General features: G+C 70.9%; 100 protein-coding genes and 1 pseudogene (2 of these 101 running past the window's edge). 47 read left to right on the top strand and 54 right to left on the bottom strand.

Annotated elements, in window-relative coordinates:
- The 3 genes from ACIPK3_RS21385 to ACIPK3_RS21375 form a co-directional block, all read right to left on the bottom strand.
- Positions 1-610, bottom strand: the 5' end (the start) of a protein-coding gene (locus tag ACIPK3_RS21385; protein ID WP_402571831.1) for a PhoH family protein. The gene continues 716 nt to the left of window position 1, outside the view; only the first 610 of its 1,326 coding nucleotides appear in the window; it begins with the start codon at positions 608-610; its stop codon lies off the left edge, out of view.
- A gap of 358 nt (positions 611-968) precedes the next feature.
- Entirely contained in the window at positions 969-1,742 is a 774-nt protein-coding gene (locus ACIPK3_RS21380) for an isoprenyl transferase (RefSeq protein ID WP_402571830.1), read from the bottom strand.
- A gap of 501 nt (positions 1,743-2,243) precedes the next feature.
- Positions 2,244-2,732: a GNAT family N-acetyltransferase gene (locus tag ACIPK3_RS21375; protein ID WP_402571828.1), complete on the bottom strand. Its 489-nt coding sequence runs from the start codon at positions 2,730-2,732 to the stop codon at positions 2,244-2,246.
- Between the two features lie 156 nt (positions 2,733-2,888).
- Between ACIPK3_RS21375 and ACIPK3_RS21370 the strand changes: the two genes are divergently transcribed.
- Complete coding sequence (locus tag ACIPK3_RS21370; RefSeq protein ID WP_402571826.1) at positions 2,889-3,254, top strand: DUF192 domain-containing protein; 366 nt, start codon at positions 2,889-2,891, stop codon at positions 3,252-3,254.
- Here ACIPK3_RS21370 and ACIPK3_RS21365 read toward each other — a convergent pair.
- Positions 3,238-4,146: a GlxA family transcriptional regulator gene (locus ACIPK3_RS21365; RefSeq protein WP_402571886.1), complete on the bottom strand. Its 909-nt coding sequence runs from the start codon at positions 4,144-4,146 to the stop codon at positions 3,238-3,240. The genes ACIPK3_RS21370 and ACIPK3_RS21365 overlap by 17 nt on opposite strands.
- Positions 4,147-4,276: 130 nt before the next feature.
- Between ACIPK3_RS21365 and ACIPK3_RS21360 the strand changes: the two genes are divergently transcribed.
- Positions 4,277-4,870, top strand: coding sequence for an MBL fold metallo-hydrolase (locus ACIPK3_RS21360; RefSeq protein WP_402571824.1), 594 nt, complete (start codon positions 4,277-4,279; stop codon positions 4,868-4,870).
- A 45-nt stretch (positions 4,871-4,915) separates the two neighbouring features.
- Here the strand turns inward: ACIPK3_RS21360 and ACIPK3_RS21355 are convergent, their stop codons facing one another.
- The 14 genes from ACIPK3_RS21355 to ACIPK3_RS21290 all read right to left on the bottom strand — a co-directional run bounded on the left by ACIPK3_RS21355 (position 4,916) and on the right by ACIPK3_RS21290 (position 16,256).
- A complete protein-coding gene (locus ACIPK3_RS21355) occupies positions 4,916-5,548 on the bottom strand; it encodes an OmpA family protein (protein WP_402571822.1) in 633 nt (210 codons plus the stop codon).
- On the bottom strand, positions 5,545-6,126 hold the full coding sequence (locus tag ACIPK3_RS21350; protein WP_402571820.1) for a hypothetical protein: 582 nt from the start codon (positions 6,124-6,126) through the stop codon (positions 5,545-5,547). Before ACIPK3_RS21350 ends, ACIPK3_RS21355 begins: the two co-directional genes overlap by 4 nt.
- A 34-nt stretch (positions 6,127-6,160) precedes the next feature.
- Positions 6,161-6,757, bottom strand: coding sequence for a pilus assembly protein TadG-related protein (locus tag ACIPK3_RS21345; protein ID WP_402571884.1), 597 nt, complete (start codon positions 6,755-6,757; stop codon positions 6,161-6,163).
- Entirely contained in the window at positions 6,754-6,984 is a 231-nt protein-coding gene (locus ACIPK3_RS21340; RefSeq protein ID WP_402571882.1) for a hypothetical protein, read from the bottom strand. Before ACIPK3_RS21340 ends, ACIPK3_RS21345 begins: the two co-directional genes overlap by 4 nt.
- A 113-nt stretch (positions 6,985-7,097) precedes the next feature.
- Positions 7,098-7,865, bottom strand: a complete 768-nt coding sequence (locus tag ACIPK3_RS21335; RefSeq protein WP_402571818.1) for a response regulator — start codon at positions 7,863-7,865, stop codon at positions 7,098-7,100.
- 15 nt (positions 7,866-7,880) lie between these two features.
- Positions 7,881-9,314 (bottom strand): sensor histidine kinase, encoded by a 1,434-nt coding sequence (locus tag ACIPK3_RS21330; protein ID WP_402571816.1) that lies wholly within the window; start codon positions 9,312-9,314, stop codon positions 7,881-7,883.
- An 18-nt stretch (positions 9,315-9,332) separates the two neighbouring features.
- On the bottom strand, positions 9,333-10,244 hold the full coding sequence (locus ACIPK3_RS21325; protein WP_402571814.1) for a DUF5936 domain-containing protein: 912 nt from the start codon (positions 10,242-10,244) through the stop codon (positions 9,333-9,335).
- Between the two features lie 82 nt (positions 10,245-10,326).
- Complete coding sequence (locus ACIPK3_RS21320; protein ID WP_402571813.1) at positions 10,327-11,271, bottom strand: type II secretion system F family protein; 945 nt, start codon at positions 11,269-11,271, stop codon at positions 10,327-10,329.
- An 8-nt stretch (positions 11,272-11,279) separates the two neighbouring features.
- A complete protein-coding gene (locus tag ACIPK3_RS21315; RefSeq protein ID WP_402571812.1) occupies positions 11,280-12,617 on the bottom strand; it encodes a CpaF family protein in 1,338 nt (445 codons plus the stop codon).
- A gap of 30 nt (positions 12,618-12,647) precedes the next feature.
- A complete protein-coding gene (locus ACIPK3_RS21310; protein WP_402571810.1) occupies positions 12,648-12,992 on the bottom strand; it encodes a TadE/TadG family type IV pilus assembly protein in 345 nt (114 codons plus the stop codon).
- A gap of 1 nt (position 12,993) precedes the next feature.
- Entirely contained in the window at positions 12,994-13,371 is a 378-nt protein-coding gene (locus ACIPK3_RS21305) for a pilus assembly protein (protein ID WP_402571808.1), read from the bottom strand.
- A complete protein-coding gene (locus tag ACIPK3_RS21300; protein ID WP_402571806.1) occupies positions 13,368-14,618 on the bottom strand; it encodes a CpaE family protein in 1,251 nt (416 codons plus the stop codon). Before ACIPK3_RS21300 ends, ACIPK3_RS21305 begins: the two co-directional genes overlap by 4 nt.
- Positions 14,619-14,630: 12 nt before the next feature.
- Entirely contained in the window at positions 14,631-15,332 is a 702-nt protein-coding gene (cpaB, locus tag ACIPK3_RS21295) for a Flp pilus assembly protein CpaB (protein ID WP_402571805.1), read from the bottom strand.
- Positions 15,333-15,395: 63 nt separating this feature from the next.
- Positions 15,396-16,256: a hypothetical protein gene (locus tag ACIPK3_RS21290; protein WP_402571803.1), complete on the bottom strand. Its 861-nt coding sequence runs from the start codon at positions 16,254-16,256 to the stop codon at positions 15,396-15,398.
- Positions 16,257-16,739: 483 nt separating this feature from the next.
- Here ACIPK3_RS21290 and ACIPK3_RS21285 point away from each other — a divergent pair, with 483 nt between their 5' ends.
- Positions 16,740-18,095, top strand: a complete 1,356-nt coding sequence (locus ACIPK3_RS21285) for a M14 family metallopeptidase (RefSeq protein ID WP_402571801.1) — start codon at positions 16,740-16,742, stop codon at positions 18,093-18,095.
- A gap of 10 nt (positions 18,096-18,105) precedes the next feature.
- Here the strand turns inward: ACIPK3_RS21285 and ACIPK3_RS21280 are convergent, their stop codons facing one another.
- Positions 18,106-18,651, bottom strand: coding sequence for a hypothetical protein (locus tag ACIPK3_RS21280; protein WP_402571799.1), 546 nt, complete (start codon positions 18,649-18,651; stop codon positions 18,106-18,108).
- Positions 18,652-18,774: 123 nt separating this feature from the next.
- Between ACIPK3_RS21280 and ACIPK3_RS21275 the strand changes: the two genes are divergently transcribed.
- Positions 18,775-20,040: an amino acid deaminase gene (locus tag ACIPK3_RS21275; protein ID WP_402571797.1), complete on the top strand. Its 1,266-nt coding sequence runs from the start codon at positions 18,775-18,777 to the stop codon at positions 20,038-20,040.
- Between the two features lie 116 nt (positions 20,041-20,156).
- Here the strand turns inward: ACIPK3_RS21275 and ACIPK3_RS21270 are convergent, their stop codons facing one another.
- Positions 20,157-20,990 carry a serine protease gene (locus tag ACIPK3_RS21270; protein ID WP_402571795.1) on the bottom strand — a complete coding sequence of 278 codons (834 nt, stop codon included), beginning with the start codon at positions 20,988-20,990 and terminating at the stop codon, positions 20,157-20,159.
- Positions 20,991-21,236: 246 nt separating this feature from the next.
- Here ACIPK3_RS21270 and ACIPK3_RS21265 point away from each other — a divergent pair, with 246 nt between their 5' ends.
- The 4 genes from ACIPK3_RS21265 (at position 21,237) to ACIPK3_RS21250 (ending at position 25,122) form a co-directional block, all read left to right on the top strand.
- The gene (locus ACIPK3_RS21265; protein ID WP_402571793.1) at positions 21,237-22,448 is read left to right on the top strand and encodes a pyridoxal phosphate-dependent aminotransferase; all 1,212 of its coding nucleotides are present in this window, start codon (positions 21,237-21,239) and stop codon (positions 22,446-22,448) included.
- 103 nt (positions 22,449-22,551) lie between these two features.
- Entirely contained in the window at positions 22,552-22,971 is a 420-nt protein-coding gene (locus tag ACIPK3_RS21260) for a hypothetical protein (RefSeq protein ID WP_402571792.1), read from the top strand.
- 292 nt (positions 22,972-23,263) lie between these two features.
- Complete coding sequence (locus ACIPK3_RS21255) at positions 23,264-23,851, top strand: tetratricopeptide repeat protein (RefSeq protein WP_402571790.1); 588 nt, start codon at positions 23,264-23,266, stop codon at positions 23,849-23,851.
- Complete coding sequence (locus tag ACIPK3_RS21250; RefSeq protein ID WP_402571788.1) at positions 23,848-25,122, top strand: glycosyltransferase; 1,275 nt, start codon at positions 23,848-23,850, stop codon at positions 25,120-25,122. Before ACIPK3_RS21255 ends, ACIPK3_RS21250 begins: the two co-directional genes overlap by 4 nt.
- Positions 25,123-25,183: 61 nt before the next feature.
- Here the strand turns inward: ACIPK3_RS21250 and rfbD are convergent, their stop codons facing one another.
- From rfbD to ACIPK3_RS21225, 5 genes are all read right to left on the bottom strand, one after another.
- Entirely contained in the window at positions 25,184-26,095 is a 912-nt protein-coding gene (gene rfbD / locus ACIPK3_RS21245) for a dTDP-4-dehydrorhamnose reductase (protein WP_402571787.1), read from the bottom strand.
- On the bottom strand, positions 26,092-27,066 hold the full coding sequence (gene rfbB, locus ACIPK3_RS21240; protein ID WP_402571785.1) for a dTDP-glucose 4,6-dehydratase: 975 nt from the start codon (positions 27,064-27,066) through the stop codon (positions 26,092-26,094). The genes rfbD and rfbB overlap by 4 nt, the downstream gene beginning before the upstream one ends.
- 1,657 nt (positions 27,067-28,723) lie before the next feature.
- Complete coding sequence (gene rfbC / locus ACIPK3_RS21235) at positions 28,724-29,341, bottom strand: dTDP-4-dehydrorhamnose 3,5-epimerase (protein WP_402571783.1); 618 nt, start codon at positions 29,339-29,341, stop codon at positions 28,724-28,726.
- A 32-nt stretch (positions 29,342-29,373) separates the two neighbouring features.
- On the bottom strand, positions 29,374-30,294 hold the full coding sequence (gene rfbA, locus ACIPK3_RS21230; protein WP_402571782.1) for a glucose-1-phosphate thymidylyltransferase RfbA: 921 nt from the start codon (positions 30,292-30,294) through the stop codon (positions 29,374-29,376).
- 130 nt (positions 30,295-30,424) lie between these two features.
- Positions 30,425-32,248, bottom strand: coding sequence for a phosphoenolpyruvate carboxykinase (GTP) (locus tag ACIPK3_RS21225; RefSeq protein WP_402571781.1), 1,824 nt, complete (start codon positions 32,246-32,248; stop codon positions 30,425-30,427).
- Between the two features lie 364 nt (positions 32,249-32,612).
- On the opposite strand from ACIPK3_RS21225, the gene ACIPK3_RS21220 reads away from it, so the two are divergent.
- The 4 genes from ACIPK3_RS21220 to ACIPK3_RS21205 all read left to right on the top strand — a co-directional run bounded on the left by ACIPK3_RS21220 (position 32,613) and on the right by ACIPK3_RS21205 (position 35,282).
- A complete protein-coding gene (locus ACIPK3_RS21220; RefSeq protein ID WP_402571780.1) occupies positions 32,613-33,326 on the top strand; it encodes a hemolysin III family protein in 714 nt (237 codons plus the stop codon).
- Positions 33,327-33,495: 169 nt separating this feature from the next.
- The gene (locus tag ACIPK3_RS21215) at positions 33,496-34,131 is read left to right on the top strand and encodes a TetR/AcrR family transcriptional regulator (protein WP_402571778.1); all 636 of its coding nucleotides are present in this window, start codon (positions 33,496-33,498) and stop codon (positions 34,129-34,131) included.
- 33 nt (positions 34,132-34,164) lie between these two features.
- On the top strand, positions 34,165-34,902 hold the full coding sequence (locus ACIPK3_RS21210; RefSeq protein ID WP_402571776.1) for a Mut7-C RNAse domain-containing protein: 738 nt from the start codon (positions 34,165-34,167) through the stop codon (positions 34,900-34,902).
- Between the two features lie 47 nt (positions 34,903-34,949).
- Positions 34,950-35,282, top strand: coding sequence for a hypothetical protein (locus tag ACIPK3_RS21205; protein WP_402571774.1), 333 nt, complete (start codon positions 34,950-34,952; stop codon positions 35,280-35,282).
- A 14-nt stretch (positions 35,283-35,296) separates the two neighbouring features.
- Here ACIPK3_RS21205 and ACIPK3_RS21200 read toward each other — a convergent pair whose 3' ends face one another.
- The 4 genes from ACIPK3_RS21200 to ACIPK3_RS21185 all read right to left on the bottom strand — a co-directional run bounded on the left by ACIPK3_RS21200 (position 35,297) and on the right by ACIPK3_RS21185 (position 45,772).
- Positions 35,297-37,339, bottom strand: coding sequence for a thioredoxin domain-containing protein (locus tag ACIPK3_RS21200; protein WP_402571772.1), 2,043 nt, complete (start codon positions 37,337-37,339; stop codon positions 35,297-35,299).
- A gap of 94 nt (positions 37,340-37,433) precedes the next feature.
- Positions 37,434-37,859, bottom strand: a complete 426-nt coding sequence (locus ACIPK3_RS21195) for a hypothetical protein (protein WP_402571770.1) — start codon at positions 37,857-37,859, stop codon at positions 37,434-37,436.
- Between the two features lie 197 nt (positions 37,860-38,056).
- On the bottom strand, positions 38,057-45,016 hold the full coding sequence (locus ACIPK3_RS21190; protein ID WP_402571768.1) for a ricin-type beta-trefoil lectin domain protein: 6,960 nt from the start codon (positions 45,014-45,016) through the stop codon (positions 38,057-38,059).
- Between the two features lie 414 nt (positions 45,017-45,430).
- Positions 45,431-45,772: a hypothetical protein gene (locus tag ACIPK3_RS21185; RefSeq protein ID WP_402571767.1), complete on the bottom strand. Its 342-nt coding sequence runs from the start codon at positions 45,770-45,772 to the stop codon at positions 45,431-45,433.
- A 19-nt stretch (positions 45,773-45,791) separates the two neighbouring features.
- Between ACIPK3_RS21185 and ACIPK3_RS21180 the strand changes: the two genes are divergently transcribed.
- Entirely contained in the window at positions 45,792-50,369 is a 4,578-nt protein-coding gene (locus ACIPK3_RS21180) for a hypothetical protein (RefSeq protein WP_402571765.1), read from the top strand.
- Between the two features lie 153 nt (positions 50,370-50,522).
- On the top strand, positions 50,523-51,476 hold the full coding sequence (locus ACIPK3_RS21175; RefSeq protein ID WP_402571763.1) for a hypothetical protein: 954 nt from the start codon (positions 50,523-50,525) through the stop codon (positions 51,474-51,476).
- 97 nt (positions 51,477-51,573) lie between these two features.
- On the opposite strand, the gene ACIPK3_RS21170 is transcribed toward ACIPK3_RS21175, so the two are convergent.
- Positions 51,574-52,332 carry a BTAD domain-containing putative transcriptional regulator gene (locus ACIPK3_RS21170; RefSeq protein WP_402571761.1) on the bottom strand — a complete coding sequence of 253 codons (759 nt, stop codon included), beginning with the start codon at positions 52,330-52,332 and terminating at the stop codon, positions 51,574-51,576.
- Between the two features lie 250 nt (positions 52,333-52,582).
- Between ACIPK3_RS21170 and ACIPK3_RS21165 the strand changes: the two genes are divergently transcribed.
- On the top strand, positions 52,583-55,858 hold the full coding sequence (locus ACIPK3_RS21165; RefSeq protein ID WP_402571759.1) for an AfsR/SARP family transcriptional regulator: 3,276 nt from the start codon (positions 52,583-52,585) through the stop codon (positions 55,856-55,858).
- Positions 55,859-55,934: 76 nt separating this feature from the next.
- Entirely contained in the window at positions 55,935-56,105 is a 171-nt protein-coding gene (locus tag ACIPK3_RS21160; protein ID WP_402571757.1) for a hypothetical protein, read from the top strand.
- 36 nt (positions 56,106-56,141) lie between these two features.
- On the opposite strand, the gene ACIPK3_RS21155 is transcribed toward ACIPK3_RS21160, so the two are convergent.
- The 3 genes from ACIPK3_RS21155 to mca form a co-directional block, all read right to left on the bottom strand.
- A complete protein-coding gene (locus ACIPK3_RS21155; RefSeq protein ID WP_402571755.1) occupies positions 56,142-56,897 on the bottom strand; it encodes a type 1 glutamine amidotransferase domain-containing protein in 756 nt (251 codons plus the stop codon).
- Between the two features lie 289 nt (positions 56,898-57,186).
- On the bottom strand, positions 57,187-57,411 hold the full coding sequence (locus ACIPK3_RS21150; RefSeq protein ID WP_402571753.1) for a hypothetical protein: 225 nt from the start codon (positions 57,409-57,411) through the stop codon (positions 57,187-57,189).
- Positions 57,404-58,264, bottom strand: coding sequence for a mycothiol conjugate amidase Mca (mca, locus tag ACIPK3_RS21145; protein WP_402571880.1), 861 nt, complete (start codon positions 58,262-58,264; stop codon positions 57,404-57,406). The genes ACIPK3_RS21150 and mca overlap by 8 nt, the downstream gene beginning before the upstream one ends.
- A gap of 125 nt (positions 58,265-58,389) precedes the next feature.
- Here mca and ACIPK3_RS21140 point away from each other — a divergent pair, with 125 nt between their 5' ends.
- Together ACIPK3_RS21140 and greA are read left to right on the top strand one after the other, a co-directional pair.
- Positions 58,390-58,788, top strand: a complete 399-nt coding sequence (locus tag ACIPK3_RS21140) for a DUF4307 domain-containing protein (RefSeq protein WP_402571751.1) — start codon at positions 58,390-58,392, stop codon at positions 58,786-58,788.
- 167 nt (positions 58,789-58,955) lie between these two features.
- A complete protein-coding gene (greA, locus tag ACIPK3_RS21135; RefSeq protein WP_402571750.1) occupies positions 58,956-59,456 on the top strand; it encodes a transcription elongation factor GreA in 501 nt (166 codons plus the stop codon).
- A 103-nt stretch (positions 59,457-59,559) separates the two neighbouring features.
- Here the strand turns inward: greA and ilvA are convergent, their stop codons facing one another.
- Positions 59,560-60,789, bottom strand: coding sequence for a threonine ammonia-lyase (gene ilvA, locus ACIPK3_RS21130; protein WP_402571748.1), 1,230 nt, complete (start codon positions 60,787-60,789; stop codon positions 59,560-59,562).
- Positions 60,790-60,959: 170 nt separating this feature from the next.
- On the opposite strand from ilvA, the gene ACIPK3_RS21125 reads away from it, so the two are divergent.
- From ACIPK3_RS21125 to ACIPK3_RS21115, 3 genes are read left to right on the top strand one after another with little or no spacing between them, the layout of a single operon-like run.
- Positions 60,960-61,466, top strand: coding sequence for a MarR family winged helix-turn-helix transcriptional regulator (locus ACIPK3_RS21125; RefSeq protein WP_402571878.1), 507 nt, complete (start codon positions 60,960-60,962; stop codon positions 61,464-61,466).
- A 24-nt stretch (positions 61,467-61,490) separates the two neighbouring features.
- Positions 61,491-61,955, top strand: a complete 465-nt coding sequence (locus ACIPK3_RS21120; protein WP_402571746.1) for a sigma factor-like helix-turn-helix DNA-binding protein — start codon at positions 61,491-61,493, stop codon at positions 61,953-61,955.
- The gene (locus tag ACIPK3_RS21115) at positions 61,952-62,200 is read left to right on the top strand and encodes a hypothetical protein (RefSeq protein WP_402571744.1); all 249 of its coding nucleotides are present in this window, start codon (positions 61,952-61,954) and stop codon (positions 62,198-62,200) included. The genes ACIPK3_RS21120 and ACIPK3_RS21115 overlap by 4 nt, the downstream gene beginning before the upstream one ends.
- 16 nt (positions 62,201-62,216) lie before the next feature.
- Here ACIPK3_RS21115 and ACIPK3_RS21110 read toward each other — a convergent pair whose 3' ends face one another.
- Complete coding sequence (locus ACIPK3_RS21110; RefSeq protein WP_402571743.1) at positions 62,217-63,371, bottom strand: cystathionine gamma-synthase; 1,155 nt, start codon at positions 63,369-63,371, stop codon at positions 62,217-62,219.
- Between the two features lie 108 nt (positions 63,372-63,479).
- Here ACIPK3_RS21110 and ACIPK3_RS21105 point away from each other — a divergent pair, with 108 nt between their 5' ends.
- Positions 63,480-64,598, top strand: a complete 1,119-nt coding sequence (locus ACIPK3_RS21105) for a hypothetical protein (RefSeq protein ID WP_402571741.1) — start codon at positions 63,480-63,482, stop codon at positions 64,596-64,598.
- 74 nt (positions 64,599-64,672) lie between these two features.
- Here ACIPK3_RS21105 and ACIPK3_RS21100 read toward each other — a convergent pair whose 3' ends face one another.
- Positions 64,673-65,713 (bottom strand): NAD(P)-dependent alcohol dehydrogenase, encoded by a 1,041-nt coding sequence (locus ACIPK3_RS21100; protein WP_402571739.1) that lies wholly within the window; start codon positions 65,711-65,713, stop codon positions 64,673-64,675.
- 166 nt (positions 65,714-65,879) lie between these two features.
- Here ACIPK3_RS21100 and ACIPK3_RS21095 point away from each other — a divergent pair, with 166 nt between their 5' ends.
- A complete protein-coding gene (locus tag ACIPK3_RS21095) occupies positions 65,880-66,773 on the top strand; it encodes a helix-turn-helix domain-containing protein (protein WP_402571737.1) in 894 nt (297 codons plus the stop codon).
- A 64-nt stretch (positions 66,774-66,837) separates the two neighbouring features.
- Here ACIPK3_RS21095 and ACIPK3_RS21090 read toward each other — a convergent pair whose 3' ends face one another.
- The 5 genes from ACIPK3_RS21090 to ACIPK3_RS21070 all read right to left on the bottom strand — a co-directional run bounded on the left by ACIPK3_RS21090 (position 66,838) and on the right by ACIPK3_RS21070 (position 74,505).
- Positions 66,838-70,164 carry a S8 family peptidase gene (locus ACIPK3_RS21090; protein ID WP_402571736.1) on the bottom strand — a complete coding sequence of 1,109 codons (3,327 nt, stop codon included), beginning with the start codon at positions 70,162-70,164 and terminating at the stop codon, positions 66,838-66,840.
- Positions 70,165-70,315: 151 nt separating this feature from the next.
- Positions 70,316-70,999, bottom strand: a complete 684-nt coding sequence (locus tag ACIPK3_RS21085) for an ABC transporter ATP-binding protein (RefSeq protein WP_402571734.1) — start codon at positions 70,997-70,999, stop codon at positions 70,316-70,318.
- 54 nt (positions 71,000-71,053) lie between these two features.
- A complete protein-coding gene (locus tag ACIPK3_RS21080) occupies positions 71,054-72,502 on the bottom strand; it encodes an ABC transporter permease (RefSeq protein ID WP_402571733.1) in 1,449 nt (482 codons plus the stop codon).
- Positions 72,503-72,681: 179 nt separating this feature from the next.
- Entirely contained in the window at positions 72,682-73,947 is a 1,266-nt protein-coding gene (locus tag ACIPK3_RS21075) for an Ig-like domain-containing protein (protein WP_402571731.1), read from the bottom strand.
- Positions 73,948-74,145: 198 nt separating this feature from the next.
- Complete coding sequence (locus ACIPK3_RS21070) at positions 74,146-74,505, bottom strand: hypothetical protein (RefSeq protein ID WP_402571729.1); 360 nt, start codon at positions 74,503-74,505, stop codon at positions 74,146-74,148.
- 109 nt (positions 74,506-74,614) lie between these two features.
- On the opposite strand from ACIPK3_RS21070, the gene ACIPK3_RS21065 reads away from it, so the two are divergent.
- A complete protein-coding gene (locus ACIPK3_RS21065; protein ID WP_402571727.1) occupies positions 74,615-74,941 on the top strand; it encodes a hypothetical protein in 327 nt (108 codons plus the stop codon).
- 108 nt (positions 74,942-75,049) lie between these two features.
- Here ACIPK3_RS21065 and hutH read toward each other — a convergent pair whose 3' ends face one another.
- The 3 genes from hutH to ACIPK3_RS21050 all read right to left on the bottom strand — a co-directional run bounded on the left by hutH (position 75,050) and on the right by ACIPK3_RS21050 (position 78,679).
- Entirely contained in the window at positions 75,050-76,588 is a 1,539-nt protein-coding gene (hutH, locus tag ACIPK3_RS21060; protein WP_402571877.1) for a histidine ammonia-lyase, read from the bottom strand.
- Positions 76,589-76,652: 64 nt separating this feature from the next.
- Positions 76,653-77,813, bottom strand: coding sequence for a diguanylate cyclase domain-containing protein (locus ACIPK3_RS21055; RefSeq protein WP_402571725.1), 1,161 nt, complete (start codon positions 77,811-77,813; stop codon positions 76,653-76,655).
- Between the two features lie 71 nt (positions 77,814-77,884).
- Positions 77,885-78,679, bottom strand: a complete 795-nt coding sequence (locus tag ACIPK3_RS21050) for an enoyl-CoA hydratase/isomerase family protein (RefSeq protein WP_402571723.1) — start codon at positions 78,677-78,679, stop codon at positions 77,885-77,887.
- A gap of 197 nt (positions 78,680-78,876) precedes the next feature.
- Between ACIPK3_RS21050 and ACIPK3_RS21045 the strand changes: the two genes are divergently transcribed.
- Complete coding sequence (locus ACIPK3_RS21045) at positions 78,877-79,506, top strand: hypothetical protein (RefSeq protein ID WP_402571721.1); 630 nt, start codon at positions 78,877-78,879, stop codon at positions 79,504-79,506.
- On the opposite strand, the gene ACIPK3_RS21040 is transcribed toward ACIPK3_RS21045, so the two are convergent.
- Positions 79,501-80,616, bottom strand: coding sequence for an adenylate/guanylate cyclase domain-containing protein (locus ACIPK3_RS21040; RefSeq protein WP_402571719.1), 1,116 nt, complete (start codon positions 80,614-80,616; stop codon positions 79,501-79,503). The genes ACIPK3_RS21045 and ACIPK3_RS21040 overlap by 6 nt on opposite strands.
- 175 nt (positions 80,617-80,791) lie before the next feature.
- Positions 80,792-81,658: a biotin--[acetyl-CoA-carboxylase] ligase gene (locus tag ACIPK3_RS21035; protein ID WP_402571717.1), complete on the bottom strand. Its 867-nt coding sequence runs from the start codon at positions 81,656-81,658 to the stop codon at positions 80,792-80,794.
- Positions 81,659-81,768: 110 nt separating this feature from the next.
- Here ACIPK3_RS21035 and ACIPK3_RS21030 point away from each other — a divergent pair, with 110 nt between their 5' ends.
- The 4 genes from ACIPK3_RS21030 to ACIPK3_RS21015 all read left to right on the top strand — a co-directional run bounded on the left by ACIPK3_RS21030 (position 81,769) and on the right by ACIPK3_RS21015 (position 84,508).
- Positions 81,769-83,379 (top strand): acyl-CoA carboxylase subunit beta, encoded by a 1,611-nt coding sequence (locus tag ACIPK3_RS21030; protein WP_402571716.1) that lies wholly within the window; start codon positions 81,769-81,771, stop codon positions 83,377-83,379.
- A 16-nt stretch (positions 83,380-83,395) separates the two neighbouring features.
- Positions 83,396-83,605 carry an acyl-CoA carboxylase epsilon subunit gene (locus tag ACIPK3_RS21025; RefSeq protein ID WP_402571714.1) on the top strand — a complete coding sequence of 70 codons (210 nt, stop codon included), beginning with the start codon at positions 83,396-83,398 and terminating at the stop codon, positions 83,603-83,605.
- Between the two features lie 124 nt (positions 83,606-83,729).
- The gene (gene mmpB, locus ACIPK3_RS21020; RefSeq protein WP_402571712.1) at positions 83,730-83,858 is read left to right on the top strand and encodes a morphogenic membrane protein MmpB; all 129 of its coding nucleotides are present in this window, start codon (positions 83,730-83,732) and stop codon (positions 83,856-83,858) included.
- Between the two features lie 32 nt (positions 83,859-83,890).
- Positions 83,891-84,508: a Maf family protein gene (locus tag ACIPK3_RS21015; protein ID WP_402571710.1), complete on the top strand. Its 618-nt coding sequence runs from the start codon at positions 83,891-83,893 to the stop codon at positions 84,506-84,508.
- Positions 84,509-84,933: 425 nt separating this feature from the next.
- Here ACIPK3_RS21015 and ACIPK3_RS21010 read toward each other — a convergent pair whose 3' ends face one another.
- Complete coding sequence (locus ACIPK3_RS21010) at positions 84,934-85,539, bottom strand: hypothetical protein (RefSeq protein WP_402571708.1); 606 nt, start codon at positions 85,537-85,539, stop codon at positions 84,934-84,936.
- Positions 85,540-85,913: 374 nt separating this feature from the next.
- On the opposite strand from ACIPK3_RS21010, the gene ACIPK3_RS21005 reads away from it, so the two are divergent.
- On the top strand, positions 85,914-87,686 hold the full coding sequence (locus tag ACIPK3_RS21005) for an acetyl/propionyl/methylcrotonyl-CoA carboxylase subunit alpha (RefSeq protein WP_402571706.1): 1,773 nt from the start codon (positions 85,914-85,916) through the stop codon (positions 87,684-87,686).
- 138 nt (positions 87,687-87,824) lie between these two features.
- Positions 87,825-88,409: a TetR/AcrR family transcriptional regulator gene (locus ACIPK3_RS21000; protein ID WP_402571705.1), complete on the top strand. Its 585-nt coding sequence runs from the start codon at positions 87,825-87,827 to the stop codon at positions 88,407-88,409.
- A 94-nt stretch (positions 88,410-88,503) separates the two neighbouring features.
- Here the strand turns inward: ACIPK3_RS21000 and ACIPK3_RS20995 are convergent, their stop codons facing one another.
- Positions 88,504-89,472, bottom strand: coding sequence for a DeoR/GlpR family DNA-binding transcription regulator (locus ACIPK3_RS20995; RefSeq protein ID WP_402571703.1), 969 nt, complete (start codon positions 89,470-89,472; stop codon positions 88,504-88,506).
- A gap of 166 nt (positions 89,473-89,638) precedes the next feature.
- Positions 89,639-91,087: an NAD(P)H-quinone dehydrogenase gene (locus tag ACIPK3_RS20990; protein ID WP_402571701.1), complete on the bottom strand. Its 1,449-nt coding sequence runs from the start codon at positions 91,085-91,087 to the stop codon at positions 89,639-89,641.
- A 118-nt stretch (positions 91,088-91,205) separates the two neighbouring features.
- On the opposite strand from ACIPK3_RS20990, the gene ACIPK3_RS20985 reads away from it, so the two are divergent.
- From ACIPK3_RS20985 to ACIPK3_RS20970, 4 genes are all read left to right on the top strand, one after another.
- On the top strand, positions 91,206-91,643 hold the full coding sequence (locus tag ACIPK3_RS20985; protein ID WP_402571700.1) for a gamma-glutamylcyclotransferase: 438 nt from the start codon (positions 91,206-91,208) through the stop codon (positions 91,641-91,643).
- A gap of 174 nt (positions 91,644-91,817) precedes the next feature.
- Entirely contained in the window at positions 91,818-92,642 is an 825-nt protein-coding gene (locus tag ACIPK3_RS20980) for a purine-nucleoside phosphorylase (RefSeq protein ID WP_402571698.1), read from the top strand.
- 70 nt (positions 92,643-92,712) lie between these two features.
- Positions 92,713-94,344, top strand: coding sequence for a phospho-sugar mutase (locus tag ACIPK3_RS20975; RefSeq protein ID WP_402571696.1), 1,632 nt, complete (start codon positions 92,713-92,715; stop codon positions 94,342-94,344).
- Positions 94,345-94,509: 165 nt separating this feature from the next.
- Positions 94,510-95,706, top strand: coding sequence for a hypothetical protein (locus ACIPK3_RS20970; RefSeq protein WP_402571694.1), 1,197 nt, complete (start codon positions 94,510-94,512; stop codon positions 95,704-95,706).
- Between the two features lie 105 nt (positions 95,707-95,811).
- Here the strand turns inward: ACIPK3_RS20970 and ACIPK3_RS20965 are convergent, their stop codons facing one another.
- Positions 95,812-96,453, bottom strand: a complete 642-nt coding sequence (locus ACIPK3_RS20965; RefSeq protein ID WP_402571692.1) for a PH domain-containing protein — start codon at positions 96,451-96,453, stop codon at positions 95,812-95,814.
- A gap of 125 nt (positions 96,454-96,578) precedes the next feature.
- Between ACIPK3_RS20965 and deoC the strand changes: the two genes are divergently transcribed.
- From deoC to ACIPK3_RS20950, 3 genes are read left to right on the top strand one after another with little or no spacing between them, the layout of a single operon-like run.
- Positions 96,579-97,559 carry a deoxyribose-phosphate aldolase gene (gene deoC, locus ACIPK3_RS20960; protein ID WP_402571690.1) on the top strand — a complete coding sequence of 327 codons (981 nt, stop codon included), beginning with the start codon at positions 96,579-96,581 and terminating at the stop codon, positions 97,557-97,559.
- Positions 97,560-97,564: 5 nt separating this feature from the next.
- The gene (locus ACIPK3_RS20955; RefSeq protein ID WP_402571688.1) at positions 97,565-99,001 is read left to right on the top strand and encodes an aldehyde dehydrogenase family protein; all 1,437 of its coding nucleotides are present in this window, start codon (positions 97,565-97,567) and stop codon (positions 98,999-99,001) included.
- A complete protein-coding gene (locus ACIPK3_RS20950) occupies positions 98,994-99,908 on the top strand; it encodes an aldehyde dehydrogenase family protein (protein ID WP_402571686.1) in 915 nt (304 codons plus the stop codon). The genes ACIPK3_RS20955 and ACIPK3_RS20950 overlap by 8 nt, the downstream gene beginning before the upstream one ends.
- A 90-nt stretch (positions 99,909-99,998) precedes the next feature.
- Here ACIPK3_RS20950 and ACIPK3_RS20945 read toward each other — a convergent pair whose 3' ends face one another.
- A complete protein-coding gene (locus ACIPK3_RS20945; RefSeq protein WP_402571685.1) occupies positions 99,999-100,406 on the bottom strand; it encodes a hypothetical protein in 408 nt (135 codons plus the stop codon).
- Between the two features lie 160 nt (positions 100,407-100,566).
- Between ACIPK3_RS20945 and ACIPK3_RS20940 the strand changes: the two genes are divergently transcribed.
- On the top strand, positions 100,567-101,169 hold the full coding sequence (locus tag ACIPK3_RS20940) for a uridine kinase (RefSeq protein WP_402571876.1): 603 nt from the start codon (positions 100,567-100,569) through the stop codon (positions 101,167-101,169).
- A 158-nt stretch (positions 101,170-101,327) separates the two neighbouring features.
- Here ACIPK3_RS20940 and ACIPK3_RS20935 read toward each other — a convergent pair whose 3' ends face one another.
- A complete protein-coding gene (locus tag ACIPK3_RS20935; protein ID WP_402571683.1) occupies positions 101,328-102,086 on the bottom strand; it encodes a SigE family RNA polymerase sigma factor in 759 nt (252 codons plus the stop codon).
- A gap of 261 nt (positions 102,087-102,347) precedes the next feature.
- Between ACIPK3_RS20935 and afsQ1 the strand changes: the two genes are divergently transcribed.
- From afsQ1 to ACIPK3_RS20910, 5 genes are all read left to right on the top strand, one after another.
- On the top strand, positions 102,348-103,025 hold the full coding sequence (afsQ1, locus tag ACIPK3_RS20930; protein ID WP_402571681.1) for a two-component system response regulator AfsQ1: 678 nt from the start codon (positions 102,348-102,350) through the stop codon (positions 103,023-103,025).
- A complete protein-coding gene (locus ACIPK3_RS20925; protein WP_402571679.1) occupies positions 103,022-104,614 on the top strand; it encodes an ATP-binding protein in 1,593 nt (530 codons plus the stop codon). The genes afsQ1 and ACIPK3_RS20925 overlap by 4 nt, the downstream gene beginning before the upstream one ends.
- Before the next feature lie 50 nt (positions 104,615-104,664).
- Complete coding sequence (locus tag ACIPK3_RS20920; RefSeq protein ID WP_402571874.1) at positions 104,665-105,267, top strand: hypothetical protein; 603 nt, start codon at positions 104,665-104,667, stop codon at positions 105,265-105,267.
- 78 nt (positions 105,268-105,345) lie between these two features.
- Complete coding sequence (locus ACIPK3_RS20915) at positions 105,346-105,897, top strand: VanZ family protein (RefSeq protein WP_402571677.1); 552 nt, start codon at positions 105,346-105,348, stop codon at positions 105,895-105,897.
- Positions 105,898-106,003: 106 nt separating this feature from the next.
- Entirely contained in the window at positions 106,004-106,228 is a 225-nt protein-coding gene (locus ACIPK3_RS20910; RefSeq protein WP_402571675.1) for a PspC domain-containing protein, read from the top strand.
- 77 nt (positions 106,229-106,305) lie between these two features.
- Here ACIPK3_RS20910 and ACIPK3_RS20905 read toward each other — a convergent pair whose 3' ends face one another.
- Complete coding sequence (locus tag ACIPK3_RS20905; protein ID WP_402571673.1) at positions 106,306-106,659, bottom strand: ATP-binding protein; 354 nt, start codon at positions 106,657-106,659, stop codon at positions 106,306-106,308.
- A 139-nt stretch (positions 106,660-106,798) separates the two neighbouring features.
- Positions 106,799-107,962, bottom strand: a complete 1,164-nt coding sequence (locus ACIPK3_RS20900) for an adenosine deaminase (protein ID WP_402571671.1) — start codon at positions 107,960-107,962, stop codon at positions 106,799-106,801.
- A gap of 120 nt (positions 107,963-108,082) precedes the next feature.
- Here ACIPK3_RS20900 and ACIPK3_RS20895 point away from each other — a divergent pair, with 120 nt between their 5' ends.
- The 3 genes and pseudogenes from ACIPK3_RS20895 to ACIPK3_RS20885 all read left to right on the top strand — a co-directional run.
- Complete coding sequence (locus ACIPK3_RS20895; protein ID WP_402571670.1) at positions 108,083-108,847, top strand: alpha/beta hydrolase; 765 nt, start codon at positions 108,083-108,085, stop codon at positions 108,845-108,847.
- Between the two features lie 94 nt (positions 108,848-108,941).
- Positions 108,942-109,097 (top strand): annotated as a pseudogene (locus ACIPK3_RS20890) (transcriptional regulator NrdR); the annotation flags it as partial.
- A 429-nt stretch (positions 109,098-109,526) separates the two neighbouring features.
- On the top strand, positions 109,527-112,918 hold the 5' portion of the coding sequence (locus ACIPK3_RS20885) for an RICIN domain-containing protein (protein ID WP_402571668.1). It continues 1,264 nt past the right edge of the window; only the first 3,392 of its 4,656 coding nucleotides appear in the window; its start codon is at positions 109,527-109,529; the stop codon falls past the right edge of the window.

The raw sequence follows: 112,918 nt of genomic DNA, 5'->3' as shown, positions 1-112,918 counted from the left end.
ACTGGATGGTCAGGCCGGTGTGCACGGGGAGGCCGGAGATCTCCGGGACGTACACATGCCCTTCCTCGAAGAGGATGTCCACCTGTTCGCCGGGCAGGGTCACTTCGGACATGCCGGTCCAGCCGGAGGAGTCCGTGATGGCGAGTTCGGCGCGGTACTCCTCGGCGAGGAGCCCCACGGAGGACGCCTTGATCCTGAGCGGCAGGTCCTTCGAGACGACGGTGACGTCGTACCCCTCGGCCTGGAGGTTGCGGGCCACCGCGAGGATGCGGGAGTCGTTGTCCCCCAGGCGGTACCCGCTGGGCAGCACGCTGGGGTCCGAGTGGTTGAGCTCGACACGGACGGTTCCGCCGAGGTCCCCGATCGGGATGGGGGCGTCCAGCCGGCCATGCCGCACCCGGTAGTCGTCGAGCAGGCGCAGGGCCTGCCGGGCGAAGTAGCCGAGCTCGGGATGGTGCCTCTTGGCCTCCAGTTCCGTGACCACGACGATGGGGAGCACTACCTCGTGCTCGTCGAAGCGGGTCAGGGCATTGGGATCGGCCAGCAGGACGCTGGTGTCGAGAACATAGGTGCGCCGGTCGGACTTGTGGCGCTTTACGCTGGTCACCACGGAAGGACGTACCCCCTCGGATGAGGTCGGGGAGCGACGGGCTGGAGCTGGACCGGTCGACGGCCCCCGCGAACGGCGGGCCGAGAACCGGCCCTCCGCGGCTTCTTCCGTGCAGTGACCGCACGGGCGGGCTGGTGCAAAGGGCCTCCCGGGCGGACGGCCCCGAGCCGCCCGCTGAGATCCGACGCCCGTGGTTCGGGCGTCGACCTGCATGGCTTATGCCCTCGAACGCGCACTGCCATGCACATGCATGGGACAGCGCGCGTGTGAACTCCTCGTTACTCCTGTCCCAACAGGGACTTACGGGGCGACTCGCGGGTCGGTTTCCACACCGCGGGCCTCACCCGGACGGCCTACGTCAGCCGCCGAAGCGGCGGTGGCGCGCCGCGTAGTCGCGCATGGCGCGCAGGAAGTCGACCTTGCGGAAGGCCGGCCAGAAGACCTCACAGAAGTAGTACTCGGAATGGGCCGTCTGCCACAGCATGAAACCGGACAGCCTCTGCTCGCCGCTGGTGCGGATCACCAGATCGGGGTCGGGCTGGTCGCCGGTGTAGAGGTGGCGGCCGATCATGTCGATGTCGACGGCCTCGGCGAGCGACTCCATGGAGGTGCCCCTGTCCGCGGCGTCCAGGATCATGGAGCGCACGGCGTCGGCGATCTCCTGGCGGCCGCCGTAGCCGATGGCGACGTTGACCAGTATCCCGTCGCGATGGGCGGTGGCCTCCTCCGCCTCCTTCAACGTCCGCTGCATCCGCGCGGGCAGCAGGTCGAGGTTGCCGACGTGGTGGACGCGCCAGCGGCCGTCGGCGGCGAGGGTGCGTACGACGTCCTCGATGATGCCGAGCAGCGGGGCGAGTTCCTCCGGCGCACGGTCGAGGTTGTCGGTGGACAGCAGCCACAGGGTGACGACCTCGACGTCCGTCTCGGCGCACCAGCCGAGGAACTCCTCGATCTTCTCGGCGCCGGCCCGGTGACCGTGGGCCGTGGTGGAGCCGGCGGCCTTCGCCCAGCGGCGGTTGCCGTCGACGATGACACCGATGTGCTTGGGCACCTGGGCGTGGTCCAGGTGGCCTTCCACCCGGCGCGCGTAGAGCCTGACCAGAAGGCCGCGCAGTCGGTCGCGCAGGTTCACGTGTTCGTCAGCCCCTCCGTGCAGTGCGGTCCCCCTGTCGGCGAAGCCTACCCCTGCGGGGCATTGGCGGGGTTCGCGGGTTCGCGGTTCACCGCCGGAGGAAAGGGGCCCGGTGAAAGGAGGAGGGGTGAGGCGGAGGGGGTGCGGCGGAGGGGTGAAAAAAACGGGCCGGTCCGTGGGGGGGAGACGGACCGGCCCGAGGGGGGGTTTCCACCATAACCCTTTGTAAGTGATGTTGCGTGCATCGGCACGTAAAAACTACTCTCCGCAGTCACCCGGCGACACCAGGATGGGGACGAAAGCAGTGGCCCGGGAGATTCCCGCGGGCGCGAACGGCGCCTGGCGTGTCCGACGGTGCGTCATGGCACCGCGCAGCCCCCTCCACTGCGCGGTGCCCACCGCGCAGCTTTGCTCACGCGAATTACCTTGGTCTGAACTTACGTGAGGCGGCGGGGCGAATGCGAGTCGCTCGCGATAACGATGTGGAAACCTTGTGTGGATCTAGGCTCGCAGAATGAGCAGGGCGTGCGTGTCGTCCCCGTGCTGGACCGTGCCGGCGTGCTCGAAACCGTGTCTCTGCAGCAGGCGGACGGAGGCCGTGTTTTCGGAGAACGGGTCGGCGTACAGCGGCCGGGTGCGCTCCTCCTGGAGGAAGGCGGCGAGCGCTCTGGTCCCGATGCCGCGTGCCCAGTACGGACGGCCCAGCCAGTAGCCGATGTAACGGCGGTCGCCCTCCCACCAGGAGACGACGCTCCCGGCGATCTCCCCGTCCACGGTGACCGTGCGCACCAGACAGCCCGGGTCCACGAGGACCCGCTCCCTCCAGTGCTTCAGGAACGCCTCCCGCGGCCGGGGCGTGAACCGCGACCGCCGGACGGCCTCCGGGTCGTGCTCATGGGCCAGGAACACCTCCAGGTCGGTGTCGGCGACCGGGCGCAGGCGTACGTCGGGTTCGTGCCGCGCGTCGCGCGGCTGCGGGGTCTCCCTCATGCCGACCGAGTGTGGCAGGAGCCACTGACAACGGCCCCGCTCCGCCGGTGCGGCGGGACGGGATTCGCGGGGGCTTCCCAACCCGGCTTCATGGATGGGACAACTTGTCCCACTGGACAGGTGCGTTGGCCCTACGGATCGGGAGGTGCTCCGGGAATGGGGCGGTGGCGGGACGGACGGGGCAGGCTGGTCGTGCACGGGGGTGACGGCCCGGTGGACGTACCGCTGGAGATCGCCGCGTCCTATCGGGCCCGTACCAGGGGACTGCTCGGCCGGGACGCCGTCGACGGGGCGCTCCTGCTCTCACCGGCCGGGAGCGTGCACACCTTCGGTATGCGGATCCCCATCGACGTGGCCTACCTCGACCGTTCCCTCCGCGTCATCGCCGTACGCACGATGCCCCCCGGGCGCCTCGGCCTGCCCCGGCTCCGTTCCCGGCACGTGCTGGAGGCGGAGGCGGGGGCCATGGCCGGGTGGGGGGTCCGGGCGGGTGTTGCCCTGTTCGTCACGGCGTGTTCGTGAAGGAACGGCGGTAGGAGCGGGGCGGCACTCCCCGCCGGCGCACGAACTGTTCGCGCAGGACGGCCGCGCTTCCGTATCCGACGCGGTGGGCGATCTCCTCGACCGGCAGGTCCGTGGTCTCCAGGAGTTCCTCGGCACTGCTCAGACGCAGGCTCCGCAGCCAGGCGTGGGGGGTGGTGCCGGTCGCGGCGGTGAAGCGGCGGGCGAAGGAGCGTTTGCTCATCAGGGCACGCCGGGCCAGTTCCGCGACGGGAAGCGGCCCGTGGAGGTTCTCCCGGGCCCACGCGAGAACCTCGGCGAGCCGCTCGTCGCGGCAGTCCTCGGGCACGGGGGCGGCCAGGTACTGTGCCTGCCCGCCGTCGCGGTGGGAGGGCAGCACCATGTCCCGGGCGACGGCGTTGGCCATCGCGGCTCCGTACTCCCGTCTCAGCAGGTGCAGACAGAGATCGAAGCCCGCGGCGGCTCCCGCGCCCGTGATGATGCGCCCTTCGTCGATGTAGAGGCCGTCGGGTTCGACGGTGACGTCGGGATGGCGGCGGGCGAGCAGTTCGGCGAACCGCCAGTGGGTGGTGGCCCGCCGTCCGTCGAGCAGTCCGGCGGCGGCGAGCGCGAAAGCGCCCACGCAGTGGGCGGCGATCAGTGAGCCGCGCTCGTGTGCGGCCGACAGTGCGTCGAGCACGGCGGGAGCGGGTGGTGTGCGGAAGTCGGCCCAGGGCAGCGCGATCACCAGATCGGCCGAGGCGAGCCGGTCAAGGCCGTGCGTGATGGTGAGCGGCACGCCGAGGTCGGTGGGGACCGGCCCGGGCCGGTCGGTGCACAGGGCGAAGTCGAAACCGGGCAGGGTCTCACCGTGCGGGCCGAAGACCTCGGTGACGATGCCGACGGCGAGCATGCCGACACCGGGCGGCGTGTACGCGGCGATGGTCGCGAAGGGAGGCACACGGGCAGTGTGGCACCAATCCTGCGATCAGCGGCAGTTGTGCCACTCGTGAACGGCCCGCCTGCCCGGAAGCATTGAGGCCATGACAGACGCACCGCTCGGCCGCAGCGCCGTGTACACGATCCTGACCACCGGATACGTCGGCTCCACCGGCCCCGGAGTCGCCGCCACCGTCTCCTACGTGTCCGACGGCGACCGGCACGTGGTCTTCGACCCGGGCATGGTGGCCGGCCGCGACCGCATCCTCGCCCCGCTCGCCGGGTTGGGGCTCGGCCCCGAGGACATCACCGACGTGGTGCTCAGCCACCACCACCCGGACAACACCATGAACGTGGGCCTGTTCGAAGGGGCCCGGGTGCACGACCACAAGGTGGAGTACCTCGGCGACCAGTGGAGGAACCGGGACGCGGAGGGCTACGAACTCACCCCGTCGCTACGGCTGATCCGCACCCCGGGCCACAGCGCCGAGGACATCACCCTGCTGGCGGGCACGGACTCGGGCGTGGTCGCCTTCGCCGGTGACCTGTGGTGGCACGCGGACGGCCCGGCGGACGACCCGGTGGCCCCCGACCGCGAGGTGCTGCGCGCCTCCCGGCTCCGGGTGATCGCCGCCGCGAACCTGATCGTGCCCGGTCACGGTGCCCCGTTCAGACCAGACGACACCACGCCGCGCTAGCCGCTCGCTGCGTGTCGTCCCGTCCCGTCCGGTCGAGGTTCGCCGTCAGCTCTCCGAGCGCGGGAAGGACACCTCCACCCGCCGGTTCTTCTTCCGGCCGGCCTCGGTCGAGTTGTCCGCGATGGGGTACTGCTCGCCGTAGCCCCTCACCTCGAAGGTGACGCCCGCGTCGTTGAGGTCCGCGGTCAACACCGCCTGTACGGCGTTGGCTCGTTGCTTCGACAGGACGTCACCGTGGGCGGACGAGCCCAGGTTGTCCGTGAAGCCGAAGACACGTACCTGTTTCGCGTTCTGCTTCCTGATCTCCTCGGCGATCGCGTCGATACGCGCCTTGGACTCCCCGCTCAGCCTCGCGCTGTCCTTGCTGAACAGCACCTCCGCCTGAAGCGCGAACTTCACGTCCGCGTTGGTGTCCTCGCGACGCTCGTCCCCGCTCTGGTCCTCGACCACCGACTTGATGTCCAGCACTTTCACCGCAGCCAGCGTGGCCCCCTCCGGGAGCTTCAGATCGGGGTCGGTGGGGTCGACCCTCACGGGCGCGGCGGGGGTGGCTTCGGTCCCCGGGGGGACACTGGGGCCGGTGTCCGCCTCGGCAACGGGGAGGGCAGTGCAGAGGTTCGCCGCGACGAGGAGGGCGAGGAGAGCGGGGGTACGTTTTGTGGTCACGGGTGACCTCATCCGGAGATTTGGATGGGGGCGGTGGGGAAACCCGGCAACTGGAAGCCGACCTCTGTGGTGTCCGCGGGCGGCGACGGGAACTGCATGAACACCGGAAGCGACTGACCGGCTTCCAGAGCCGGCAGGCCAGTCGTGGTGAGCGGACGGCCGTCCGTGTCACGCAAGACGTAATAGCGCTTCTTCCCCTTGGAATCCACGAGAGTCGCGCCACCGAGCGAACTTCCGTTTCTGATGATCTCGGTCTCGTTACCGCTGAGATTGGAGGGGATCACGGCGGTACTTCCGCTGTCGTTCTTCATGGTGCCATTCACCGTGACAAATCCGCCCGAGTCGCGCGTGACAGACGTGATTTGCAGCAAGAGGCCATTGGGCCCTTTCAGCTCAGCCAATGGCTGGTCTGATTGGCCTTGTTGAGCACTCGGCTTGGACCCTCCGGGCTTGGCGGTGGAGGCAGCCGCCCCCGGCTTCTTGTCGTCGCTGCCACCGCCACTGCAACCAGCCACACCGACAGCCAGTCCTGCCGCAATGGTCAGCACGATCATCCCCCGCCGGGCCTTGGCAGTGAACCGAGTGCTCATCACTCTGCTTCCTTCCCTACTCGTCGTTCGCTTCTCAGTCGGCCAGGTGGACGTCGAAAAGATCCTCAGGCCCCGGAATGTCGGTGAGGTCGTGTGGGTCAAGATTCCAGTTCCGGTCCTTGCAGGTGAGGCGTGGCAGTGCGGTCTGCCCGGCTTCCGTTCCAGGAATCTCGAAGGTGCAGAGCGGCTCGATCACCGCTGTGGCGGAAGCGTCCGCGTACGTGTGCTCCGTGCCGGGAACGACCGAGTCCCCGACCGGCTTGTCGGTCTGCACAGAGACCTCGTAGTCCAGCAGCCCCTTGGATCCACAACTCTCGACGTGTGCGTTGTTCTGCCCGGCAAGCTGATGGGCGCGCCAACACGAAGGACTGACAGGCGCCTTCCCGTCGAAAATCTCCTGCCACTTGGTCGGATCGAGAACGGCCGACTCCCATTGATCGGCGAGCTGATCACGGGTGTTCTGTGCCGCCGCGAGGGCAGCCGCGTCCGCGGCTGTCTGGGCACCGCTCCGATTCGCCGCGGCCTGGCCGACCGCGAGGTAGGCGAACGCAAGAAAGAGCAGACCCGCCACCACCGTGATGTAGATGGGGAAGGCCTGCCCTAAGTCGCCGCGCTTGCGCGATACCGTCAGGTTATCTGCGCGATCTTCGCCTTGATCTTGTCGAGAATGGTCTGGCCGATGTCGGTCCCCGTGATCGCCAACACGATCGCCACCACCACAGCGATGATTCCGAGATACTCGACCGCGGTCTGGCCCCCGTCGCCGCCGCGTCGCCGCGCTGCGCTGATCGTGGTGTTCCTCCAACCACTCACACGCACCTTCGCCGCAACAGCCGCCCTCAGCATCAGATCGCTCATCATGCTCCCCTCCGGCTTCGCTTCCGACGCCGGGACCGTATGCCCGACCGCCCCGCCCCCCGAAGGGCCCCAGGGCCCATTCCCGGGCCCAACTTCTTGCTCGCGGGTTCACTTCACGCCACCCCCAGCCACTTCGCCGCCGCCTGTGAGCGGCTGGTGCTGTGGAGCTTGGTGAAGATGTGGTTGATGTGGTTCTTGACGGTCTTCTCGGTGATGAAGCAGGTGGCGGCGATCTGCTGGTTGTTCATGCCGGACGCGATGAGGTCCATGATCTCCGCCTCCCTGCCGCTCAGCTGGAACCGTGACCTCGGTGACGGTAATGACTGTCCCACAGGAGATTGCAATCGCGAAAGAGGCTTGGGGAGGATTGGGCTTGAATTATCGGTAAGTTCATCGCACTCGTGTGCAGTTGCACGCACCCCGGGCCGGGACAGCAGCACCCCCGCCGCCGTAGTCGTGAAGTGCACCCTGCCCTCCCCGATGTCCCGTACCGCCCTGACCAGTTGGTCCGCGTCGAACTCGCCGTGGACCAGATAGCCACCGGCCCCGAGGCGTACCGCCTCCCGGATGGTCTCCGGCTCGTGGCTGTACGTCAGCATCATGACCGGAGCCAGCCCCACGAGATACGGAAGTGCCGAGATGCCGTCCACGTCGGGCATGCGGACGTCCAGGAGGACGACGTCGGGCGCGTGCCGGAGAGCCGCCTCGCAGGCCTCCCGGCCGTTCGTGGCCTGCGCGACCACGGTGATGTCCGCCCGGCCGGAGAGCAGGGCCGTGAGCCCCGCGCGGACCACGGGGTTGTCGTCGGCGACCACGAGCCGGAGCGGTGCGGCGGGGGTGGCCGGCGGAAGGTTCTCCACGGAGTTCGGGTTGCCTGGCATGCGGGACGACTCCTGTCATACGCCTTGGGTGGGGGGTGTCAGCGCAGCCAGCGGGAGTTCCAGCAGGACCTCCGTGCCCGCGCCCCGGGAACCGGCGCCCAGGTGGAAACGGGCACCCACGGATGCCGCCCGCTCCGCCATGCCGACCAGGCCGAAGTGACCCGAGTGACGCAGTTGTTCGAGGGTGGTGCCGGGCGGCAGACCGCGGCCGTCGTCGTGGACGCGGACGCGCAGCACGTCGCCGTGGACTCCCGCCTCCACGTCCACCCGGTCGGGCGAAGCGTGGCGTTGGGCGTTCTCCAGGGCCTCCGAGACGACGGAGAGGAGCTGACGGGCCACCGCCGGCGGAACGGGCGGCAGCACACGGTCGCCGGTGCGGCGGTGGACGGCCCACAGGCCCGTCCTGGCCGCGAAGTCGGCCGTACGGGCCGCGATTTCGGCCGACAGGTCCATGCCGTGGGTCGGGTCGTGTTCGCGGCGCAGGTCGGTGAGGAGTTCCCGGGTCTCGGCCGCCGCCCTGCGGGCCGAGCGGGCGACCAGCTCCGCCTGTTGCCTGAGCAGGGCGGGGTCGACACGGGCGCCCGCGGCGGCCGAGTCCGCCAGGCCGTCGGCGGCGAGGGCGACGCCGTACAGGGTCTTCGCGACCGAGTCGTGCATCTCCCGGGCCAGGCGGGCTCGTTCCGCGCTGACCGCCTCCGTCACCGCCAGCCGGGCCTGGACCGTGGTCAGGGCCCGGCTGGCGGCGCCGAAGCGGAGCATCAGGTTGCGCAGGGTCGAGCCCACCGCGCCGGCGATGACACAGAGGCCGGGCAGGAGCAGAGACTCGGCGAGCTCCGTCCGGTGGGCCTCCTTCAGGGTCGCGTGGACCAGGAGCAGGATCAGCGCCTGGAGCGACGCGAAGCAGGCCGCGCCCCGCCAGCTGTAGACCAGGCCCGCGAGCAGCGGTGTGCAGACACTGACGTAGGCGAGTGTGGTGTCCGGGCCGGCCGAGACGAGGAGCAGGGAGCCGAAGAGGGTGTCCGCCGCGAGGAGGGTGGGGTGGCGCAGCAGGAGGGGGCCGAAGCGCTCCCAGTCGCGGAACAGGACGTAGGAGGCCATGAAGGTGACGACCACGGCCGCGCCCACCAGGCGGACGCCCAGGCCGGGGGCGGCGTTGACGAGGGCTGCGGGGGCGGCCAGGGCGATCATGGCCAGCCGGAAGCCGAAGACCTGACGGCACATCGCCTGGAGGGCACGGATCTGGATCTTCTCAGTCCCGGGCAGTTGGTCGTCCGCGCCGCCGGGCAAGGCCTCGAACACCCCGCCCCCACCGGGCGCGGCCCCCAACGCCCCGCCCGCATCACGCGCAACCCCGGACGCCCCGCCCTCGCCGCGCACGTCCCCCGGCCGCCCCCGTGCGCCGAGCCACTCCCGGCCCGTGTGCCCCGTGTGGCCGTTCGCCACCGTCATGCCCGTCACCCGTCCCGCCTACTTCCCCGTGACCGAGCCGAAGTCGACGCCGGAGCCCAGGAGCAGGCCCGCGCCGAGCAGCAGCATGGTTGCCGGAACCATGAACGTGGTGATCATCAGCGTGGCTCTGGGTACCGCGCGGGCGGCCTTGCGGCGGGCGTTCTGGGCGTCCGTGCGGCGCATGTCCTTGGCCAGGGAGACGAGGGTGTCGACGATGGGGGCGCCGAGTTCCTCGCCCTGCTGCAAGGCGGTGACGAACATGGCCACCTGCTCGGAGTCGTTGCGGCGGCGCAGTTCGGCGAAGGCCTGGCGGCGGCTCATGCCGAGGTCCATCTGGCGCAGGGTGATGCGGAGTTCGTCGGCCCAGGGACCCTCGTACCGGTTCGCCACGCGGTCCAGGGCCTGGCGGAAGCCGAGGCCCGCGCTGACCACCACCGCGAGGACGTCCAGGAAGTCGGGCAGGGTCCGCTCGATCACGTCCTTGCGGATGCGCATCGCCGACCAGATGCCGACCTCCGTCCAGAACGCGCCGAAGGCGAGCAGGATCAGCGCGACGAGGTAGTTGCCGCGCATCAGCATCACCAGGAAGCCGACGCCGCCGAGGGCGCCGTACACCGCGCGGCGGGCCGCGTAACGGTCGATGGTCAGACCGCCGGGGTTGCCCGCGAGGTCGATGCGGCGGCGGTATCCGGCCACCCGTGCCGGGCCCATCAGACGCAGGACCAGGGGTGCGTAGCGCATGCCCATACGGTCGACCAGGGAGTACACCGCGCCGGTGCGGGTGGCGCCCACCTCCAGGGCGATCGCCAGGTCGCCGGGCAGTTTGACGTCCGCCCGGTACATGCGGATCCCGGCGAAGATTCCCCAGACGGCCAGGGCCATGGCCGCGGCCAGCAGGAGTCCGATGCCCGCTCCCGTTGACGCTCCCATCGACAGTCCCATTGCCGGTTCCGTTGCCAGTTCCGTCGTGAGTTCCGTCGTCAGTTCTGTTGCCCGTCCCATTGCCGCCCCCTCAGACGTCGATCCGGCTCATCCGGCGGATGAGGACGAAGCCGATCGCGTACAGCCCGAACGCGATGATCACGCAGGCCTGACCGATCGGTGAGCCGGTCATGCGGGCCAGGGCGCCGTCCTTGACGCCGTCCATGAGGAACAACGCGCCGATGCCGAGCACGGGTACGGCGTACGAGGTCATGGTCACCTGGGCGAGCTGGGTGCGGATCTCGCGACGGGTCTCCTTGCGCTCCTCCAGCGTCTCGGTGAGGTTGCGCAGGGCGGAGACCACCTGGCCGCCGGCCTTGTTGGACAGGACGAGGGTGGTGACCAGGACGACGAGTTCGCGGGAGGGGAGCCGGTCGGCGAGTTCGCCGAGCGCGTCGTCCAGTGAGTGCCCGACCGACAACTGGTCGGCCACCTTGGCGAGTTCCTCGCCGGCCGGGGCCTCCAGTTCCTCCGCCGCCATGCCGATCGCGGTCCGCAGGGCGAGGCCGGCCTGGGTGGCGTTGGCCAGGATGCGGGCCAGTTCGGGGAGTTGGCCGATGAAGCGTTCGATCCGGCGCTGGCGCTGCCAGTCGAGGAACCTCAGTGCCGCCCAGATGCCGCAGAGTCCGGCGATGGGGCCGAAGAAGGGGGCCAGGGCGGCCGCGCCGACGAGCCAGAGGGCGGCGGCGGCCGCGAGCATGCCGACGAGGAATTCGCCCGGGGTGACGTCCAGACCGGTCGCCGCCAGCCGCAGTTCCAGCTTCCGGCCGGGCGTGGTGCGGCGCAGCCGCCGGTCGAGCGTGCGGAAGCGGCGTCGGCGGCCGGAGTCAGGGAGTTCACCGGTGTAGGACAGGCGGTCGATGAGCGCGGCGCGCTGTGCCCCGCCGGCGGCGTAGATGTGGATGCCGACGACGGCCAGGACGCAGGTCAGCAGGGTGACGCCGGTGGTGAGCGCGACGAGGGTGTGCAGTTCCATGGGGCGGCCTACCTGGCTTCTCGGGTGGCGAGCTGGTGCGTGCCCTGGGCGACACCGAAGGCCTGCGGGATGGGCTGGCTCGCCATGTAGAGGCGGTCGGCGGTGCGGCGCGGGAGCGGGAAGTGGTGGAAGGCGCCGTGCACACGGCCGTCGTGGGTCATCGGCTGGGCGTCGAAGCGGGCCACCGTCGCCAGCCGGTACGGCTCGCTGCCGTGGCTGTCGAGGAGGGCGATCTCGGTGATGCGGCGGGCGCCGTCGGCGAACCGGGTGAGCTGGACGAGGACGTCGACGGCGCTGTTGATCTGGTCGTGCAGGGCGACGAAGGGGACCTCGACGTCGGACATCGAGGCGAGGGTCTGGAGCCGGGTGAGGGCGTCCTCGGCGCTGTTGGCGTGGACGGTGGCGAGTGAGCCGTCGTGGCCGGTGGACATCGCCTGGAGCATGTCGAGCGATTCGCCGCCGCGGACCTCGCCGACCACGATCCGGTCGGGCCGCATGCGCAGCGAGTTGCGGACCAGGTCGCGGATGGTGACCTGGCCCTGGCCCTCCACGTTCGGCGGCCGGGACTCCAGGCGGACGACGTGTGTCTGCTGGAGCTGGAGTTCGGCGGAGTCCTCGATGGTGATGATGCGCTCGTGCGCCGGGATGAGCCCGGACAGCGCGTTGAGGAGGGTCGTCTTCCCGGTGCCGGTGGCTCCGGAGACGATGAGGTTGAACTTCGCCTGGACCAGGCCCGCGAGCAGAAACAGCATGTGCTGGTCGAGGGAGCCGAACTCGATGAGTTCCGGGAGGGTGTAGGAGCGCGGGAAGCGCCGGATGGTGAGCGTGGGCCCGGTGAGCGACAGCGGCGGGATGATGACGTTGACGCGTTCGCCGGAGGGCAGGCGGGCGTCGACCATCGGATTGGACTCGTCCACGCGGCGGTTGACGGTCGAGACGATGCGTTCGATGGTCTGCATCAGCTGTTCCTGGGAGACGAAGCGCAGCGGCAGCTGCTCGACCCGGCCGGCTCGCTCCACGAAGATCGCGTCGGGGCCGTTGACCATGATCTCCGTGATGGAGGCGTCCTCCAGGAGCGGTTCGAGGATGCCGAGGCCGAGGGCCTCGTCGACCACCCGGCGGATCAGCTGGGCGCGTTCGGCCGTGGACAGGACCGGGCCCTCGCGGCTGATGATGTGCCCGAGCACCCGTTCCAGCCTGGCCCGGCGTTCGGCCGCGGCGAGCGAGCTCATCTCCGCGAGGTCGATCTCCTCCAGGAGCTTGGCCCGGTAGGCGGCGACCAGTTGGCCGTCCTCGCCCCGGCTGCCGTGCTCCTCGGGGGAGTTGATACGTGCCCGCAGGCTCATGGGTGGGGGCTCCTCGTTCCTGGTCCTCGGTCAGTGGTCGAGCGGCATGGTGGCGGTCCGGTGGGCGTCGCCGAGGCCCCAGAGGATCTTGGGGATGCGGACGGTGGCGGTGACGGTGACGGTGTCGCCCCCTGGTGAGTCGTCGCACTGCACTGCGATGCCTCCGCTGACCGCGTCCGCGCACGCCTGCTGCGCGCTCTCTCCCAGCGAGGCGGCTCGCGCGCCCGCGCGGGCGGCGGTTCCGGCCTGCTCGGCGGCGTAGGCGACGGCCCCGATCTGGATGCCGGCCAGGCCGACGAGCAGCAGGACCGGGATGAAGCCCAGGTATTCGATGGCGACCTGACCGGAGTCGCGTCGCCCGCTGCGGCGGGACATGTCAGCGCTTCACCTCCTCCACGGCTCCGGCGTGGCCGTGCACCGTGACCGGGAAGCCGATCGCGCCGGGGAAGAGGACGGGGACCTTGAGGCGGACGTCGGCGGTCACCCGGCCGGTCCCGCCGCAGGTCACCGAGGCGTCCCCGCTCCACGCCGAGGGCAGGTCCTTCAGCCCCGCGGCCCGGCAGGCGCCGTCGCGTTCTCCGCGCGGCACGGCCGTCCCGGCCCGTACGGCCTCGTCGGCGGCGTTCCCGGCGAGCGTGAAGGTGTAGCCCACGAGCACGGCCTGCCACATCAGCACCAGCGTCAACACGATCACCGGGGTCATTCCGAGCAACTCGATGCTGACCTGTCCCTTGTCCCCTCCCGGTCGTCTCATCCCCGCTCCCCTCCCTCCTTCCGCCGCCGGAATCCCACCGCCCCGTGGCCCCGTTCGCCGCGGTGCGTGGCCTCGGCCGGGCGGGCCAGGCCGAGTTCACCCGCGAGCGCCCACAGGGCCTGCCGCACGGTGCTCCTGCCGTCGAGTTCGTGGAGGCGTCCGGCGTCCACGGCGCCCTGGAGTTCCTTGAAGGCCGCCGGGATGGCGGTGCCGGCCAGCGCGGTACCGGTGACGCGCTGGATGAGCGGCGGCTGGATCTCCGTACCGCGGGTGTGGCGGTTGACGACGACGGTCGTCTCCTCGGCCTTGCGGATCTGGAGGCGGTCCCACATCCGGACGGTGCGTTTGGCGGCCCGTACGGCGACCACGTCGGGGGTGGTCAGCAGCAGGGCCGTGTCGGCCATCTCCACGGCGGCGGCGCTCGCGCCGGTGAGCTGGGCGCCGCAGTCCACGACGACGACCTCGTAGCGGGCGCGGACGGCGCCGACGATCTGGCGGGCGGCGTGGTCGGTGACCTCCTCGCCGCGTTCGCCCTCGCCGGGGGCGAGCAGCAGGGCGAGCCCGGTGTCGTGGCGGAAGACGGCGTCGGCGAGGACGCGCGGGGAGATGTCGGTGATGGCGGCGAGGTCGGCGACCGAGCGGCGGAACTGGACGTCGAGGTAGGAGGCCACGTCGCCGGTCTGGAGGTCCAGGTCGACCAGGGCGGTGGGACGGCCGGACGCCTGTGCGGCCAGGGCGAGTTGTACGGCCGTGAGAGTGGTGCCGACGCCTCCCTTGGCGCCGCTGACCGTGACGACCGTGCCGCCGGTGCCGGGCAGTACGTCGGCGCCGTGGCCGAGGTGTCGGCGTACGCCGGTGGACCACTGCGCCACGGCCTGGACGCGGTTGCCCAGTTCCTCGTAGCCGAGGGGGTAGCCGACCAGGCCGCGGGCGCCGGAGTCCATGGCGGCGGCGAACAGGCCGGGGCCGACGTCGGTGGTGACGAGGATGACGCCGACGGCCGGGAAGCGCAGGGCGATCTCGCGGATCAGTTCCAGCGCGGGGACCGGGCCGATGCGCTCGTGCACGACGACGACCTCGGGCAGTTCGTCGACGGACTCGGCGGCGAGGCGGGCGAGGGTGTCGACCAGTTGGGTGGAGTCGGTGACCGGGGGGACCGGTTCGGCGTCCGGGAGCTGGCTGAGCAGGGTGGTGAGGGAGCGGACCGCGTCAGCGTCGGCGCCGGCCGGGAGGATCCTGATGGGCATGCGGGCCGCCTCTCACTTGTCCGTCGCGAGTTCGTAGGTGCGGTCCTTGTCGGGGACGGTGGTCGCGCCGCCGGGGGCGACCAGTGCCAGCCGGACCCGCTGGGCGAAGGACTCGGCGTAGGTGATGCGCTGGGCGTCGATGGTGGACAGGGCGAAGGTGATGGGGACGGCGTCGGTGGGCTGCTGGTTCTTGTCGTCCGGTTCCAGGGAGGTGAGCTTGCCGACGGCGAGGACCCGGGCGTTGGTGACGATGATCTTCGACTGGTCGGGTTCGCCCACCTTCTTTCCCTCGAAGGTGGCGTAGACGTTGACCAGGGAGCCGGGGGTGATCTTGCCGGCCACGCCGGTGGCCGCGTCGATCATGATGGCGACCTCCTGCTGGCCCGCCTGGAGCGCGGGCTGGTCGACGATCATGTCGGTCTGGAGCAGGGAGCCCTTGCGCAGGGTGGTGACGGCGATCTTGCCCTCGATCCCGCGGAGGTTCGTGACGGCCGTGGACGACAGCCAGCGCCTGGGCATCGTGATCTTCTCGAACTGCCGCGTGTTCAGCGTCGTGTAGGGAGCCACGTCGGAGCTGAGCCGGTAGGCGGTGACCTCGGGGCCGACCTTGGACTTCACGTCGTCGATGACGGAGAGCACGCCGGCGAACGCGCCGAGCGCGCACAGGACCGACAGGGTCAGGAGTATCACGCCGCGGCGCTGACGGGAGTTCATGAACCGTGCAACCTCATTGGTGGTAAGTCGGTCGAGCGGGATCGAGGGGGTGGGCGGGGCCGGTCAGGCGGGTGCGCGTTGCTCCAGGGCGCGTGGTGCGGGCGGTTCACGGCCGGGCGGGGTGGCGGAGCAGAACACGCACCGGTCGCCGATGAGGTCGATGCCGCACCAGTGGCAGCTGCTCTGCCGTACGGAGGCGACGAGTTGGTAGAGGACGGAGGGATCGGCGAGGTAGCCGCAGAACTCGATGACCTTCCCGGTCCCCCACCAGCGGGCCGACTCGGCGGGCAGCGGGACCTCGCGCAGTCCGTGCGTGCCCCAGGTGGAGGCGAGCCCGGCGGGCCAGTCGGACTGCAGCTGGCCCTTGGCGAGCAGCATCCAGGTGCCGAACTCGGGCCCGGCCAGGGTGGTGTCGGGGCCGACCCGGACGAGCCGCGGCTCGGGGTGGGCGACGACGGCGAACTGACTGCCCGGCACCCAGGACTTGGCGTGCGCCTTGAGTCCGACGGGTACGCGGTCCAGCCGGGCCACGGAGCCGAGGACCGCACCGGCGTGGATGTAGTGGGTGAGCAGCCGTCCGGCGGAGGCGAGGACGCCGGGGCCGAGGTCGCAGGACGCGAGCTGGCGGAGCTGGCGGGCGAGGACCGCGATGCCGAGTGGCGGCAACTCGGGTCGGAACAGGGCGATCCGGTCGCTCTCCATGAGCGAGCGGAGGGTGTGCAGCCGCTGGGTGACCCCCGCGGGCGCGGCGGCGGAGCTGACGACGATCACATGCCCGTGCTGCTCGACGAGCGCCTGGAGCTGGGCCAGCGCGTCGCCCAGCGGCCGTTTGTCGAGGTCCCGCAGCACGGTGGCGGGCACGGTCCGCTCGTCCTGCGCCGGCAGCTCCATGTCGGCGCTGGTCACGGCAATGGCAGTTGGCACGCGCAGCTCCCCGCTCTTCCCACCCGCCGGTCCACCGGTGTTGTTCCAGCGCCCCGGGACGACGTCACTGCGTGACTACCCGAGCACTGTACTCACGCCCCTGTGACCGGAGAACAGCTTTGCGTAGCCGACCGGGATCCGCGTGCTCGCAAGTCCCTGCAAACCGGGACAGGTTGAACAAGAGTCAGGTGGCCGGCCCGTCCCGGACGGCACAGAAGGGCGACGGGAGCCCTTCGCCTCCCGCGCCCGGCACGGCCGATTCGCGCGGGGCGACCTTTGTCCGCTCTTGACCCGCTCATGCCAAAGCTGCACCATGAGCGCCACCCGCACAGCCCACATACGGCCTACAAAAGGCCCACGTACGGACCACACCCGGCTAGCGCACAGCATCCGCACCCCGCACCGTCGCACTGAAGTACCCCCAGCTCCGCTCCACTCCCCACTCCGGCAACCCCGGACCTCCTGGAGACCCAAGGAGAACTCATGCGACTTCGCACGCGCGGCTCAGGCATCCGCGGCAGCAGACGGACAGCCGCGCTCGGCACCCTGCTGGCCCTCGCACTCGCGGCACCCCTGTCGGCCACGGCCACGCACGCCAGCGCCGACAGCGCCCGTGGCGCGGCCCCCTCCGCCGACGACATCCAGCAGTACGAGATCCACCAGGGCACGACCCGGGTGACCCGTACGGCCATCCAGCAGACCGGCGTCACCGTGGACGAGGCCGACGAGGAGAGCGTGGTCGTCTCCGGACGCGCGGACCAGGTCAAGCAGCTCAAGAGGCTCGGCTACGACGTCACCCCGCTGGGCGCCGCACCCGACCGGTCCTCCGCCGCCGACGGCACACGGCTGTTCGACTTCCCGTCGGCCGACTCGAAGTACCACAACTACGCGGAAATGAACGCGGAGATCGACCAGCGGCTCGCCGCCTACCCGGGCATCATGAGCAAGCGGGTGATCGGCAAGTCGTACCAGGGCCGGGACATCGTCGCGATCAAGGTCAGCGACAACGTCGCCTCCGACGAGAACGAACCCGAGGTGCTCCTCACCTTCCACCAGCACGCGCGCGAGCACCTGACCGTGGAGATGGCGCTGTACCTGCTGCGGGAGCTGGGCGCCGGCTACACCACCGACTCCCGGGTGACGAACATCGTGAACAGCCGGGAGATCTGGATCGTGCCGGACCTGAACCCGGACGGCGGCGAGTACGACATCGCCACCGGGTCGTACCGCTCGTGGCGCAAGAACCGGCAGCCCAACAGCGGTTCCTCGGCCGTCGGTACGGACCTCAACCGGAACTGGAACTACAAGTGGGGCTGCTGCGGCGGCTCCTCCGGCACCAAGTCGTCCGAGACCTACCGGGGTTCCGCCGCCGAGTCGGCCCCCGAGGTGAAGGTCGTCGCCGACTTCGTGCGCGGCCGGGTCGTCGGCGGCAAGCAGCAGATCAGGGCGGGCATCGACTTCCACACCTACAGCGAACTGGTGCTGTGGCCCTTCGGCTACACCTACTCCGACACGGCCACCGGGATGACCGCCGACGACGCCGCCGCGTACAAGGCACTCGGGCAGAAGATGGCCGCCAGCAACGGGTACACCCCGGAGCAGTCGAGCGACCTCTACATCACCGACGGGTCGATCGACGACTACCTCTGGGGCACGCACAAGATCTTCGACTACACCTTCGAGATGTACCCGAAGTCGGTCTTCGGAGGAGGGTTCTACCCGCCCGACGAGGTGATCGAGCGGGAGACCTCACGAAACCGGGACGCGGTGTTCCAGCTGCTGGAGACCGCCGACTGCGTGTACCGCGTGATCGGGAAGGAAGGCCAGTACTGCGCCTAGCCGCTGGGGCTCAGTCCTCGAAGTAGGCGTCGAGCACCGCGTCCAACTGCTCTTCCCACTCCTGGAAACGACTCCTGGCCGTCGCCTCGATCTCGATCGGGTACCAGCGGCGGTCAGGAGTGTGCACCGTGACGGTGAACCGCTTGCCGAAGCGGGACGCCTCCGTCTGGACCGCGCCGATCTCGTCCCAGCGGAACTCGCAGGACTCCTCGTCGAGGTTCAGCCGTACGCCCTTGCGGTCGGCCACTATCCGGGCACGACGGTCGGCGGCCTCGAAGACCGGCCCTCCCGTGGCCTCCTCCGCGGACTCCTCCGCTGCCGCTTCTTCCGTCCCGGCCGCTTCCTCCGTCCGGGCCACCTCCGCCGCCTCCGTCACGGCCGCGTCCTCGGTCACCGCTCTCCCGGCCGCTTCCGGCTCCGCGCCGACCGGCACGGCGTCGGCCGGCTTGGCGTCGGCCGGCTCGGCGGATGCGGGGGCGGTGAGCCCGGGGACGAAGGCCGGGTCGAATCCGGCGCCCTCCAGGGGCTTGCTGCTCGATCCTATGCGCTGCTCCACGGCCGCAGTATGGACGACGGACGCCTCCCGTAACCAGCCAACCCACCCTTGACCCTGGTTCGGCCCGGTCGCTAACGTCCGCCGGGCACCAAATGCACCAAACGCGGCAGCTCAGGAGGATTCATGGACAAGGAGGCGATCGCCGGTCTGGCCGGCGAGCGTGTCGACCACCGTTTCAAGGGCCTGCCGCCGGATGCCGACGGGCTGACCGTCGGCGAGCTGGCGGCTCAGCGCCGCAACCTCTTCACCGGTGGATTCCCCACCCCTGTACTGGCCCTGTCCGCCGAACGCCTGGAGCACAATCTGACGGTCATGGAGGCCTACGCCGCCCGCCACGGCCTCGCCTTCGCCCCGCACGGCAAGACCACGATGGCCCCGCGGCTCTTCCACCGCCAGCTGGAGCACGGGGCGTGGGGCATCACGCTCGCCATGCCGCACCAGGTGCGGGTGGCACGGGCGTTCGGGACCGAGCGCGTCTTCCTCGCCAACGAGCTGGTGGACGCCGCGGCACTGCGCTGGATCGCCGCGCAACTCGCCGCCGACCCCGCCTTCCGCTTCGTCTGCTACGTCGACTCGGTGCGCGCGGTGGAGCTGATGGACGCGGCGCTGCGTGGTGCCGACCGCCCGCTGGACGTGGTCGTGGAGCTGGCCGCGGGCGAGGACGCGCGCACCGGGGCACGCACCGAGGCGCAGTGCCTGGCGGTCGCGGAGGCGGTGACCGCCGTACCGACGCTGCGGCTGGTCGGCGTGGCGGGCTACGAGGCGGAGGTGCCCGGAGCCGATCCGGACCGGGTGCGGGGGTGGCTGCGCCGGCTGACCGGCCTGGCCGTCGCCCTCGACCGCGCGGGACACTTCGCGGACGCCGGGGAGATCGTGGTGAGCGCGGGCGGCAGCGCCTGGTTCGACGTGGTCGCCGAGGTCTTCGCGGAGTTGCCCGGACTCTCCCTGCCGGTGCTGAAGCTGCTGCGCTCGGGCGCGTACGTCACACACGACGACGGGCACTACGGCAAGCTCACCCCGTTCAACCGGGTCGCCGGCCAGGGCGCCCTGGAGCCGGCTTTCCGACTGTGGGCGCAGGTCGTCTCCCGCCCGTCCGGCGAGGAGGCCTTCGTCAACGCGGGCAAGCGCGACGCGGGGCACGACCTCGGCCTCCCGGTCGCCGTGGTGGTGCGCCGGGACGGGGCGGAGCGTCCGGCCACGGACATCACGGTGACCGCGCTGTCCGACCAGCACGCCTGGCTGCGCACCGGACCGGAGGCGGATCTGGAGGTGGGCGACTGGGTCGGCCTGGGTCTGTCCCACCCGTGCACGTCGTTCGACAAGTGGCCGCTGATCCCGGTGGCGGAGGCGGACGGGACGGTCGTGGAGTACATCCGTACGTTCTTCTAGCCGTACTCCTGGCCGTACTCCTCGTTGTACTCCTGGCCGTACTTCTGGCTGCACTTCTGGCCGCGCCCAGGGGCACGCGGCCCGGCTGTGTGCGCCGGGTCGCGTGCCGGAGCGGGTTACGGCTTGGGCAGGGTGCAGCCGGCCGCGTTGAGGTTGAGCACGTTGCCGGTGGTGAAGCAGGCCGGGATGTTGTAGGTCTCCTCGGCGTAGTTGATGCCCTTGCGGACGGTGACCGTGCCGTTCTCGGCGACCTCGCACGGGTTGTTCACGGTGCAGCGCGCGCCGTCCTCGTTGCCCGTGTTGTTGACGGCGACCACCTGGCCGGTGGCGGTGTCGATCACCGGGGAGCCCGAGGTGCCGCCGATGGTGTTGCAGGCGGAGGTGTAGCGGACCGAGTCCTTCCAGGTCCAGTCACCCTCCTTGAGCCGGTAGACGAACCCGTCGACGTTGCAGCTGTAGGTCCGCTTCCAGTAGCCGGAGACGACCTTGATGGCGGTGCCGGCGGCCGGGTGCGACGCGCTCACGGTGAGCGCGTTGATGCCGTACGAGTTCTTGATCGACGCGTAGGTCGTGGTGGTGCGGTAGATCGTGACGTCCGTGTCCGTCATGGTCGAGTAGACGACCCGGTTGGCGCGGAGCGTGGCGATCCTGGAGCCCGAGGAGTTCAGCAGGCCGAAGGTGCGGCTGGAGGACTGGTTGGTGATGACCTCGCCGGGGTCCGGGAAGCCGGTCTCCAGGCAGTGACCGTTGGTCATCACGAGCGCCGGGTCGGTGTCCACGGAGCCTGCGAAGCGGATGACCGAGCCGGAACAGTTGCTGAGCGAGACGGTGCCGGCGTAGGTGACGGTCACCGCCGGTGCCTTGGCCGTCTGGGGTACGGCCACCGCGGGTGCCATGCCGGCCGCGGTGATCACCAGGGCGGCCAGCGGGACAAGGAGAGGCTTGTTCATGTGGGGTCCCCTCTGCAGACGTGAGCGACCGGAGATCTTCCGGCCGCTTCTTGTCATGCACATTCTGAAGGGGCCCGGGGGGTGGGGACAAGAAGCCGTACATGTACCCCGAGGCGCGGACCGTCAACTCAACTCACCCGGGAGAGGGGCGGATTCGGCCACCGACGGACATCGGCGCAAAACGCGCCGTCCCACGTGGCGGAAAACACGACCCATGGGGCGTTACCGGGCCGTAAGCTCACGCACATGCAGGTGATCCAGTCGACCAAGCTCGCCAATGTCTGTTACGAGATCCGGGGGCCGGTTCTTGAGGAGGCGATGCGGCTGGAAGCGGCAGGCCACCGCATCCTCAAGCTGAACACCGGCAACCCGGCGGCCTTCGGTTTCGAGTGCCCGCCGGAGATCCTGGAGGACATCCTCCGCAACGTCTCCACCGCACACGGTTACGGCGACGCCAAGGGCCTGCTGGCCGCCCGCCGCGCGGTCGTCATGCACAACCAGACCATCGGCATCGAGACGGACGTCGAGCACGTCTTCATCGGCAACGGCGTCTCCGAGCTGATCGTGATGGCGATGCAGGGCCTGCTGGACGACGGCGACGAGGTCCTCGTACCGGCGCCCGACTACCCCCTGTGGACGGCGGCCGTCTCTCTCTCCGGCGGCACGGCGGTGCACTACCGCTGCGACGAGCAGTCCGACTGGATGCCCGACCTCGCCGACATCGAGCGCAAGGTCACCGACCGCACCAAGGCGATCGTCATCATCAACCCGAACAACCCGACGGGTGCGGTGTACGACGAGGCCATGCTCAAGGGGCTCACCGACATCGCCCGCCGGCACAACCTGCTGGTCTGCTCGGACGAGATCTACGACAAGATCCTCTACGACGACGCGACGCACACACCGACCGCGGCCGTCGCCCCCGACCTGCTGACCCTGACCTTCAACGGCATGTCGAAGGCGTACCGGGTGGCCGGCTACCGGGTCGGCTGGATGTCGGTGTCGGGCCCGCGCGCGCACGCCGACTCCTACATCGAGGGCCTGACGATCCTGGCGAACATGCGGCTGTGCGCGAACATGCCGGGCCAGCACGGAGTCGTCGCCGCGCTCAGCGGCCGCCAGACGATCAACGACCTGGTACTGCCGGGCGGCCGGCTGAAGGAGCAGATGGACACGGCCTACGAGCTGCTGACCCAGATCCCCGGGGTGAGTTGCGTGCGGCCGAAGGGCGCGCTGTATCTCTTCCCGCGCCTCGACCCGCAGGTCTTCAAGATCAAGGACGACCGGCAGATGGTCCTCGACCTGCTCCGGCAGGAGAAGATCATGGTCGTCCAGGGCACCGGCTTCAACTGGCCGGAACCCGATCACTTCCGCGTGGTGACCCTGCCGGCGATCGGGGACCTCCGGGACGCGGTGACCCGAATCGGCACCTTCCTGGACGGATACAGCCAGCCGTGACCAGCGGACCGCGGTCCGTGACCCGACTCAACTTTAGACGAAATCCAAGCTAGGATGGCTTCCTGACAGGGCACAGGCCTGTCTGAGGACAGGAGGCCATCCCATGTACGAGCCGATCCGCACCAAATCGGTCCACAGTCCGATGGCCGAGCTCGCCGACTTCCCCCACCGGTCGCGCGAGGAGGAGCTGGACATCCAGCTCGTGGGGCACCTCGCGGCACTGCTCGCCGTCACCGACGAGCTGCGGGCGCTCACCCCGTCGGCCGACCTGGACACGGCGGCCGAACGGCTCGCCGAGCAGGTGGCCCGGCTGCGCGACGGACGGACACCGCCCCGCGCGGCCGACACCGGGACCGACGACCGGGTGACCTCCCTGCACGAGCGGGCCCACACCCTCGCCGGCCGCGCCCTCGTCGTCGCGGCCTCCCGCGCCGACACCTCGGTGGCGATCCTCACGGCCGAACGCATGGACGCCCACAGCACCGCCCTGGCCGACCCGAGGCACCTCAGCACCACCCCCTGACCTCACCCCCGACCCCACCCCGGGGTCCCTCCGACGGCCCCGGTCCGCGCGCACCCACAGCGACGCGCGGACCGGGTGCCACGAACCCCCGCATTCCGCCGGGCGGGGCAACTCCCTTTCCATCCGATCACTTTGGCGACCGAATTCGGGTCGGTGCCTGCATTCGGGTGGACTGCGCATCCCATTGCCTGCCGAATCGCTGTGTCGTGACGCCGGACTCGTAACGTCTGTGCAAAAGACGGCGGTTCGGACTTCTACGAGATGTGACAAAGTGAAACGTAGGCGATGGTGGGTGGGGCTTTCCGGTGCGGCCGCGATCGCGGCCGGCGTCACCATCTGGGCGGTGCAGGCGCATTCCGGAACGGACTCCGAGGCGGCGGTCCCGGACGAACGGGAAACCAACCTCCTTCTCCAGACCGCCCTGCTCCAGCAGAAGTACCAGGACCCGCAGGGAGCGGTCAGCACCTACCAGCGGCTGCTGCGCCTCGACCCCGAGAACAAGCTGGCCTGGTACAACCTGGGAGTCCTCGCCCAGCAGAAGGGCAGTACGGCCGAGGCCCGCACGGCCTACGAGAAGGCCCTGAAGATCGACCCGGACTACGCGTCGGCACTCTTCAACGAGGCGATCCTACTGAAGAAGAGCGAACCCGACCACGCCGCGGAACTGCTCAGACGCGCCATCACCGCCCAGCCCGAGGCGCCCACCGCGCATCTGCAACTCGGCCTGATCCTTGCGGACAAGGACCGTTCCGACGACGCCCGGGAGGAATTCCGGCGCGCTGTCGCGTCCGACCCCTCACTGCTTTCCGAAGTCCCCGTGGAATTCCGGGACTCTGTCAGCCCCGAACCGAATTCGAGCCAAGCAGGGAGTAGCGAATGAAGCCGACGGCGACCCCGAGGTTCTCCGTCTTCACCCCCAGCCACCAGCCCCGTTTCCTCGACGAGTGCCTGGCGACCCTTCAGGCTCAGACGTGTTCGGACTGGGAGTGGATCGTCCTGCTCAACAACGGCGCCCGCTGGCGCCCGGAGCAGCCCGACGAACGGGTACGCGTGGAGATCGCGGACAACCTCGACGGTGTGGGCGCGGCGAAGCGCAGGGCCTGCGAACTCGCCCGCGGCGAGATCCTCGTGGAACTCGACCACGACGACCTGCTGGCGAAGGACTGCCTCGCCGAACTCGGCAAGGCGTTCGACGCGCACCCCGACGTCGTCTTCGTGTACAGCAACACCGCGCAGATCCAGGAGGACGGCTCCCGGGACGACACCCGCTTCGACGAGTCGTTCGGCTGGGAGTACCAGGAGGTCGACGTCGACGGCCGCAAACTGCTCCAGGTCGTCTCCCTGGAACCGACACCGCACAACGTGGCCTACATCTGGTACGCGCCCAACCACGTGCGGTCGTTCCGCAGGAAGAGCTACGAGAAGGCCGGCGGCTACAACCCCGACCTCACGGTCCTCGACGACCAGGACCTGATGTGCCGGCTGTTCCACGTCGGCGACTTCCACCACATCAACCGGTGTCTGTACCTCCAGCGGGTGCACGACGCGAACACCCAGCGCGACCCGGAGATCAACGCGCACATCCAGCGCGAGACGGTCGCCATGTACGACCGGTACATCGAGGCGAACGCGCTCGCCTGGACGATGCGGCGCGGGCTGGTCGCGCTGGACCTCGGCGCGGCCGTCCGCAAGCCGCCCGGCTACGTGGGCGTGGACCGCCGCCCGGGAGACGGCGTCGACATCGTCGCGGCCCTGCCCGAGCGGCTGGACCTGCCGGACGACTCCGTGGGCCTGGTGCGCGCGGTGGACTTCCTGGAGTACGTGCCGGACAAGGTGCCGCTGATCAACGAGCTGTACCGGCTGCTGGCGCCCGGCGGCATGCTGCTGACCATGACCCCCAGCTCCGACGGCCGCGGCGCGCACCAGGACCCGTCGCACAGCGCCTACTACAACGAGAACTCGTTCTGGTACTACACGGACGACAACTACCGTTCCTACGTCCCCGAGATCGAGGCCCGTTTCCAGTCGTCGCGACTGGTCACGTACTACCCGACCGACTGGCACTCCAAGAACGACATCTCGTATGTGGTGGCGAACCTCATCGCGATGAAGAAGGGCGCCGCGCGCTGCGGCGGGAAGCTGCTCGTCTGAGCCCGTTCCGGTCCCATGACGAGGGCGCCCGGCAGGCCGTCAGGTCCACCGGGCGCCCTCGCTATGCCGGGCAGACGCTCGCGCGTGCCGCTTCGGCCAGGGCCGTGAAGGCGGGCGTCGCGAACGCCTCCGCCAGCTGGTCCTCCCACGGCGGGAGCGGGGCGAGTGCGGCCCGCCGCCAGTTGTCGTGGCCGAGCACCCCGAACCCCGGGCGGGCGGCCGGACGCGGGAACCGGTCGGAGCCGACCGGGCGGATCCGTTCGGGGTCGAGACCGGCGAGCCGGAAGGTCTCCCGCGCCAGCCCGTGCCACGTGGTACGGCCGGACGCCGTGCCGTGGTACACACCGGCCGGTGCCCGCCCGGCCGACGCGGCCCGGCCGAGCACGGCCAACTGCCGGGCGAGCGCGCGTGCCCAGGTCGGTTGTCCGTGCTGGTCGGCGACCACCTCCAAGGCCGGACGGCGGGAAGCGAGTTCCAGCATGGTGGTGACGAAGTTGCGGCCATGGGCGCCGTAGAGCCAAGCGGTGCGCACCACATGGCCGGAGTGCGGCAGCAGTTCGGTGACCGCCCGCTCCCCCGCCAGCTTGCTCCGCCCGTACGCGTTGAGGGGCCGGGCCGGCGCGTCCTCCGGGTACGGCTGGACGGCGTCGCCCGGGAAGACGTAGTCGGTGGAGACGTGCAGCAGGATCGCGCCGGTGTCCGCGCAGGCTCGGGCGAGGTGCCGGACCCCGGTTCCGTTCACGGCCGTTGCCGCCGCTTCGGAGTGTTCGGCGCCGTCGACGTCGGTCCAGGCGGCGCAGTTGACGACCACGCGGTGTCCGGCGACGGCGGAGCGCACGGCGACCGGGTCGGTGATGTCCAGCGTGTCCCGGCCCGCCGCGGTCACCACCGTGCCGGGATCGGCGGCGAGTTCGGCCAGCAGCTCCCGGCCCAGGAGTCCGCCCGCGCCGGTCACCAGCCAGTTCGTGGTCATCGCAGCGCCGCCCGCGCCCTGAGCGGCTCCCACCAGTCGCGGTTCGCCCGGTACCAGGCGACCGTGGCGGCCAGGCCCTCGGCGAAGGACACCCGTGGCACGTAGCCGAGTTCCTCGCGGATCTTGCTGTCGTCCAGCGAGTACCGCAGGTCGTGTCCCGGGCGGTCGGCCACGTGCTGGACGCGGTCCCAGTCCGCGCCGACCGCGTCGAGCAGCAGGCCGGTGAGCTTGTGGTTGGTCAGCTCCGTCCCGCCGCCGATGTGGTAGACCTCGCCGGGCCGGCCGCCGTGCAGGACCAGATCGATGGCGCGGCAGTGGTCGGAGACGTGCAGCCAGTCCCGGCTGTTGCGGCCGTCCCCGTACAGGGGGACGTCGCGCCCGTCGAGCAGGCTCGTGATGAAGAGCGGGACGACTTTCTCGGGGAACTGGTGGGGCCCGTAGTTGTTGGTGCAGCGGGTCACCACGACGTCCAGGCCGTGCGTGCGGTGGCAGGCGAGGGCCAGCAGGTCGGCAGCCGCCTTCGACGCGGCGTAGGGGGAGTTGGGCGCGAGCGGCCATCCCTCGGTCCAGGAGCCCTCGTCGATCGAGCCGTACACCTCGTCGGTGGAGACATGGACGAAGCGGCCGACGCCGTGCCGGTGCGCCGCGTCGAGCAGTACCTGGGTGCCCAGCACGTTGGTGTGCACGAACGGGTCGGCGCCGTCGATCGACCGGTCCACGTGCGACTCGGCGGCGAAGTGCACCACCACGTCCTGGCCGGCCATGACCCGGTCGACGGTGTCCGGGTCGCAGATGTCGCCGGGTACGAAGGTGTAGCCGCGGTGGTCCGCCACCGCCGCCAGATTGGCCTCGACTCCCGAGTAGGTGAGTTTGTCGAGGACGGTGATCCGTGCCGCGGAGTCCGCGGTCAGCCGGCGGCGCACGTATTCGGAGCCGATGAATCCGGCACCGCCGGTCACGAGGACGCGCATGGTTCTCCGAGTCTTCTCAGGTCGTCCGGTCATACGGACGGTGCCCGCGAGGCCGAGACCTCGCGGGCACCAGTCGGTCATACGTGGGTCACGGCGTCGCGCAGACGGCGTAGACGGTGCCTCCGAGACTGACGCCGGAGGCCTGCCAGCCGATGGGAGTGGCGCCCGCCGTCGCGGGCACCGGGTGACTGTCCACGACACCCGCGACCAGGAAGGTGCCACTGACTCCACCGCCGGTGGCGACCTGACCCGCGTCGCAAAGCGCGGTCCCGGACCCAAGGGCGTCAACAGGGGCAGTGACTACTGTCGCGCCTCCGAAGCCCGGACCCGTGGCACCCGTGGCACCCGTGGCACCCGTGGCACCCGTGGCACCCGTGGCACCCGTGGCACCCGTGGCACCCGTGGCACCCGTAGCACCCGTAGCACCCGTAGCACCCGTAGCACCCGTAGCACCCGTAGCACCCGTAGCACCCGTAGCACCCGTAGCACCCGTAGCACCCTGAGCGCCGTTGGTGCCGTTGGTCCCGTTGGTTCCGTTCGTGCCGTTGGTCCCGTTGGCACCCTGCGGCCCCGCGACACCCTGCGGACCCTGAACACCCGGAGCGCCGTTGAGGCCGTTGGTGCCGTTGGTCCCGTTGGCGCCGTCGGCACCCTGCGGACCCGGGACACCCTGCGGACCCTGAACGCCCGGAGCGCCGTTGGTTCCGTTGGTGCCGTTCGCGCCCTGCGGACCCGGGACACCCTGAGGGCCGTTGGCTCCATTGGTGCCGTTGGTCCCGTTGGCACCGTCGGCACCCTGCGGACCCGGGACACCCTGCGGACCCTGAACGCCCGGAGCACCGTTGCTGCCGTTGGTGCCATTGGTGCCGTTGGTCCCGTTGGTGCCGTTGGCGCCCTGCGGCCCCGGGACACCCTGCGGACCCTGAACGCCCTGGGTGCCGTTGGTGCCGTTGGCGCCCTGCGGACCCGTCGCGCCCTGAGGACCCTGAGTGCCGACACCCGTGGCGCCCGTGGCGCCCGTAGCACCGGTGGCGCCCGTGGGACCCGTGGGACCCTGAGCGCCGTTGGTGCCGTTGGTGCCGTTCGCGCCCTGCGGACCCGTCGCACCCTGAGGACCCTGAGTGCCGTTGGTGCCGTTGGAACCCTGCGGACCCGTCGCACCCTGGGGACCCTGAGTGCCGTTGGTGCCGTTGGCGCCCTGCGGACCCGTGGGACCCGTGGGACCCGTCGGGCCACGTGCGCCCTGGGGGCCCTGATTACCCTGCGGGCCACGCGATCCCTGCGGACCGCGATCGCCACCGCCACCGCCACCGCTCGGTGACGTGTACTGGGCGGCCGCCGCGACCGTGCTGCTGCTACCCCGGTGGACCGCGTCGGTGATGGCCGCCGCGCTCGGGGCAATGCTGAGTACCGCTGCGAGAGTGCCCGCCGAAACCAGACCGGCGTGCCTCAGGCGAGAATTTCGAATCGTTCTACGGTTCAAGTGAGCCTGCCTCACAGAATTTGAATCGAACCGCAAGCACGCGCACTCGATGCGCTTCGTTCGCCTGCGTGCCGCGTGACGTACTGACCGCGGCCGTCGGCAATTCTTCGCAGATCTCCACGGAATAGTGACAAACGATTCCCATGTCCCCTTCAAAGATCACCCGTGCAGTCCTCAAATAGCGGCTGCGTGGGTGACGGGCCCGGCGAGATTCGCACGGTGGGCGGTGCAGTCGTCGAAGGAGGGCAGCAGACCCAGCCGTCCGGCCTCCGCCAGGGTCGGTGCCGCCGCGTCCTTGTCCGAGAGCACCGGCACCAGGTCCTCGGGCCAGGCGATGCCCAGTGCCGGGTCGAGCGGGTCGATGCCGTACTCGCGCCGTGGCGCGTATCCCTGCGAGCACAGGTAGACGACGGTGGACTGATCCTCCAGTGCCATGAAGGCGTGGCCGAGGCCCTCCGAGAGGTAGACGCTGCGATGCGTCACGTCGTCCAGCCGGACCGCCTCCCACTTGCCGAACGTCGGTGAGCCGGTGCGGATGTCGACCACCACGTCGAGGACGGCGCCGCTGACACAGATCACGTACTTGGCCTGACCCGGCGGGACGGCCGCGTAGTGGATGCCGCGCAGGGTGCCGCGAACGGAACGGGAGCAGTTGGCCTGCGCGAGTCCGAGCCCCTGCCCGGTCGCCGTGCGGAACGCGTCGCCGCGGAACCACTCGTGGAACCGGCCCCTGTCGTCCGCGAACACCCTGGGCGTGTCCACCCAGGCTCCTTCGATGTCCAGTGGTCGCACGCCACCGCTCCTTCCGCCGTACGGGGAGATGGTCAGCCCACGTGAACCGGCGCGTCGGGCGCCCGTTGCGGTACGACGAGGTGCTGGGCGTCCTCGTCGAGCAGGCCCAGCAGATAGTCGCCGTATCCGCTCTTGCCCAGCGGCCGGGCCAGTTCGCGGAGCCGGGCGTCGTCGATCAGGCCCGCCCGCCAGACCGCCTCCTCGACGCAACCGACCTTGAAGCCCTGCCGTTCCTCGATCACCCGGACGAACTCCGAGGCCTGGACGAGGGAGGTGAAGGTGCCGGTGTCGAGCCAGGCCGTGCCCCGGTCGAGACGGGTGACGTGCAGCCTCCCGGCTTCCAGGTACACGCGGTTGAGATCGGTGATCTCCAACTCGCCCCGGGCGCTGGGCCGCAGGCCGCGGGCGATGTCCACGGCGCTGTTGTCGTAGAAGTACAGACCGGGCACGGCGTACCGGGATCTGGGACGGGCCGGCTTCTCCTCGATGGACAGCGCCCGGCCCAGCTCGTCGAACTCCACCACGCCGTAGGCCGACGGGTCGGCGACCGGGTACGCGAACACCCTGCCGCCCAACGGGCCGTCGTGCCGGGCCAGCCGGGTGCCGAGGCCGCTGCCGTGGAAGATGTTGTCGCCGAGAATCAGCGCAACCGATTCAGCACCGATGAATTCGGCGCCCAGCAGGAAGGAATGCGCGATGCCGGCCGGGCGGTCCTGCGCGACGTATTCCAGGCGCAGTCCCCACTGGCTTCCGTCGCCGAGCAGCCGACGGAACAGCGGCTGGTCCTCCGGGGTGGTGATGATCAGAATTTCCCGGAGCCCCGCCATCACCATGGTGGAAAGCGGGTAATAGATCATCGGCTTGTCGAAGACCGGCAGCAACTGTTTGGACACCGAGCGAGTCAGCGGCCAGAGTCGCGAGCCGGTTCCCCCGGCCAGCAGAATTCCGCGCATGGCAGCACCATAGGCGAATTGGTACCGAATTCACGCGGAATGACATGCGGAGGTGTGCACCGCGGCCGGCCGTGACGATCGCTGGTCAGGGCACATCCCGAACCGGCCGCGGAGTCTCTTGCGGGCTGACTCAGCCCAGGCGGCGCACCAGTGCGCGGTACTCGTCCCACAGCTCCTTCGGAGTGTGGTCACCGAAGGTGTTGAGGTGCTCGGGGACCAGCGCCGCCTCCTCGCGCCAGACCTCCGGGTCGACCGTGAGCAGGAAGTCCAGGTCGGAGTCGGACAGTTCGAGCCCCTTGGTGTCCAGGGCCGCCTTGGCCGGGAGGATGCCGATGGGGGTCTCGACGCCCTCGGCCTTCCCCTCCAGACGCTCCACGATCCACTTCAGGACACGGCTGTTCTCGCCGAAGCCCGGCCAGACGAACTTGCCCTCGTCGTTCTTGCGGAACCAGTTGACGTAGTAGATCTTCGGCAGCTTGGACTGGTCCTTGTCCTTGGCCACGTCGATCCAGTGGGCCATGTAGTCGCCCATGTTGTAGCCGCAGAAGGGCAGCATGGCGAAGGGGTCGCGGCGCAGTTCGCCGACCTTGCCCTCGGCGGCGGCGGTCTTCTCCGAGGCGACGTTCGCGCCCAGGAACACACCGTGGTTCCAGTCGAAGGACTCCGTCACCAGCGGCACCGCGGAAGCGCGGCGGCCGCCGAACAGGATCGCCGAGATCGGCACACCCTTCGGGTCCTCCCACTCCGGCGCGATGATCGGACACTGGGCGGCGGGCACCGTGAAGCGGGCGTTGGGGTGGGCGGCCGGGGTCCCGGACGCCGGGGTCCACTCGTTGCCCTTCCAGTCCGTCAGGTGGGCCGGAAGCTCCTCCGTCATGCCCTCCCACCAGATGTCGTTGTCGTCGGTGAGGGCGACGTTGGTGAAGACCGCGTTGCCCCAGAGGGTCTTCATCGCGTTGGCGTTGGTGTGTTCACCGGTGCCGGGCGCGACGCCGAAGAAGCCGGCCTCGGGGTTGATCGCGTACAGCCGGCCGTCCTCGCCGAACCGCATCCAGGCGATGTCGTCGCCGATGGTCTCCACGGTCCAGCCGGAGATGGTCGGCTCCAGCATGGCCAGGTTCGTCTTGCCACAGGCGCTCGGGAAGGCCGCGGCGACGTACTTCGACTCACCCTGCGGCGGGGTGAGCTTGAGGATCAGCATGTGCTCGGCCAGCCAGCCCTCGTCACGGGCCATGACGGAGGCGATGCGCAGCGCGTAGCACTTCTTGCCGAGCAGGGCGTTGCCGCCGTAGCCGGAGCCGTAGGACCAGATCTCGCGGCTCTCCGGGAAGTGCGAGATGTACTTGGTCTGGTTGCAGGGCCACGGAACGTCCTCCTGGCCCGGCTCCAGCGGGGCGCCGAGGGTGTGCACGGCCTTGACGAAGAAGCCCTCGTCCCCCAGCTCGTCCAGGACCTGCTGTCCCATACGGGTCATCGTCCGCATGGACACGGCGACGTAGGCCGAGTCGGTGATCTCCACGCCGAGCGCGGACAGCGGGGAACCGAGCGGGCCCATGCAGAAGGGCACCACGTACATCGTGCGGCCCCGCATCGAGCCGCGGAACAGACCCTTCTCACCCTGGAATATTTCCCGCATCTCGGCGGGGGCCTTCCAGTGGTTGGTGGGTCCGGCGTCCTGCTCCTCCTCGGAGCAGATGAACGTCCGGTCCTCGACGCGGGCGACGTCGGTCGGGTCGGAGGCCGCGTAGTAGGAGTGGGGGCGCTTGACCGGGTCCAGCTTCCTGAAGGTGCCCTTGGCGACGAGCTCCTCGCACAGCCGCTCGTATTCGGACTCGGATCCGTCACACCAGACCACGCTGTCGGGCTGGGTCAGTTCGGCGACCTCGTTGACCCACGAGATCAGTTCCTGGTGGTTGGTGGGGATGACGGGGGGAGCCGCGATGTCGCGCGCCACGGTTGCTCCTAAATGGGGGATTTTGTCATTTTTTGCCCCGTGGGGGCCGCGGCCCGGACGCTTCGTAGCCGCTCATCCGGTGCCGACCGCACTCATTTGATCATCCGATGGTAGTGCGCATATGTCCAGAGCGCATCACAGGTGAGCGACGTGAGGAAGGCCACGGTTGGCGGGTTTCTTTGCGTGCACGTTGGGTTCGCCTGAAGGTCTTTTGGCGTTACCGCGGGTTTGCCGCCCGAGAGTCCCGTCCGGCGCCGTCCCGCGCGGGCGCGATGGTGCGACCGCGTGAGACGATGGCCACTATCGGCGCCACATCGGGGCGCGATGGCCCGTAACTTACGGTTCCGTAGGTACGATTTCACACATGACTGCGTCCGCCCCCGACGCGCCCACGGACTCGCCCGCCGCCGGCCGCGGTTCCGTCGCGCTCTCCCTGTCGCACCAGGTCAAGCCCAAGCTCCGCGGGTGGCTCCATCTCGGCATGTTCCCTGCCGTGCTCGTGGCTGGTCTGGTGCTCACCGCCCTCGCCGACTCCCCCCGCGGCCGCGTGGCCTGCGGCGTCTACGTCCTCACGGCATGCCTGCTGTTCGGCGTCAGCGCGCTGTACCACCGGGGGAACTGGAGCCCGCGCATGGACGGCGTCCTGCGCAGACTCGACCACGCCAACATCTTCCTGATCATCGCGGGCACCTACACCCCGCTGACCATGCTGCTCCTGCCCAGCGCCAAGGGGCAGTGGCTGCTGTGGGGCATCTGGGCGGCCGCGACGGCGGGCATCGTCTTCCGCGTCTTCTGGGTCGGCGCCCCGCGCTGGCTCTACACCCCCTGCTATCTGGCCATGGGCTGGGCGGCCGTGTTCTTCCTGCCGGACTTCATGCGCACCGGCGGCATCGCGGTACTCGTCCTGGTCATCGTCGGCGGGCTCCTCTACAGCGCGGGCGGCGTGATCTACGGCATCAAGCGCCCCAACCCGTCACCGCGCTGGTTCGGCTTCCACGAGGTGTTCCACTCCTTCACCCTGGCCGCCTTCGTCGTCCACTACGTCGGCATCTCGCTGGTCGCGTACCAGCACGCGTAGCCCCTCCCCCGTTCCGTCGAGTGGCCACGGCTTTCGAGTTTCGAGCCGTGGCCACTCTTTCGAGAGTTCCTCGCATTTCACGGCTACTGCCACAAGCGCTGCCGGCCACGGCGGCGCAGCCTGCACCACGACCGGCCGCACCGGCCGCCGATGCCGGACAATGACCGTCATGACGGCCGTACGCACCTCCACCCCGACCCCCGGCTCTCCCCCGCGCCCGGGACTCCGCGAGCGGAAGAAGATCAAGACCCGAGAGGCGATCCGCGCCGCGACCTACGGACTGATCGAGGAACAGGGGTACGACGCCACGACGATCGACCAGATCGCCGAGCGCGCCGAGGTCTCGCCGTCGACCGTCTTCCGCTACTTCCCGACCAAGGAGGACATCGTCCTCACGGACGAGCACGACCCCGTCGTCCTGGCGGAGCTGAGGTCCCGGCCCCCTCAGGAGCCCTGGTCGGAGTCGATCCGCCACGTGATGCGGCGGGCGGTCCGGCTCGGCGTCGAGGACGACCCCAGGGTGTCCCGGCTGCGCACCCGTCTCATGGTGGAGGTGCCCGCGGTGCGCTCACGGATGATGGAGAGCATGTCGGTCACCGGCCGCATGCTCTGCGAAGCCGTCGCCGAGCGCACCGGCCGGGACCCGGAGAGCCTGGAGGTGCGGGTCTACGCCATGTCCCTGGTCGGGGGCCTCATGGAGACCTCCCTGTACTGGGCGGCGAACGGCCACCGGGACGACCTCGCGGCCCTGGTCGACCGCACCCTGGACGTCCTGGAGCACGGCCTGCCCAGGGAAAACCCCTGAGCCCCGGACGCCCCTCCGTGACATCCTGACAGGGTGAACGGACCCGGACCCGAGATCCACGTCGAAGTCGCCCCCGGACTGCGCCTGTTCGTCCCGCACTCCCGCCGCGGCGGCAGCACCGCCCTGGCGGTCGACGGCGTCTCGACCCTCGGCCATGTCGTCGAGTCGCTCGGCGTCCCGCTGACCGAGGTCGGCGTGCTCGTCGTGGACGGCCGCGAGGTACCCGTGTCGCACATCCCGTCGGCCGGCGAATCCGTGAGCGTACGGGAGGTCGAGCGCCCCCAGCGGGTCCCGGGCGCCCCACTGCGCTTCCTCCTCGACGTCCACCTCGGCACCCTCGCCCGCCGGCTGCGCCTGCTCGGCGTGGACACGGCCTACGAGTCCACCGACATCGGCGACCCGGCGCTCGCCGCCCGCTCGGCGGCGGAGAAGCGAGTCATGCTCAGCCGCGACCGAGGACTGCTGCGCCGCCGCGAACTGTGGGCGGGAGCCTACGTCTACAGCACCAGCCCCGACGACCAACTCCCCGACATCCTGGACCGGTTCACACCCGAACTGCACCCGTGGACACGCTGCACGGCATGCAACGGCCTGCTCCGGAAGGCCACCAAGGAAGAGGTCGCCGACCAGCTCAAGGGCGGCACCCGGCGGTCGTACGACGTCTTCGCCCAGTGCGCGCAGTGCGGTCGCGCGTACTGGAAGGGCGCACACCACGAGCAGCTGGAGGCGTTCGTGGAGCGGGCGCTGAGCAGGCATACCCAGGGAACCTGAGTATCCGGCCCGATCCCCCGGGCACGCCGGTCGGCTTGGCTGACGGCATGACGACAGCGAACTCCGCACGCCCACCGGCTCCCGGCCACGCCCTGACCCGGTGGTCCGCCTGGGGCCTGGCCCTGCTCATTCCGAGCGTGCTCGCGGCCGCACTCGCCGCCCTGTCCACCTACCGGGGCGGACGCTGCTTCGAGTACGGCGGGTGTCACCAGGTGCCGGGAACGCTCGTGTACGGCAGCCTCGTCACGGCCGTCGCCGCCGGACTGGCGGCCCTGCTCTGGCCACGGCGTCACCGGCCCGGCGCGCGGACCTGCGCCGTGCTGCTCCAGTGGAGCGCCCAGGTCCTGCTGGTCCTGCTGATCCTCGGCTACGGCGGCTGACGCGCACCCGCCCCTCAGCGGTTGAGCGCGGTGCGCAGCCGCTCCGGGTCGGTGGTCGGGGCGTCGCACGTGAAGTCACGGCAGACGTAGGCGGCCGCCCCGCCGTCGATCAGCGGCCGGTCGGCCAGCAGCGGGAACTCGCCGTCGCCCGCGACCCCGTACGCGACCACCGCGCCGGGAGCGGTGGCGAGAAGCGCCGTACGGTGCAGCGCGGTAGCCGCCTCGTCGTCGAACGCCGGTGCCACGATCGCGACCTCGCGCGGGCCGTCGAGCAGGGCCTCCGCAACGGCCAGACCCCAGCCGGTGAACCGCGGCACGCGCGGCCCGAGCGCCTTCACCACGCCCAGCGCCCGCTCCGCGGCGACCCGGTGGCGTGTCGAACCGGTCTGCGCCGCATAACTGAGCAGAGCGCCCGCGGCGGCGGTCCAGCCGGAGGGGGTGGCGTTGTCGGTGGGGTCCTGCGGCCTGCGGATGAGGCGTTCGGCGTCGGTCGCGGTGTCGTACAGCGCGCCGCTGTCCGGGTCGGTGAACCGCGTCAGCACCTGGTCGAGGAGCAGTCCCGCGAACTCCAGCCACACGCCTTCCCCGGTGACCGACGCCAGCGCGAGGAAGCCCTCGGCGACGTCCGCGTAGTCCTCCAGCACACCGGCGTTGGTCCCCGCCCGGCCGTCGCGGCTGGTGCGGGCGAGGCGGGCGTGGTCGTCCAGATGCAGCCGGACGAGGAGATCGGCGGTGCCGACCGCGGCGTCGACCAGGTCCGGGCGGCCGAAGCAGGCACCGGTCTCGGCGAGGGCGGCGACGGCGAGCCCGTTCCAGGCGGCGACGATCTTGTCGTCCCGCCCGGGCGCGGGACGACCGGCCCGCGAGGCGAGCAGCCACTCCCGGACGGACGCGACCCTCTCCGCGTCGAAAACCCTTTCGTTCTGCGGCAGTTGGAGAACGGACCGTCCCTCCTCGAAGGTGCCCTCCTCGGTCACCCCGAAGTAGTCGGCGGCGAGCTCGGCGTCCTCGTCGCCGAGGACCTCGCGCAACTGCCCGGGCGTCCAGACGTAATAGGCGCCCTCGACATGTCGGCCCGTCCCGTCGTCACTGTCGGCATCCAGCGCGGAAGCGAACCCGCCTTCGTCCGTGCGCAGTTCGCGGACCATGAAGTCGGCGGTCTCCAGCGCGACACGGCGGGCGAGCTCCGATCCGGTGGACCGCCACAGGTGGGTGTAGACGCGGCAGAGCAGGGCGTTGTCGTACAGCATCTTCTCGAAGTGCGGCACCAAAGGTCCATTCGGGCGCGGCGTGAGTACGTACCGGTGGAACCCGCCTCCGACCTGGTCGTACAGGCTCGAACGAGCCATCGCCCCGCACAGCCCCTCCGCCATCTCCAGCGCAGCCACGGAACCGGCACGCGCCTGGTGGCGCAACAGGAACTCGACCGCCATCGACGGCGGGAACTTGGTGTCTCCCTTGAACCAGCCGCTCGCGGGGTCGATGTCCCGGGTCAGTTGGAGGAGCGCCAGCGCCTGGGTCTCGTCGGTGGGCAACCCTGCGGTCTCGATACTCAGCTCCCGCCCGGCAAGGTCCCTGGTGATCTTCGCGGCGACTTCGCCCACCTCGTCGCGTCGACTCGTCCACGCGCTGTGGACACCTTCGAGTACCTGCCGGAACGACGGCATCCCATGGCGGGGTTCCGGCGGGAAGTACGTGCCGAAGTAGAACGGCTCCCCGTCCGGCGTCATGAAGACGGACATCGGCCACCCGCCCTGCCCCGTGGCGGCCTGCACAGCCTCCATGTAGACGGCGTCCACGTCGGGCCGCTCTTCACGGTCCACCTTGACGGACACAAAGTGCTCGTTCATGTACGCAGCGGTGTCGTCGTCCTCGAAGGACTCATGTGCCATGACGTGGCACCAGTGGCACGCGCTGTAGCCGACGCTCATGAACACGGGGACGTTGCGCCGCCGGGCTTCCTCGAACGCGCCGGTCTCCCACGGCCACCAGTCGACGGGGTTGTCCGCGTGCTGAAGGAGGTACGGGGACGTGGCGCGCGCGAGTCGGTTGGGCATGCCCCCATCCTTACGCACCCGCCTCCACTCCGCCCAAGCGCCACGGGACGGCGCGAGCCCCTCGTGAACGGCCGGAGCAAGGGGACGGCGTGTCTCAGGCGGGAGTGAAGCGGCAGCCGACACCGTCGTTGGGGTCGCCGACGGTGACGGCGAGGACCAGGGAGCCGTCATGGCCGGCGGCGTAGTCGAGGTCGTTGGGTGTGTTGTCGAGGTCGAGGTTGACGTGCGCCGGGAGGTCGCCGAATCGCTCGACCATCGCCCAGGAGCCTGAGCCGGTGAAGCGGCTGGTGATCTTCAGGGTCTGGGAATCGGCACCGGTCGGGAAGCCGGTGGTGGTCAGCTTGTGGTCGGAACCGATCACGAGTTTCGCATCGCAGTCGCCGTTCCAGGTGCCGACGAGTTGTGCCTCGGAGACCGGCTTCTTGTAGGGGGCGAGTTCGCCCGTCATGGCCGCGCAACCGGAGAGCGGGAGGGCGCAGCCGAGGGCGAGGGCTGCGGCGGCCAGGAACCGGGGTCTCATGCGTGGTGCCTTCCTGTGAGGGGCGGGACAGATCTTCGTGCTCCGGGCGGAGGTCACGCAAGGTCCGGCCCGCTGCCGGGATCGGCCGGCTGTTGCCGGCCAGTCCTTGGGGAGGCCGGACCCGGCCGGTGAGGGCCGGGTCCGGCGGTCGAGGCGAACCGCCTCGGAGGCGCAGGGTGGTTCAGCGGTTCAAGGCGTCAGAACCCCTGTCTCTCCATCGCCCTCAGCTTGTTGAGCAGGCCCTGGTGCAGGATCTCGCTGATGCCGCCACTGTCACCTCCGCCCCCGCCTCCGGAGCCGGATCCGCCGCCCGAACCGCCGCCGCTGGAGGGCTGCGGGTCGCTGAGGCTGAAGGTCTCGGTCCAGGTGATGGTCTGGGTCCTCTTCGACATGACCCCGCCGGAGAAGCGTTCGTTCAGCGGAGTGGCGATGTGGTCGTTCCACCACTTGCTGTAGCCGCCGAGGGCGGGTGAGGTGTGCACCGCGGAGTTGATGGTGCTCGGGTTGTCCACCTTGAACTGCACCGTGACGTTGCCCGCCTTCTTGTCGAGGCCGGTGATCTTCCACTGGAGTTTGTAGGACCCCAGGAAGGCCGCGGACAGGTTCGAAGTGAAGTCCGAGGCGAGGTTCGCGATGCTCTTCAGGGGGTTCCCTCCGAGCTTGTAGGGGGACTCGTCGGCGCTGCCCACCTTGAGTTCGCCGCTGTTGACGCGCTTGGCGATGTCCTTGCGGACCTCCTCGACGTGCCGGTGTTTCTGAAGGGTCTGGGTGAACCGGTCGGAACCGTCCAGGTCCCGGTGTCGCGGGCCGGTGTTCGTGGCCCACTCCCAGCCGATCAGCACCGCGGTCGGGTCGTCCGGTGTGCCGATGATGGACTTCGGCATGCATTTGCGGAAGACCGGGTCCAGCTTGCGCATCCCCTCACCGATGGGGTGGAAGGTGTGGTCCACGGTCACGACGAAGACGTGGGCGGCCTTGCTCCCGAAGTAGTTGGCGACGTCCCCCCAGATCGACGAGGTACCACTGACGTCGGACCGCGCCAACGGGTTCTCCGAGGCGTAGCCGTAGCCGTTCATCTCCTGGGGGTTGTCCGCCGTCAGGACCGGGTCGCCGGACATGAAGCGGCCGAGCAGGGGGTCGTACTTGCGCGCCCCGACATCGGTGTAACCGGTCGAGTCCTCGGTCGAGGTTCCCAGGAAGCCACGGCTGCTGGTGGGCCAGGAGCCCGTCCTGGCCCGGACCGCGCCGAAGGGCTGGTACTCGGTGCGGGAGACCGCCTGGGTGTTGACGTCCATGGACATCGTGGGCGTGCCGTGGTTGTCGCTGAGCAGGTAGCTGACGCCGCCGCCGGGGAGCGTGGAACGCTGGGCGATGACCGGCCCGCCGCCACCGCCCACGCAGTAGGTGCGGACGCCGCCCAGCAGGACGTGCGGGGTGACCGCGGTGTTGACGACGATCTGGGTGTCGCCGACGAACAGGGTGGTCTGGGTCGGGTCGCGGCGGATCAGCTCCTTGCCGTCCGCGTCGTAGACGAAGCTGGTCGTCGCGGTGGCCTTGCCGTTCACCGAGGTGGTGATGGAGCCGAGGTGACCCTCGTCGTCCCACTTCAGCGCCTGGGTGCTGTCGGAGGTCGGCTGGTTGGCGGCGTTCGCCGTGGTCCAGCGCTGTCCGGCCGCGCCCGAGCAGTCGGCGATGTCCAGCTGGGTACCGGCCGTCTGGCTTCCCGACGGGTCGTCGAGGCAGCGGCCGGAGGCGGGGTTGACCAGCGCGCCGCCGGACTGGGTCCGCCACTGCTGGCCCGCTCCGCCGTTGCAGGAGGTCAGATCCACGGGGGTGCCGCCCGCGGTTGCGCCGCCCTTGACGTCGAGGCACTTGCCGAGGGCGCGGACCGTGCCGTCCGTGCCGACCGACCAGTTCTGCGCGGTGCCGCCGGAGCAGGCCGCGATCTGGACCGGGTTGCCGTCGGTGGTCGAGCCGTTCGCGTCATTGGCGCACAGGGCCGCGCCGCCGGTGGTTTTCACACCGGAGACGAGCGGACCGGTGGTGGCGACCGAGCGGCCGGTGGTGTTGCCGGACTCGTCGTAGCCGAGGTTCTGGGAGACCGTTCCGTTCGGACCGGTGCTGCTGACGGCCGTCAGCGAGTGCGGCTGGGGGCCGTTCGGGCAGGTGCCGGCGCAGCCCAGGGTGTAGTCGGTGGTGGTGTCACCGGTGGCGCCGTTGACGGCGTGGTCGATCAGCTTCTTGCGGTTGCCGATCGCGTCGTACTGGAAGGACTGCCAGTAGGCGCCGGTGCCGGTGGCGATGGACGAGGGAGTCGGGTCGGTGCCCTGCTTGGGGCAGCTCCCGGCGGCCGTCCAGGCCTGGCTGAGCCGGTCAAGGGCGTCGTACTGGAAGCACTGGGTGTCGGTGACGGTCTTGCCGGTCTCGCTCTGCTGGTCGGCGACCGAGGTCGGGTTGCCCACGGCGTCGTAGCTGTACTTGACGTCGTCGGCCGTCGGTCCCGGGGCCTGGGTACGGGTGGTCAGCGCCTCCGTCATCCGGCGGGTCTGGTTGTCGTAGCTGTAGGTGACGTAGGCCGGGTTGTTGGACGGGCCCAGGGTGAGCTGCGAAGGCTCGTTGTAGGGGGTGTAGGTGGTGCCGCTGAGGTAGCTCCACAGGCCACTGGTCGTGGAGGTCGGGCTGCCGAAGGCGTCGTGTCCGTAGGAGATCTGCTCACCGGGCAGCGCCGAGCCCACCTTGGGGTCGGTCTGGCCGGTCATCAGCTGGTTGTGGGTGGAGTAGGAGTAGCCGACGGTGTAGCTGGTCGGCAGCGGTGCCTCGCCGGAGGGCAGGGTCAGCGTGCTGCCGGTGAGGTAGCCCAGGCTGGTGTAGCCGGTGGCGGTGAAGGTGTAGTTGCCGGCGCTGGTGTAGCGGGTGGAGGAGGTGAGCTGCCCGGTCTGGACGGTGTCGTACGTCCAGGACGCGAACTTGGCGTCGCCGTTGTTCTTGTCGGTTCCGGTGAGTTTGCGGCCCAGCAGGTCGTAGGTGTAGTCGAGTTCGATGTTCCGGGCGTCCTTGACCGAGATCTGGTTGCCCGCGTCGTCGTAGCCGTAGTGGGTGGTTCCGGCGTCCGGGTCGGTGACGGTGGTCTTGTGGCCCAGCAGGTCGTACTCGAACTTCCACTGGCTGCCGTCGGGTCCGGTGATCTGCGACTGCTGTCCGTTGGGGTCCCAGCCGTACTTGGTCGGCGTGGTGGTGCCGCCGCTGACGTGGAAGCCCGTCGCGGCGCTGCCGGTGACGGTCGGCGGCGTCGTGTACTGGTCCAGCTCGGTGGTCTTGCCGCGCCCGTCGGTGAGGGTGGTCTGGGTGACGCCGCCCTGCGGCTGCACCACCGTGGTCCGGTCGCCGGCGAAGGCCGTGACGACCGCGGAGGTCTTCGACCCGTTGGTCTCCGAGGTCACCAGGCCCGGACGGCCCTGGTCGTCGTAGTCGGTGACGGTGGTGTCCGGGATGCTCGACTCGGCGGGCAGGACGAGGTCGTTGCCCGGGGCGCCGCTCACCGAGTAGGCGTTGTGGGTCACCACCTTCCAGCCGTGCGAGTCGTACTGGGTGTCGCTGACGGTGGTGTTGGACGCCTCGGCGGTCGTCTGCCGCTGCCGCTCCCGCAGGAGGGCGTCGAACAGGGACTCCTGGGTGGAGTACGAGCCGTCGTCGAGGAGCTTGTTGGTGCTGATCACGGACGGGCCGGTGGCGGAGAGGTGGTAGCCGAAGGTCATGTTGGCCGGAGCGCTCGCCGCCTTGGACTCGTTGGGCAGCCACACCGCGGTGAGCCGGCCGAGCGCGTCGTAGGTGAGGTCGGTCCGCAGGCCGGCCGGGTCGACCTTGGTCGTGGCGAGGCCGCGGGCCGGGTCGAACGTGGTGGCGAGGGTCTGGTACTTGGCCGAGTCGCCGGCGGTGACCTGGGTCCTCACCGAGGTCTGGGTCGGCAGGGCGCCGCTGGTGGGTGTGTAGGTGGTGGTCGTGGTCTGGGCCAGGCTGCTGCCGTCCGCCGCCGTGGAGTTCGGCGTGCGGGTCATCACCGCGGGACGGCCGTAGCCGTCGTAGGTCATCTTGTTGAGGGCGACGAAGTCGGGCTTGCCGCCGGTGACCGACTTCGCCAGCTCGGCGAGGCTCGCGTCTCCCAGGGTGGGGGCGTCTCCGGCCGGTGATGCTCCGTTCCAGGTGAACCCGTGCTGGTCGTAGGAGGTGCGGGCGTCCGTGACCAGGGTGCCGGTGCGGCTCGCCCCGGCCTCGTGGCAGTCCTGCTGGGCGACGACGGTCTCGGCGACCACGACCAGGTTCTTGGCGGGGTTCTCCAGGTAGCGGGTCCAGGTGCACTGGGCCTGGGTCGCGTCCGACACGTCGCCGCGGTCGTCCGCCTGGAGCGGCATGCCGGTGGTCGGCCGGTCCAGTGTGGTGTCGTAGAAGGTGTCGGTCTCGGCGTTGCGCCAGCCACCGGTGACGGCCTGCCGGGTGTGGGTGCTGCCCTCGCGGACCATGGTGGACTCGAGCGCGGGCAGTCCGGAGCGCTTGCGGGTCGCCGTCGGCCCGATGACGGTGGGCAGACTGACGGCCGCGGTGTCCACGGTGGCGTCGTCGCCGTCGCCGGTGTAAGTGTCGGTCTCGAAGGTCAGACCCGCGAGTTCGTCGCTGTCGGTGACGGAGTACTTGCCGTCCCGCGAGGTGACCTTGACCGTGGAGCCGCCGGATCCCTTCGGGTTGTTCTGGTCCATGCCGCGCAGGTAGGTGGTCCTGTTCAGCGTCCGGCGGTCGAAGACCTTGGTCCCGTCGGTGACGTGGAAGACGTTCGGGTCACCGGTCCGGGTCTCGACGGTGGCGTACCCGCGGAACTGTCCGTAGGTGCGGTTCTTGGCCTTGACGGTCTCGTTGTCGTCGTAGTGCCAGGCCGCCCCGCCGCCGTAGGAGTAGCTGGTGAGGAGCTCCGGGTAGCTGCCGTCCGGGTTCTTGTTGTGGGTGTCCTGGGTGAGCACCGACTTGACGGTGTACTTCTGGAACCAGTCCAGCAGCGGCTTCTCGTTGCCCGGCGGGGTCCAGTAGACCGGGTAGCAGTCGGCGGTGTTGGTGGCCGGGTCGCTCGGCACGTTGTCCGGGGTGCAGGTCGCCTTGTTGTAGGTGACGGCGATCTGGGCGCCGGTCTCCGTGGTGACGTCCTGGATCCGGTCGTGGTACATCAGCGGGATGTTGTCCACGGTTCCGACCCGGTTGGGCAACTGGAGCGGCGGGTCGAAGGAGACCGGCGCCTGGGTGATCGTGCCGCTCGCGCCGGCGCTGGTGTCCAGGCCCTTGCGCTGCACGGAGTCCAGCCACAGGGTCGGGGCGTGGTCGCCGCCGTCCGGGAAGGACTGGGTGAAGTCGTACTCGTCGACCTTCTGCGTCGATCCGCCGACCTGGATCTGGGTGACGATGGAGGCCAGCCGCTTCCGTGACCAGAAGGACGGTCCGTGGTTGCTGCAACTGCCGGTGGCGGCGCAGTTCAGGTCGATCGGGACGTCCGGCCAGTAGGCGGCGTTCGCGGTGGTGAACTGCGAGTCGGCACAGGTGTTGCCGCTCGGCGTTCCCGGGATGCAGCGCTCGGCCGTGTTGAACACGACCTGCTCCGGGGCGGTGTCCGAGTAGACGGTGCTCGCGGTCATGCCGTAGTCGATGCGGTTCAGGTAGCCGCCGCGGACGTAGGAGACCGGCGTCGTCTTCATGTCGGCGCCGTAGTGGTTGGTCTCCGGCGTGTAGTAGTACGCGGCGGCGTTGCCGTGCAGGTCGACCACGTAGTCCAGGTTCCAGCGCCAGCCCTGGTCGCAGGACGACGCGGCGAAGGTGTCCGCGTGGCAGGGGTCGCCGCTGTGGCCGCCGTACACCGGGAGCGTCCAGGCGGACTGGGTGGTCGGCTTGCCGGAGGACCAGCCGGGCAGCTGGTTCATGCCGAAGTAGTACTGGGTGCCGTCGGTGGTGGTGATCCGCCAGCATTCCTTGTTGTAGGTGCCGTTGGTGCAGTTCTTGAGGTTCTCGACCTTCTCCCCGTTGTCGTCCTTGGGGTGGAAGGTGTGTGTGTCGTCGTCGTAGACGAGCGCGCTGGACTTGCCGTTGAGTGAGAGCGTCAGGATCTGCCCGGCCCAGCACTGGTCGTTGGAGTACTGCGGCGCACCGGAGTCGGTGTCGTCCGAGCAGTTCGCGTAGGTGCGCTCGACGAAGCCGCTGGTGCTGGTGTCCCAGCCGTCACCGATCCAGGAGGACTGGTTGTTGGTGCCCTCGGTGCGTCCGTCCTGGCTCGACGAGTCGTAGCCGACCTGGATTTTGGGCCCGGGTCCGGCCACCGGTGCCGGGACCTGCACCGGGTAGTCGTACCGGAACGACCCGGTGTTTCCGGAGGTGCTCCAGGAACCGCTGGGCGTCAGTGAGGTGGCCGTGTAGTCGCCCGAGGAACCGCCGGCGCCGGAGGTGGCCGCCATGACGCTCATCGCCGGGGCGGCGGCCAGGCTGCGGGACGTGCCCGCGGCGGGCTTCGCGGAATCGGCCGCCTTCGTGGAGCCGAGCGGGACCGTGGTCGTCAGCGCCGACCCGGTGGAGGTCTTCAGCGGCGTCTGCTTCTGGCAGGCGGGGACCTCGGGCGTGGTCAGCGCACAGGCGGGCAGGCTCACCAGGTGCAGGCGGCTCGCGTAGTCGCCGCCGTAGGCGTAGCGGAAGGACGAGTCGTCGACGGTGAGGTTCACCGGACCGGGCTGCGCGGTGGCGTCGGCGGCGGAGACGCTGAACAGGATGCCGTGGATGCCGGCCGCCAGTGCGGTCTTCTGACTCGTGAGGGTGATCCGGATCCGGCCGGCGGCCGTGCCGGGCTTCTTTATCGCCTGGTTATGCGCACCCTTTCGCGCGCCCGCGGCCGGTGCACCGGCCGAGAACGTGAACGGCAGGGTCCCCGCCCGCACCGGGACCGGTCGGACGGCGCCGGTGCGTTCCCGCGCGGCGTCCGGGGAATGGGATTTCCGGCTGTCCGCGGCGGTCGGCGCGGCGAGGTCCACCACGGCGCTGCCGGCGGCCGGCAGCCGGGCGCTCTTGGCCGGGTCGTAGTGGCGGAACGAACCGATCCGTGGCGCCTTTCCGCCGGTGGCGCGGTGGAAAGGAATCACCTTTTCGTGGTGGCGGAGTGGTGGCTTCGCCGGATGGGCGGGCACGGCGACCGCCCCCGAAGCCCCTCCGAGCATGGATGCCAGCAGGGCCCCCGTCAGCGCGAGAGCGGCAGGCCGTGGCCTCCCGCCTCCCCCCGAGGCGCGGCCGGCGATTCTCCCCAGAAACACCGATTCACCTTTTCTTCCGAATGACGAATAAGCCGCGTCAAGGCAGCGGCGCGGCGACTTTATTACCGGATTGATGGGCGATCGATAACCGCACGATAACCGCGCCTGAAAAGGGGGTGAGGAAGTGACGATAAATCCCCAGGAAGCATGCCCAATCCTTCTGGAAAATGACAGAAGAAATATAGGATTCCAGCAGAACCGACCCGCAGACTGGCCCTCGTATCTCCGAATCGAAGCCATCAGGAATCAGCAAGCAGGAAAGGGGCCGTGCCCGGCCATGCCTAGATCAGTTCCGAGGACCCGCCCGGATGGCGCGAGACCTTCGCGCACTCTGGCGGCACTGCTCGCCGCCTCGGTGGGGGCGGGTCTGGCCCTGACCGCAGGCGGCACCGCGTTCGCGGCGGCCCCGAACCCGTCCGCCTCCCCGTCGGCGTCCGCGTCGTCGGCACCGGCGTCATCCGTGCCGTCGTCCGCCACGGCACCGTCGGGCGGTCCCACCCGTACCGGTCCGCCGAACCCCTCGACCGCTCCGCGCACCGGCGCCGCAAGCGCGCCGAGGAAATCCCCGGCCGCGGACCAGTCGCTCACCCCGAAGCTCGCGGGTCAGATGGACGCCGCCACGACCCGGGCGAAGAACACCCGCAAGGCGGTCGTGGTCGACGGACTCACCACCGACAACGCGCAGACGGTGGCCAACCCCGACGGCACCTTCACCATGACCCAGAACGCGGAGCCGGTGCGCGCCCGCCACAACGGCTCCTGGGTCGCCATCGACACCCGCCTGGTCAAGCGCGCCGACGGCGGCTTCGCCGCCAGGGCGGACATCGCCGACATCGAGTTCTCCGGCGGCGGCACCGCCCCTCTGGTGCGTATGGCGCGGGACGGCAAGCAGGTCGCCCTGACCTGGCCGACCGCTCTCCCCACCCCCGTGGTCTCCGGCGACACCGCGACCTACCGCGAGGTTCTGCCGGGCGTCGACCTCGCCATGACCGCCCGCCGGGACGGCTTCGGCGAGGTGCTCGTCGTCAAGACCCCGGCCGCCGCCGCCAACCCGAAGCTCGCCTCGCTGAAACTCGGCACCAGGACCGTCGGTCTGACCCTCCGCCAGGGAGCGGACGGATCGGCCACCGCGACCGACTCCGCCGGCACCACCGTCTTCCGTGCCGACCGCCCCCTGGTCTGGGACTCCAGTGCCGCCGTGCCCGGCACCACCCCTCCGCGGCACGCCACCCGCCCGGTACCCGGCGCCCGCGTCCCCGCCGCCTCCGTCCGCAGCGCCGACCGGGCCGCGGTCGCCGCCCCCGCCGCCGGTACGGCCAAGGCTCCGGCCGGCGATCCCACCCGGTCGGACTTCCGCCGGCCCGGCTCCCACGCGCACGTCACCACGATGCCCGCGAAGCTCGACAAGGCGCATCTCACCCTGGCGCCGGGCGCCTTCCTGAAGTCCGCGAAGTCGCTCACCTTCCCGCTCTACGTAGACCCCGCCTGGAGCGGCAACCCGAGCGTCTCCGCCTGGGCGGCCATCAACTCCAACGGCGGCAAGTGGACCAGCGGCGACGACGCGCCGCTCGGCCTCAACAACTGGAGCGGCTGCGGCAGCTGGTGCGGCTCGGTCGGGCGCGCGTACTTCGAGATGAACGCCAGCGGCTTCCAGGGCGCCAAGGTCACCGACGCGCACTTCTACCCGTACTTCACCTGGGCCGCCAACTCCGCCGCCGAGCCGACCCAGATCTGGCTCGACCCGGACTTCCCGAGCAACCTGAGCTGGTCCAACAAGCCCACCAGTTCGTCGCCCTCGACCTACGTGACCGAGGTCAAGTCCTGCATCGGTCACCACTCCAGCTCCGGCTGTCCCCAGGGAACCGTCGACTTCACCGTGACCTCCGCCGCCCAGACCGCGGCCGGCGGCGGACGACGCGACCTGGAGGTGGACGCCGCCGACGAAGGCGACACCTACCAGTGGAAGCGGATCGATCCCAGCAGGACCAAGTGGTCGGTCACCTACTTCCGCGCCCCCACCATCAACAGCTGCTGCTCCACCAGCCCGACGGTGACCGACGGCGGCACCACCTTCGCCACCTCCGGCAACCCCACGATGAAGGCCCTCGGCACGGACAGCGACGGTGAGAACGTCCGCACCGGCTACGAGCTGTCGAACTGGGCGAACGGCGCCGCCACCACCTCCGTGAAGACCGGCATGTACTCCGCCTACAGCTCGACCGGCGCCGCGTTCACCTACAACGGCGCGGCCCTGACCGACGGCAACACCTATGCCTGGCGCGCCGTCTCCGAATCGCAGCAGGGCGACATGTCCTCCGCGTGGACGGGATGGCAGGTGTTCAAGGTGGACACCCAGGCCCCGAACCCTCCCACGGTGTCCTCCCCGCAGTTCCCCGCGAAGATGTACGGAGCCTCACTCAGCGACGTCGGCGGCTTCGACTTCACCAACGACCTGACCGACAACGTCAAGGGCTACATCTTCAGCATGGACGGTGACCTCGGCAGCACCGTCTACAACGCCGCCTCGCCGCCTCCCACCTGGACCGGCAGCGGAACGCCCGCAGCGGGCAAGGTCTACTGGCTGACCGCCGACAACGGCAACGGCACCGGCGCAGTGAAGGTCAACGCGCCCGCCCGCGCCACCCTCACACCCAAGACCGCCGGTCCGCACCGGATCTTCGCCAAGGCCGTCGACCAGGCCGGGCACACCTCCGGCGAGAGCGTGGACCTCTTCTACGCCGGAGTCACCACTCCCAGCTACGCCTATGGCGACCAGCTGATCAACGGCTGCGCGGTCAACACGTGCAACGGCAACACCGCGGCCGTCCCGGCGGCCACCGCCACCGTGGGCAACAAGGCCACGCTGATCACCCAGAACAACTGCTGCAACGTGTTCTTCGCCGACGGCAAGCAGGCCATGCTCTCCGACGGCGGCGGCGCCGTCGCCCAGGGCGACACCGCGACGCTCAGCTTCTGGGTCCCCCGCACCGACAGCTACGGCATCGGCGCCAACCTGACCCGGTCCTACGACTACGGCCAGTACGACCTGGTCCTGGACAAGGGCACCTCGCACGCGTGGACCCTGGCCAGCGGCATCGACGCGTACGCCGCCCAGGTCTCCACCGTCTACCGCGACTTCGGCGTGCCGAAGGACTCCTCCGGTGCCCCCATGATGCTGAGCGCCGGCCTGCACACCCTGACCGTGGCCGTCTCCGGCAAGAACAGCTCCTCGGGCGGATACCAGTGGGGCCTCGACGTCCTGCGGATCGCCCCCACCCCGGCCCGCTGCACCATCACCGACCTGAGCCAGTGCCAGAACAACACCGCCATCAGCCCTGACGGCAACGGCGCCTCCGCCGGATACGGCGCCGACGACGACGTCTCCCCGGCCACCCTCTCCGCCGGCGACCTGACCGCGGCGGGCTGGAAGCCCGGCGCCTCGGTCACCGTCAACGGCGCGCCGATGACCCTGCCCGCGTACCAGACCGGCAAGCCGGACAACATCGCCGCGGGCGGCCAGACCATCGACCTGTCGTCGCTCACCGGAGCCGCCAACTCCGGCAACGCCCTGGTCTTCCTGGGATTCGGCACCAACGGCGACATCGACGGCGCGAGCGGAACGATCACCTACGCCACCCCCTGCTACGGCAACTCCACGCAGGGCTACACGATCGACTCGATGCCCGACTGGGTCCGGGGCCCCGCCACGGCCGCGGCACTCCAGATGAAGCACCGCAACTTCTACAACGGCACCCAGGACACCAGCAATCCGCGGATGTACGCGGTGTCGGTGCCGCTGGCCTGCCCCGGCGCGGCGATCGCGTCGGTCACCCTGCCGGTCGTCTCGAACGGCGTCTCCTACGGCAGCCCGGCCCTGCACATCATGACGGTCGGCATCCGGCCCGCCTCCTACACCGACAGCGGCATGTCCCAGAACTGGACCGCCAGCTTCGGCGCGCGGCAGGACGCCCACCTCGGTGACTTCGCCGACCGCAGCGTCCGGATGGCAGTCCGGCTCAGCCTCGGCGGCAGCCAGGTGCGTCTGCACCTGTCCAACGCCCTCGGCACCGCGCCGATCGGCTTCGACCACGTCACCGCGGCACTCCAGTCGGCGGCCAGGTCCGCGGTGCCCACGGGCACACCGGTGGAGGCCAGGTTCAAGGGCAGCACGTCCGTCACCATCCCGGCGGGCGGCGACGTCACCAGCGACCCGGTGACACTGACCGTCGAACAGCGGCAGACGCTGCTCGTCTCGCTGCACCTGAGCGCCGGCACCGCCGACGCGGTCGGCCACACCAACGCGAAGACCACCAGCTGGTACTCGGCCGCCGGCGTCGACGCCACCATGGACACCACCGCGGCCAACTTCACCTCGTCCATGGACAACGTCGACTGGCTCACCGCGGTGGACGTGACCAGCGGCGGCAACACGACCGGCGCCCTGGTCCTGTACGGCGACCACACCGTCAACTCCGACACCGTGACTCCCGACGGGGCACATCACCTGGCCGACGTCATCGCCGACCGGGTCTCCTCGGCCAACGGCGGCACCCTGCCCTACGCGGTCGTCTCCGAAGGCCAGGACAACTGGACCACGTCCAGCAACCTGCTGCCCGTGGTGGCGAACCAGCCCAATCCGGGCAACGCCGGCAACCCGCTCGACGCCCACGTCCTGGCCCAGAGCAACGTGCGCACCGTGCTCATCTCCACCGGCACCTCCGACCTCCTGGCCGGAACGGCCGCGCCGGACCTGGAGAACCGCCTGGCGGCGCTCGCCCAGCAGCTGCGCAAGTACTACGCGGACACCAGCGGAAGCAACTCCAACGGATTCGTGACGGTGTACGTCGCCACCATCCCGCCGGACTCCCGGTTCACCGCGGCCCAGGAGGCCGTCCGCCAGACCGTCAACGGCTACATCCTCAGCAAGGACGGCAACGACAGCTATCTGAACGGGAACGCGGACGGCGCGGTGGACTTCGCGGCCGCCGTCTCGGACACCGGCACGGGCGCGGGCAGCGCCGTCAAACCGGCCTACCTCTACCTGGACACCTCCAGCAACACCTACTACCCGAACGACTCCTACATCGCGGCCCTGGCCGCCCAGTACACGAAGAGCGTCGGCAGCACGGTCCACATCCAGCCCAACCGCGCCAACGTGAAGAGCCTCTCGCCGCGGCGCGGGTGACGCACCGCGGGCGGGACGGTTGCCCGGACCCGCACCCGTCCCGCCCGCGTCCGACCGCGCGAGCGCAAGGGCCGGACCCCGCCTCCCCGGGTTTCCGGCCCTTCGCCCGTGGGGCGGGTCCGCAAAGTCCCTTGCACGAGAGGGGAACCTCCCATGAGCGTCGAGGACGCCCATATCCAGCACACCGACTACGAGGCGCTGTTCCGGAGCTGGCGGGCGCGGGCCGGGGAAGACCCGGTCGCGGCCACCGGCCTGCCGCACGCGTTCACATACGGCGATGCCACGGCACTGGGCGCCCAGGGCTGCCAGGTGACCACGATCCTGGCGACCGCGCTGCCCCTGGCCACCGGCGACCGAGCACTGCGCGAAGCCGCCGCGGTCGTCGCCGACGGGACCGTCGCACCACCGCGCCTGGCGGGTGCCGCGGCCCTGCTGGCGGCCACCGAGGCGGCCGCCCTCCTCGGCAGCCGGGCGATCCACGGCCTGACCGCCGAACTGAGCGTCGTCTCAGCCGTCACCGCGGGCCTCGCCACCACCCTCGTCACATCGGCCCTGGCAGAACTGGGATCCGCCGAGCGTACGGAACCGAGCGCCGCCGCCGGGCTGCTCACCGCCCAGTTCCCCAGACTGGTGCGGGGCTTCGCGGCCGGGACGACCGACAGCACCGGGCTCGCGGAGGCGGCGGACATCGGCGGGCCACCCGGCGCCGTGGACATCCACGCTCTGGCGGGCAGTTCACGCCGGGGATGCAGCCTGGTCCAGCAGCTGCCCGCACTGCTCGGCCGCCTGGAGCGGGACGGCGCCCCGAGCTCCGTCATCGGCCCGGCGAAGGAACTCGTCACCGCCGCCGACCAGCTCCACTGGCGGCTCGCGGAGGCCGCACCCGCGGACGGCGAGCTGGTGCGCGGCTACCAACTGGTCTACGCGGGCGCGGCGAGCCTCACGCTGTGGCCCCGGACCGGCGAGGTGTGGGTACGCGCCGCGCTGAACGAGGTGCTGGCCCGCCTTCTGGACTCCGAGCCGGCCGCGGACGCACGGGCACGTCTCCTCGCCGAACTCCTCGACCGCCACCGCGGCGGCCACCCGCTGACACCCTTCGGGGCCTGAGGGGCACGGGCGCGCACGCCCGGGACAGGCCCTGCGCCAGTCGGCGGAGGGCCTGTCCCGGGCGGGGCTGCGGGCGGGGCCGGGTGGGCCGGGCAGCTCAGGAGGCGAGCCGGTGCCGCAGCGCGGCATCGCCGGAGAGCACCGCCTGGTGCGTACGGCTCAGCAGCCGCCCCGGCTCCACCCCCATGTGTTCGGCCAGCAACCGGCGCCCGTCGACATAGGTCGTCAGCGCCTCCGACTGCCGGTCCGACCGGTACAGCGCCGTCATCAACTGCGCCCGGAACCGCTCCCGCAGGGGATGCTGGGCGACGAGGGCGGTCAGGTCCGCCACCAGACGGCGGTGCTGCCCCAGGCAGAGCCCCGCCTCGATGAGAGCCTCCTCCGCCTCCAGGCGCCGTTCCTCCAGCTGCGGCCGCTCGGTCGCCGCCAACTGCTCGCTCGCGTCCGCCAGAGCCTCACCGCGCCACTGCGCGAGCGCCGCCCGCAGATCGCGGGCCGCCCCGCCGAAGTCGCCTGCCCGCAGCGCTCGATGCCCCTCACCGGAGAGCTGCCGGAAGCGGCTCAGATCGGAACCGACCGATCCGGCGTCCAGCTGGTAGCCGGACCGGATGCGCACCAGGGCGACGGCTCCGTCCAGGTTGCGGCGGATGCGCGAGGCGTAGGTGTGCAGTTGGGCCGTGGCCGTGGTCGGCGGACGGTCCTCCCACAGCAGGCGGCTGAGCCGGGCGTCCGGCACCACCTTGCCGCCGGCCAGCAGAAGCGCGGCCAGCACCGTGCGCTGCTTGCTGCCCCCGAGAGCGTTGTCCGTGCGGCCTTCGGTGACGACTCTGACGGGCCCGAGAATGCGGATCTCCATGGGCGTTTTCCCCTCGTACTCCGGGACACTCCACCTGGACCGTCCTCCGGGGAGCCCGGCGCCCCCGGCACCCCCGCGCAACCTAGGGAACCGCCGCATCACATACCTATCGCGCCGGTATCCCGTCAGCCTCTCCGGAAAACCTCCACAGCTCTTCCACTGGAACCTCCGTTGGGTACCATGATCCGCTGGAGCGGCCGCCGCCGCTCGGAAGCATGAGGCGCTGCATCGGGGGGCGGTTCAGGTGCCCTTGTCATTCGACGTTCTCGGGCCTCTACGCGTCAGCGCGGCCGGGCTGCCCGTCGCCGTCCGGGGTTCGCGCCAGCGCACCATCCTGTCCGTATTGCTGCTGCACGCGAACCGGATCGTGTCGGTCGACAAGCTCGTCGAGGCCGTCTGGCAGGGCAGTCCGCCCGCCACCGCCCGTACCCAGATCGCCATCTGCATCGCCGCGCTGCGCAAGGCGTTCAAGGCGGAGGGGGAGGCGGACGAGGTCATCCGCACCGCCCACCCCGGCTACCGGCTCTCGACCGACGGGCACCGTCTGGACCTGCTGGACTTCGAGGCCCTCACCACCCGCGCCGCGGAAGAGGCACGGACGGGAAACACCGCCGACGCCGCCGACGGCTACCGGCGCGCGCTCGGCCTCTGGCAGGGCCCCGTGCTGCCGGGCGTGCACGGGCGCGAGGTCGAGGACGCCGCCGCCCGTCTGGAGGAGCGGCGGCGGCTGGTCTACGACGAGTTCGCGCTGCTCCAGCTGGAACTGGGCAAGCACCAGGAACTCATCCCCCAACTCACGGCGCTGGTCAGGGAGCACCCGCTGCGCGAGCACTCGCGCCGCGCTCTCATGCTGGCGCAGTACCGGGCCGGGCTGCGAGCGGAAGCCCTGGAGACCTTCCGCGAGGGGCGCCGCCACTCCATCGACGAGCTGGGCCTGGAACCCGGACCGGCACTGCACGAGCTGCACCAGGCGATCCTCAACGACGACGTTCCCGGTGCCCTGCCAACCGCCCCGGCCCAGGCCTCGGCCGGGCCTCGGGCACCAGCCGTGCCCGGGCCGGGTGTGCCCGCGTCCCGGTCACCGGCGAAGGACTCCCTCCAGTACGCCGCACCCCGGCACACCGGGTCCGCCGCGCCCTCCGTTCCCGCACCCCGTGAGCCCGTCCCGCACCAGCTCCCGGCTGGGCCGCTCCCCGGAGCCGCCCAGCAGCGAGGACTCGTCCCGCCGCCCTCCGACCTGCCGCCCAACGTCCCGTCCTTCATCGGCAGGGACGGCGAACTGGCCCGGCTCGACCTGGAACTCACCCCGCGCGCCGACGACGAGCCTCCCGCGATGGCACTCATCACCGGCATCGCGGGCATCGGCAAGACCGGCCTGGCGGTGCACTGGGCGCACCGCGCCGCCCGGCTCTTCCCCGACGGCCGCCTCTACGTGGACCTATGCGGCCACGACCCCGACCACTCGCCGACCGCGCCGAGTGACGTCCTGAGCCGGTTCCTGCGCCGCCTCGGCGTCCCCGGGGAACAGATCCCGGCCGACATGGAGGACCGGGTCTCGCTCTACCGCAGTCTGCTGTCGGGGCGCCGGCTGTTGCTGCTGCTGGACAACGTGCTGTCCTACGCCCAGATCCAGCCCCTGCTCCCGGCCACCGGTGGCTGCACCGTCGTGGTCACCGGCCGGGAACCGCTCGAACAGCTCACCCTCCGGCACGGCGCGCTGCGCCTCCAGCTCGACGTGCTGAACCAGGAGGAGGCAACCGATCTGCTCTCCCGGATGGTCGGCGACGAACGGCTGACCATCGAGCCGGCCCAGTCCCTGCGGCTGGCCGAACTCTGCGACGGGCTTCCCCTGGCACTGCGGATCTCCGCGGCCCGGCTGGCCTCGCGCCCCCACTGGTCGGTGCGGCAGCTCGTCAGCCGACTGACCGACGAGAGTCGCCGACTGGACGAACTGAGCAGCGGTGAGGCCCGGGTCAGGGCGAGTTTCGCGCTGAGCTACCGGCACCTGCCCGGCGACGCGGCGACCCTGTACCGAAGACTCGGGCTGCTGGAGGTGCCGCACTTCGCCGCATGGGTCGCGGCGGCACTCATGGACTGCGACGCCTACGAGGCCGAACGGCTCCTGGAGGTGCTGGTCGACGCACAGCTGCTGACCGTCGTCGGTCAGGACGTCACCGGCCGGATGCGTTTCCGCTTCCACGACCTGCTGCGTCTGTTCGCCCGGGAACTGGCCCAGCGGGAGCCGGACCAGGCGGCACAGACCACGGCCCTCGACCGGGCCCTGGCCGGCTGGCTCACCATCGCGGAGGTGGCCCACCGGCGCGAGTACGGCGGCGACTTCTCGCTGATCCACGGGCGCACCCCGCGTCCCCCCATGGACCCGGACCTCCTGGACGAGCTGATCACCGAGCCGCTGGAGTGGTTCGAGGCCGAACGGCTCTCGATCCTCGCCGTGATCGAACACGCCTCCCGGCTCGCCGGGGAGCGGCGAGCCGCCCAACCGGCCTCCAGCGTTCCGGAAACCTCCGCCGCTCCGGCACGGGAACCGGGGCTGGAGGAACTGGCCTGGGATCTGGCGCTCTCGATCGGCGTGCTGTGCGAGACCCACCACTACCCCGACGACTGGCGGGCCGGCTGCGATCACGCGCTGGCCGCGACCCGGGCCTGCGGCAACCGCCGGGGTGAGGCCGCGATGCTCTCCGAGATCGGCTCGCTGCTGGTGCAGCAGGTGCGTATGGAGGAGGCCGAGAGCTACCTCCGCCCGGCGCTGGAACTGTTCGAGGAGACCGGCGAGAGGCACGGCTGGGCCCTGGCGAACGCCAGGATGGCGACGATCGACCGGCACTGGAACCGCCCGCAGCAGGCCGAACGACGGCTGCGGTCCTCGTGCGTGGTCCTCCACGAGTGCGGCGACGTCTCGGCGGAGGCGCACGCGCTCAACAACCTGGCCCAGCTCGCCCTGGACCGGGACGAGTTGGCGGCCGGACTGGAGCTGAGCGAGCGGGCGGTGGCGATCGCCCGCGGCGTCGGCGAGAACCGCGGCACGGCCCAGGCGGTACACCGTCTCGCGCGCGTCTACCTGGCGGCCGGCCGCTGGCGGCAGGCAGAGGCGGCACTCCAGGAAGTCCTGCGCATCGTCCGGGCCAAGCACGACCTCCTGGGCATCGCCTACGCGTTGCTGGGACTGGGCGAAGCCCATCTCGGTGCCGACGAACCCGTTCGCGCGGCACGAGAGCTGGAGGACGGACTCGCCCCGCTCGAAGCCCTCGGCAGCCCCCTGGTCGAGGGCCGTATCCGGCTGGCGCTGAGCGAGGCGTACGGTCGCACCGGGCGCCCCGACGAGGCCCACGCGATGGGCCTTCAGGCGCGTTCCGCGTTCGAACGCGCGGACTCGCCGTCCTGGATCCGGCGAGCCGACTCCGTCCTGGCGTCCCTGCCCACGCGGCCCGACCCGGCACCCGACCTGCCAGGACACGGCCCGGCCGCCGTCGCCGCCCCGCCGGTCCGAGGGTTGCCGCAGCGATAAGGAATCGAAATCAGCCCTTCCTATAGTCAGCGGTGTTCGGACTGCCAGTCCCTCATGTGCTCAGAAAGGGCCCCCGATGTTCCGCGCCGTCACCCTGGCCACCGCCCGTGCCGCCCTCCTCGCCCTCGCCGCCCTCCTGCTCGCCGCGCCCCTCGTCACGCATACCTCCGCCGACGCGCCGGCCGCCGCCGCGACCGGACACCGGGCGACGCCGCACAGCCAGGACTGGAGCACGGTGAGGGACTGAACGGGTCCGTGCCCCACAGGGGCGCCGGGACGGTTGTCAGGTAAGGGCGGCCTTCTCCAGCATGGTGAGGAACCGTGTCGCGAAGAGGTGGGCGTCGCCGGGCCAGCGGGCCGAGAGGTAGTTGCCGTCCTCGACGACGAAGGCCGGGCGGTGGTCGGTTGCGGTGTCCCGTCGTGACAGCGTGCGCGGGCCGCGCCGGAAGTCGGCGGGCGAGGCGAGGGCGGCGGTGATCTCGTCCTCGACGTAGGCCGGGTAGGTGCGGTAGTAGCGGCCGAGGCGCCAGGCCGTCAGCAGATAGGCGGATCGCTCCAGGTACTTGGGCAGACAGGTGGTGCGGCGCCCGTGAAGCACGCTGCGGCCGGTGGCCGGGTCCTGTGCGCGGGCGAGGACCAGCGGTCCGTGGCAGATCGCCGCGACCGGCCGGCCCAGCTGCCAGAATTCGGCGACCTTCAGTTGTAGTGCCGCCGATCCCAGGTACTGCCGCATTCCGCGGGCGTGGCCCCCGGCCAGCAGCAGACCGTCGTAGTCGGCGGCCACGAGATCCTGCCAGGCCACAGCACCGCGAAAGCGCGGGTCGGCCACCATACGGCGGTACAACCGCTTGGGCTCCGGCTCGGCGCCGAGCCTGCCGAAGAGGACCCCGTCCAGCAGTTTCGGGTCGGCGGCGGGGGTGACTCCCCGGCGCTCCGTCGCGATGACCACCTCATGGCCGGCCTCGGTGAGCGTCTGCCAGGGAACGGCCACCTCGGTGACGTCGAAGTCGAGGTCGGGCAGGGGCATCAGTATCCGCATGGGGACATCGTGTGCGGACGGGCCAGGCTGATCAACCCCCTTGCCCAGCAGGGCTCGTGGCGCTCAGGGGGTGGTGCAGAAGGTGGGGGCGACCGGGCTGTACGACATCACTGCTGACGCGGTGGATGCCGGCTCCCCGTCCCTGACCGGAGGGCGGTCGCGGGAGTCGGGGCCCTGAATGGCCCTTTCAGGACATGTCGGACTCACACCCCTGACGTCGCCTCGTCCTCCGCGTGGGTGGGCATCGCGGGCGGCGACGTCAGGGGCGGTCGCGCCGGGAGCGGTCGCGTCAGGGCTTCCGGTCGGCCGCGGCGGCGTCCGCCGGGTCCGGGGTCTGCTCGAAGTCGACCTTCCGCATGTGCTTGTTCATGGACTTCATCAGCCCCCACACGGCCAGGGCCATCACCGCGAAGACGATGAAGCCGAGGACGCCGGGGGTGACCTTGTTCTCGTCGACCTCCTTGGCGAGGGGGACGAGGTGTGTCAGTGCCAGGCTCGCGCTCATGTCAGGCATTGTCGCGGATGCCCGCGAAGAGGTCGTCCTCGGGGAGGGAAGTGTCGACGAGGGACTTCGCCAGCTCGTACTCCTCGGTGGGCCAGACCTGCTTCTGGAGCTCCATGGGCACCCTGAACCAGCCCCCGTCGGGGTCGATCTGCGTGGCGTGGGCGATCAGCGCCTTGTCACGGATCTCGTAAAAGTCGGCGCACGGGACGTGGGTGGTGAGCGTGCGCTCGGCGCGCTGGAACTCGTCCCAGCGCTTGAGCCACTCGCCGTACGGCGACTCCATGCCGCGCTCCAGCATCGCGTTGTGCAGCGCCTCCGTGCGCGGACGGTTGAAGCCCTGGTTGTAGTAGAGCTTCAGCGGCTGGTAGGCGGTGCCGAACTCGGATTCCGGGTACTTCTCGGTGTCCGACGCGCCCTCGAACGCCACCATGGAGATCTTGTGGGTCATGATGTGGTCGGGGTGCGGGTAGCCGCCGTTCTCGTCATAGGTGGTGATCACCTGGGGACGGAAGGAGCGGATCTGCCGCACCAGCTCGCCGGCCGCCTTGTCGATGTCCTCCAGCGCGAAACAGCCCTCCGGCAGCGGGGGCAGCGGGTCGCCCTCGGGCAGGCCCGAGTCGACGAAGCCGAGCCACTCCTGCTTGACGCCGAGGATCTCCCGGGCCTCGTCCATCTCCTTCTTGCGCACCTCGTGGATGTGCTCCTCGATGTACGTGTCGCCCTGCAGCTTCGGGTTGAGGATGGAGCCGCGCTCACCGCCCGTGCAGGTCACGACCAGCACGTCCACCCCCTCGGACACGTACTTCGCCATCGTCGCCGCGCCCTTGCTCGACTCGTCGTCGGGGTGCGCGTGAACGGCCATCAGTCGCAGCTGGTCAGTCAAGACTCATATCCTCGTCAGTCGGCGCCCCGTGGCTTCGGTGGCGATCGGCGGCTTCTATAGTGACCGAATCGCGGGGCGAATAATTCCGGGGCCGGAGGACGATCATGAGTACGGCGAGCACGCGGCTGCCCGAGGGGCGCTACGGCCGTTCCTCGGACGAGCACGCGGACCGCAGGCTCAAGGCCGCCGGGGCCGTCCTCGGCGCGGGCCTGCTGGTGCTGGTCGGGTATCTCGGCTACCACTACGTCGGGCAGAACGAGATCAGCGCCCAGGTGATCACCTTCAAGGCGTCCGCCGACGCGGTCGACGTGCATCTGGAGGTCCACAAGGACGCCGGTGCGGGCGGCTACTGCACCGTGCGCTCCCAGGGCGAGGACGGCTCGGAGGTGGGCCGCGCGGACTTCCGCTTCTCCGGACCGGCCACGCGCATCGACAAGGTCGTCACGCTCCGCACGACGGCCAAGGGGACGACGGCCGAGCTGCTCGGCTGCCACGCCGACTGACGCGCTCCCCGGGCACCATCTCTGACCTGCGTTGACGTAATTCTGATGGCTTATGTCCTCCCCCTTCGGCCGTTGAATTGTTAGGCTCGTGGTTTCGCCCATCCGTGAAGGAACATTCTTCTGGGTAGGGCGATGCTTTGTATTCCCAGTACCTACGAGGAGCACCTGTGACCCAGACCAGCGAGAACGTCACCTGGCTGACCCAGGAGGCGTACAACCAGCTGAAGGCCGAGCTGGAGTACCTGTCTGGTCCTGCGCGCACGGACATCGCCGCCAAGATCGCGGCCGCGCGCGAGGAGGGCGACCTGCGCGAGAACGGCGGGTACCACGCGGCCAAGGAGGAGCAGGGCAAGCAGGAGCTCCGAGTACGCCAGCTGACCCAGCTCCTGGAGAACGCCAAGGTCGGCGAGGCCCCGGCGTCCACGGACGGCGCGGTGGCGCCCGGCATGGTGGTGACGATCGCCTTCGACGGCGACGAGGACGACACCCTGACGTTCCTGCTCGCCTCACGCGAGTACGCGAGCTCGGACATCGAGACCTACTCCCCGCAGTCCCCGCTGGGTTCCGGCGTGATCGGCCACAAGGTCGGCGAGGACGCGGAGTACGAGCTGCCCAACGGCAAGAAGGCCTCGGTGCGGATCCTGAAGGCCGAGCCGTACTCGGGCTGATCCGCCGACGTCTCCCCGACGCGCCCCCGGCAGTCACGTGATCGCGTGACACCGGGGGCTCTGTCGTCCCGGCCTGTCGTCCCGGCCTCCTGCGCGGGGCCGGTCAGTCGAGCACCGTGTAGCCCGCCTCTCGCAGGGCGTGCCCGAGCTCGGTGCAGTGCGCCGGGCCCCTCGTCTCCAGGTGGAGCTCCACCTCGACCTCCGTGAGCCCGAGGCGCGGGTCGGTCCGTACATGGCTCACGTCGAGGACGTTGGCGTCGGCCGCCGACAGCACCCCGAGCAGCGTCGCGAGGGCGCCCGGCCGGTCCGTCAGCCGCAGCCGTACGGCCAGGTAGCGGCCCTGGGCGGTCATACCGTGCCGGAGGACCCGCTGGAGCAGCACCGGGTCGACATTGCCACCGGAGAGCACCGCGACCACCGGCCCGGGGAGCGGACCCGGGTCGCCCAGCAGTGCGGCGACCGGGCTGGCGCCGGCCGGCTCGACGACGAGCTTGGCCCGCTCCAGGCAGAGCAGCAGCGCCGCCGACAGCTGGTCCTCGGTGACCGTGCGGACCTCGTCGAGCAGTTCCCGGACGATCCCGAAGGGCACCACGCCGGGCCGGCCCACCTTGATGCCGTCGGCCATCGTCGTCGGGTTGGCTAGCGTGACCGGGCGCCCGGCGTCCAGTGAGGGCGGGTAGGCGGCGGCGCCCGCCGCCTGCACGCCGACGATCCGCACATCGGGCCTGAGCGCCTTCACGGCGACCGCGATACCGGCCGCGAGCCCTCCGCCGCCGATACCCACGAGGATCGTGCCGACCTCCGGGCACTGCTCGAGGATCTCCAGGCCGACCGTGCCCTGGCCGGCGATGATGTCGGGGTGGTCGAAGGGGTGGATGAAGACCGCGCCGGTGTGCTCCGCGTACTCCTGGGCGGCGGCCAGCGTCTCGTCGACCACCTGGCCGTGCAGGCGCACCTGTGCGCCGTAGTCGCGGGTGGCGCTGACCTTCGGCAGCGGGGCGCCCTTGGGCATGAAGACGGTGGCGCGCACCCCGAGCAGCGCGGAGGCGAGTGCCACGCCCTGCGCGTGGTTGCCGGCGCTCGCCGCGACGACGCCGGCGGCGCGTTCCTCGGGCAGCAGGCCGGCGATCCGGATGTACGCGCCCCGGAGCTTGAACGAACCGGTCCGCTGGAGGTTCTCGCACTTGAAGTGGACCGGTGCGCCGACCAGCTGCGACAGATGCCTGCTGCTCTCCATCGCGGTCACCCGCGCCACACCCATGAGCATCTTCTGGGCGCCGCGTACGTCGTCGAGAGTGACGGACCGCAGAGAGTGGGCCGTGCTGTAGCTCATGACTCAAGTCTCGCAGTTCGCCGTCGCACACAGTCGGGGTGACCAACCATCGAGACCGGTTCGCGCAGCGCCGGTACGGTCTGCGCCCGGGCCGCGTACCCTGTCCCCCAACCCAAGCAACCCCGCATCCATCATGAAGCGAGCCTCCGGCCATGCCCACAACACCCGAAATGTCGATGGACATGACAATCGTTGGTGACAGCGGTCTCCTCGACACGCTCCAGCACGAGGTGGCGGTATTCGCCCGCCGTGCCGAACAGACCCGGCTCGGCGGTGTAGGACAGGTGCGCAACACCATGGACCGCGCCGCGTATCTGCTGCTCAACCGCCTCGACAACGAGGGGCCGATGGGCGTCAAGGCACTCGCCGCGAGCATGGGGATCGACTCGTCGACGGTGACCCGGCAGGTGGCTCCGCTGGTCGACACCGGGCTCGTCAAGCGGACCTCGCACCCCGAGGACGGCCGGGCGGTGGTGCTCCAGCTGTCCCCGCGCGGGCTGTCCCGGCTGGCGGAAGTACGCTCGTCCAGGCGGCAGTTGATGGCCGAGCTGACGGCAGACTGGGCACCGCGGGAGCGCGAGGAGTTCTGCGCGCTCCTTTCCCGGTTCAACACCGCGCTCTCCGCCCGTATGGCGGTTCAGGGCGTGCCCACGCCGGAAACCCCGCCGGCCTCCTGAGCCCGACCCACAGCGGGAGGCGCGGTGCGAGAACCGCAGGCGTCCGGCGAAGCCCGCCGGGCCAGGGAGTTCGAGGCGTTCGTCGCCGGCGCGGCGGGCCGGCTGCTGCACACCGCCACCCTGCTCACGGCGGAGGCGGCGGACGACAACCCACGCGCGCGGAGGCTGCTGACCCATGCCCTCGCCCACACGTACGCGCGCTGGGACCGGCTGCGCGGCGAGGACCCGTACGACCTCGCCCGCCAGTACCTCGCCACACGCTTCGCGCGCGAGGCGTGGCACCGGTACGGCGGCCTCGGGCGCGCCCGACCGCATCCGGCCGGCGCTCTGGCCGCCCTCACCCCCAGGGAACGCCTGATCCTCGTTCTGCGGTTGTACGAGGGGGTCGCCGAGGAGCAGGCGGCGGCGCTGCTCGGCCTACCGGAGGAACGGGTCCGGGTGATCTGCGAGCGCGCGGCCCACGCCCTGACCCCTGCGGGGTTCGGATGAACCGGGCCGAGCGCGAGGCGGCCGTACGGCGGATCCTTGAGCAGGTTCCGCCGGCGGTACCCCCCGACCTGTATCCGGAGGCCGTGCGCCGCGGAGGCCGCATACTGCGGCACCGGACCACCGCGCGCCGACTGATGTGGCTGCTGCTGTGCGCCGCGGCCGTGGCCTTCACGGTGTGGGCCGCGACGGCCCACCCCTGGGTGGAGCCGCCTTCCCAGACGACTCCACCACTGACCCACTGGTAGCTCCGGACAGCGGCGGCTAGCCCAGCGCCTGCTGGAGGTCCGCCAGGAGGTCGTCGACGTTCTCGATGCCCACCGACAGACGGACGAGGTCGGCGGGGACCTCCAGGGCGGAACCGGCCGCGGAGGCGTGCGTCATCCGGCCCGGGTGCTCGATCAGGGACTCGACGCCGCCGAGGGACTCACCGAGCGTGAAGACCTGGGCGCGGTCGCACACCGCCACGGCCGCCTCCTCGCCGCCCTCGACCTGGAAGGAGACCATGCCGCCGAACGCCTTCATCTGCTTGGCGGCGACCTCGTGCCCGGCGTGCTCCGGCAGACCCGGGTACAGCACACGCGTCACGCGCGGGTGCCGGGTGAGCATGTCGGCGATCTTCGTGGCGTTCTCGCTGTGCCGGTCCATGCGCACCGCGAGGGTCTTGGTGCCGCGCAGCACCAGCCAGGAGTCGAAGGGGCCGGCGACCGCGCCCATCGCGTTCTGGTGGTAGACGAGCTCCTCGCCCAGGGCCTGGTCGGACACGATCAGCGCGCCGCCGACCACGTCCGAGTGGCCGCCCATGTACTTGGTCAGGGAGTGCACGACGACGTCCGCGCCGAGCGAGAGCGGCTGCTGGAGATAGGGCGTCGCGAAGGTGTTGTCGACGACGAGCCGGGCGCCCGCGTCATGGGCGACCTGGGCCACGGCGGCGATGTCGGTGATGCCGAGCAGCGGGTTGGACGGGGTCTCCACCCAGACGGCCTTGGTCCTCGGGGTGATGGCGTCCCGTACGGCCACCGGGTCGCTGGTGTCGGCGACGGACCACTCCACACCCCACCGGGACACCACCTTGGCGAACAGACGGAACGTGCCGCCGTACGCGTCGTTCGGGATGACCACGTGGTCGCCGGGGCTGAGCAGCGTACGCAGCAGGGTGTCCTCGGCCGCCAGTCCCGACGCGAACGCGAGACCGCGGCTGCCGCCCTCCAGGGCGGCGAGGTTCTCTTCGAGGGCGGTCCTGGTCGGGTTGGCGCTGCGGCTGTACTCGTAGCCGCCGCGCAGACCTCCCACGCCGTCCTGCTTGTAGGTGGACACCTGGTAGATCGGCGGGACGACCGCGCCCGTGAGGGGGTCGGCGGTGTTGCCCGCGTGGATCGCAAGGGTCTCGAAGTGCTGACTGATATGCCTGTCGCTCATGGGCACCGAGCGTAATGCGCCCGGAGGTGTGGTGGTGTACCGGAGAGTTGTCCACAGGCGGGGCGGGCACGTTGGCCATTTGTCGGCGGTGTCTGGTTCGCTTGAGCCATGGCAATTCTCTGGATCCTGATGGCGCTGCTCCTGATCAGCTTCGCCCTGCTCCCGTACCTGCGGCGCAGGCGCGGAATGATCGAGCAGGTCTCGCCCAACCACCCGGACGCGGCGGACCCGGCCGCCTACGGCTTCGCGCGCGAGGAGGAGCTGGACGTCCGGATGCCCGGCCCCGACCAGGATCTGCTGGATGTCCTCGACCTGGTGCAGCGCACCCAGGACTACCGGGCGGCGGCCCAGCTGCTGGCCGGCACCGAGGCGGAGGGCGAGCTGCGCTGGCAGCGGGTGCAGGCCTTCGCGGGCGCGGCCGCGCTGGAGCTCCAGCGGCGGCCCGGCGGGGTCAGCGAGACCCCGGGCGGGCAGTGGCTGCGGGTGTGGCGGGCCGAGCAGCCCAAGGACGCGGGCGGCGCCGCCGTGCACGCCGAGTTCCTGGTGCAGCAGGCGTGGCGCACGTCGACGCCGGGCACGGACGAGTTCCGGATCATCATGGAGGAGGCCCGGGACGCCTGCGCGCAGGCCGCGCTGCTCGCTCCCGGCGACCCGGTCCCGTACATCGTCGAACTGTCGGCGGCCCGTGGACTGGCCTGTCCGCGACCGGAGTTCGAGCAGCTCTGGCTGAAGATCCTGGACCGGGCCCCCGCCCACATGGGCGCCCATCTGGCGGCCCTGCCCTACTGGAGCGAGAAGTGGCACGGCTCGCGCGAGCTGGCCTACTCCTTCAGCGAGGCCGCCGCTGCGCGCGCGCAGCGGGGCTCCCTGCTCGCCGCACTGCCCCTCTTCGCGGTCTTCGACCATCTTCCCGAGGTGAACCTGGTCAGCGGTTTCTACCGCAGCGAGGTGGTGACCCGGGCGGTGCACGGCGCGCTGCACGCGGTGCACTCGGCCCGCCCCGACGATCCGATGTCGGCGCACGTGCGCCATCTGCTGGTCTTCTTCCTGGTGCGCTCCGAGCGCTGGGCGGAGGCCATGGACCAGTTGATACACGTCGACGGTCATGTGGGCGCCCTGCCCTGGACCCTGTCGGCCGACCCGGCCGCGGAGTTCGCCGTCTACCGCGCCCTGGCGGTCGCGGGCTACGAGGCGAACGGCGGCAGCCCGGCGACCCTGCACAGCTGACCCGGGCCGGAGGGGGAGGGTCCGGGCGACGGGCCCTGGCCGGGCCCGGTCGCCGCGGGTCGGATCGCCGCGGGTCAGATCGTCGCGGCGTCGATCACGAAGCGGTAGCGGACGTCGCTCGCCGTGACGCGCTCGTAGGCCTCGTTGATCTGGTCGGCGCCGATCAGTTCGATCTCGGCGCCCAGCTGGTGCTCGGCGCAGAAGTCGAGCATCTCCTGGGTCTCCTGGATGCCGCCGATGCCGGAGCTGCTCAGGGTGCGGCGGTTGCCGAAGACCGAGGAGAGCAGGACGTGCACCGGCTCCTCCGGGATGCCCACGTTGACCAGGGCGCCGTCGGTGCGCAGCAGCGAGAGGTAGGCGTCGAAGTCGAGGGGCGCGGAGACCGTGTTGAGGATGATGTCGAAGGTGCCCTTGAGGTCCTCGAAGGTCTTCGGGTCGCTGGTGGCGTAGTAGTGGTCGGCGCCCAGCCGCAGGCCGTCGTCCTTCTTGCGCAGGGACTGCGAGAGGACCGTGACCTCCGCGCCGAGCGCGTGCGCGATCTTGACGCCCATGTGACCGAGACCGCCGAGACCCACCACGGCGACCTTCTTGCCGGGGCCGGCGTTCCAGTGGTGCAGCGGGGAGTAGGTGGTGATGCCGGCGCACAGCAGGGGTGCGGCCACGTCCAGGGAGAGGCCGTCGGGGATCCGGACGACGTAGTTCTCGTCGACGACGATGTTCTCGGAGTAGCCGCCGTAGGTGGGTTCGCCGTCCTTGCCGACGGCGTTGTAGGTCCAGATCGGCATCTTCACGCAGTACTGCTCAAGGCCGGCCTTGCAGTTGTCGCACTCGCGGCAGGAGTCGACCATGCAGCCGACGCCGACGCGGTCGCCGACCCGGTACTTGGTGACGCCCGGGCCGACCTCGGTGACGATGCCCGCGATCTCGTGGCCGGGCACCATCGGGAAGATCGCCGTGCCCCAGCCCTCGCGGGCCTGGTGGATGTCGGAGTGGCAGATGCCGGCGAACTTGATGTCGATCAGTACGTCGAACTCGCCGACCGGACGCCGCTCGATCGTGGTCCGCTCCAGCGGGGCCTTCGCGGTGAGCGCGGCATACGCGGCAACAGTGGTCATGGCGGTGCTCCTAGCGGGGGTCCTGCGTCCGGCCGCCTTCCGACCGGTACACATCCACCCTGCATCACTCCCGTGGCATCACCCAGTCCACGCCTTTGCGTACGTTCGCCGGTCCTACCACTGGGAGGGTCAGGCTCCCCCGCGTACGACCGTGAATACTGGACGTATGGACGAACTGCCCGAATCCGCCGCACCGCCCCTGGACCGGCGCGCCGAGCTGAGCGAGTTCCTGCGCAGCAGGCGGGCCCGGCTGAAGCCGGAGGACGTGGGGCTGCCCGACTTCGGACGGCACCGCCGGGTGCCCGGTCTGCGGCGCGAGGAGCTGGCGCAGCTGGCCGGGGTGTCCGTCGCGTACTACACGCGGCTGGAGCAGGGCAACGGGCAGAACATGTCGGCGGAGGTGCTGGACGCGATCTCCCGCGCGCTCAGGCTGACGGACGCCGAGCACGCGCATCTGACCCACCTCGCCAAGGGCAAGCAGCACAAGAGGAAGGCGGCGCCGCGGCAGCAGCAGGTGCGTGGATCGCTGCGGCAGTTGCTGGACACGCTGGACGGCGTGCCGGCGTACGTCGTGGGGCAGCGGGCGGAGATCCTCGCGTGGAACCGGATGGCGGCGGCGCTCTTCGGTGACTGGGCGGAGCTGCCGGTCACGGAGCGCAACTGGGCGCGGCTGGTGTTCCTGAAGCCGGAGTACCGCGAGCTGTTCGTGGACTGGGAGCAGAAGGCGATCGACATCGTGTGCGCGCTGCGGATGGACGCGGGCTGCCATCCCGACGACCCTCGGCTGTCCGCCCTGGTCGGTGAGCTGTCGGTGAAGAGCCAGGAGTTCCGTCGGCTGTGGGCGACCCATGACGTCAAGGAGAAGACCTTCGGGGTGAAGCGGCTGCGCCATCCGCTGGTGGGCGAGCTGTCCCTGAACTTCGAGTCGTTCCGCATGACGGGCGACAACGACCAGTCCCTGGTCACCTATCACGCGGAGCCTGGTTCCCCGTCGGCGGACGGGTTGCGGCTGCTGGCCAGTTGGGGCCGGGACGCGTCCGCCGTCGCGCGAACGACGTGAGACGACATGAAAGGGGCGTGCCGGGAATCCCGGCACGCCCCCGCCGTCATGGACGGCTCACGGACTACTTGGCGTAGTACGCGTTGTAGATCGAGATCGTCGACTTGTTGCCCTGCTTGTCGGTGATCTTGGCGTGGAAGGAGATGGCCTTCCCCTTCGCCGGGTTCCTGACGGTGATCTTTCCGCCCCGGACGACGGTCTTCTTCCAGGTGTGGCCGTTGTCGTACGACACCCACACCGCCAGCGACTTCAGGTTGCGGCCCGCGGCCGCGCCCTCGACGGTGACCGGGACGGTGACCGTCCTACCGGCGGCGACGCGGTTGTCCAGGCCCGTTTTGGCGTTGAACCGTGCGGTGGAGGCGGGCAGCCTGGCCGGGTTCCGGCCGGACGGCTTCTTCGAGTGGAAGGTCCAGCTCGCGTCGATGCGGGTGGAGGCCGCGGCCACCGTGACGCTCCGCCTGACGGAGGTGGTCAGTCTGTACTCGGCGTTACCGGCCGGGACCTTGAACGTCCCGTCGCCGAACAGCGGGTCGGTGTTGGAGCCGACCTTGACGCCGTTGCGGTACAGGGCGGTGGTCACCGAGGTGAAGTTCGACCAGCCGGCGTGTCCGCTCGCGTCGGCGAACAGTGGGACGGCGCCGGAGATCTCGTTGCCGTTGCGGAACAGGCCGTAGTTCTTGTTCAGATGCGGGCCGAAGACCGCCGTGTTGAACGTCTTCGTGTACGTCCTGCGCGCCGCGAAGGTCTGCGGGTCGCCGAGCGTGTACGACGCCTCGGTGATCGGGAAGCCGTCCGGGTCCACCCCGGAGTCCTGCTCGAACTCGAGACCCCACTTCACGCCGGCCGGCGTCGACAGGTGCAGGACGCGGGTCGCGGGGAGCGACTGCGGGACGGAGACTCCCGAGCCGCCGGAGCTGCCGGGCAGATAGCCGAACGCGCCGACCGAGCCCTTCTTGCCGTGGGCCCCCGCGCCCAGGTTCACCTTGACCGTGGCCAGTTCGCTCGCCTTGTAGTGCTTGGTGAAGCCGGTGGCGAACTGCCTGCCCTTGACGCCGAACGCGGTGTCGTACTGCTCCTTGCCGCCCTTGGTCCAGTGCATGTCCCACTGCTGGTACACCGACCCAGCGGCGCCCTGCGGGCCGAAGCCGGCCGTGCGGAAGTTGCTGTACGAGTCGAGCATCCAGCCGAGGCCGTAGGTCTGGCCGCCCGCCGTCACATCGGTCTCCGCGGAGGCGAACTGCGGCTTGGCGGCCTTGTCGGGGACGCTGATGCTCACCGGCTTGGCCTTGCGCGCGTCCAGCGTGACCGTCTGGTTGCGGTCGACGGTCAGCCTGGGCCGCATGAGCCAGTCGATGCCCTTGGAGGCGTCCACCGGGTCCCCGAACACCGCGCTGTTGAGGATGTAGGCACCGGTGGGCACGCGCACCTTCACCGTGCCGGAGCCGTCGTTCGAGGGTGCGAAGTCCTTGCCCCCGGCCAGGCCCGAGACTCCGGTCAGGTCGGCGCCGTAGTACTTGGCCGGCTTGCCGTCGCGTCCGGTGAACCTGAGGGTGACGTCGTACGACCGGACCTCGCGCTGCACCGCGGCGGCCGTGCGGACGGTCTGTCCGCCGCCGGTCGCGGTCACGTACGCGGAGTAGTCGCCGTCGGTGGTGCCGCCGAGTCTGGTGTCGACGGTGATGCCGACGGAGGCCCTGCCCCCCGCCGGGACGGTCACCTTGGACGCGGCGAGCTCGAAGAAGCCCGCCGGAGCGGCCTGGCCGGCGGGGTTGGCCGTGGTGAGTGCCAGGTCGAGCGTGACGTCCTCGGTGCCCAGGTTCCGGTACGTCAGCTGCTTGGCGACCGGGGTGTCGTCGGTGTGCGGCCACTGCTGGGTGCCGAAGCTCAGCGACACCGGCTCGGCGATCACGGACTGCCTGATGGCCTTGTCGACGGCGATCCGGCCGGAGCCCTGCTCGAACGGCGTGTACTTGCCGCCCTTGGCGGATCCGGTCAGGGCCGCCTTGAGCTCGGCGTAGCCCCAGTCGGGGTGTTCCTGCTTCAGGATCGCGGCGGCGCCCGCGACATGCGGGGTCGCCATCGAGGTGCCGGAGATGGTGAGGTAGCCGGCGGGCTTCTCGCCGACCTCCTGGTCGATGACGCTGCCCTTGGCCGCGGCGGCGGTGATGTCCACGCCGGGCGCGGTCACGTCCGGCTTGATGGCGCCGTCACCGGTGCGCGGCCCGGTCGAGGAGAAGGAGGCGAGCTCGTCCTTGTCGTCGACGGCGCCGACGGTGAGCGCGGCGTCCGCGCTGCCCGGCGAACCGACCGACTGGGGACCGTCGTTGCCCGCGGCGATCGCGAACAGGACGCCCTTCTCCGCGGACAGCTTGTTGACCTCGGCCTCGAGCGGGTCGATCTCGGGTGTGTCGTAGGCGCCCAGGCTGAGGTTGATGACGGAGGCGCCCTGCTGGACCGCCCACTCCATGCCGGCGATGATGCCGGAGTCGTCACCGGAGCCGCTGTCGTCCAGGACCTTGCCGTTGAGGATCTTCGCGTCGGGTGCGACGCCCCGGTACTTGGCGGCGGCCCCCGCGGGAGAGGCGGCGCCTGTACCCGCCGCGATGGACGCCACGTGCGTGCCGTGGCCGAAGTGGTCGGTGGCGTCGGCGGCGGTGGTGAAGTTCTTGGACTCGATCACCTGGTCCTTGAGGTCCGGGTGCGTGGCGTCGACGCCCGTGTCCAGTACGGCGATCCTGACGCCCTTGCCCGTGTAGCCGGCCGCCCACGCCTGGGGGGCGCCGATCTGCGGCACGGACTTGTCGAGGCTGGCCCTGCGCACGCCGTCGAGCCAGACGTGCGCGATGCCGGAGGCGGCCCGGTTCCCGTCGGTGAGCGCCTGCCACAGCTCCGGGGTCTCCTTGACCGGAGTCTGCACCGCGTCCGCGTTGAGGGACTTCAGGCTGCGGCGCAGCGTGCCCGCGTCGCGCACCTCGGCCCTGGCTGCCGTGGCGGCGCCGGTGTAGCCGACGATGACCTTGAGGCCGTTCTTCTGGGACCTGCGGTTGGCGGCCTTGTTCAGCTCGGTGACGTCGAACAGCCGCTGGTCCAGCTTGCCGGTGGCGACCAGGCGGGCCGCGTCGGCGGGGACGACGAGGGTGTGCCCGCCGGCCCTGCGGAGCTGGAAGGGTATGTGCTCGCGTCCCCTGGCCCGTTCCAGGCCGACGACCCGGCCCTTGGCGTCGACGGTGACCCGGTCACCGGTGATCAGGGTGATGCGGTGCTTGGACGTGAACGTGGCGGCAGCGGCCGGTGTGCGCTGCTCGGGCTTCGCCGACGCCGGGCTGGTCATGCCTGCGGCGAGGGCGACGGCTGCGGCGGTGGCTACGGTGGCCGCGGCCGCTCTCTTCACTTGTCTGCGCAAAACTCCCCCTGGTGATGGAGTACCGGGCGGGCGAGCGCCTCGCCGACCCGGCCGGGGGAAGCCTCGTACGTGTGCACGTCAACCCCCGGACCCCGCAGTATGCCGGGGGGTTTCGCGCTCCGTCACTCTGGTTTGCGCCTTACACTCCCGTGTTCTCGGTCACGGTGATCCGCCCCCTGCGGATGGTCGCCACGCGCGGCGCCCGCCTGGCGATCGCGGAGTCGTGGGTGACCATCACGAAGGTCAGTCCCAGCTCCTTCCACATGCGTTCCAGGACCTCCATGATCTCGTCGCGCATGCTCTCGTCGAGATTGCCGGTGGGTTCGTCGGCGAGCAGCACTTTGGGCTGCTTCACCAGCGCGCGGGCGATGGCGACGCGCTGCTGCTGGCCGCCGGACAGCTCGGACGGCAGGTGGCCGAGCCGCTCGCCGAGACCGACCGACGCGAGCGCCTCCGCGGCCCGTTCGCGGCGCTCCTTCGCCTTCACGCCGAGCGGTACCAGGGCGGTCTCGACGTTCTCCCGTGCGGTGAGCGTGGGGATCAGGTTGAAGGACTGGAAGACGAATCCGATGCTCTCGCTGCGGACCCCGGTCAGCCTGGCCTCCGGCAGCGTGGCCAGGTCGGTGCCGTCGAGGACGACCTCCCCGGAGCTCGGGCGGTCGAGGCCGCCGAGCATCTGGAGCAGCGTGGACTTGCCACCGCCCGTGGGGCCCTGGATGACCAGGCGGTCGCCGTCGCCGATGGTGAGGTCTATGCCGTCGAGGGCATGGACGGTGTCCTTGCCTCGGGTGTAGCGCTTGGTGACGTTTCTGAGTTCGTACATGGTGGCTCCTGGGGTGTTCTCGGGGTGTGCGCGCCGCGGGCGTTGGGGCGGCCGCTACTCCACTCGGCGCAGGGCGTCCGCCGGGCGCAGCCGGGAGGCGCGCCAGCCGCCGAAGGCGCCGGCGATCAGGCCGCCGGCCACCGCCAGGCCCACCGCGAGGAGGATCGTCGTCACGCTGACCGGCGCCGTGAGGGTGACGTCCAGGGTCTTCGCCGCCTGCCGCCCGGGGCCGCCGAAGCCACCGCCACCGCCGGGCCCGCCGCCGAAGCCACCGCCCCCACCGAGCTGGGCCTGGAGGCCGGGGCTGATCGCGGTGACGACGTAGGCGCCCGCGAGGCCGAGTGTGATGCCGAGGGCGCCGCCGACCAGGCCGTTGACGACGGCCTCGCCGATCACCTGCCGGGTCACCCGGCCCGACTTCCAGCCCAGCGCCTTGAGCGTGCCGAACTCGCGCACACGCCGGGAGACGGCGGAGGAGGTGAGCAGTCCGGCGACCAGGAAGGCCGCCACCAGCACCGCGACGGACAGCCACTTGCCGACGTTGGTGGCGAGGCCGGACGCGGTGGACAGGGATCCGGACACCGTCTTGGCGAGGTCGGCGGAGGTGGTGACCGTCGTACCGGAGACGTTCTTCTGGATGGCGCTCTTGACCGAGCCGATCCGCTGCGAGTCGGTCGCCTGGACGTAGATCGTGGTGATCTTGTCCTTCTCACCGGCCAGTGTCTGCGCCTGCGTGAGCGGCATGTACAGGTTGGCGGCGGAGTCACCGCTCTCGGCGGTGGCGATACCGATCACCTGGTACTTGACGCCCTTGACGGTGACGGTGCTGCCGACCTTGTACTTGTTAGTCCTGGCGTAGGCCGAGTCGGCGACGACGACCTTGGCGTCCGTCTCGGTGGACTTGAAGGTGCGGCCACTGGTGATCTTCGACGAGGTCAGCGGTCCGAGCCCGGCCTTGGTGACGTCGGTGCCGTAGACCGAGTACTGGTTGATGTCGAAGTCGGCGCCGCCGCCGCGCACTTCGCCCTGCGGCTGTCCGTTGCCCTGGCCGAAGCCCCGGCCGCCGCCGTTCTGCCGCTGCTGGAACCGGCCCCGGGTGAACTGCCCGCTGACCTTGACCACGCGCAGGCTCAGGCCGCCGACCGCGTCGGCGACGCCCTGCTGCGAGGAGACCTTGGCGACCGTGGAGGAGGCCAGCGTGGTGAAGCCCTGCACCATGACCCGGTCGCTGCTCTGCGCCTTGGAGTCGCCGTTGTCCTGCGCGTCGAACCGGAAGCTCGGCCCGCGCGCGGCGCCGCCCGTCGACGAGGCGGCCTTGGTGACGGTCATGTCCGTACCGAGGCCGTAGAGCGACTGGAGGACCTTGTCCTGGGCCTTCCCCATGCCGTTGGACACGGAGTTGACCACGATGACCAGCGCGATGCCCAGCGCCAGGCCGGAGGCGACGACGAGGGCCGCCCTTCTGCGGCGGCGCAGTTCGCGCCTCAGGTAGGTGAAGAACATGGCCGCAAGTTAGGGACGGACCGTGATGACTCGATAAGGCCGGAGTTAGAGATCCATGAGAAGCCTGTGGAGCTTGCCTCGATGAGCCCTGAACGTGCCCTGAACCCGCCCTGATGCTGCCCGGAAACGCCGATGCCGCCCCGGAGGGCGGCATCGGTGCTCGTGGTCGGGAGGTGCGCTCAGGCGGCCGAACCGGCCTTCCACTGCGCCCAGTCCATGTTCCAGTCGCTGAAGCCGTTGTCCGGGGACACGGTCTTGTCGCCGGTGTTCCTGACGACCACCACGTCACCGACGATCGAGTTGTTGTACATCCAGGCGGCCGGCGTGTTCGGGTCGTTCGCGCCCTTGGTGTCGGACAGACCCACACAGCCGTGACTGGTGTTCGCGCTGCCGAAGATGGACTTCGCGCCCCAGTAGTTGCCGTGCAGGAAGGTGCCGGAGCTGGTGAGGCGGATGGCGTGCGGCACGTCCTTGATGTCGTACTCGCCCTTGCCGTCGTCGTCGGTGAAGCCGACGGTCGCGCCGTTCATGCGGGTCTGCTTGAACTTCTCCATCATCACCATGGTGCCCTGGTACGTCTTGTTCTCGGGCGAGCCGGCGGAGATCGGGATGGTCTTGACGACCCTGCCGTCCTGCGTGACCTTCATCTGCTTGGTCTTCGCGTCGACGTACGACACCTGGTTGCGGCCGACGTGGAAGGTGACCGTCTTCTGCTGCACGCCGGTGATGCCTGAGGCGCCCTGGACGCCGTCGAGCGCGAGCTTCAGGGTGACGGTCGAGCCCTCCTTCCAGTACGCCGCGGGGCGGAAGTCGAGACGGTTCGCGTTGAACCAGTGGCCCGCGACCTCCTGGCCGCTGCTGGAGGTGACGGTTATGCCCTTCTGCACGGCGGCCTTGTTGGTGATCGCCTTGTCGAACCTGATCGACACGGGCATGCCGACGCCGACGGTCGAGCCGTCCTCCGGCGTGAAGTTGCCTATGAAGCTGCCGGCCCGGGAGACCGTGCTGAACGAGGCGTTCTCGTGCGCGACGAGGCCCGCGGCGTCCTTGGCCTCCGCGGAGACCTTGTAGTTGGTGGAGCGCTCCAGCTGGGAGTTCGGCTTCCAGCTCTTCCCGTCGGCGGACAGCGCGCCCTCGACCGTCTTGCCGGCCTCGGTGGTCATGGTCACGTTGGTGAGCGTGCCCTTGCTGACCGCGACGGCGGCGGAGTTGTTGATGGAGGCGTTGTCCGAGCCGTCCTTGGGCGTGATCGTGATCTGGGCCTCGGACGACTTCTTGGCGGCCGCCTCGTCCGACTTGGCCTGTGAGGTGTCGCCACCGCCACCGCCGGCGCTCTTGTCGTCGCCGCCGGAGCACGCCGTGAGCACCAGCACACCACCGAGCAGTGCGGACGCGGCCATCAGACCCTTGCGCCGCTTACTGTCCGTCATCACACGCTTCTCCATTGTTGCCGAGTTCACGAAACACCGAGAATCCCCGTCGGACGTTGAACGCCACGGTTGGTGCTTCCCGTTCCAACCTGCCCCGATGTGTGGGCCACGCCACTTCACGCAGCGGTGGTGCGGAAGCACGCCGCGCGCCCCTCGGGACGACGAAACCCCGGGCGGCAACCGCCACCCGGGGTCACGGGTTCCCCAGGACGCTCAGCCGATGCCATCCCTGTCGTCCGCGTCGTCTTCGTCGCCGTACTCGCCATCATCCCCGTCGAGGTCCCAGTCGGGCGAGTCCGGGTCGTAGTCGATCCGCTCACTCGACCACGAGGCCTGCTGGAGCTCGACCCCGGGCACGTCGTTGACCAGGTCGAACGGGTCCACGAGATAGGCGAGGGCCTCAGCGGTGTCTTCCGTCACAGCCGCTTCGGCCTGCGTCCGCTCCTCGTCCGGCAGGTCGGTGTCACCGGCCAGGCGCTGCAGCGCCCGCTTCGTCACCGCGTCCTCGTCATGGATTTCGAGGACCAGCTCCACCCGTAGGCGTACAAAACGTGATGTCTCTGGAGTGCTCATGCCCGGAGCGTACGGCCCGATCCACTGGTGGCTTTCCCGTGACCCGCGCCTTTCACTAACATCGCCCCACACGGCCAATTCGCCAGTACCACAAGGGGATCGATATTCCGTGTCATCCGCTCGCCGCCCGCTGCTGACCGCCACCGCCGCGGGGACCCTTCTGTGCGCCCTGTGGTTCGTCCCGTCCGCGAACGCGTCGCAGGACGCCCCCGAGAGAGCGGGGACCCCGGCGGCGCAGGTCGCACAGCAGGCGCGTGCGCTGTCCGAGGCGACCGCCTCGGGCACGGAGGCGGCGATGGGGTCGGCGGACGGCACCCAACTGGCCGACACCGGAAGCCCGGACACCACCCCCTGGGTCATCGGGGGCACGGTCTTCCTCTCCGTGGGCGCGGGCTTCGTCATGTACTCGGTGCGCCGGGAGCGCCTGGGTCTCTGACCGGCTCGACGTCGAGGTCACCCGCCACGGGAACACCCTCAAGCCCCGGTTGGCCAGGCTGAAGTGACGTTCCCTCGGGGCCCCGGGGGTACCGGGGCCCCGTAACGGCTACCGGAGCGGACCGGTGACCGTCTCGGCGGCGGCGACCAGTGCGCCGGCGCGCACGAAGGCGTCGGCGGCCGCGAGGTCGGGCGACAGGAACCGGTCCGGGCCGGGGCCCTCGACACCGGCGGCCCGTACGGCCGCGATGACCGCCTGCGAGGCGGGCGCCGGGGTGACGCCCTCGCGGAGCTCTATCGCGCGGGTGGCCGCGTACAGCTCGACGGCGATGACCCGGGCCAGGTTGTCCACGGAGGTGCGCAGCTTGCGCGCGGCCGACCAGCCCATGGACACATGGTCCTCCTGCATCGCGGAGGACGGGATGGAGTCCGCGGAGGCGGGTACGGCGAGCCGCTTCAACTCGCTGACCAGGGCGGCCTGGGTGTACTGGGCGATCATGAGCCCGGAGTCCACGCCCGCGTCGTCCGCGAGGAACGGCGGCAGCCCGTGGCTGCGGTTCTTGTCCAGCAGTCGGTCGGTGCGGCGCTCGGCGATGGAGCCGAGGTCGGCGGCGGCGATGGCGAGGAAGTCGAGGACGTAGGCCACCGGGGCGCCGTGGAAGTTGCCGTTGGACTCGACGCGGCCGTCGGGCAGCACCACCGGGTTGTCCACGGCGGAGGCCAGCTCGCGCTCGGCGACCAGGCGGGCGTGCGCGAGGGTGTCGCGGCCGGCGCCGGCGACCTGCGGGGCGCAGCGCACCGAGTAGGCGTCCTGGACGCGGGGCGCGTCGTCCTGGTGGTGGCCGGTGAGCTGCGAACCCTTGAGCACGGCCAGCATGTTGGCGGCGGAGGCGGCCTGGCCCGGGTGCGGGCGGATGGCGTGCAGTTCGGGGGCGAGCACCTTGTCCGTGCCGAGCAACGCCTCCAGGCTGAGGGCCGCGGTGATGTCGGCGCTCTTGTAGAGGGTGTCGAGGTCGGCGAGGGCCATGACGAGCATGCCGAGCATGCCGTCGGTGCCGTTGAGGAGGGCGAGGCCCTCCTTCTCGCGCAGTTCCACGGGCGCGATGCCGTGCTCGGCGAGGAGTTCACCGGCGGGGCGGACCGTCCCGTCGGGGCCCTCGGCGTCGCCCTCGCCCATGAGCGTGAGGGCGCAGTGCGAGAGCGGGGCCAGGTCGCCGGAGCAGCCGAGGGAGCCGTACTCGTGCACGACCGGGGTGATCCCGGCGTTCAGCACGTCGGCCATGGTCTGGGCGACCTCGGGGCGCACACCGGTGTGGCCGGAGCAGACGGTCTTCAGGCGCAGGAACATCAGGGCCCGAACGACCTCACGCTCGACGCGCGGTCCCATGCCGGCGGCGTGCGAGCGGACGATGTTGCGCTGCAGCTGGGCGCGCAGTTCCTGGCTGATGTGCCGGGTGGCGAGCGCGCCGAAGCCGGTGCTCACGCCGTAGACCGGTTCCGGCTTGGCCGCGAGCGCGTCCACGATCTCGCGGGCCGCCGCGAGGGCCGCCACCGCCTCCGCCGCCAGCTCGATGCGGGCGCCGCCGCGCGCCACGGCGAGAACGTCGGACGCCGTGACTCCGGACGTCCCCACCACCACAGTGTGCATATCCATATTCAGGAGCGTACGCATTGAATGCGATGGTGTCACTAGTGGGGAACGGGACTGCCCCTTACCCGCTTCGGCCTCCCCGGGAGCGCCCCCGGAAGCTGCGCCGTTCGGCCTGCTCGGGCGGCGGCGCGTCGGCGAGTCGTACGACCGGGTCGCCGGGCCCCTCTCGGCCCGCCACCACCGGCCGGTCGGCACGTACCGCCTTGGCACGGTACTGCGCGGCATCGGCCAGCCGGAACAGCCGCCGCGCGGAACGCACCGGCCCGATGGCCTCCGCCGTGGAGGCCACACCGCACGCGACGCCCTCGCCCGGCTCCAGCGCGGCCGCGCGCCGGCACAGTTCGTCCGCGGCCCCGACCACGTCGTCCGCGGGCGGCCCGACCACGAGCAGACAGAACTCGTCGCCGCCCAGACGAGCCGCCAGCGCCCCGGGCAGCATCGCGCCGCACAGCGACAGCACCGAGCCGAAGCGCTCCAGCAGACGGTCGCCGACGGCGTGCCCGCAGGTGTCGTTGACGTTCTTGAGGCCGTTCAGGTCGCAGACGACGAGGCTCACCACGACGCCCTCCCTGCGGTGCAGTTCGATGGCCTCGTCCAGGCGTACGTCCACCGCGCGCCGGTTGGCGAGGCCGGTGAGTGCGTCGGTGTACGCCAGCCGCTCGGCCTCCTCAAGCCGCTCGGTCTGCGCGATCCCGGCGGCGACGACGGCCGCCAGTACGGTGGCGAAGTCCGCGTCGGCCCGGCCGAAGGCCGCGGCACCGGCCCGCCGGGCGACATACACCTCGCCCCAGGCGCGGCCGTGCAGCACGATCGGGGCGACGACACAGGAGCCCCGGCCGCGGCGGCGCAGGGCGGCGACCCGCTGGTGGAAGTAGTTGCGTCGGCCCGCCGCGCCGCCGTCGGCGGTCTCCACCCAGGCGTTGGGCCCGCCGCCGCCCGCCCACCGCTCGTGCAGGAACTCGGTGATCTCCGGGAACTGGTGCACGGGGTAGGCCTCGGACTCCGGGAACTCCTCCTCGTCCGGGGCCCGCTCCCCCACGTTCACCAGGACCCGCAGCCGGCCGAGGTCCCGCTCCCAAACCGACAGGGCGGCGAAACTCCCGTCCAGCGCGCGGCACGCGCCGAGCGCGGCGGCACGCCATGAGTCACGCGGGGTGTGCGCCGCCGCCATCCCCTGCGCCAGCGCCACGACCGCCGCGAGCCGCTCGTCCTCACCACCCATCACTCCAGGTTAGGGAGGTTCGGTGTGAACCGGGACATTGATACGGCGAACAGGTGGACGGTCCGCAGTGGTCACTCCCCCGGCCACTGCGGCTTGCGCTTCTCGTTGAAGGCCGCGACGCCCTCGGCCCGGTCCCCCGAGAACGCCACCGACCGCCAGGCCGCGTCCTCGACCTCCAGCCCGGCCCCCAGATCCAGCCCGTGCCCGAGCCGCAGGGCACGCTTCGCCGCCCGCAGGCCGACCGGGGAGTTCGCGGCGATCCCGGCGGCCAGCGCCAGTGCCTCGTCCCGGTCGTGACCCTCCTCCGCCAGCTGGTCCACGAGCCCGAGCGCGAGCGCCTCGGCGGCCTCCACCCGGCGGGCGGAGAAGATCAGTTCGGCCGCGCGGGCCGCCCCGACCCGCCGGGGCAGCAGCTGGGTGCCGCCGCCGCCCGGGAGCACCCCGACGGACACCTCGGGCAGCCCCACCACGGCGGTCGCGTCGGCCACGATCAGGTCGCAGGACAGCGCCAGTTCGAAGCCGCCGCCCAGCGCGAAGCCGTGCACCGCGGCGATGGTCGGCATGGGCAGCTCCAGGATCCCGGTGTACGCGCCCCGGGCCACCGGCCGCTGGCGCACCAGGTCCGCGTCGGAGAAGGAGTTGCGTTCCTTGAGGTCCGCGCCGACACAGAACGCCCGCTCGTGCGTGGACGTCACGACCACGACCCGCGCGTCCCGGTCGGCGGCCAGCGCCTCGCAGGCACCTGCGATGGAGCGGGCCATCGCGGTGGAGACGGCGTTCATCGCCTTGGGCCGGTCCAGTACCAGCTCCGCGACATGCCCGTGCCGCCGTACCAGCACGAACTCCCCGAACCGCTCCTCCGCCATGAGACCCTCCGGTCGATGTGTTAACGCGGGTTAACTTCCTGTCGCCCCGATCATGGCAGCCCGGCCCGGCCAGGGAAAGGGCCGGTTCGGCTGTCCCCGTTCGGGTGACATCCCGCCCGACAGCCGCCCCGGCGCCCACCGGACCGCATAGCGTGCGCTCCGCCACGGGCCATCGGGGGCAGCGGGGAGGGACGACGATGACGAACACCGCGGAAACGTTCAGGGACGGGCCCACGGTCGCCGCACCGCCCGTCCAGCGCGGCCGTCACCGCAGGCCCCGCTCGCGCAGGCCGTTGTACGCCGCCGGGGGGCTCGCGCTGGCCGCCGGGCTCCTCGGCCTGCTGCGGGTCGTGCCCGAGTCCGGGACCTCCGCCCCGGGCACCGCAGAGGCGGAGGCGGAGCCCCGCCCGGATCCGGGCGACGGCCCCACCCGGTCGGCGGCGCACACCCCTGTCGCCGCCGAGAGCGTGCCGACGGCCCGGCCCTCGGCCACCGTCGTCATGGGCGGAGTGGCCCCGGCCCCTGCCCCGGGCCCGGGCCGAGCCCCCGCTCCGAGGGCGACCGCCCCCGTCCCGCACCCCGCACCCCTGCCCGGCGCCACGACCGGTGTCGCGGGGCCGCCCCGCACTCACACCCGTACACCCACGACCCCTGCACCCGCGCACTCCGCCCCCGGGTCCACCACCACGCCCGGGTCCGCACCCGGATCCACCCACACACCCGCCAAGCCCCCGAGCCAGGGCACACCGGACCCGGAGCCGACGTACCCGGAGCTGTGCGTCCCCGTCATCGGCCTGTGCGTGAACGGCTCGGAGCGGGGCCTATGAGGGGGTCGGCGAGCCGTCCCGGCGGGTGAGCAGCCACGGTTCGATCACGCCGAGGCCGCGGACCGGGCGCTGCCACATCGGCTGGAGGGCGAAGCGGTACGTCGGCGGCTCCTCGCCCTCCTTCTCGGCGGTGGCCGCGGCCTCGGCCGCCTCCGCCTCGGAGGCGGGGGCCTCGCCGGTACGGATCAGTTCCTCGGCGAAGGCGGCGTCCACGAGCACCGCGTCGCGCGGCGCTATCGAGGTGAGGCGGGAGGCCAGGTTCACCGTCGTGCCGAAGACGTCGCCCATCCGCGTGGTCACCGTGCCGAGCGCCATGCCGACGCGCAGCTCCGGCATCGTCTCGTCGTTCGCCATCGTCTCGATGAGCCGCAGGGCGATCTCCGCGGCCGTACCCGCGTCGTCGGCGGCGTACAGCACCTCGTCGCCGAGCGTCTTGATGAGCCGGCCGCCACGCGCGGCCACCAGGTCGGCGGCGGTGGTCTCGAAGGCCTCGACCAGCTCGCCGAGTTCCTCCTCCTCCATACGGCGGGTCAGCCGCGTGAACCCGACCAGGTCGGCGAAGCCGACCGCGAGGCGCCGGTCGACCATCTCCTCGTCGTCGGCCCCCTGCACCACCCGGCCCGCCGAGGCGGCGAGCTGGCGGCGCCAGACGTAGACCAGGAACTCCTCCAGCTCGGGCAGGAGCAGTTCGACGATCGGGTACGTCACCTCGGTGCGCGTCATGCCCGGCTCGGGCGGCTCGGTCAGCCCCTCCAGGAAGGAGTCGAACTGCCACTCGGCCAGACGGGCGGTGGTCTGCCCGGTGGACCGGGCCACCTGCACCGCCATGGCCTCGCTGAGCAGCCCCGCCTCGACCAGACCGGCGAGGCGGCGCAGGGCCAGCACGTCGGCCTCGGTGAGGGCCTTGGCCTGGCCGATGTCGGCGAAGCCCATGGCCCGCCAGAAGCGTGAGGCCAGCTCCATGGAGACACCGGCGCTGCGGGCCGCCTGGAACGGGGTGTAGCGGCGCTCGGCACCCAGGATCAGCGTCTCCAGGCGCAGCGCGAGCGGGTCCTCGCCGGAGTCGGCGGCGTCCGCGCCCTCGCCGGAGCCCGTGTCGTCGACGGTCACGCCTGCTGCCCTTCCGATCTGCCGCGGCCACGTATCGACCGGCCTCAACTCTACGGCAGGTGTGCGCCAGCTCACTCCGGCAGGTGGACCGACCGCGCTGGTGGCCGGTGCGGGCGGGCTCGCGACGCCGGTGCGGGCACGCTCAAGCGGCCGTCCCCGGGTCCCGGGGATGCGTTCAGGCAGGTCGCAGGTGCACGATGTCGCCCGCGCCCACCGGCTCCTGGACGCCCTCCTCCGTGGCCAGGACCAGGCGGCCGTCGCCGTCGACCGCCACGGCCTCGCCGACGATCGAGCGGTCGCCCGGGAGCTCCGCGCGGACGATCCGGCCGAGCGTCGCGCAGCCCGCCGCGTAGGTGTCCTGGAGTCCGCTGGCCGCCGGGTCGCCCCCGGCCTCGCGCCAGCGGGTGTACCAGTCCTCCAGGGAGCGCAGGACGGCGCGCAGCAGCGGGTCACGGTCGGTGGTCGTGGCCCCGGCCAGCGCCAACGAACCCGCCTGCGGCACCGGCAGCTCGTCCGCGCCCAGGGTGACGTTGATACCGACGCCCACGACCACACTGTCCTCGCCCGCCCGCTCCGCGAGGATGCCGCCGGTCTTGCGCTCCTCGTCACCGACGGTCACCAGCAGGTCGTTGGGCCACTTGAGTGCCGTGTCGACGCCCGCCGCGCGTGCCAGGCCGGTCGCCACCGCCACGCCGGTGAGCAGCGGCAGCCAGCCCCAGCGGTCCACCGGCACCCCGGCCGGGGTGAGCAGCACCGAGAAGAAGAGGCCGGAGCGGGGCGGTGCCGTCCACTGACGGTCCAGGCGGCCCCGGCCGGCGGTCTGCTCCTCGGCGACGAGCACCGCGCCCTCGGCGGCCTCGCCCGCCGTGGCCCGCGCGACCAGGTCGCTGTTGGTGGAACCGGTGCGCTGCACCACGTCCACCTCGGTCCACAGGCCGTCCTCCCGGATCAGCCCACGGCGCAGCGCGGCGGCGCTGAGCGGCGGACGGTTCAGGTCGGACCACCGGTTGCTGTTCGCGTCTGATGCATCTCGCGGCGTCATGCAAGCCACCCTAGGTGTGGCAAACACCGCACTGCCGAACGGTAGGGCCGCCACTACGCTACGGATGAGTAACCGTCCCCCCTTTTGAGCAGGCAGGGAGCCGCATCCCGATGTCCGAGCCGGAAGAGCGTCAAGAGCGTCAAGAGCGCGACATCCACACGACCGCGGGCAAACTCGCGGACCTCCAGCGCCGTATCCAGGAAGCGACGCACGCCGGCTCGGAGCGTGCCGTCGAGAAGCAGCACGCCAAGGGCAAGTTGACGGCCCGTGAGCGGATCGACCTGCTGCTCGACGAGGGTTCCTTCGTCGAGCTGGACGAGTTCGCCCGGCACCGGTCCACCAACTTCGGCCTGGAGAAGAACCGCCCCTACGGCGACGGCGTCGTCACCGGGTACGGCACCGTGGACGGCCGTCCGGTCGCCGTCTTCTCCCAGGACTTCACCGTCTTCGGCGGTGCGCTCGGCGAGGTGTACGGGCAGAAGATCGTCAAGGTGATGGACTTCGCGCTGAAGACCGGCTGCCCGGTCATCGGCATCAACGACTCCGGTGGCGCCCGGATCCAGGAGGGTGTGGCCTCCCTCGGGGCATACGGCGAGATCTTCCGCCGCAACACCCACGCCTCCGGTGTCATCCCGCAGATCAGCCTGGTCGTCGGCCCCTGCGCGGGCGGCGCGGTCTACTCCCCCGCCATCACCGACTTCACGGTGATGGTCGACCAGACCTCGCACATGTTCATCACCGGCCCCGACGTCATCAAGACGGTCACCGGCGAGGACGTCGGCTTCGAGGAGCTGGGCGGCGCGCGCACCCACAACTCGGTGTCCGGTGTGGCCCACCACATGGCGGGCGACGAGAAGGACGCCATCGAGTACGTCAAGCAGCTGCTGTCGTACCTGCCGTCCAACAACCTCAGCGAGCCCCCGGTCTTCGCGGAGGAGGCGGACCTCGACATCACGGACGAGGACCGCGAGCTGGACACGCTGGTGCCGGACAGCGCCAACCAGCCGTACGACATCCACACGGTCATCGAACACGTGCTGGACGACTTCGAGTTCTTCGAGACGCAGGCGCTGTTCTCGCCGAACATCGTCACCGGCTTCGGCCGGGTGGAGGGCCACCCCGTCGGCATCGTCGCCAACCAGCCGATGCAGTTCGCGGGCTGTCTGGACATCAAGGCGAGCGAGAAGGCCGCGCGCTTCGTGCGCACCTGCGACGCCTTCAACGTGCCGGTGATCACCTTCGTGGACGTGCCGGGCTTCCTGCCCGGTGTCGACCAGGAGCACGACGGCATCATCCGGCGCGGCGCCAAGCTGATCTACGCGTACGCCGAGGCGACCGTCCCGCTGATCACCGTGATCACGCGGAAGGCGTTCGGCGGGGCGTACGACGTGATGGGCTCCAAGCACCTGGGCGCCGACCTCAACCTGGCCTGGCCGACCGCCCAGATCGCGGTCATGGGCGCGCAGGGTGCCGTCAACATCCTGCACCGCCGCACCATCGCCGAGGCGGAGGCGGCCGGCGAGGGCGAGGCGACCCGGGCGCGGCTGATGCGGGAGTACGAGGACGCCCTCCTCAACCCCTACGTCGCGGCCGAGCGCGGTTACGTCGACGCGGTGATCATGCCGTCCGACACCCGCCGCCACATCGTCCGGGGGCTGCGTCAGCTGCGTACGAAGCGGGAATCCCTGCCTCCGAAGAAGCACGGCAACATCCCCCTCTGAGCGACTGGGAAACGTCATGACGATCAAGGTCGTACGGGGCAATCCGACCCCGGAGGAGCTGGCCGCCGCCCTGGCGGTGGTCCGAGCCCGCGCCGCGGCGGCGTCCACCACGCCGCCCGGCGCCCCGGGCCCGCGGGACGCGTGGTCCGACCCGTCGCGCATCGCGGCCCGGCGGACCCGTCCGCCGGGTCCGGCGGCGTGGAGCCGCACGTACTGGCCGGGCTAGGAAAGCCCGTCCGGAGAGTGCGTCCAGGAAGCACGGGGAGCCTCGCGCCGAAGTAGGAGCCGGGGTTCCGATTTGAGTACGCGTACTCAGGCCGACGCCCGCCGCCAGGCGGCACGCTGGTGCCATGCTGTGGTCAGACCCCGAGGACGAGCCGCCCAAAGAACTGCGGGACATGCAGGAGATGCTGCGGCGGCTCGGTCTCCTCATGGCGCTGGCCATGGTGCTGATCATGCTGGTGATCGGCCTGAGGTGAGCCCGGCGGCGGCGCCTGGCTAACCTGACGGCATGACTGCTACGCCACGCAGGCGACTCGTGCTCGCCTCCCAGTCCCCCGCCCGGCTCGGCCTTCTCCGGCAGGCCGGGCTCGACCCCGAGGTGATCGTCAGTGGCGTCGACGAGGACGCGATCAGCGCGCCCACGCCCGCCGAACTGGCGCTCGCCCTGGCCGAGGCGAAGGCCTCCGTCGTGGCGGCGCGGCCGGAGGTGCACGGCGCGCTGGTGATCGGCTGCGACTCGGTGCTCGACCTGGACGGCCGGGCGCTGGGCAAGCCCGCGGACGCCGAGGAGGCCACCGCACGCTGGAAGTCGATGCGCGGGCGGGCGGGCACGCTCCAGACGGGGCACTGCGTCTGGGACACGGCGAACAACCGGTTCGTGGCCGGTCTCGCGTCCACCGTCGTACGTTTCGGCGAGCCGACGGACGACGAGGTCGCCGCCTACGTCGCCTCGGGCGAGCCGCTGCACGTCGCCGGCGCGTTCACCCTGGACGGCCGTTCGGCCCCGTTCATCGAGGGCATCGAGGGCGACCACGGCAACGTGATCGGCATCAGCCTGCCCCTCGTACGCCGCCTGCTGTCGGAACTGGGCGTCGGCATCACGGAGCTGTGGACCCGGGCGGACTGACCGCCCCGGACCGGGCCCGGCGGTCGCACGCCAGGGGCATCGGCACTGTCGTGGCACTCCGCCGCCCGCAGCGCGGCCGTCAGGGCGGCCGGGAGGGGCGCGTCGCCCGGTCGGTGTGGACGGAAGTGCCCCGGGGGCGCGCGGGCGTGTCCTCGCCTCCGGACGGCCTCCGGCGGGTGTGCCGCGGGGCCGCGCCGGGGTGACCGTCACGGAGACTCCGCCCGGCCGAACCGTGGCTCCCGGCCGAGGCGCCCGGGTCGCGGCCTACGGCCCTGGGCACCGGTCTCACGGAGTCACGGGCGCCGGGGACGTCGCGCCGCGGGGCCGCGCCGAGGGGACCGTCACGGAGACTCCCCCTGCCGAACCGTGGCTCCCGGCCGAGAGGCCCGGGCCGCGCCCACGCCACGGGCACCGGTCTCACGGCGTCACGGGTGCCGGGGACTCGCGCCGGTCCGGGCGAGCCCGGCCGGGACGTCGTCCTGGGGCTCCGTGCGGTGCTGGGGCCCCGGTTCCGCCGAACGGGTGTCGCCCGGGTGGGTCGTGCCCTCCCGGGTGCCCTGAGGGGCGGGGGTGGCCTTGGCCTCCGGCTGGTCTCCGGCGGGTGTGCCGCCGTCGGCGGCGGATTCGGCCGAGGGACCCGGCCGGCGGTCGTAGGTCATCAGGAGCAGCACTATCAGGCCCAGTACGGCCATCATGAACACGAACGCCGTCCAGCTCACCAGGCCGATGGCGAACGCCCCCAGCAGCCCGTGCACCACGGCCGCGCTGATCAGCAGGACACGCCCGAACCCGGCGGGGGCTCGGTTGCGTATCGCCACGACCACGGCGACCAGCGCGCACAGCGCGAAGTAGAGCCCGAACACCACCCCGCCGACCTTCGAGGACGTGGCCATCGTGTCCGGGTCCAGGCCGGCCAACGACATGTCCTGGCGGTCGACCACGATCCCCATGAACCAGTTCAGTGCGGCGATGCCGAGCCCCTCGGCGAGGAGGACGACCGCCACGAGCCACGCCACCGGTCTGCGCACCACCGGTCCCACCCACTTTCGACCGCAGCCCGAGCCCGGCTGCTGTTACCTGAAGTACGTTCGAGCCATCGCGAACGCTACTAACGGGTAAACCTGGGGACAAGGGTTCTGTCACGGGCAAAGAATCATTGGGCCATTCGTAGGGACTCGACAAAGAAACCGAGTGTGCCGCGGCACGCTCTCACAGAGACCTTGGCCACATGACAGGGCTAGGGTTTCCGGGAGGAGTCCTGCGTACCGAGGTACGACAAGGGCTTTCGCGGGTCGAGCGAGCCTCGAATCACGCTCCGTGTGGGCAAGCTCACCATTGGGGACGGGTCGTAGTGCCGTGTCGGCAGTCCCTAAACTCGGCTTGTTTCAAGGAGGGAGCCTCAATCGTGCGCAAGGTGCTCATCGCCAACCGTGGCGAAATCGCTGTCCGCGTGGCCCGTGCCTGCCGGGATGCCGGGATCGCGAGCGTGGCCGTCTACGCCGACCCGGACCGGGACGCTCTGCACGTCCGGGCCGCGGATGAGGCGTTCGCCCTGGGCGGTGACACTCCGGCCACCAGTTATCTGGACATCGAGAAGGTCCTGAACGCCGCCCGTGAGTCCGGTGCGGACGCCATCCATCCCGGATACGGCTTCCTCTCGGAGAACGCGGAGTTCGCCCAGGCGGTCCTCGACGCGGACCTGATCTGGATCGGCCCGCCGCCGCAGGCCATCCGCGACCTGGGCGACAAGGTGGCGGCCCGTCACATCGCGCAGCGCGCGGGCGCCCCGCTGGTCGCCGGTACGCCCGACCCGGTGAGCGGCGCCGACGAGGTCGTCGCCTTCGCCGAGGAGCACGGTCTGCCGATCGCCATCAAGGCGGCGTTCGGCGGCGGTGGCCGTGGTCTGAAGGTCGCGCGGACTCTCGAAGAGGTGCCGGAGCTGTACGAGTCCGCGGTCCGCGAGGCGGTCGCCGCCTTCGGCCGGGGCGAATGCTTTGTCGAGCGTTACCTGGACAAGCCGCGGCATGTGGAGACCCAGTGTCTGGCCGACAGCCACGGCAACGTGGTGGTCGTCTCCACCCGTGACTGCTCGCTCCAGCGGCGCCACCAGAAGCTGGTCGAGGAGGCTCCGGCGCCGTTCCTGTCGGAGGCTCAGGTCGCCGAGCTGTACAGCTCCTCGAAGGCCATCCTGAAGGAGGCCGGCTACGTCGGCGCGGGCACCGTGGAGTTCCTCGTCGGCAACGACGGGACGATCTCCTTCCTGGAGGTCAACACCCGCCTCCAGGTGGAGCACCCGGTCACCGAGGAGGTCGCCGGCATCGACCTGGTCCGCGAGATGTTCCGCATCGCCGACGGCGAGGTGCTCGGGTACGACGACCCGGCGCTGCGCGGCCACTCGTTCGAGTTCCGGATCAACGGCGAGGACCCGGGCCGCAACTTCCTGCCGGCGCCCGGCACGGTCACCCGGTTCGACGCGCCGTCGGGCCCCGGTGTCCGGCTGGACGCGGGCGTGGAGGCCGGCGCGGTCATCGGCCCGGCCTGGGACTCGCTGCTGGCGAAGCTGATCGTCACCGGCCGTACCCGCAAGGAAGCCCTGGAGCGGGCCTCCCGTGCCCTGGAGGAGTTCCAGGTCGAGGGCATGGCCACGGCCATCCCGTTCCACCGTGCGGTGGTGACGGACGCGGCGTTCGCGCCCGAGCTGACCGGCTCCGCGGAGCCGTTCACGGTGCACACCCGCTGGATCGAGACCGAGTTCGTCAACGAGATCAAGCCCTTCACCGCCCCGGCAGACGTCGAGGCGGACGAGGAGACCGGTCGTGAGACGGTCGTGGTCGAGGTCGGCGGCAAGCGTCTCGAGGTCTCCCTGCCGTCGTCGCTGGGCATGAGCCTGGCCCGCACCGGCCTCGCGGCGGGCGCCAAGCCGAAGCGCCGCGCGGCCAAGAAGTCGGGCCCGGTCGCCTCCGGCGACACCCTCGCCTCCCCGATGCAGGGCACGATCGTCAAGGTCGCCGTCGAGGAGGGCCAGGAGGTCAAGGAGGGCGACCTGGTCGTCGTCCTCGAGGCGATGAAGATGGAGCAGCCGCTCAACGCGCACCGGGACGGCACCATCAAGGGCCTGAGCGCCGAGGTCGGTGCGTCCATCACGTCCGGCGCAGCGATCTGCGAGATCAAGGACTGATCCCGGCCCACGCGTCCCGAGGCGCCCCGCGGACCCTGTTGCACACCGGGTCCGCGGGGCGCCTCGTTTTGGCATGCTGGAGGCGTCCGAAGGCGCTTCGGACGGCTTCCGGGGGATCCGGAGAGGTGGGGGCAGGCAATGGCGGGAACGACCGGGACGCCGGAGCCACGCGCCATGCGCGCCGACGCCCGGCGCAACCGCGAGCGTCTGCTCACCGAGGCGCGGGCCGCCTTCGCCGAGCACGGCACGGACACGTCCCTGGAGGACGTGGCCCGGCGGGCGGGCGTCGGGATCGGCACCCTGTACCGGCACTTCCCCAGCCGTCAGGCGTTGATGAGCGCGGTCTTCGAGGACGCGGTGAGCGAACTCCTGGCCCGCTCACGCGAACTGCTGCACGACCCCGAGCCCTGCGCCGCACTGGTGACCTGGCTGCGCGAGATGGTCACCCACGCGAGCGAGTACCGCGGTCTGGCCAGGGCCCTGATGGCCGTCTCCGCCGACCCGGGTTCCGCCCTGGCCGGTTGCAGCACCCCGATCCACGAGGCCGGCGGCGCCCTCCTGACCAGGGCTCAGGGCGCGGGCGCCGTACGCCACGACGTGGCGATCTCCGACCTCCTCAAGCTCACCCACGCCATCGCGCTGGCGGCGGAGGAGTCGCCGGCGGACCAGGACCTGGCGGACCGCCTGCTGCGCCTGACCCTACAGGGCCTGAAGGAGGCCTGAGGACGGCCGACCGAGCGGCTCGGGGGAACCCTGAAGGACCTCCGGGACCCCAGGGACCTCCCCGGGACCCCAAGGACCCCAGGGACCCCGAACCCTAGCGGCGCCGAAGATCGGCCACCCGTGCCCGCTGTTCGGCGGCCCCCTGCTCCCCGAGGGCCGTGGCGGCGGCAGCCGTGGCCGTACGCAGCCCCGCCCCAGGGACATGTCCCCGCCGGGGCCCTGGGAGGGAGACGTCCCGACGCTGCTGGCGCGCCGGGACCTGATCACCCCCCGGGTTCCCGGACGCCCCGGCCACGGCGATCTGCACCCCCTGGTCCGCGAGGGCCTGGAGCTCGGTGACCGCACGGTCGTCGTGGGCGGGCGGATCGTCGGTGACGAGCCGGGTGATCACATCCGTGGGCACCGTCTGGAACATCGTGTCGGTGCCCAGTTTGGTGTGGTCGGCGAGGATCACGACCTCGGCGGCCGCCTGGACCAGCGCGCGGTCGACGGACGCCGACAGCATGTTGGACGTGGACAGCCCGCGCTCTGCGGTCAGCCCGCTCCCGGAGAGGAAGGCCTTGGAGACTCTGAGCCCCTGGAGGGACTGCTCGGCGCCGGAGCCGACGAGGGCGTAGTTGGAGCCGCGCAGGGTACCGCCGGTCATCACGACCTCCACGCGGTTGGCGTGCGCCAGCGCCTGGGCCACCAGCAGGGAGTTGGTGACGACGGTCAGACCCGGCACCCGGGCGAGCCGGCGGGCCAGCTCCTGGGTGGTGGTACCCGCCCCGACCACGATGGCCTCGCCCTCCTGGACGAGACCCGCGGCGAGATCGGCGATGGCCGTTTTCTCGGCGGTCGCGAGATGAGACTTCTGCGGAAAGCCGGACTCCCGCGTGAAACCGCCCGGCAATACCGCACCGCCATGCCGGCGGTCGAGGAGTCCTTCTGCCTCCAGTGCGCGCACGTCCCGCCGTACGGTCACTTCAGAGGTCTGGACGACGCGGGCGAGTTCACGGAGCGACACGGCTCCGTTCGCTCGCACCATTTCGAGGATCAATTGGCGACGTTCTGCAGCGAACACGAAACTGACAGTAACCCCAACGACCGTCTGCTTTCAGCAGTTTGCGCCGAATAGCAGAAGTTGTTCGCACGGTGGGGCGGGAGGTGGTATAGGGCCTATCCGTCCCGACTATGCCGCTCGCATGCCCGGCAACTCCCCGTGACCAGCGGGGAGTCGCTTCCGGACATCAGGCCTCGCCGGACGTCTTCCGAGTGTGCAACTGGCGGGCCACCTCGGCGATCGACCCCGAAAGAGACGGGTACACGGTGAAGGCGTTCGCGATCTGTTCGACCGTCAGATTGTTGTCGACGGCGATCGAGATGGGGTGGATGAGTTCGGAGGCGCGGGGCGAGACGACGACACCGCCGACGACGATCCCGGTGCCCGGACGGCAGAAGAGCTTCACGAAGCCGTCGCGGATGCCCTGCATCTTGGCGCGCGGGTTGCGCAGCAGCGGGAGCTTCACCACGCGGGCGTCGATCCTGCCGGAGTCGACGTCGGCCTGGGTGTAGCCGACGGTGGCGATCTCCGGGTCGGTGAAGACGTTCGAGGAGACGGTCTTGAGGTTGAGCGGGGCCACCGCGTCGCCGAGGAAGTGGTACATGGCGATACGGCCCTGCATGGCGGCGACCGAGGCGAGGGCGAAGACACCGGTCACGTCACCGGCGGCGTACACACCGGGCGCGGTGGTCCGGGAGACCTTGTCGGTCCAGATGTGCCCGGAGTCGCGGAGCCTGACCCCGGCCTCCTCCAGGCCGAGGCCCGCGCTGTTGGGGATGGCGCCGACGGCCATCAGACAGTGGGTGCCGGTGATGACCCGGCCGTCGGCGAGGGTGACCTCGACCCGGTCGCCGACCCGCTTGGCGGCGGCGGCACGGGAGCGGGCCATGACGTTCATGCCGCGGCGGCGGAAGACGTCCTCCAGGACGGCGGCGGCGTCCGGGTCCTCGCCGGGCAGCACGCGGTCGCGGGAGGAGACCAGGGTGACCTTGGAGCCGAGGGCCTGGTAGGCGCCGGCGAACTCGGCGCCGGTGACACCCGAGCCGACCACGATGAGTTCCTCGGGGAGCTCGGTGAGGTCGTAGACCTGGGTCCAGTTGAGGATGCGCTCGCCGTCGGGCTGGGCGTCGGGGACCTCGCGCGGGTGACCGCCGGTGGCGATCAGGACGGCGTCGGCGGCGAGGGTCTCCTCGGTGCCGTCGGCGGCGGTGACGACGACCCTGCGGGAGCCGTCGAGGGCCTGCATGCCCTCAAGGCGGCCGCGGCCGCGCATGACCCGGGCGCCGGCGCGCGTGACGGAGGCGGTGATGTCGTGCGACTGCGCGAGCGCGAGCCGCTTCACCCGTCGGTTGACCTTGCCGAGGTCGACGCCGACCACGCGGGCGGCCTGCTCGATGTGCGGGGTGTCGTCCGCGACGATGATCCCGAGTTCCTCGTACGAGGAATCGAAGGTGGTCATCACCTCGGCCGTGGCGATGAGGGTCTTCGACGGCACGCAGTCGGTCAGCACCGACGCCCCGCCCAGGCCGTCGCAGTCGACGACGGTCACCTCCGCGCCGAGCTGAGCGGCGACCAGCGCCGCTTCGTATCCGCCGGGTCCGCCACCGATGATCACGATCCGAGTCACGTACTCCATTGTCCCGCACGCTTCAACGTGCCAGTGCCCCGGGGGCGGGACCGGCGCCCGTTCCGGGGTCCGCGGGTACTTCCGGGGCGTGGGGGACCGGGGTTTTCCCTGCCGTACCCTCTGACCCATGTCGCTCTACGCCTCGTACGCCGGCAACCTCGACGCGCGGCTGATGTCCCGCCGCGCCCCGCACTCGCCGCTGCGTGCCACCGGCTGGCTGAACGGTTGGCGGCTGACCTTCGGCGGCGAGCAGCTCGGCTGGGAGGGCGCGCTCGCGACGATCGTCGAACAGCCGGGGTCCCAGGTCTTCGTCGGTCTGTACGACATCGCGCCCCTGGACGAGGAGTCCCTGGACCGCTGGGAGGGCGTGGGGCTGGGCATCTACCGCCGGGTGCGGCTGCGTGTGCACACCCTGGACGGCGAGGAGCAGGCCTGGGCGTACGCGCTGAACGGCTATGAGGGCGGCCTCCCGTCGGCCCGCTACCTCGGCGAGATCGCCGACGCGGCCGAGTCGGCCGGGGCGCCCCACGACTATGTGATGGAGCTGCGGAAGCGGCCCTGCTGAGGGCCCGGCGACCAGCAGTGCCACCGCCGGTGCCCCAAGATCTCTTGGGGCACTTCTGTGCCTGCCTTTGCCGGAAACCACGCGGCCTTTGTTGGAAACGACATGACAACGATGGCCAAGACGTGACGTCCCTCACTCTACGCGCGTAGGCCGAGAGCGGCTACCCTCTTCCGCGTGAACGCATCTCTTCTTCCGGACGACATCCAGGGCGACCCGCAGGCCGCCGCCGACGCCGCCGCCACGCGCCTGCGCGAGCTCACGGGCGCCGACACCCACGACGTCGCCCTCGTGATGGGCTCCGGCTGGGCTCCGGCCGTCGACGCCCTGGGCGCACCCGACGCCGAGTTCCAGGTCACCGAGCTGCCCGGCTTCCCGCCGCCGGCGGTGGAGGGGCACGGCGGCAAGGTCCGCTCGTACTCCATCGGCGACAAGCGCGCGCTGGTCTTCCTCGGCCGTACGCACTACTACGAGGGCCGCGGCGTGGCCGCCGTGGCGCACGGGGTGCGTACCGCCGTGGCCGCCGGCTGCAAGACCGTGGTGCTCACCAACGGCTGCGGCGGTCTGCGCGAGGGCATGCGCCCCGGCCAGCCGGTGCTGATCAGCGACCACATCAACCTGACGGCGACCTCGCCGATCGTCGGGGCGAACTTCGTTGACCTGACGGACCTGTACTCGCCGCGGCTGCGCGCCCTGTGCAAGGAGATCGACGCCAGCCTCGAGGAGGGCGTCTACGCGCAGTTCCCCGGCCCGCACTACGAGACGCCCGCCGAAATCCGCATGGCCCGCGTGATCGGCGCGGACCTGGTGGGCATGTCCACGGTGCTGGAGGCCATCGCCGCGCGCGAGGCCGGCGCCGAGGTGCTCGGTATCTCCCTGGTCACCAACCTCGCCGCGGGCATGACCGGCGAGCCGCTGAACCACGAGGAGGTCCTCCAGGCCGGCCGCGACTCGGCGGCCCGGATGGGCGCGCTGCTGGGCCAGGTGCTGGGGCGCCTGTAGGGAACCCCGCCAGGGGGCTCCGGCCCCCTGGGACAGCCCCACGAACACGAACAGGAGAGGTTGACCGACCGTGCACGACGATCTCATCGCCAAGGCCGAGGCGTGGCTGGCCGAGGACCCCGACGCCGAGACCCGCGAGGAGCTGGCCAAGCTCATCGAGGCGGGGGACGTCAGCGAGCTCGCCGCGCGCTTCGCCGGCACTCTCCAGTTCGGTACGGCCGGACTCCGCGGCGAGCTGGGCGCCGGCCCCATGCGCATGAACCGCTCGGTCGTCATCCGCGCCGCCGCAGGTCTCGCCGCCCACCTGAAGCAGCAGGGCCAGGGCGACGGACTCGTCGTCATCGGCTACGACGCCCGCCACAAGTCCGCCGACTTCGCCCTCGACACCGCCGCGGTGATGACCGGCGCAGGGCTGCGCGCAGCCGTGCTCCCCCGTCCGCTGCCCACTCCCGTCCTCGCCTTCGCCATCCGGCACCTGGGCGCGGTCGCCGGTGTGGAGGTCACCGCCAGCCACAACCCGCCCCGGGACAACGGCTACAAGGTCTATCTGGGTGACGGCTCGCAGATCGTGCCGCCCGCCGACGCGGAGATCGCCGCCGAGATCGACGCGATCGTCTCCCTGGACGACGTACCCCGCCCGGACGGCGGCTGGGAGATCCTCGACGACACGGTCCTCGACGCCTACCTGGCCCGCACCGACGCCGTCCTGGCCACCGGTTCCGCGCGCACCGCCCGCACCGTCTACACGGCGATGCACGGCGTCGGCAAGGACGTGCTGGTCGCCGCGTTCGCCCGCGCGGGCTTCCCGGAGCCCGTCCTGGTGGCCGAGCAGGCCGAGCCGGACCCGGACTTCCCGACCGTCGCGTTCCCCAACCCGGAGGAGCCGGGAGCGATGGACCTCGCCTTCGCCGCGGCCCGCGCGACCGCCCCCGACCTGGTCGTCGCCAACGACCCGGACGCCGACCGCTGCGCCGTCGCGGTCGAGGACGCGGGCGAGTGGCGCATGCTCCGCGGCGACGAGGTCGGCTCGTTGCTCGCCGCCCACCTGGTACGGCGCGGCGCCACCGGCACCTTCGCCGAGTCCATCGTGTCCTCGTCCCTCCTCGGCCGGATCGCCCGGAAGGCGGGGCTGCGCCACGAGGAGACCCTCACCGGCTTCAAGTGGATCGCCCGCGCGGAGGGCCTGCGCTACGGCTACGAGGAGGCCCTCGGCTACTGCGTGGACCCCGAAGGCGTACGGGACAAGGACGGCATCACCGCCGCCCTCCTCATCACCGAACTGGCCTCCGAGCTCAAGGAGCAGGGCCGCACGCTGCTCGACCTGCTCGACGACCTCGCCGTGGAACACGGTCTGCACGCCACCGACCAGCTCTCGGTGCGGGTGGCGGACCTGTCGGTCATCGCGGACGCCATGCGCCGCCTGCGCGAGCAGCCGCCGACCGGACTCGCGGGCCTGGCCATCACGAGGGCGGAGGACCTCACCCGGGGAACGGAGACGCTGCCTCCCACGGACGGCCTGCGCTACACGCTCGACGGCGCCCGGGTCATCGTCCGCCCGAGCGGCACCGAGCCCAAGCTGAAGTGCTACCTGGAGGCGGTCGTGCCGGTGGCCGCGCACGAGGAGCTGCCGGCGGCCCGCGCGCGTGCCGCCGAGCTGCTGGCCGCGATCAAGCGGGACCTGTCGACGGCGGCGGGCATCTGACCACAGGTCCCCGCGCTCGTCCCACTCGATGGGGTGCCCCTGCCACCAGGGGGCACCCCATCGAGTGATTTAGGGGCGACAGCTGACGGACGCGCCGCAGCCCGCCGTGCCCGCCGGGCAACGTTCAACCGGTACCGCCCGACGACGAGTACTGGAGCCGCCGCCGTGTCCCCGACCGTCCCCGACACCGCCCCGAGCGGGCACATCCCGGGCACCCGGCGCCGGCGCCCCCACGCCCCGGCCGCCGTTCCGCCGCGCGTACTGCGCGGCCTGCGGCTGGCGGCCCCCGCCCTGGGCGCCTTCCTCGCCGTACGCCTGTCCGGCCTGCTGTTCCTCGTGCTCTGGGCGCACCGCCGCCACCACGGGGTCTGGGCCATGATCGCGACGGAGTGGGACTCCCGCTGGTACCTCGGAATCGCGGCCCACGGCTACACGCACGAACTGGGCACCCTCTACGACGCGAACAACCTGGCCTTCTTCCCGCTGTACCCGATGCTGGTGCGGGCGGTCGCCGTCGTCACCCCGGGCAGCCGGGCCAGCACCGGACTGGGCGTCGCCGTGGTCGCCTCGCTCCTCGCGGCCTGGGGAGTCTTCGCGGTGGGCGAGCGGCTGCACGGGCGGCGGGTCGGCATCCTGCTCACCACCCTCTGGGCCGCGTTCCCGGTCGGCCTGGTCGAGTGGATGACGTACACCGAGTCGCTGTTCTGCGCGCTCACCGCCTGGACGTTGCACGCGCTGCTCGGCCGGCACTGGGTGTGGGCGGGCGTGGGCGCATGCCTCGCCGGGCTGACCCGCCCGACCGGTATCGCGGTGGCCGCCGCCGTCACGGTCGCCGCGCTGCTCTCCCTGCGCCGGGGCTTCTCGCTCCGCGCCCTCGCCGGCGCCCTGCTCGCCCCGCTCGGCTGGTGCGCGTACATCACCTGGGTGGGCCTGCGGCTGCGCCGCTGGGACGGCTACTTCGCCGTACAACGCCTGTGGCACAACGAGCTGGACGGCGGCCACGAAACCCTGCGGCGCCTGCGTGAGCTGTTCGGCCAGCAGTCCCGGCCCGAGCTGTTCCTGGTCATGGTCACCCTCACCATGCTGAGCGCCGCCGTCCTGTTCGCGGTGTCCGCACGGGACCGCCAGCCCCTGCCCCTCCTGGTCTTCACGGGAGTCCTCCTGACGATCGTGGTCGCCAGCGGCGGCGTCTACTTCCCCCGCGCCCGCTTCCTGCTCCCGGCCTTCCCCCTCCTCCTCCCGATCGCCCTGCACCTGTCCCGCGCCTCCCTGCGCCAACGCGCCCTGATCCTGACGGCGGCGGTGGCGGGGTCGGCCTACTGGGGGGCGTACATGCTGCTGGTGTGGCCGAGCGCACCGTGACGGGGTGACCCGCTTCGGGTCATGGCCGGTACCACTGCACCCGCGACCGCACGACGTGATCCGCGAGAGCCTTGATTCGCGAGAGCCTCGCCCGGCCGACCGCGCTCACCCCACCGCCAGCAGCACCGCCAGCAGCACCGCGCCGGCCACCACGGGGGCCGCGATCTCGTAGGCCCAGCGGACGGTGATCCCGGTCTCGTCGGGCGCCCCGGAGTGGTTGTGGTGGTCCAGGAGTTCGCGGAGTTCGTCCATGGCCTGGTCGCCCTGCGCGCGGACGCGGGCCTCGGTGGGGCTGGGGCGGCCCTGGGCCACGTCCATCGCGGCCCGGTGTTCACGGCGGGCCGCCTGCTTGCGGCCCCGGAAGGAGACGGGGATGGACCAGAGCTGGTACTTGGTGCCGGACTTGGCGACGACCTCGTTGGAGTAGCCGGAGCGCAGGCTCTCGACCTCGCCCCAGGGCAGGATGATCACCCGGAACGGGTTGCGGACACGCAGCCTGTCGTCGTTGGCGAACACGGCCGGTCGCAGGGTGAAGGCGACCACCAGCGGCACGGCGAGGATCATCAGGGCGAGTGCCAGCCACGGCGTGCGCCCGTTCCCGCGGGCCAGCGCGTCGATGCCGAGCCAGCCCATGACGGCCAGCAGCAGCACACCGCTCACCAGCGCCATGGGTGAGCGGTACAGCCGGTCCTTGACGGCAGGTGCCGGAGGCTGGGGCGCGGGTGACTGGTGGTCCGGGGTCGTCATGCCTCCGATTCTGCCCGAAGCCGTCGGCGGTGCTCGCGGGCGGTCGCGGAGCAGCCGGAAAGCAGCCGGAAAGGGACCCGGGGGTGTACAGCAGCTACGCGCGTAGATATGCTCGGCTGGTGACCATGCCCAGTACTGCACCTGCTGCACCCGCCACTGCACCGGCTGCACCCGCGCTCGCTGACGTCACCGCGTCCGACAGCACGCTGCGCCGATTCCTGCACGGACTGCCCGGCGTCGACGCGGTCGGCCTGGAGGCGCGTGCCGCCTCCCTCGGCACCCGTTCCATCAAGACCACCGCGAAGGCGTACGCCATCGACCTCGCGATCTCGATGGTCGACCTGACGACGCTGGAAGGCGCGGACACCCCGGGCAAGGTCCGGGCGCTCGGCGCCAAGGCCGCCCATCCCGACCCGACCGACCGTACGACCCCGACGACCGCCGCCGTGTGCGTCTACCCGGACATGGTCGCCGTCGCCAAGGAGGCCGTCGCCGGCTCCGGAGTGAAGGTCGCGTCGGTCGCCACCGCCTTCCCGGCCGGCCGGGCCGCGCTCGACGTGAAGCTGGCCGACGTGCGTGACGCCGTGGCCGCGGGCGCCGACGAGATCGACATGGTCATCGACCGTGGCGCGTTTCTCTCGGGCCACTACCTGAAGGTGTACGACGAGATCGTCGCCGTGAAGGAGACCTGCGGGACGTCCGCCCGGCTCAAGGTCATCTTCGAGACCGGTGAGCTGTCGACGTACGACAACATCCGGCGGGCGAGCTGGCTCGGCATGCTGGCCGGGGCCGACTTCATCAAGACCTCGACCGGCAAGGTCGCCGTCAACGCGACCCCGGCCAACACCCTCCTCATGCTGGAGGCCGTCCGCGACTTCCGCGCCCAGACCGGTGTCCAGGTCGGCGTGAAGCCCGCCGGCGGCATCCGCACCACCAAGGACGCCGTCAAGTTCCTGGTCCTGGTCAACGAGACCGCGGGCGAGGACTGGCTGGACAACCACTGGTTCCGCTTCGGCGCCTCCTCGCTCCTGAACGACCTGCTGATGCAGCGTCAGAAGCTGGCCACCGGCCGCTACTCCGGACCCGACTACGTGACGGTGGACTGATCATCATGGCATCGGCATTCGAATACGCGCCCGCGCCCGAGTCCCGCTCGGTCGTCGACATCGCGCCCTCGTACGGCCTGTTCATCGACGGCGAGTTCACCGACGCCGCCGACGGGAAGGTCTTCAAGACGGTCAGCCCGAGCACCGAGGAGGTCCTCTCCGAGGTCGCCCAGGCGGGTGAGGCGGACGTCGACCGCGCGGTCCGGGCCGCCCGCAAGGCGTTCGAGAAGTGGTCCGCGCTGCCGGGCTCCGAGCGCGCCAAGTACCTGTTCCGCATCGCCCGGATCATCCAGGAGCGCAGCCGCGAGCTGGCGGTCCTGGAGACGCTGGACAACGGCAAGCCGATCAAGGAGACCCGCGACGCGGACCTCCCGCTGGTCGCGGCGCACTTCTTCTACTACGCGGGCTGGGCGGACAAGCTGGAGCACGCCGGTTTCGGCGCGACCCCGCGGCCGCTCGGCGTGGCGGGCCAGGTCATCCCCTGGAACTTCCCGCTGCTGATGCTGGCGTGGAAGATCGCCCCGGCGCTCGCGACCGGCAACACGGTCGTCCTGAAGCCCGCCGAGACGACCCCGCTGTCCGCGTTGTTCTTCGCGGACATCTGCCGTCAGGCGGGCCTGCCCAAGGGTGTCGTCAACATCCTTCCGGGCTACGGCGACACGGGCGCCGCCCTCGTCGCGCACCCGGACGTCAACAAGGTGGCCTTCACCGGCTCCACGGCCGTCGGCAAGGCGATCGCCCGCACGGTCGCCGGTACCCGCAAGAAGCTCACCCTCGAACTCGGCGGCAAGGGCGCCAACATCGTCTTCGACGACGCCCCGATCGACCAGGCCGTCGAGGGCATCGTGACCGGCATCTTCTTCAACCAGGGCCAGGTCTGCTGCGCGGGCTCGCGCCTGCTGGTCCAGGAGTCGATCCACGACGAGCTGCTCGACTCCCTCAAGCGCCGGCTGTCCACGCTGCGCCTCGGTGACCCGCTCGACAAGAACACGGACATCGGCGCGATCAACTCCGCCGAGCAGCTGGCCCGGATCACCGCGCTCGCCGAGCAGGGCGAGGCGGAGGGCGCCGAGCGCTGGTCGCCGGCCTGCGAACTGCCCGGCTCGGGCTACTGGTTCGCGCCGACGCTGTTCACCAACGTCACCCAGGCGCACACCGTCGCCCGGGACGAGATCTTCGGCCCGGTGCTGTCGGTCCTCACCTTCCGCACCCCGGACGAGGCCGTCGCCAAGGCCAACAACACGCAGTACGGCCTCTCGGCGGGCATCTGGACCGAGAAGGGTTCCCGGATCCTGGCCGTCGCGAACAAGCTGCGGGCCGGTGTCGTCTGGTCCAACACGTTCAACAAGTTCGACCCGACCTCGCCGTTCGGCGGCTACAAGGAGTCTGGCTTCGGCCGCGAGGGCGGTCGCCACGGCCTGGAGGCGTACCTCGATGTCTAAAGAGTCAATCAGCGGCTCCGCCGCGGGCCGCCTGAGCGTCTTCAAGACCTACAAGCTGTACGTCGGCGGGAAGTTCCCGCGTTCCGAGAGCGGCCGGGTGTACGAGGTGACCGACTCCAAGGGCAACTGGCTGGCCAACGCTCCGCAGTCGTCCCGCAAGGACGCCCGGGACGCCGTGGTCGCCGCGCGCAAGGCGTTCGGCGCCTGGTCCGGCGCGACCGCGTACAACCGCGGCCAGATCCTGTACCGGATCGCCGAGATGCTGGAGGGCCGCCGGGAGCAGTTCGTCCGCGAGGTCGCCGAGGCCGAGGGGCTGTCGAAGTCCAAGGCCGCGGCGGTCGTGGACGCGACGATCGACCGCTGGGTCTGGTACGCGGGCTGGACCGACAAGATCGCCCAGGTCGTGGGCGGTGCGAACCCGGTCGCGGGCCCGTACTTCAACCTCTCCTCCCCCGAGCCGACGGGCGTGGTCGCCGTACTGGCGCCGCAGAAGTCGTCCTTCCTCGGGCTGGTGTCGGTGGTGGCCCCGGTGATCGCGACCGGCAACACTGCGGTGGTGATCGCGAGCGAGGAGTCGCCGCTCCCGGCGCTGTCCCTGGGCGAGGTGCTGGCCACCTCCGACCTGCCCGGCGGTGTCGTCAACGTGCTCTCCGGCCGTACGGCGGAGATCGCGGCGCCGCTGGCCGCGCACCAGGACGTCAACGCGATCGACCTCGCGGGCGCCGACGAGGCGCTGGCGAAGGAGCTGGAGGTCGCGGCCGCGGACAACCTGAAGCGCGTACTGCGTCCACAGCCTGTGGACGACTGGTCGGCCGCTCCGGGCACCGACCGCATGACGGCCTTCCTGGAGACCAAGACGGTCTGGCACCCGACCGGTTCCCTGGGCGCGTCCGGCTCGTCGTACTGAGCCGGGAACGCAGGACGGGAGCCGCGTTTCCCCTCCGTCCGGGGGAAGCGCGGCTCTCTTCACGCGCGGGCGGCGCACGCCGCCCGCGCCTCAGGCGGCGCCGCCGAGCAGCCCCGTCACCTGCCCGAGCACCGGGAGCGAGCCCAGCGAGTCGGCCTCGGCCACCGGGGCGGTCAACGCCTGGGTGGTCAGCGGCTTGAAGTCGGCGACCTGGGTACCGACGCCGTTGGCCAGCGGGTCGACTCCGGTGCCCGCGAGGGGGTTGGGCTTGATGGAGTTGAGCGGGCCGACCGCGTAGCCCACCGCGCCCGTCAGCGCGTGCGTGCCGGCCTGCGGGTCGACCGTGCCGAGCGAGGTGGGCCGCGACGGCGCGTCGAGGAGCCCACCGGGGGCGGCGGAGGCCGTCGCCGCGCCCGCCCCGAGGGCCGCTCCGGCGGTCGCGAGGGCGATCAGGGCGCGCCGAGCGGTCGGGCTGTGCGGGGACGCGTGTCGGGCCATTGCTGATGCCGCCTTCCGATGCACTGGGTAAGGAAAACGACACGAAGGGTAGTTGAGGTGTGACGCACGCTGCAAAGCCGACCCGCGGGGTCGGCAGCGGTGCCGTCATACGTCAAACTGGTGTTCCGTGAGCATTCATACTCCGTCTCCCGCCCGCGTCGTGCTGCTGTGCGGCCCCTCGGGTTCCGGCAAGTCCCTCGTCGCGGCCCGTTCCGGGCTGCCTGTGCTGCGCCTCGACGACTTCTACAAGGAGGGCGACGACCCGACGCTGCCTCTGGTGGAGGGGAGTTCGGACATCGACTGGGACCATCCGCTCTCCTGGGACGCGGACGTCGCCGTCGAAGCCATCAGCCGGCTGTGCGCCACGGGGTCGGCGGGCGTACCCGTGTACGACATCGCGCTGAGCGCGCGGACCGGCGAGTCGACGCTGTGCATCGACCGCACCCCGCTGTTCATCGCGGAGGGCGTCTTCGCCGCCGAGATCGTGGAGCGCTGCCGCGAGCTGGGCGTCCTGGCCGACGCGCTGTGTCTGAGCCGCGGCCCGGTCGCCACCTTCCGGCGGCGCTTCCTGCGGGACCTCAAGGAGGGCCGCAAGTCGGTGCCGTTCCTGCTGCGGCGCGGCTGGCGGCTGATGCGCGCGGAGCGGTCGATCGTCGCCCGCCAGGTGTCACTGGGCGCCCACGCCTGCGACCGTGACGAGGCGCTGAGCAGGCTCGCTGCCGCGGCGGCGGGGCGTCGGGTCCGTCAGCGGACGGCGGCCTGACGGTCGTACGCAGAGGCGCGTCCCGGCACACGGAAACGGGACCGGACGGCCCCCCGGCCCTCCAGTCCCGTTCTCCCCCGTGTTCCCCCGTGTCCCCCCATTTCCCCGTGTCCCCCGTGGGTCCTTGAGGACCCCTGCTTCCCTGTTTCCCCCAGCCTTCAGGCGACCAGCTCCCCGAAGGCGTCCTCCTCGTCACGGCCGAAGCTGAGGACCTCGTCCTCCCGCAGCCGACGCAGGGAGCGCCAGATGCTGGACTTGACCGTGCCGACACTGATGCCGAGGATCTCCGCGATCTCCGGGTCCGTGCGCCCCTCGTAGTAGCGCAGGACCAGCATGGTGCGCTGGAGTTCGGGCAGCCGGGCGAGCGCCTGCCACAGGACGGCGCGCAGTTCGGTGCCGCGCATCGCGTCCGTGTCGCCGGGCGTCTCCGGCAGTTCCTCGGTCGGGTACTCGTTGAGCTTGCGGCGCCGCCAGGCGCTGATGTGCAGGTTCGTCATGGTGCGGCGGAGGTATCCGCCGACCGCCGCCTTGTCACTGATCCGCTCCCAGGCCCGGTACGTCGAGAACAGCGCGCTCTGGAGCAGGTCCTCGGCCTCGAAGCGGTCCCCGGTCAGGTGGTACGCGGTCGCGTACAGGGAGGAGCGGCGCTCCTGGACGTAGGCGGTGAACTCCGCCTCCGTCAGCGAGGCCTTCTCCCCCGAGTCCTCCCTGTACGCGTTTCCCCCGTGGTCCCCCGTGACCCCGGTGGCATTGCCCCCCGTGTGCGCGTCAACCACCGACAGGTACGTGGTGTGCTGACGCCCGGTGCCGCGAGCGCACCCCCGCCCGCTCACGGCACCGGACTTCTCGGCCCCCCGGTGCACGTCGTGCAGGCGCGTGATCACTGCGCTGGTGCTCATGCCGTGCAGCGTGTTCATCTCGCGCCCCCCGTCGTGGACTTCCGGTGTTCTGTCTTGCCCCAGGCTTGCCCCGGTCCGCTTCGGACCGCTTTCTTGCCTGTGCCGAGAAGCTTGCCGGGGGACCTTCATCGCCGTGTCCGCCGACTGTCACAGACCTGTCACAGGGGCCGGGCACAGGTCGATCACGGTGTGCGCACAGGTGGTGGCGCTAGCGGGAACGCGGCCTTCCCGCGGCCTCACGGGTCGTACGAGAGGCCGTTCATGGGCCAGAATGAGCCCGTGCCTTCCCTGTTGCTGATCGAGGACGACGACGCCATCCGTACGGCCCTGGAGCTGTCTCTTACGCGCCAGGGCCACCGGGTTGCCACCGCTGCCACCGGCGAGGACGGCCTGAAGCTGCTGCGTGAGCAACGGCCGGACCTGATCGTGCTGGACGTGATGCTTCCCGGCATCGACGGTTTCGAGGTGTGCCGGCGCATCCGGCGCACGGACCAGCTGCCGATCATCCTGCTGACCGCGCGCAACGACGACATCGACGTGGTGGTGGGGCTGGAGTCCGGCGCCGACGACTACGTGGTCAAGCCCGTGCAGGGCCGCGTGCTGGATGCCCGTATCCGGGCCGTGCTGCGGCGCGGGGAGCGGGAGTCGACCGACTCCGCGAGCTTCGGCGGCCTCGTCATCGACCGTTCCGCGATGACCGTCACCAAGAACGGCGAGGATCTCCAGCTGACGCCGACCGAGCTGCGGCTGCTCCTCGAACTGAGCCGGCGGCCCGGCCAGGCGCTCTCCCGGCAGCAGCTGCTGCGGCTGGTCTGGGAGCACGACTACCTGGGTGACTCGCGGCTGGTGGACGCGTGTGTGCAGCGGCTGCGCGCCAAGGTCGAGGACGTGCCGTCGTCCCCGACGCTGATCCGTACCGTGCGCGGTGTCGGTTACCGCCTGGACGCGCCTCAGTGACGGACGCGCGAGGGGGGCTGCGCGGCTGGGCCGCGAGGCGCAAGGGAGTTCTGTCCCGGCTGCGCTTCACCAGTCTGCGGCTGCGGCTGGTCGTGGTCTTCGGGCTGGTGGCGCTGACGGCGGCCGTGTCGGCGTCGGGGATCGCCTACTGGCTCAACCGGGAGGCCGTGCTCACCCGCGCCCAGGACGCGGTGCTGCGCGACTTCCAGCAGGAGATGCAGAACCGCGCGGGCGCCCTGCCCGTGCACCCCAGCCAGGACGAACTCCAGCGCACCGCCGGCCAGATGGCGAGCAGCAGCCAGCGCTTCAGCGTGCTGCTGGTCTCGGAGGACACGAACGGCAAGACCGCGTACGGCAGTTCCGGTGGCCTGAGCGGCTTCGCCCTGGAGGACGTGCCCGGTTCGCTGCGCGCCGCGGTGAACAAGCAGCAGAAGGTGAGCGGCGCCGGCGGAACGCCGTACCACCTGTACTGGCAGCGGATCGACGACCGCGGCACGCCGTACCTGGTGGCCGGCACCCGGCTGATCGGCGGTGGCCCGACGGGCTACCTCATGAAGTCGCTGGAGCCGGAGGCCAAGGACCTCAACTCGCTGGCCTGGTCGCTGGGCATCGCCACCGGACTCGCGCTGATCGGCGCCGCGCTGCTCGCGCAGGCCGCCGCGACCACCGTGCTGAAGCCGGTGCACCGGCTCGGGGTGGCCGCCCGGCGGCTCGGCGAGGGCAAGCTGGACACCCGGCTGCGGGTCTCGGGCACCGACGAACTCGCCGATCTGTCGCGGACGTTCAACAACGCGGCGGAGGCGCTGGAGAAGCGGGTGGCCGACATGGCCGCGCGGGACGAGGCGTCCCGGCGGTTCGTCGCCGACATGTCGCACGAGCTGCGTACACCGCTCACCGCCATCACCGCCGTCACGGAGGTGCTGGAGGAGGAGCTGGACGCGGAGGCCGGGACCGTGGATCCGATGATCGAGCCCGCCGTGCGGCTGGTGGTGAGTGAGACCCGGCGGCTGAACAACCTGGTCGAGAACCTGATGGAGGTCACCCGCTTCGACGCGGGCACCGCCCGGCTGGTGCTGGACGACGTCGACATCGCCGACCAGATCACCGCCTGCATCGACGCCCGTGCCTGGCTGGACGCGGTCGAGCTGGACGCCGAGCGCGGCATCCACTCGCGTCTCGACCCGCGCCGCCTCGATGTCATCCTCGCCAACCTGATCGGCAACGCGCTGAAGCACGGCGGCTCGCCGGTGCGGGTGTCGGTGCGTATCGACGGCGACGACCTGGTGATCGCGGTGCGCGACCACGGCCCGGGCATCCCCGAGGACGTTCTGCCGCACGTGTTCGACCGCTTCTACAAGGCGAGTGCCTCCCGGCCGCGTTCCGAGGGCAGCGGCCTCGGTCTCTCCATCGCCATGGAGAACGCGGGCATCCACGGTGGCGGGATCAGCGCCGCCAACTCGCCGGAGGGCGGTGCGGTGTTCACACTGCGACTGCCGAGGGACGCCTCGCGTCTCACGGAGGAACACGACGGCGACGGGAACGACGGCGGTCCTGCCGGCGGCCCCGGGTCCATGGACGGGGTGTCGTGAACGCGCGGCACCTGCTGGGGCGGGTCAACCCGTCCTCCGGGCGGACGACGCTGCTTTCGAAACGTGCCCTGGCGCTCCCGCTGCTCGCCGTGCTGCTCGCAGGATGCGGTATCCGGGCCACCGAGGTGCCCACCGACTTCGGCGCGGCACCGTCGCGGATGCCGTGCTCGCTGACCGGCCACAACCCGGCGGCACAGTCCCCGCAGGGCGTGCCGGTGCAGGTCTTCCTGCTCTGCCATGCCTCGCTGGTGACCGTGGACCGCTCGGTGCGCGTGCCGGACGGCACGCCGGACGCGAAGCGGCGGATGATCGTGGCGCAGGGGCTGCTGGACCAGCTCGCCGAGTCGCCGTCCGCCGACGAGAAGGACGCGGGGTACACGACGTACGTGCACGGCGGTACGAGCGTGAGCGGGCCGCGGGCCAAGGACCCCGAGGACACTCTGCGGCTGAGCGAGGCGCCGGACCGGCTCAGCGCGAACGCCCTCGCCCAGATCGTCTGCACGTTCTCCGACTCGGCGGCGGCCGAGGGCGACGGCTCGGTGATCCTCGGCGGACCGGGCGAGGAACCGCTGCGGCGCTACGAGTGCACCGACGACGTACGGTCCCGGCCGGGCAGCGCGCAGCCGCCGTCGGCCGAGGTGCCGGCGGGCTGACGTACCCCGAGTGTTACGGGTGCACGCCCGCGTGACGGATCCGGAACCGATCGTGTACGCGGGCGCGTCTTGGGTGGCGTGCAGCGTGAAGGCTCCATCGGCGGCAGTGCCGCGACCCTCATCCGTGCGACAGGAGGCGTCCTCCTCGTCGCACATCTCGCGCTCGTCGCCTGGCTCATGCTGCGGCCGCTGGACGTGCCCTGGGTGATGCCCGCCAATCTGCGTCCGCTCGCCGGCATCCGGGCCGATCTGGCGCTCGGGTGGCCGCAGGCGGTCCGGCGGATCGGCGAGGGGCTCGGGCTGCTGGCGCCGCTGGGCGTGCTGCTGCCCATGGCCCACGGCAGGCTCGCCGTCTCCCCGCTCGCCTCGCTGATCCGTACGGCGGCCGCGGGCGCGCTGCTCTCGCTGGTGATCGCCCTGCTGCAGACGGGTGTGCCGGGCCGGGTCGTGGATGTGGACTCGGTGCTGCTGAACACCATGGGTGTGGCGTTGACGCATCTCGCGTTCGTGCCCGCGGGCCGTTCCTGGCTCCGCCGCAGGGGTGAGCGCGGCCACCGCGCGGCAGCCCTTCGGGAGGACGCCCTTCAGGGGCGCACCCCGACGATTCCCAGGGTCGGCATCGCTCCGTAGGGTGACGCCCGGCGCCCCTTCGGTTGCGTAGCGTGGTTGTCGTGCGGGGCGGCCGGACCGGCGGCCCCCGAAGCACCGTCGCACCGACGCCCATCAAGGAGCCGCCATGTCCGCCCTCGTCCGCCCCACCCACGGCCGCATGATCGGCGGAGTCTGCGCCGCGCTGGCACGGCGCTTCGGCACCTCCGCGACGACGATGCGGGTGATCTTCCTGGTGTCCTGTCTGCTGCCGGGCCCGCAGTTCCTGCTGTACATAGCCCTGTGGATCCTGTTCCCGGCGGAGGCGAAGGCGGGGCGGAGCGCGGCGGACAAGACCCGAACTGCCTGGTGATCCACGCGGGTGCACGAACGCCGTTGGGGCGCTCCCGGTACTCGGGGGCGCCCCAACGGCGTGTGGGGGCCGGGGGATCAGCCGAGGGGAATCCCGTTCACCGGCAGGCCGTGCGTGGGCAGTCCCTTGAGCGGCAGTCCGCCGAGCAGACCGCTGACGGGAGCGGTCGGGCCGTTCGTGAGCGTCCTCTCGGCGATCGGCTGCACGGCGGCCAGGCTGGTGCCGGCCACGGCCTGCCCCTGGCCGAGCGCCTCACCGGCTCCGGGCAGCGTCTTGACGACTCCCTCGGCCGGCAGCGTCCTGGTGACGGAGTCCAGGGCGTGGGTGGCGTCCGGGGCGGCCGGGGCCGCGTTCGCGGCGCCCGCGCCGACGGCGGCGAAGGCGGCACCGAGGGCGGCGACGCCGAGGGTCTTTGCAGCAGACTGCTTCATGGTGAATGGGTCCTTGAAATGCGGGAACTGCGGGAACGGGGACCAGCCGACATAAACACGCCGGGCCGCCCACCGCAAACACCGAACAGCGGACGAATTCCGGGACCCGTCCGCAATTCGTGTAAGCTGCCGCCTCGATTCACCCCTCGGAGTCGACAGAACCGCTGCTTGAGGCGGTCTGCCGGAACAGCCATTCGGATTTCAGCTCGGCATATCCGGGCTTGATCACGTCATTGATCATGGCCAGTCGTTCATCGAAAGGAATGAACGCTGATTTCATCGCATTGACGGAGAACCACTGCATGTCGTCGAGCGTGTATCCGAATGCCTCGACGAGGTGCTCGAATTCCCGGCTCATGCTGGTGTGGGACATCAGACGGTTGTCCGTGTTGACGGTGGTCCGGAAGTGCAGCCGACGCAGCAGACCGATGGGGTGTTCGGCGTACGAGGCGGCGGCCCCGGTCTGGAGGTTCGAGCTGGGGCACATCTCCAGCGGGATCCGCTTGTCCCGCACATACGACGCGAGGCGGCCGAGTTTCACCGAGCCGTCCTCGTGGACCTGGATGTCGTCGATGATACGCACCCCGTGCCCGAGCCGGTCCGCACCGCACCACTGCAGCGCCTGCCAGATGGACGGCAGCCCGAAGGCCTCCCCGGCGTGGATGGTGAAGTGGTTGTTCTCCCGCTTGAGGTACTCGAACGCGTCGAGGTGCCGGGTGGGCGGGTACCCGGCCTCGGCGCCCGCGATGTCGAATCCGGCCACGCCGAGGTCGCGGTAGCGGTTGGCGAGTTCGGCGATCTCCAGGGCGCGGGCGGCGTGCCGCATGGCGGTGAGCAGGGCGCCGACGCGGATGCGGTGGCCGTTCTCGCGGGCCGCCTGTTCCCCCTGCCGGAAGCCCTCGTTGACGGCCTCGACAACCTCTTCGAGGCTGAGGCCGCCCTCCAGGTGCTGTTCGGGGGCGTAGCGCACCTCGGCGTAGACGACACCGTCCTCGGCGAGGTCCTCGGCGCACTCGCGGGCGACCCGGACGAGCGCCTCGCGGGTCTGCATCACGCCGACCGTGTGCGAGAAGGTCTCCAGGTACCGCTCCAGTGAGCCGGAGTCGGCGGCCTCGCGGAACCAGGCGCCGAGCCTGTCGGGATCGTTCTCGGGAAGCTGGGAGTAGCCCGCGTCGCGGGCGAGTTCGACGATGGTCCCGGGGCGGAGTCCGCCGTCGAGATGATCGTGCAGCAGCACCTTGGGCGCCCGCCGGATCTGATCCTGGGTCGGGACGTTCCCCATCTGGGCAGTCTGGCTCGTCATTTTCGCACTCTAACGCCTACGCGCGTAGACGGCTGGGTAATCCGCCGACTGATCCGTCGATACGCAACGGTGACCGCACGGACGGGTCGCGTACACCCGCACTTCTGAGAATGTTCTGTCATGGCAGAGCATTCGGCGCCGGTGCGAACGGCCAGGCTGGGAAGGGCAGTCGGCCGGGAGCCGACGGCGGTCGGCGGAGCAGTCGTGCTGCTCCCCGGTGGTGAGGAGGAATCGGCCCGCAGGCCGTCCTCCGTTTGGGCGACAGCCTCCGTACGCGGGCTCGGCCGGACACTCGTCCGCGCGGGACGTGACGAGGGGCTGGCCGCGCACGTCGTCCACTACCGCTACCGCGGCTGGAACGGCAACGCGGCCCATCCGGCCCAGGACGCGTCCTGGGCGGTGGACGAGATCGTACGGCGCTACGGCGACGTGCCCGTCTGCCTCGTCGGCATGGGGATGGGCGGCCGGGCTGCGCTGCGGGCGAGCGGGCACGAGGCGGTCAACTCCGTGGTGGCGCTGGCCCCCTGGCTGCCGGAGGACGATGTCGCCGCCCCGCCGGAGCCCGTGAAGCAGCTGGCCGGACGCCGGGTGCTGATCGTGCACGGCACCAACGATGAGCGGACCGACCCCGAACTCTCCTTCCGGCTGGCGACGCGGGCGAAGAAGGCGAACCGCGACGTGTGCCGGTTCGAGGTGCACACCGACGGGCACGCGCTGCACCAGTACCGGGCCGAAGTCCACGCGCTCGCCTCGGACTTCGCGATGGGCGCGCTGTTCGGGCACCCGCTGTCCCGCCCGGTGCTGGACGCGCTGGCCGCACCCCCGCCCCTCGGCCTGCGGATGCCACTGGCCGTGGGGTTCGGACGGTCACTGCACCGGGTCTGAGAGGGGGCATGCCGGCCCTGCGTCCGCGGTGAGATCGGAACGACAGGTCTTGGGTGCATGAGCGAGCCGGGTCGCTACCACCTGGTCCTGACGATTGAGGGCCGGCCGGTGCCGTCCCGACAGGCGTGTGGTCGACAGTCGTACGACCGACGACGGCACGTCGATCCGCAGGCGCCGCCAGTGCCCCGGCTGCTCCCGTCGTTTCACGACTGTGGAGCCATGCTCGCTGATGGCGGTCAAGCGGTCCGGGAGATGCGGGAGCTGGTCACACGGTGACACCCCGGCGCAGGCGAGGGGCTCGGACCGAGGTACGGTCCGGGCCCCTCGCGTCGTCCGGGCGGTTCACGTGCGCCAACTCGGCGCTCAAATAAGGTGTCTACGTGTGCATTACATGTCCATATGATGTTCGGGCATGACCGGACCATGACCACTCCGGTCACTGCACTTCAATCAGCGACCGGGGGAAACAGTCGCTCACGGGGAGAGTTGGCATTGTCATGCCTCAGTACCTGCCGCTCGGGCGTTCCAGCCGTTAGGCATCGACTCGTTCTTCACTGTTCTCCCGGCACGCAATCCTCTTGACGAAGACAAGGGTGCCGCATTGCGTTCCACATCATGGTTTCGCCTGCCCAGATCACGGGGTTCCGGACTCCTGACGACCTCTGCCGTCGCGTTGGCGATGCTGGCCGGCCTGGCGGTTCAGCCGGCTTCGGCTGTCAGCCAGGATCCGCACACCAGTCCGGCCGCCGACTCCTACGACGGGTTCGACGCCAAGGGCGCCGAGCAACTGCGCTTCGACCAGTGCCTGATGGCCGATGGTCTGCGCAGGGGCGGCCCGAACCAGTACGACCTGGCCAACACCTCCCTGCCGCTGCCGGCGGACCAGTTGCACCAGAAGGCGGACCGCACCTGGGGCACCGGTGCGTACGCCCAGGCGTGGCAGAAGGACGACGACGACTCCGACACCTGGGTGAAAAAGACCGAGGACGCCCGTCAGTCGTGGAGCAAAGCCGTCACCGGCTTGGGCGGCGGCGTCCCGGGCGCGTCCGAGAAGGAGAACTTCTTCGACAAGACGGGGCTGCTCCCGTGGCTCTATCAGTCGTACTTCAAGTCCGTCGACTTGATGTCGCCGTTCTACGACCCGTCACCGCAGGCGGACGACAAGACGAAGAAAGCCGCCCTCGCGATCGGTGACCCGCTGTACACCAGCGGGGGGACGAGTCAGGAGCAGGAGGCCTGGAAGCTGTGGAAGAAGAACTCCGGCGACATCGTCCCGAACCAGATCTTCGTCCCGCGGGTGTTCGCTGACGACGCCCGCATCTTCCTCGCTTCCGGGGGCTTCGCCAAGACCGTGCCGGCGCCGGACACTCCGGAGTTCCGCATCGCGGTCGAGGACTTGAAGTCCCGCTTCGCCTCGTGCGCATGGCACAACCCGATCGACCCCGACCGTGTGCTGGGCAAGGAGGTGGCGCAGGCGTCCGCCGAGTGGCAGCAGGAGATCACCTCGCAGGCCACCCAGCGCAACCAGATCCTTGCTGCCAGCAATACCGCGAACAAGTCCTTGCGGGACGGTGCGTTCGCGCTGGGCCAGCTGCTGGGACAGTCATGGATCGCGGACTACTCGACCCACTGGCTGGACCACTACACCGAGGGCGGCTTCAACTGGATCGGCGACGGCCAGCTGGAGATCCAGGTGCCGGGGGCCGCGGGCAAGTGCCTGGACGTCGCGGGCGGCGGCAAGACGAACGGCACGCCGGTGCAGGTCTACACCTGCAACGCCGGGGCTGCCCAGAAGTGGCAGCTGTGGGGTTCGGAGAACGGCGGCTACCGCCTCATGAACCCCAATTCGACCATGAAGTGCCTGGACGTTGCGGGCGCGAGCGGTGCCGACGGAGCGAAGATCCAGATCCGGGACTGCGCCACCAGCAAGGCCCAGTTCTGGGCGTTCGACGTCCGTAGCCCCGGCACACTGCGCAACGTGGCGTCGGGCAAGTGCCTGCATCTTCCCGGCTTCGACAACAGCAAGGATGCGGTGCTGTCGGCGTGCAACGGCTCCAGCGCGCAGAAGTTCCGGGTCGTCGCCAAGACGCATACCGGCAGTGCACCGGCGAAGGCCGACGTGGACAAGGCCAAGTCGGCCATCACCGCAGCGCAGGCAGAGGCGAAGAGACAGCTCGCCGGGATCAAGGCGCAGCTGACCACCGCGCAGAAGGCCTCGACCGACTCGGACACCGCGCTCCGGACCTCCTACACCATCGCGGACACCAACGGCGCGCCGCGGGGACGTGGTCTGCTGGTCGGCTTGCAGAAGGACCAGGTCACCAAGGGCGCGGCTGCCGCGCTTCAGGCGCTGGTGAAGGCCGGTGAGACTGCGGAGGCCGCGACCCGCGCCTCGGCCGGGGACAGCGCGACCATCGTGCAGCGTGCGCTCGCGCAGGCGGCGCAGTCGAACGCGGAATTCCGCAAGAAGGCGGCCGAGGCGGCGGAGTGGCAGGCGAAGTCCGCGGCCGACGCCGCGAAGGTGCACCGGGACAACGCGAAGAAGGCCAAGGAGCTCGCCGAGAGCAAACTGGCCGACGCGCTGAAGGCCGAAGGCGACGCGAAGGCGGCCGCCGCCGACGCGCACGCCAAGCGCCTGACCGCGGAGGCCGAGGCACTGACGGCCAAGTCCGAGATGGAGACGGCCGCCGCCAAGCAGGCCGAGGCCGCCCAGCACAAGACCAACGCACAGGCCGAGGCCACCAAGGCCAGTGAGGCCAAGGGCCGCGCCGAATCGGCGGAGAAGACCGCCCAGGACCGGCGCGACGACGCGGTCAAGGCCAGCAACCACGCCCGCGACATGCGCGACGACGCCTGGGACGCCAAGCAGAAGGCCGACGCCAAACGGGCCAAGGCCGACGCCAAGACCGCCTACGCCGACTCCCTGGACTCCCACGACGGCGCCGACGCCGCCCGTGCGGCAGCGAACGACGCGGACAAGGCCGCCGACGACGCGGAGACCGCGGCGGGCAAGGCGCGTTCCGAGGCGGATGCCGCCACCCAGGCCGCGGCCGAGGCCGACGCGGCAGCCACCCGCGCCGAAGCCGCGGCCAAGCGCGCCCGCGCCGCATCCGACGCAGCCCAGGCCGACAAGCTGAAGGCCGACGCCGCGGTACGGACCGCGACAGCCGCGGTCGCCGACGCCATCAAGGCATCCCAGGACGCCTCCACCGAAGCCAACGCCGCCGTCAAGCTCGCCGACGAAGCCGAGCAGCAGGCCAAGAACGCCAGGACCCAGGCCAACGCAGCCCAGGCAGAAGCCACCAAGGCGCTGGCCGCGTCCGCGAAGGCCGCCGGTTTCGCGCACGTCACCGCACAGGCGGCCGTCGACGCGGGCAAGGCCGCCGAGCAGGTCGCGGCTCCGGCCAACGACGCCATCCAGCTCGGTTCTCCCTACGTCGACACGGACTCCGCCGCCGGCCTGGTCGTGCTGACCGGACAGGCGTCCAAGTCCATCGCCGACCAGCAGCTGGCCGTCGCCGACGCCCACGCCAAGAACGCCAACGCCGAGGCACAGGCCGCCAAGAACCTCGCCGACCAGGCACAAGGTGATGCCAAGGAGGCCTACCAGCACGCGGCGAACGCCGCCCAGTACGCCGCCGACGCCCGCACCTACTCCAAGGAAGCCCTCGGCTACGCCGCCGACGCCGCAACCGCAGCCTCCAAGGCATCCGCCTCACTGGCCCGCACCATCGAGTACGACCAGCAGGCCACCGAAGACGCAGCAGCCGCCGACAAGGCAGCCGGAAACGCCGAAGGCTACGCCACCCAGGCCCGCGCCTCCGCCGACCAGGCCGAACTCGACGCCCAAGCCGCCCGCGCCGCAGCCTCCCAGGCCGAACAGGACGCCAAGGACGCCCGCGCCGCCGCCACCCGCGCCGACGCCGCAGCAACCGAAGCCGAACAAGCCGCCAAGGACGCCGACAAATACGCCAAGCAAGCCCAACAGGCCGCCACGGAGACCGAGACCGCGGAGGCCAACAAGGCAGCATCCCAGGGGGACGGCACCGGCATCCCCGGTGTGTTCTCCGT

The organism is Streptomyces sp. NPDC086787 (genome assembly GCF_044745865.1).
Taxonomy (GTDB): domain Bacteria; phylum Actinomycetota; class Actinomycetes; order Streptomycetales; family Streptomycetaceae; genus Streptomyces.
This window is presented reverse-complemented; position numbering and strand designations above follow the sequence as displayed.

Bases quoted from the DNA above. Each gene is read 5' to 3' on its own strand.
- ACIPK3_RS21325 (WP_402571814.1), bottom strand. From the start codon at position 10,244: ATGGGAGCGTCAACGGGAGCGGGCATCGGACTCCTGCTGGCCGCGGCC.
- ACIPK3_RS21335 (WP_402571818.1), bottom strand. From the start codon at position 7,865: ATGCCAGGCAACCCGAACTCCGTGGAGAACCTTCCGCCGGCCACCCCC.
- ACIPK3_RS21125 (WP_402571878.1), top strand. From the start codon at position 60,960: ATGTCGATGGACATGACAATCGTTGGTGACAGCGGTCTCCTCGACACG.
- ACIPK3_RS21310 (WP_402571810.1), bottom strand. From the start codon at position 12,992: ATGTCCCGCCGCAGCGGGCGACGCGACTCCGGTCAGGTCGCCATCGAA.
- ACIPK3_RS21300 (WP_402571806.1), bottom strand. From the start codon at position 14,618: ATGCCCATCAGGATCCTCCCGGCCGGCGCCGACGCTGACGCGGTCCGC.
- ACIPK3_RS21375 (WP_402571828.1), bottom strand. From the start codon at position 2,732: ATGAGGGAGACCCCGCAGCCGCGCGACGCGCGGCACGAACCCGACGTA.
- ACIPK3_RS21315 (WP_402571812.1), bottom strand. From the start codon at position 12,617: ATGAGCCTGCGGGCACGTATCAACTCCCCCGAGGAGCACGGCAGCCGG.
- ACIPK3_RS21275 (WP_402571797.1), top strand. From the start codon at position 18,775: ATGGACAAGGAGGCGATCGCCGGTCTGGCCGGCGAGCGTGTCGACCAC.
- mmpB (WP_402571712.1), top strand. From the start codon at position 83,730: ATGCTGTGGTCAGACCCCGAGGACGAGCCGCCCAAAGAACTGCGGGAC.
- ACIPK3_RS21100 (WP_402571739.1), bottom strand. From the start codon at position 65,713: ATGACCACTGTTGCCGCGTATGCCGCGCTCACCGCGAAGGCCCCGCTG.
- ACIPK3_RS21175 (WP_402571763.1), top strand. From the start codon at position 50,523: ATGAGCGTCGAGGACGCCCATATCCAGCACACCGACTACGAGGCGCTG.
- ACIPK3_RS20990 (WP_402571701.1), bottom strand. From the start codon at position 91,087: ATGGAGTACGTGACTCGGATCGTGATCATCGGTGGCGGACCCGGCGGA.
- ACIPK3_RS21220 (WP_402571780.1), top strand. From the start codon at position 32,613: ATGACTGCGTCCGCCCCCGACGCGCCCACGGACTCGCCCGCCGCCGGC.
- rfbA (WP_402571782.1), bottom strand. From the start codon at position 30,294: ATGCGCGGAATTCTGCTGGCCGGGGGAACCGGCTCGCGACTCTGGCCG.
- ACIPK3_RS21140 (WP_402571751.1), top strand. From the start codon at position 58,390: ATGAGTACGGCGAGCACGCGGCTGCCCGAGGGGCGCTACGGCCGTTCC.
- ACIPK3_RS21355 (WP_402571822.1), bottom strand. From the start codon at position 5,548: ATGAGGTCACCCGTGACCACAAAACGTACCCCCGCTCTCCTCGCCCTC.
- ACIPK3_RS21200 (WP_402571772.1), bottom strand. From the start codon at position 37,339: ATGCCCAACCGACTCGCGCGCGCCACGTCCCCGTACCTCCTTCAGCAC.
- ilvA (WP_402571748.1), bottom strand. From the start codon at position 60,789: ATGAGCTACAGCACGGCCCACTCTCTGCGGTCCGTCACTCTCGACGAC.
- ACIPK3_RS21070 (WP_402571729.1), bottom strand. From the start codon at position 74,505: ATGAGCACTCCAGAGACATCACGTTTTGTACGCCTACGGGTGGAGCTG.
- ACIPK3_RS21340 (WP_402571882.1), bottom strand. From the start codon at position 6,984: ATGAGCGATCTGATGCTGAGGGCGGCTGTTGCGGCGAAGGTGCGTGTG.
- ACIPK3_RS21285 (WP_402571801.1), top strand. From the start codon at position 16,740: ATGCGACTTCGCACGCGCGGCTCAGGCATCCGCGGCAGCAGACGGACA.
- ACIPK3_RS21180 (WP_402571765.1), top strand. From the start codon at position 45,792: ATGGACGCCGCCACGACCCGGGCGAAGAACACCCGCAAGGCGGTCGTG.
- ACIPK3_RS21015 (WP_402571710.1), top strand. From the start codon at position 83,891: ATGACTGCTACGCCACGCAGGCGACTCGTGCTCGCCTCCCAGTCCCCC.
- ACIPK3_RS21050 (WP_402571723.1), bottom strand. From the start codon at position 78,679: ATGGCGGAGGAGCGGTTCGGGGAGTTCGTGCTGGTACGGCGGCACGGG.
- ACIPK3_RS20965 (WP_402571692.1), bottom strand. From the start codon at position 96,453: ATGACGACCCCGGACCACCAGTCACCCGCGCCCCAGCCTCCGGCACCT.
- ACIPK3_RS21370 (WP_402571826.1), top strand. From the start codon at position 2,889: ATGGGGCGGTGGCGGGACGGACGGGGCAGGCTGGTCGTGCACGGGGGT.
- ACIPK3_RS20950 (WP_402571686.1), top strand. From the start codon at position 98,994: ATGTCTAAAGAGTCAATCAGCGGCTCCGCCGCGGGCCGCCTGAGCGTC.
- ACIPK3_RS20900 (WP_402571671.1), bottom strand. From the start codon at position 107,962: ATGACGAGCCAGACTGCCCAGATGGGGAACGTCCCGACCCAGGATCAG.
- ACIPK3_RS21045 (WP_402571721.1), top strand. From the start codon at position 78,877: ATGACGAACACCGCGGAAACGTTCAGGGACGGGCCCACGGTCGCCGCA.
- ACIPK3_RS21205 (WP_402571774.1), top strand. From the start codon at position 34,950: ATGACGACAGCGAACTCCGCACGCCCACCGGCTCCCGGCCACGCCCTG.
- ACIPK3_RS21000 (WP_402571705.1), top strand. From the start codon at position 87,825: ATGGCGGGAACGACCGGGACGCCGGAGCCACGCGCCATGCGCGCCGAC.
- ACIPK3_RS21155 (WP_402571755.1), bottom strand. From the start codon at position 56,897: ATGCGGATACTGATGCCCCTGCCCGACCTCGACTTCGACGTCACCGAG.
- ACIPK3_RS21360 (WP_402571824.1), top strand. From the start codon at position 4,277: ATGACAGACGCACCGCTCGGCCGCAGCGCCGTGTACACGATCCTGACC.
- ACIPK3_RS21265 (WP_402571793.1), top strand. From the start codon at position 21,237: ATGCAGGTGATCCAGTCGACCAAGCTCGCCAATGTCTGTTACGAGATC.
- ACIPK3_RS21320 (WP_402571813.1), bottom strand. From the start codon at position 11,271: ATGGAACTGCACACCCTCGTCGCGCTCACCACCGGCGTCACCCTGCTG.
- ACIPK3_RS21025 (WP_402571714.1), top strand. From the start codon at position 83,396: ATGACGATCAAGGTCGTACGGGGCAATCCGACCCCGGAGGAGCTGGCC.
- ACIPK3_RS21075 (WP_402571731.1), bottom strand. From the start codon at position 73,947: ATGGAGAAGCGTGTGATGACGGACAGTAAGCGGCGCAAGGGTCTGATG.
- ACIPK3_RS20935 (WP_402571683.1), bottom strand. From the start codon at position 102,086: ATGAACACGCTGCACGGCATGAGCACCAGCGCAGTGATCACGCGCCTG.
- ACIPK3_RS21270 (WP_402571795.1), bottom strand. From the start codon at position 20,990: ATGAACAAGCCTCTCCTTGTCCCGCTGGCCGCCCTGGTGATCACCGCG.
- ACIPK3_RS21150 (WP_402571753.1), bottom strand. From the start codon at position 57,411: ATGCCTGACATGAGCGCGAGCCTGGCACTGACACACCTCGTCCCCCTC.
- ACIPK3_RS21030 (WP_402571716.1), top strand. From the start codon at position 81,769: ATGTCCGAGCCGGAAGAGCGTCAAGAGCGTCAAGAGCGCGACATCCAC.
- rfbB (WP_402571785.1), bottom strand. From the start codon at position 27,066: ATGCGCGTCCTCGTGACCGGCGGTGCCGGATTCATCGGCTCCGAATAC.
- ACIPK3_RS21035 (WP_402571717.1), bottom strand. From the start codon at position 81,658: ATGACGCCGCGAGATGCATCAGACGCGAACAGCAACCGGTGGTCCGAC.
- ACIPK3_RS21105 (WP_402571741.1), top strand. From the start codon at position 63,480: ATGGCAATTCTCTGGATCCTGATGGCGCTGCTCCTGATCAGCTTCGCC.
- mca (WP_402571880.1), bottom strand. From the start codon at position 58,264: ATGGCCGTTCACGCGCACCCCGACGACGAGTCGAGCAAGGGCGCGGCG.
- ACIPK3_RS21260 (WP_402571792.1), top strand. From the start codon at position 22,552: ATGTACGAGCCGATCCGCACCAAATCGGTCCACAGTCCGATGGCCGAG.
- ACIPK3_RS20895 (WP_402571670.1), top strand. From the start codon at position 108,083: ATGGCAGAGCATTCGGCGCCGGTGCGAACGGCCAGGCTGGGAAGGGCA.
- ACIPK3_RS21170 (WP_402571761.1), bottom strand. From the start codon at position 52,332: ATGGAGATCCGCATTCTCGGGCCCGTCAGAGTCGTCACCGAAGGCCGC.
- ACIPK3_RS21350 (WP_402571820.1), bottom strand. From the start codon at position 6,126: ATGAGCACTCGGTTCACTGCCAAGGCCCGGCGGGGGATGATCGTGCTG.
- ACIPK3_RS21080 (WP_402571733.1), bottom strand. From the start codon at position 72,502: ATGTTCTTCACCTACCTGAGGCGCGAACTGCGCCGCCGCAGAAGGGCG.
- ACIPK3_RS20905 (WP_402571673.1), bottom strand. From the start codon at position 106,659: ATGAAGCAGTCTGCTGCAAAGACCCTCGGCGTCGCCGCCCTCGGTGCC.
- rfbD (WP_402571787.1), bottom strand. From the start codon at position 26,095: ATGACCACGAACTGGCTGGTGACCGGCGCGGGCGGACTCCTGGGCCGG.
- hutH (WP_402571877.1), bottom strand. From the start codon at position 76,588: ATGCACACTGTGGTGGTGGGGACGTCCGGAGTCACGGCGTCCGACGTT.
- cpaB (WP_402571805.1), bottom strand. From the start codon at position 15,332: ATGAACTCCCGTCAGCGCCGCGGCGTGATACTCCTGACCCTGTCGGTC.
- ACIPK3_RS21055 (WP_402571725.1), bottom strand. From the start codon at position 77,813: ATGGGTGGTGAGGACGAGCGGCTCGCGGCGGTCGTGGCGCTGGCGCAG.
- ACIPK3_RS21365 (WP_402571886.1), bottom strand. From the start codon at position 4,146: ATGCTCGCCGTCGGCATCGTCACCGAGGTCTTCGGCCCGCACGGTGAG.
- ACIPK3_RS21305 (WP_402571808.1), bottom strand. From the start codon at position 13,371: ATGAGACGACCGGGAGGGGACAAGGGACAGGTCAGCATCGAGTTGCTC.
- ACIPK3_RS21095 (WP_402571737.1), top strand. From the start codon at position 65,880: ATGGACGAACTGCCCGAATCCGCCGCACCGCCCCTGGACCGGCGCGCC.
- ACIPK3_RS20945 (WP_402571685.1), bottom strand. From the start codon at position 100,406: ATGGCCCGACACGCGTCCCCGCACAGCCCGACCGCTCGGCGCGCCCTG.
- ACIPK3_RS21250 (WP_402571788.1), top strand. From the start codon at position 23,848: ATGAAGCCGACGGCGACCCCGAGGTTCTCCGTCTTCACCCCCAGCCAC.
- ACIPK3_RS21160 (WP_402571757.1), top strand. From the start codon at position 55,935: ATGTTCCGCGCCGTCACCCTGGCCACCGCCCGTGCCGCCCTCCTCGCC.
- ACIPK3_RS21115 (WP_402571744.1), top strand. From the start codon at position 61,952: ATGAACCGGGCCGAGCGCGAGGCGGCCGTACGGCGGATCCTTGAGCAG.
- ACIPK3_RS20955 (WP_402571688.1), top strand. From the start codon at position 97,565: ATGGCATCGGCATTCGAATACGCGCCCGCGCCCGAGTCCCGCTCGGTC.
- ACIPK3_RS20910 (WP_402571675.1), top strand. From the start codon at position 106,004: ATGTCCGCCCTCGTCCGCCCCACCCACGGCCGCATGATCGGCGGAGTC.
- ACIPK3_RS21110 (WP_402571743.1), bottom strand. From the start codon at position 63,371: ATGAGCGACAGGCATATCAGTCAGCACTTCGAGACCCTTGCGATCCAC.
- ACIPK3_RS21330 (WP_402571816.1), bottom strand. From the start codon at position 9,314: ATGACGGTGGCGAACGGCCACACGGGGCACACGGGCCGGGAGTGGCTC.
- ACIPK3_RS21215 (WP_402571778.1), top strand. From the start codon at position 33,496: ATGACGGCCGTACGCACCTCCACCCCGACCCCCGGCTCTCCCCCGCGC.
- ACIPK3_RS20985 (WP_402571700.1), top strand. From the start codon at position 91,206: ATGTCGCTCTACGCCTCGTACGCCGGCAACCTCGACGCGCGGCTGATG.
- deoC (WP_402571690.1), top strand. From the start codon at position 96,579: ATGCCCAGTACTGCACCTGCTGCACCCGCCACTGCACCGGCTGCACCC.
- ACIPK3_RS21085 (WP_402571734.1), bottom strand. From the start codon at position 70,999: ATGTACGAACTCAGAAACGTCACCAAGCGCTACACCCGAGGCAAGGAC.
- ACIPK3_RS21195 (WP_402571770.1), bottom strand. From the start codon at position 37,859: ATGAGACCCCGGTTCCTGGCCGCCGCAGCCCTCGCCCTCGGCTGCGCC.